The 115,343-nt window shown below is 36.8% G+C and carries 108 protein-coding genes, 1 tRNA gene, 1 pseudogene and 5 other annotated features (1 of these 115 cut by a window edge); of the genes and pseudogenes, 87 read left to right on the top strand and 23 right to left on the bottom strand.

Annotated features, from left to right (window positions below; genetic code table 11):
• Positions 1-369 precede the first annotated feature (369 nt).
• The 9 genes from polA (at position 370) to dnaI (ending at position 10,458) form a co-directional block, all read left to right on the top strand.
• Positions 370-3,003: a DNA polymerase I gene (gene polA, locus AAIE21_RS05750; RefSeq protein ID WP_343265850.1), complete on the top strand. Its 2,634-nt coding sequence runs from the start codon at positions 370-372 to the stop codon at positions 3,001-3,003.
• 12 nt (positions 3,004-3,015) lie between these two features.
• The gene (mutM, locus tag AAIE21_RS05745) at positions 3,016-3,846 is read left to right on the top strand and encodes a DNA-formamidopyrimidine glycosylase (RefSeq protein WP_343265849.1); all 831 of its coding nucleotides are present in this window, start codon (positions 3,016-3,018) and stop codon (positions 3,844-3,846) included.
• Between the two features lie 82 nt (positions 3,847-3,928).
• Positions 3,929-4,561, top strand: a complete 633-nt coding sequence (ytaF, locus tag AAIE21_RS05740; RefSeq protein ID WP_343265848.1) for a sporulation membrane protein YtaF — start codon at positions 3,929-3,931, stop codon at positions 4,559-4,561.
• Between the two features lie 52 nt (positions 4,562-4,613).
• Positions 4,614-5,216, top strand: a complete 603-nt coding sequence (coaE, locus tag AAIE21_RS05735) for a dephospho-CoA kinase (RefSeq protein WP_343265847.1) — start codon at positions 4,614-4,616, stop codon at positions 5,214-5,216.
• A gap of 109 nt (positions 5,217-5,325) precedes the next feature.
• Positions 5,326-6,354 carry a glyceraldehyde-3-phosphate dehydrogenase gene (locus tag AAIE21_RS05730; RefSeq protein WP_343265846.1) on the top strand — a complete coding sequence of 343 codons (1,029 nt, stop codon included), beginning with the start codon at positions 5,326-5,328 and terminating at the stop codon, positions 6,352-6,354.
• Between the two features lie 391 nt (positions 6,355-6,745).
• The gene (gene speD / locus AAIE21_RS05725) at positions 6,746-7,129 is read left to right on the top strand and encodes an adenosylmethionine decarboxylase (protein WP_006096185.1); all 384 of its coding nucleotides are present in this window, start codon (positions 6,746-6,748) and stop codon (positions 7,127-7,129) included.
• 182 nt (positions 7,130-7,311) lie between these two features.
• Positions 7,312-7,773, top strand: a complete 462-nt coding sequence (gene nrdR, locus AAIE21_RS05720; RefSeq protein WP_001203688.1) for a transcriptional regulator NrdR — start codon at positions 7,312-7,314, stop codon at positions 7,771-7,773.
• Between the two features lie 306 nt (positions 7,774-8,079).
• Positions 8,080-9,486, top strand: a complete 1,407-nt coding sequence (locus AAIE21_RS05715) for a replication initiation and membrane attachment family protein (RefSeq protein ID WP_343265845.1) — start codon at positions 8,080-8,082, stop codon at positions 9,484-9,486.
• 33 nt (positions 9,487-9,519) lie between these two features.
• The gene (dnaI, locus tag AAIE21_RS05710; RefSeq protein ID WP_343265844.1) at positions 9,520-10,458 is read left to right on the top strand and encodes a primosomal protein DnaI; all 939 of its coding nucleotides are present in this window, start codon (positions 9,520-9,522) and stop codon (positions 10,456-10,458) included.
• 83 nt (positions 10,459-10,541) lie between these two features.
• On the opposite strand, the gene AAIE21_RS05705 is transcribed toward dnaI, so the two are convergent.
• Positions 10,542-10,685, bottom strand: a complete 144-nt coding sequence (locus tag AAIE21_RS05705; protein ID WP_481858654.1) for a DUF4177 domain-containing protein — start codon at positions 10,683-10,685, stop codon at positions 10,542-10,544.
• Between the two features lie 271 nt (positions 10,686-10,956).
• On the opposite strand from AAIE21_RS05705, the gene ytxC reads away from it, so the two are divergent.
• The 8 genes from ytxC to AAIE21_RS05665 all read left to right on the top strand — a co-directional run bounded on the left by ytxC (position 10,957) and on the right by AAIE21_RS05665 (position 18,256).
• Positions 10,957-11,838, top strand: a complete 882-nt coding sequence (ytxC, locus tag AAIE21_RS05700; protein ID WP_343265843.1) for a putative sporulation protein YtxC — start codon at positions 10,957-10,959, stop codon at positions 11,836-11,838.
• 31 nt (positions 11,839-11,869) lie between these two features.
• Positions 11,870-12,099, top strand: a binding site (T-box leader).
• Between the two features lie 47 nt (positions 12,100-12,146).
• Positions 12,147-14,078 (top strand): threonine--tRNA ligase, encoded by a 1,932-nt coding sequence (gene thrS / locus AAIE21_RS05695; RefSeq protein WP_343265842.1) that lies wholly within the window; start codon positions 12,147-12,149, stop codon positions 14,076-14,078.
• Positions 14,079-14,283: 205 nt separating this feature from the next.
• Positions 14,284-14,405: a sequence feature (ribosomal protein L20 leader region), on the top strand.
• Between the two features lie 62 nt (positions 14,406-14,467).
• Positions 14,468-14,971, top strand: coding sequence for a translation initiation factor IF-3 (gene infC, locus AAIE21_RS05690; protein ID WP_000973214.1), 504 nt, complete (start codon positions 14,468-14,470; stop codon positions 14,969-14,971).
• 21 nt (positions 14,972-14,992) lie between these two features.
• Positions 14,993-15,193, top strand: a complete 201-nt coding sequence (gene rpmI / locus AAIE21_RS05685; protein ID WP_001125945.1) for a 50S ribosomal protein L35 — start codon at positions 14,993-14,995, stop codon at positions 15,191-15,193.
• A 37-nt stretch (positions 15,194-15,230) separates the two neighbouring features.
• Positions 15,231-15,587, top strand: coding sequence for a 50S ribosomal protein L20 (rplT, locus tag AAIE21_RS05680; RefSeq protein WP_001138361.1), 357 nt, complete (start codon positions 15,231-15,233; stop codon positions 15,585-15,587).
• A gap of 132 nt (positions 15,588-15,719) precedes the next feature.
• Entirely contained in the window at positions 15,720-16,265 is a 546-nt protein-coding gene (locus AAIE21_RS05675) for a dihydrofolate reductase family protein (protein WP_343265841.1), read from the top strand.
• Positions 16,266-16,610: 345 nt separating this feature from the next.
• Positions 16,611-17,102, top strand: coding sequence for a dUTP diphosphatase (locus AAIE21_RS05670; protein ID WP_343265840.1), 492 nt, complete (start codon positions 16,611-16,613; stop codon positions 17,100-17,102).
• Between the two features lie 68 nt (positions 17,103-17,170).
• The gene (locus tag AAIE21_RS05665; RefSeq protein WP_343265839.1) at positions 17,171-18,256 is read left to right on the top strand and encodes a M42 family metallopeptidase; all 1,086 of its coding nucleotides are present in this window, start codon (positions 17,171-17,173) and stop codon (positions 18,254-18,256) included.
• Positions 18,257-18,299: 43 nt separating this feature from the next.
• Here the strand turns inward: AAIE21_RS05665 and AAIE21_RS05660 are convergent.
• Positions 18,300-18,773: pseudogene (locus AAIE21_RS05660) on the bottom strand (DUF2691 family protein).
• An 83-nt stretch (positions 18,774-18,856) separates the two neighbouring features.
• Positions 18,857-19,474: a TetR/AcrR family transcriptional regulator gene (locus AAIE21_RS05655; protein WP_343265838.1), complete on the bottom strand. Its 618-nt coding sequence runs from the start codon at positions 19,472-19,474 to the stop codon at positions 18,857-18,859.
• A gap of 295 nt (positions 19,475-19,769) precedes the next feature.
• Between AAIE21_RS05655 and AAIE21_RS05650 the strand changes: the two genes are divergently transcribed.
• Both AAIE21_RS05650 and AAIE21_RS05645 read left to right on the top strand, forming a co-directional pair.
• Positions 19,770-20,423, top strand: a complete 654-nt coding sequence (locus tag AAIE21_RS05650; protein WP_343265837.1) for an HlyD family secretion protein — start codon at positions 19,770-19,772, stop codon at positions 20,421-20,423.
• A gap of 14 nt (positions 20,424-20,437) precedes the next feature.
• Positions 20,438-22,192, top strand: coding sequence for a DHA2 family efflux MFS transporter permease subunit (locus AAIE21_RS05645; protein WP_343265836.1), 1,755 nt, complete (start codon positions 20,438-20,440; stop codon positions 22,190-22,192).
• 27 nt (positions 22,193-22,219) lie between these two features.
• On the opposite strand, the gene AAIE21_RS05640 is transcribed toward AAIE21_RS05645, so the two are convergent.
• The 3 genes from AAIE21_RS05640 to sspI form a co-directional block, all read right to left on the bottom strand.
• Positions 22,220-22,597 (bottom strand): ammonia permease, encoded by a 378-nt coding sequence (locus AAIE21_RS05640; RefSeq protein ID WP_343265835.1) that lies wholly within the window; start codon positions 22,595-22,597, stop codon positions 22,220-22,222.
• Positions 22,598-22,820: 223 nt separating this feature from the next.
• Entirely contained in the window at positions 22,821-23,378 is a 558-nt protein-coding gene (locus AAIE21_RS05635) for an HD domain-containing protein (protein ID WP_343265834.1), read from the bottom strand.
• 175 nt (positions 23,379-23,553) lie between these two features.
• Entirely contained in the window at positions 23,554-23,763 is a 210-nt protein-coding gene (gene sspI, locus AAIE21_RS05630; RefSeq protein ID WP_017153966.1) for a small acid-soluble spore protein SspI, read from the bottom strand.
• Positions 23,764-23,845: 82 nt separating this feature from the next.
• On the opposite strand from sspI, the gene AAIE21_RS05625 reads away from it, so the two are divergent.
• From AAIE21_RS05625 to AAIE21_RS05590, 8 genes are all read left to right on the top strand, one after another.
• Positions 23,846-24,643, top strand: a complete 798-nt coding sequence (locus AAIE21_RS05625) for a TrmH family RNA methyltransferase (protein WP_343265833.1) — start codon at positions 23,846-23,848, stop codon at positions 24,641-24,643.
• Positions 24,644-24,676: 33 nt separating this feature from the next.
• Positions 24,677-24,905, top strand: a binding site (T-box leader).
• A gap of 43 nt (positions 24,906-24,948) precedes the next feature.
• Complete coding sequence (gene pheS, locus AAIE21_RS05620) at positions 24,949-25,983, top strand: phenylalanine--tRNA ligase subunit alpha (protein WP_343265832.1); 1,035 nt, start codon at positions 24,949-24,951, stop codon at positions 25,981-25,983.
• A gap of 18 nt (positions 25,984-26,001) precedes the next feature.
• Positions 26,002-28,422 (top strand): phenylalanine--tRNA ligase subunit beta, encoded by a 2,421-nt coding sequence (pheT, locus tag AAIE21_RS05615; protein ID WP_343265831.1) that lies wholly within the window; start codon positions 26,002-26,004, stop codon positions 28,420-28,422.
• Positions 28,423-28,930: 508 nt separating this feature from the next.
• Positions 28,931-30,382 (top strand): Na+/H+ antiporter NhaC, encoded by a 1,452-nt coding sequence (gene nhaC, locus AAIE21_RS05610; protein WP_343265830.1) that lies wholly within the window; start codon positions 28,931-28,933, stop codon positions 30,380-30,382.
• 24 nt (positions 30,383-30,406) lie between these two features.
• The gene (gene iadA, locus AAIE21_RS05605) at positions 30,407-31,567 is read left to right on the top strand and encodes a beta-aspartyl-peptidase (protein ID WP_343265829.1); all 1,161 of its coding nucleotides are present in this window, start codon (positions 30,407-30,409) and stop codon (positions 31,565-31,567) included.
• 162 nt (positions 31,568-31,729) lie between these two features.
• Positions 31,730-33,808: a sigma-54 interaction domain-containing protein gene (locus tag AAIE21_RS05600; protein WP_343265828.1), complete on the top strand. Its 2,079-nt coding sequence runs from the start codon at positions 31,730-31,732 to the stop codon at positions 33,806-33,808.
• Positions 33,809-34,239: 431 nt separating this feature from the next.
• Positions 34,240-34,491 (top strand) — a binding site (T-box leader).
• A gap of 50 nt (positions 34,492-34,541) precedes the next feature.
• Positions 34,542-35,933 carry an asparagine--tRNA ligase gene (gene asnS / locus AAIE21_RS05595; RefSeq protein ID WP_343265827.1) on the top strand — a complete coding sequence of 464 codons (1,392 nt, stop codon included), beginning with the start codon at positions 34,542-34,544 and terminating at the stop codon, positions 35,931-35,933.
• Between the two features lie 93 nt (positions 35,934-36,026).
• Positions 36,027-36,161, top strand: coding sequence for a YuzL family protein (locus AAIE21_RS05590; RefSeq protein ID WP_343265826.1), 135 nt, complete (start codon positions 36,027-36,029; stop codon positions 36,159-36,161).
• 94 nt (positions 36,162-36,255) lie between these two features.
• Here AAIE21_RS05590 and rnhC read toward each other — a convergent pair whose 3' ends face one another.
• The gene (rnhC, locus tag AAIE21_RS05585) at positions 36,256-37,194 is read right to left on the bottom strand and encodes a ribonuclease HIII (protein ID WP_343265825.1); all 939 of its coding nucleotides are present in this window, start codon (positions 37,192-37,194) and stop codon (positions 36,256-36,258) included.
• A 124-nt stretch (positions 37,195-37,318) separates the two neighbouring features.
• Here rnhC and zapA point away from each other — a divergent pair, with 124 nt between their 5' ends.
• From zapA to AAIE21_RS05550, 7 genes are all read left to right on the top strand, one after another.
• On the top strand, positions 37,319-37,588 hold the full coding sequence (gene zapA / locus AAIE21_RS05580; RefSeq protein ID WP_000082703.1) for a cell division protein ZapA: 270 nt from the start codon (positions 37,319-37,321) through the stop codon (positions 37,586-37,588).
• Between the two features lies 1 nt (position 37,589).
• Positions 37,590-38,129 carry a CvpA family protein gene (locus AAIE21_RS05575; protein ID WP_343265824.1) on the top strand — a complete coding sequence of 180 codons (540 nt, stop codon included), beginning with the start codon at positions 37,590-37,592 and terminating at the stop codon, positions 38,127-38,129.
• Between the two features lie 55 nt (positions 38,130-38,184).
• Positions 38,185-39,903 carry a DNA polymerase/3'-5' exonuclease PolX gene (gene polX / locus AAIE21_RS05570; protein ID WP_343265823.1) on the top strand — a complete coding sequence of 573 codons (1,719 nt, stop codon included), beginning with the start codon at positions 38,185-38,187 and terminating at the stop codon, positions 39,901-39,903.
• 20 nt (positions 39,904-39,923) lie between these two features.
• Positions 39,924-42,284, top strand: coding sequence for an endonuclease MutS2 (locus AAIE21_RS05565; RefSeq protein WP_343265822.1), 2,361 nt, complete (start codon positions 39,924-39,926; stop codon positions 42,282-42,284).
• 207 nt (positions 42,285-42,491) lie between these two features.
• A complete protein-coding gene (locus AAIE21_RS05560; RefSeq protein ID WP_343265821.1) occupies positions 42,492-43,181 on the top strand; it encodes a 23S rRNA pseudouridine(2604) synthase RluF in 690 nt (229 codons plus the stop codon).
• Between the two features lie 115 nt (positions 43,182-43,296).
• Positions 43,297-43,548: a binding site (T-box leader), on the top strand.
• A 120-nt stretch (positions 43,549-43,668) separates the two neighbouring features.
• Complete coding sequence (brnQ6, locus tag AAIE21_RS05555; RefSeq protein WP_343265820.1) at positions 43,669-44,994, top strand: branched-chain amino acid transport system II carrier protein BrnQ6; 1,326 nt, start codon at positions 43,669-43,671, stop codon at positions 44,992-44,994.
• Positions 44,995-45,140: 146 nt separating this feature from the next.
• On the top strand, positions 45,141-46,340 hold the full coding sequence (locus AAIE21_RS05550) for a class I SAM-dependent rRNA methyltransferase (RefSeq protein ID WP_343265819.1): 1,200 nt from the start codon (positions 45,141-45,143) through the stop codon (positions 46,338-46,340).
• 70 nt (positions 46,341-46,410) lie between these two features.
• Here the strand turns inward: AAIE21_RS05550 and AAIE21_RS05545 are convergent, their stop codons facing one another.
• On the bottom strand, positions 46,411-46,605 hold the full coding sequence (locus tag AAIE21_RS05545; protein WP_343265818.1) for a YwbE family protein: 195 nt from the start codon (positions 46,603-46,605) through the stop codon (positions 46,411-46,413).
• Entirely contained in the window at positions 46,606-46,779 is a 174-nt protein-coding gene (locus tag AAIE21_RS05540) for a hypothetical protein (RefSeq protein WP_343265817.1), read from the bottom strand.
• 170 nt (positions 46,780-46,949) lie between these two features.
• Between AAIE21_RS05540 and AAIE21_RS05535 the strand changes: the two genes are divergently transcribed.
• From AAIE21_RS05535 to AAIE21_RS05500, 8 genes are all read left to right on the top strand, one after another.
• Complete coding sequence (locus AAIE21_RS05535) at positions 46,950-47,642, top strand: response regulator transcription factor (RefSeq protein WP_343265816.1); 693 nt, start codon at positions 46,950-46,952, stop codon at positions 47,640-47,642.
• Position 47,643: 1 nt separating this feature from the next.
• Positions 47,644-48,579 (top strand): sensor histidine kinase, encoded by a 936-nt coding sequence (locus AAIE21_RS05530; RefSeq protein WP_343265815.1) that lies wholly within the window; start codon positions 47,644-47,646, stop codon positions 48,577-48,579.
• A gap of 126 nt (positions 48,580-48,705) precedes the next feature.
• Positions 48,706-49,629: an ABC transporter ATP-binding protein gene (locus AAIE21_RS05525; RefSeq protein WP_343265813.1), complete on the top strand. Its 924-nt coding sequence runs from the start codon at positions 48,706-48,708 to the stop codon at positions 49,627-49,629.
• The gene (locus AAIE21_RS05520; protein ID WP_343265812.1) at positions 49,622-50,302 is read left to right on the top strand and encodes an ABC transporter permease; all 681 of its coding nucleotides are present in this window, start codon (positions 49,622-49,624) and stop codon (positions 50,300-50,302) included. Before AAIE21_RS05525 ends, AAIE21_RS05520 begins: the two co-directional genes overlap by 8 nt.
• 46 nt (positions 50,303-50,348) lie before the next feature.
• Positions 50,349-51,053, top strand: a complete 705-nt coding sequence (locus AAIE21_RS05515) for an ABC transporter permease (protein WP_343265811.1) — start codon at positions 50,349-50,351, stop codon at positions 51,051-51,053.
• A 55-nt stretch (positions 51,054-51,108) separates the two neighbouring features.
• Positions 51,109-51,978 (top strand): DUF4097 family beta strand repeat-containing protein, encoded by an 870-nt coding sequence (locus AAIE21_RS05510; protein WP_343265810.1) that lies wholly within the window; start codon positions 51,109-51,111, stop codon positions 51,976-51,978.
• Between the two features lie 23 nt (positions 51,979-52,001).
• On the top strand, positions 52,002-52,355 hold the full coding sequence (locus tag AAIE21_RS05505; RefSeq protein ID WP_343265809.1) for a hypothetical protein: 354 nt from the start codon (positions 52,002-52,004) through the stop codon (positions 52,353-52,355).
• Between the two features lie 54 nt (positions 52,356-52,409).
• Positions 52,410-53,102, top strand: coding sequence for an ABC transporter permease (locus AAIE21_RS05500; protein ID WP_343265808.1), 693 nt, complete (start codon positions 52,410-52,412; stop codon positions 53,100-53,102).
• Positions 53,103-53,166: 64 nt separating this feature from the next.
• On the opposite strand, the gene AAIE21_RS05495 is transcribed toward AAIE21_RS05500, so the two are convergent.
• Positions 53,167-53,670: a DinB family protein gene (locus AAIE21_RS05495; protein WP_343265807.1), complete on the bottom strand. Its 504-nt coding sequence runs from the start codon at positions 53,668-53,670 to the stop codon at positions 53,167-53,169.
• Positions 53,671-53,863: 193 nt separating this feature from the next.
• Between AAIE21_RS05495 and AAIE21_RS05490 the strand changes: the two genes are divergently transcribed.
• Entirely contained in the window at positions 53,864-54,448 is a 585-nt protein-coding gene (locus AAIE21_RS05490; protein ID WP_343265920.1) for a sigma-70 family RNA polymerase sigma factor, read from the top strand.
• The gene (locus AAIE21_RS05485; RefSeq protein ID WP_343265806.1) at positions 54,402-55,073 is read left to right on the top strand and encodes a septation ring formation regulator EzrA; all 672 of its coding nucleotides are present in this window, start codon (positions 54,402-54,404) and stop codon (positions 55,071-55,073) included. The genes AAIE21_RS05490 and AAIE21_RS05485 overlap by 47 nt, the downstream gene beginning before the upstream one ends.
• A gap of 48 nt (positions 55,074-55,121) precedes the next feature.
• Here the strand turns inward: AAIE21_RS05485 and fhuB are convergent, their stop codons facing one another.
• On the bottom strand, positions 55,122-57,158 hold the full coding sequence (gene fhuB, locus AAIE21_RS05480) for a Fe(3+)-hydroxamate ABC transporter permease FhuB (RefSeq protein WP_343265805.1): 2,037 nt from the start codon (positions 57,156-57,158) through the stop codon (positions 55,122-55,124).
• Between the two features lie 7 nt (positions 57,159-57,165).
• On the bottom strand, positions 57,166-58,140 hold the full coding sequence (locus tag AAIE21_RS05475) for an ABC transporter substrate-binding protein (protein WP_343265804.1): 975 nt from the start codon (positions 58,138-58,140) through the stop codon (positions 57,166-57,168).
• Between the two features lie 569 nt (positions 58,141-58,709).
• Between AAIE21_RS05475 and AAIE21_RS05470 the strand changes: the two genes are divergently transcribed.
• From AAIE21_RS05470 to trxA, 6 genes are all read left to right on the top strand, one after another.
• A complete protein-coding gene (locus tag AAIE21_RS05470; RefSeq protein WP_343265803.1) occupies positions 58,710-60,395 on the top strand; it encodes a long-chain-fatty-acid--CoA ligase in 1,686 nt (561 codons plus the stop codon).
• Between the two features lie 114 nt (positions 60,396-60,509).
• On the top strand, positions 60,510-61,097 hold the full coding sequence (locus AAIE21_RS05465; RefSeq protein ID WP_481858653.1) for a TetR/AcrR family transcriptional regulator: 588 nt from the start codon (positions 60,510-60,512) through the stop codon (positions 61,095-61,097).
• 11 nt (positions 61,098-61,108) lie between these two features.
• The gene (locus AAIE21_RS05460; RefSeq protein ID WP_343265801.1) at positions 61,109-61,885 is read left to right on the top strand and encodes an enoyl-CoA hydratase; all 777 of its coding nucleotides are present in this window, start codon (positions 61,109-61,111) and stop codon (positions 61,883-61,885) included.
• Positions 61,886-61,961: 76 nt separating this feature from the next.
• Complete coding sequence (gene etfB, locus AAIE21_RS05455; protein WP_343265800.1) at positions 61,962-62,735, top strand: electron transfer flavoprotein subunit beta; 774 nt, start codon at positions 61,962-61,964, stop codon at positions 62,733-62,735.
• A 36-nt stretch (positions 62,736-62,771) separates the two neighbouring features.
• Positions 62,772-63,749, top strand: a complete 978-nt coding sequence (etfA, locus tag AAIE21_RS05450; RefSeq protein ID WP_343265799.1) for an electron transfer flavoprotein subunit alpha — start codon at positions 62,772-62,774, stop codon at positions 63,747-63,749.
• A gap of 378 nt (positions 63,750-64,127) precedes the next feature.
• Positions 64,128-64,442, top strand: coding sequence for a thioredoxin (gene trxA / locus AAIE21_RS05445; RefSeq protein WP_003200692.1), 315 nt, complete (start codon positions 64,128-64,130; stop codon positions 64,440-64,442).
• A 133-nt stretch (positions 64,443-64,575) separates the two neighbouring features.
• On the opposite strand, the gene AAIE21_RS05440 is transcribed toward trxA, so the two are convergent.
• Entirely contained in the window at positions 64,576-64,821 is a 246-nt protein-coding gene (locus tag AAIE21_RS05440; protein ID WP_343265798.1) for a cytoplasmic protein, read from the bottom strand.
• Positions 64,822-65,025: 204 nt separating this feature from the next.
• On the opposite strand from AAIE21_RS05440, the gene uvrC reads away from it, so the two are divergent.
• Positions 65,026-66,810 (top strand): excinuclease ABC subunit UvrC, encoded by a 1,785-nt coding sequence (gene uvrC / locus AAIE21_RS05435; RefSeq protein WP_343265797.1) that lies wholly within the window; start codon positions 65,026-65,028, stop codon positions 66,808-66,810.
• Between the two features lie 310 nt (positions 66,811-67,120).
• Here uvrC and AAIE21_RS05430 read toward each other — a convergent pair whose 3' ends face one another.
• The gene (locus AAIE21_RS05430; RefSeq protein WP_017150595.1) at positions 67,121-67,570 is read right to left on the bottom strand and encodes a YslB family protein; all 450 of its coding nucleotides are present in this window, start codon (positions 67,568-67,570) and stop codon (positions 67,121-67,123) included.
• Between the two features lie 312 nt (positions 67,571-67,882).
• Between AAIE21_RS05430 and sdhC the strand changes: the two genes are divergently transcribed.
• The 5 genes from sdhC (at position 67,883) to AAIE21_RS05405 (ending at position 72,188) form a co-directional block, all read left to right on the top strand.
• A complete protein-coding gene (sdhC, locus tag AAIE21_RS05425; RefSeq protein WP_343265796.1) occupies positions 67,883-68,509 on the top strand; it encodes a succinate dehydrogenase cytochrome B558 in 627 nt (208 codons plus the stop codon).
• 13 nt (positions 68,510-68,522) lie between these two features.
• Positions 68,523-70,316 (top strand): succinate dehydrogenase flavoprotein subunit, encoded by a 1,794-nt coding sequence (sdhA, locus tag AAIE21_RS05420; RefSeq protein WP_343265795.1) that lies wholly within the window; start codon positions 68,523-68,525, stop codon positions 70,314-70,316.
• Complete coding sequence (sdhB, locus tag AAIE21_RS05415; RefSeq protein ID WP_343265794.1) at positions 70,309-71,070, top strand: succinate dehydrogenase iron-sulfur subunit; 762 nt, start codon at positions 70,309-70,311, stop codon at positions 71,068-71,070. Before sdhA ends, sdhB begins: the two co-directional genes overlap by 8 nt.
• 314 nt (positions 71,071-71,384) lie before the next feature.
• Positions 71,385-71,831, top strand: a complete 447-nt coding sequence (locus AAIE21_RS05410; protein WP_343265793.1) for an acyl-CoA thioesterase — start codon at positions 71,385-71,387, stop codon at positions 71,829-71,831.
• 57 nt (positions 71,832-71,888) lie between these two features.
• Positions 71,889-72,188, top strand: coding sequence for a hypothetical protein (locus AAIE21_RS05405; RefSeq protein ID WP_343265792.1), 300 nt, complete (start codon positions 71,889-71,891; stop codon positions 72,186-72,188).
• Positions 72,189-72,363: 175 nt separating this feature from the next.
• On the opposite strand, the gene AAIE21_RS05400 is transcribed toward AAIE21_RS05405, so the two are convergent.
• Both AAIE21_RS05400 and AAIE21_RS05395 read right to left on the bottom strand, forming a co-directional pair.
• On the bottom strand, positions 72,364-73,143 hold the full coding sequence (locus AAIE21_RS05400) for a M15 family metallopeptidase (protein WP_343265791.1): 780 nt from the start codon (positions 73,141-73,143) through the stop codon (positions 72,364-72,366).
• A gap of 232 nt (positions 73,144-73,375) precedes the next feature.
• Complete coding sequence (locus AAIE21_RS05395) at positions 73,376-74,203, bottom strand: 5'-nucleotidase, lipoprotein e(P4) family (RefSeq protein ID WP_343265790.1); 828 nt, start codon at positions 74,201-74,203, stop codon at positions 73,376-73,378.
• Positions 74,204-74,576: 373 nt separating this feature from the next.
• Here AAIE21_RS05395 and AAIE21_RS05390 point away from each other — a divergent pair, with 373 nt between their 5' ends.
• The 3 genes from AAIE21_RS05390 to AAIE21_RS05380 all read left to right on the top strand — a co-directional run bounded on the left by AAIE21_RS05390 (position 74,577) and on the right by AAIE21_RS05380 (position 77,239).
• Entirely contained in the window at positions 74,577-75,461 is an 885-nt protein-coding gene (locus AAIE21_RS05390) for an ABC transporter ATP-binding protein (RefSeq protein ID WP_343265789.1), read from the top strand.
• A gap of 2 nt (positions 75,462-75,463) precedes the next feature.
• Positions 75,464-76,690, top strand: a complete 1,227-nt coding sequence (locus tag AAIE21_RS05385) for an ABC transporter permease (RefSeq protein WP_343265788.1) — start codon at positions 75,464-75,466, stop codon at positions 76,688-76,690.
• 117 nt (positions 76,691-76,807) lie between these two features.
• Complete coding sequence (locus tag AAIE21_RS05380; protein WP_343265787.1) at positions 76,808-77,239, top strand: Rrf2 family transcriptional regulator; 432 nt, start codon at positions 76,808-76,810, stop codon at positions 77,237-77,239.
• Between the two features lie 57 nt (positions 77,240-77,296).
• On the opposite strand, the gene AAIE21_RS05375 is transcribed toward AAIE21_RS05380, so the two are convergent.
• Both AAIE21_RS05375 and AAIE21_RS05370 read right to left on the bottom strand, forming a co-directional pair.
• Positions 77,297-77,962 carry an aquaporin gene (locus tag AAIE21_RS05375; protein ID WP_343265786.1) on the bottom strand — a complete coding sequence of 222 codons (666 nt, stop codon included), beginning with the start codon at positions 77,960-77,962 and terminating at the stop codon, positions 77,297-77,299.
• 178 nt (positions 77,963-78,140) lie between these two features.
• Positions 78,141-79,106, bottom strand: a complete 966-nt coding sequence (locus AAIE21_RS05370; protein ID WP_343265785.1) for a DMT family transporter — start codon at positions 79,104-79,106, stop codon at positions 78,141-78,143.
• 105 nt (positions 79,107-79,211) lie between these two features.
• On the opposite strand from AAIE21_RS05370, the gene AAIE21_RS05365 reads away from it, so the two are divergent.
• The 8 genes from AAIE21_RS05365 (at position 79,212) to AAIE21_RS05330 (ending at position 90,942) form a co-directional block, all read left to right on the top strand.
• Positions 79,212-79,784, top strand: coding sequence for a helix-turn-helix domain-containing protein (locus AAIE21_RS05365; RefSeq protein ID WP_343265784.1), 573 nt, complete (start codon positions 79,212-79,214; stop codon positions 79,782-79,784).
• A gap of 122 nt (positions 79,785-79,906) precedes the next feature.
• Complete coding sequence (locus tag AAIE21_RS05360) at positions 79,907-81,616, top strand: sensor histidine kinase (RefSeq protein WP_343265783.1); 1,710 nt, start codon at positions 79,907-79,909, stop codon at positions 81,614-81,616.
• Positions 81,613-82,779 carry a response regulator transcription factor gene (locus AAIE21_RS05355; RefSeq protein WP_343265782.1) on the top strand — a complete coding sequence of 389 codons (1,167 nt, stop codon included), beginning with the start codon at positions 81,613-81,615 and terminating at the stop codon, positions 82,777-82,779. Before AAIE21_RS05360 ends, AAIE21_RS05355 begins: the two co-directional genes overlap by 4 nt.
• A 185-nt stretch (positions 82,780-82,964) precedes the next feature.
• Positions 82,965-84,215: an ABC transporter substrate-binding protein gene (locus AAIE21_RS05350; protein WP_343265919.1), complete on the top strand. Its 1,251-nt coding sequence runs from the start codon at positions 82,965-82,967 to the stop codon at positions 84,213-84,215.
• A gap of 22 nt (positions 84,216-84,237) precedes the next feature.
• Positions 84,238-85,182 carry a carbohydrate ABC transporter permease gene (locus AAIE21_RS05345; RefSeq protein WP_343265781.1) on the top strand — a complete coding sequence of 315 codons (945 nt, stop codon included), beginning with the start codon at positions 84,238-84,240 and terminating at the stop codon, positions 85,180-85,182.
• A gap of 23 nt (positions 85,183-85,205) precedes the next feature.
• Positions 85,206-86,033: a carbohydrate ABC transporter permease gene (locus AAIE21_RS05340; protein WP_343265780.1), complete on the top strand. Its 828-nt coding sequence runs from the start codon at positions 85,206-85,208 to the stop codon at positions 86,031-86,033.
• 49 nt (positions 86,034-86,082) lie between these two features.
• Positions 86,083-89,169: a beta-galactosidase, LacZ type gene (gene lacZ / locus AAIE21_RS05335; protein WP_343265779.1), complete on the top strand. Its 3,087-nt coding sequence runs from the start codon at positions 86,083-86,085 to the stop codon at positions 89,167-89,169.
• A gap of 51 nt (positions 89,170-89,220) precedes the next feature.
• A complete protein-coding gene (locus tag AAIE21_RS05330) occupies positions 89,221-90,942 on the top strand; it encodes an amylo-alpha-1,6-glucosidase (RefSeq protein WP_343265778.1) in 1,722 nt (573 codons plus the stop codon).
• A gap of 32 nt (positions 90,943-90,974) precedes the next feature.
• Here the strand turns inward: AAIE21_RS05330 and AAIE21_RS05325 are convergent, their stop codons facing one another.
• Both AAIE21_RS05325 and AAIE21_RS05320 read right to left on the bottom strand, forming a co-directional pair.
• Positions 90,975-91,160, bottom strand: a complete 186-nt coding sequence (locus tag AAIE21_RS05325; RefSeq protein WP_343265777.1) for a PspC domain-containing protein — start codon at positions 91,158-91,160, stop codon at positions 90,975-90,977.
• A 209-nt stretch (positions 91,161-91,369) separates the two neighbouring features.
• Positions 91,370-93,193: an APC family permease gene (locus AAIE21_RS05320; protein WP_343265776.1), complete on the bottom strand. Its 1,824-nt coding sequence runs from the start codon at positions 93,191-93,193 to the stop codon at positions 91,370-91,372.
• Positions 93,194-93,461: 268 nt separating this feature from the next.
• On the opposite strand from AAIE21_RS05320, the gene AAIE21_RS05315 reads away from it, so the two are divergent.
• From AAIE21_RS05315 to AAIE21_RS05280, 8 genes are all read left to right on the top strand, one after another.
• The gene (locus AAIE21_RS05315) at positions 93,462-93,824 is read left to right on the top strand and encodes a dockerin type I domain-containing protein (RefSeq protein WP_343265775.1); all 363 of its coding nucleotides are present in this window, start codon (positions 93,462-93,464) and stop codon (positions 93,822-93,824) included.
• 225 nt (positions 93,825-94,049) lie between these two features.
• Positions 94,050-94,274, top strand: coding sequence for a spore germination transcription factor GerE (gene gerE, locus AAIE21_RS05310; RefSeq protein ID WP_000659494.1), 225 nt, complete (start codon positions 94,050-94,052; stop codon positions 94,272-94,274).
• Between the two features lie 187 nt (positions 94,275-94,461).
• Complete coding sequence (gene racE / locus AAIE21_RS05305) at positions 94,462-95,286, top strand: glutamate racemase (RefSeq protein WP_343265774.1); 825 nt, start codon at positions 94,462-94,464, stop codon at positions 95,284-95,286.
• Positions 95,287-95,622: 336 nt separating this feature from the next.
• Positions 95,623-96,669, top strand: a complete 1,047-nt coding sequence (locus AAIE21_RS05300; RefSeq protein WP_343265773.1) for a GerMN domain-containing protein — start codon at positions 95,623-95,625, stop codon at positions 96,667-96,669.
• Between the two features lie 132 nt (positions 96,670-96,801).
• Positions 96,802-97,539 carry a ribonuclease PH gene (gene rph / locus AAIE21_RS05295; RefSeq protein ID WP_343265772.1) on the top strand — a complete coding sequence of 246 codons (738 nt, stop codon included), beginning with the start codon at positions 96,802-96,804 and terminating at the stop codon, positions 97,537-97,539.
• Between the two features lie 12 nt (positions 97,540-97,551).
• Complete coding sequence (locus AAIE21_RS05290) at positions 97,552-98,163, top strand: XTP/dITP diphosphatase (RefSeq protein ID WP_343265771.1); 612 nt, start codon at positions 97,552-97,554, stop codon at positions 98,161-98,163.
• A 13-nt stretch (positions 98,164-98,176) separates the two neighbouring features.
• Positions 98,177-98,683: a metallophosphoesterase gene (locus tag AAIE21_RS05285; RefSeq protein ID WP_336450267.1), complete on the top strand. Its 507-nt coding sequence runs from the start codon at positions 98,177-98,179 to the stop codon at positions 98,681-98,683.
• A 102-nt stretch (positions 98,684-98,785) separates the two neighbouring features.
• Positions 98,786-98,859: transfer RNA gene (locus tag AAIE21_RS05280), tRNA-Gly, on the top strand.
• Between the two features lie 414 nt (positions 98,860-99,273).
• Here AAIE21_RS05280 and AAIE21_RS05275 read toward each other — a convergent pair.
• Positions 99,274-99,888: a PH domain-containing protein gene (locus tag AAIE21_RS05275; protein ID WP_343265770.1), complete on the bottom strand. Its 615-nt coding sequence runs from the start codon at positions 99,886-99,888 to the stop codon at positions 99,274-99,276.
• A 158-nt stretch (positions 99,889-100,046) separates the two neighbouring features.
• On the opposite strand from AAIE21_RS05275, the gene AAIE21_RS05270 reads away from it, so the two are divergent.
• The 8 genes from AAIE21_RS05270 to ysxC all read left to right on the top strand — a co-directional run bounded on the left by AAIE21_RS05270 (position 100,047) and on the right by ysxC (position 110,256).
• Entirely contained in the window at positions 100,047-100,460 is a 414-nt protein-coding gene (locus tag AAIE21_RS05270) for a group I intron-associated PD-(D/E)XK endonuclease (protein ID WP_343265769.1), read from the top strand.
• Positions 100,461-100,745: 285 nt separating this feature from the next.
• On the top strand, positions 100,746-100,994 hold the full coding sequence (locus AAIE21_RS05265) for a hypothetical protein (protein WP_174098828.1): 249 nt from the start codon (positions 100,746-100,748) through the stop codon (positions 100,992-100,994).
• Positions 100,995-101,192: 198 nt separating this feature from the next.
• Positions 101,193-102,191, top strand: a complete 999-nt coding sequence (locus AAIE21_RS05260; protein ID WP_343265768.1) for a hypothetical protein — start codon at positions 101,193-101,195, stop codon at positions 102,189-102,191.
• Positions 102,192-102,524: 333 nt separating this feature from the next.
• Positions 102,525-103,808, top strand: a complete 1,284-nt coding sequence (gene tig, locus AAIE21_RS05255; RefSeq protein ID WP_343265767.1) for a trigger factor — start codon at positions 102,525-102,527, stop codon at positions 103,806-103,808.
• Positions 103,809-104,073: 265 nt separating this feature from the next.
• On the top strand, positions 104,074-105,333 hold the full coding sequence (clpX, locus tag AAIE21_RS05250) for an ATP-dependent protease ATP-binding subunit ClpX (protein ID WP_343265766.1): 1,260 nt from the start codon (positions 104,074-104,076) through the stop codon (positions 105,331-105,333).
• Between the two features lie 106 nt (positions 105,334-105,439).
• Positions 105,440-107,110 (top strand): ATP-dependent protease LonB, encoded by a 1,671-nt coding sequence (gene lonB / locus AAIE21_RS05245; protein ID WP_343265765.1) that lies wholly within the window; start codon positions 105,440-105,442, stop codon positions 107,108-107,110.
• Between the two features lie 222 nt (positions 107,111-107,332).
• Positions 107,333-109,663: an endopeptidase La gene (lon, locus tag AAIE21_RS05240; RefSeq protein WP_343265764.1), complete on the top strand. Its 2,331-nt coding sequence runs from the start codon at positions 107,333-107,335 to the stop codon at positions 109,661-109,663.
• Positions 109,660-110,256 carry a ribosome biogenesis GTP-binding protein YsxC gene (gene ysxC, locus AAIE21_RS05235; protein ID WP_343265763.1) on the top strand — a complete coding sequence of 199 codons (597 nt, stop codon included), beginning with the start codon at positions 109,660-109,662 and terminating at the stop codon, positions 110,254-110,256. The genes lon and ysxC overlap by 4 nt, the downstream gene beginning before the upstream one ends.
• Positions 110,257-110,353: 97 nt before the next feature.
• On the opposite strand, the gene AAIE21_RS05230 is transcribed toward ysxC, so the two are convergent.
• Positions 110,354-110,770 (bottom strand): organic hydroperoxide resistance protein, encoded by a 417-nt coding sequence (locus tag AAIE21_RS05230; RefSeq protein WP_343265762.1) that lies wholly within the window; start codon positions 110,768-110,770, stop codon positions 110,354-110,356.
• 2 nt (positions 110,771-110,772) lie between these two features.
• Complete coding sequence (locus AAIE21_RS05225) at positions 110,773-111,225, bottom strand: MarR family winged helix-turn-helix transcriptional regulator (RefSeq protein WP_343265761.1); 453 nt, start codon at positions 111,223-111,225, stop codon at positions 110,773-110,775.
• A gap of 621 nt (positions 111,226-111,846) precedes the next feature.
• Between AAIE21_RS05225 and hemA the strand changes: the two genes are divergently transcribed.
• The 4 genes in view from hemA to hemD are tightly spaced (at most 16 nt apart) and all read left to right on the top strand, a layout consistent with a single transcriptional unit that may run on beyond the window.
• On the top strand, positions 111,847-113,184 hold the full coding sequence (gene hemA / locus AAIE21_RS05220; RefSeq protein WP_343265760.1) for a glutamyl-tRNA reductase: 1,338 nt from the start codon (positions 111,847-111,849) through the stop codon (positions 113,182-113,184).
• 16 nt (positions 113,185-113,200) lie between these two features.
• Complete coding sequence (locus tag AAIE21_RS05215; protein WP_343265759.1) at positions 113,201-114,034, top strand: cytochrome c biogenesis protein; 834 nt, start codon at positions 113,201-113,203, stop codon at positions 114,032-114,034.
• A 15-nt stretch (positions 114,035-114,049) separates the two neighbouring features.
• The gene (gene hemC, locus AAIE21_RS05210; protein WP_343265758.1) at positions 114,050-114,979 is read left to right on the top strand and encodes a hydroxymethylbilane synthase; all 930 of its coding nucleotides are present in this window, start codon (positions 114,050-114,052) and stop codon (positions 114,977-114,979) included.
• 2 nt (positions 114,980-114,981) lie between these two features.
• A protein-coding gene (gene hemD / locus AAIE21_RS05205; RefSeq protein ID WP_343265757.1) for a uroporphyrinogen-III synthase crosses the window boundary here: on the top strand, positions 114,982-115,343 show its start. 397 nt of this gene lie beyond the right edge of the window; only the first 362 of its 759 coding nucleotides appear in the window; it begins with the start codon at positions 114,982-114,984; its stop codon lies off the right edge, out of view.

The raw sequence follows: 115,343 nt of genomic DNA, 5'->3' as shown, positions 1-115,343 counted from the left end.
TGAAACGCCTTGGACGGAATATATTTACATTATATTAACAATAGCTTCATTAAATATTAATAAAGTCCTGTTAATATAATACATGAAAACCCCTTCATCCAAGGAGTAGTTTTGGACGAGAATAGTGCTCTATTCTCGTCACTTCCCTTTTCTGTAAAAACGTAATATCTCTTGTAACTTATGTCAAATTATTAGAATGATTCGACATAAGGACATTGCGACAGCATCTTCATTTAATGCCTAAATATATGTCATAAGAAGAACCGTTATTTTTCTTCTCTCTCCTAGTCGTGTTAATATAGAGAGAAGGAAAAGGCGGTTTTTTCTATATAAAAAATCGTTTTAAATTTGTATGGGGAGGTTTCTGATTTGGAAAAAAAGGTCGTATTAGTCGATGGAAATAATATCGCGTATCGTGCTTTCTTTGCACTGCCGCTTTTAAATAACGACAAAGGTATACATACGAACGCAATTTATGGTTTTACGATGATGTTAATGAGAATATTAGAAGAAGAAAAGCCAACGCATATGCTTGTTGCGTTTGATGCGGGTAAAACAACATTTCGTCACAAAACATTTAGTGAATATAAAGGAGGACGTCAAAAAACGCCGCCTGAGTTATCAGAGCAATTCCCATTTATTCGTGAACTGTTAGACGCGTTTCACGTACCGCGCTATGAGTTAGAGAACTATGAGGCAGATGACATTATGGGTACACTAGCGAAAGAAGCGAGTGAACAAGGTGCTCATGTCAAAGTCATTTCTGGAGATAAAGATTTACTTCAGCTTGTTTCTGACAATACGCTTGTATGTATTCCGCGTAAAGGGATTACAGAAGTAGACGAATATACGACAGAAGCTCTTTTTGAGAAATATAGCTTATCACCAAAGCAAATTATTGATATGAAAGGTCTAATGGGAGATCAATCCGATAATATCCCAGGTGTACCGGGTGTTGGTGAAAAGACTGCGATTAAATTGTTAACGCAATTTGAAACAGTAGAAGCAGTATATGAGAACTTAGACCAAGTGAGTGGAAAGAAATTAAAAGAGAAATTAGAGGCGAATAAAGAGCAAGCGCTTATGAGTAAAGAGCTTGCAACAATTATTACAGATGCACCGGTTACAGTGCATGTAGATGATATTGAATATAAAGGATATGAAGCAAGTGATGTCATTCCAATGTTCGAGAATTTAGGATTTACTTCCCTATTAAATAAGCTCGGTGCGACTCCTAAAGAAACAGCGCCGGCTGAATTAGACGATATTTCATTTGAGATTGCAGAAGAAGTAACAGACGAAATGCTTCAGCAAGATAGTGCGATTATGGTAGAAGTACAAGAAGATAACTATCATAAAGCGGACATTCAAGGGTTTGGTATTCAAAATGAGAATGGCTGTTATTTCATTCCAAGCGATGTTGCACTGGAATCTGAAGCTTTTACGAAGTGGCTTGCAGATGATGAAATGAGAAAATATACGTTTGATGCAAAGCGTGCAATTGTTGCGCTTAAGTGGAAAGGTGTAGAAATCAGGGGGATTGATTTTGACCTATTAATTGCTGCGTATTTACTTGATTCAGCTGATACAGATAAAGATTTCCGTGCCGTAGCGAAAATGAAAGAAACGCACGCCGTTAAATCTGATGAAGAAGTATATGGAAAAGGTGCAAAACGTGCAGTTCCAGAACAAGAAGTAGTTGCAGAACATGTAGCTAGAAAGGTACATGTCTTATATGATGTGCAACAATCCTTTGTGGAAGAACTACAAAACAATGAACAATATGAACTGTTTACAGAGCTTGAAATGCCGCTTGCGCGTGTATTAGCTGAAATGGAAGTAAAAGGTGTGAAGGTTGATACAAAGCGCTTACGTAATATGGGAGATGAGCTTGCTGGAAGGCTGAAAGAAATGGAACAAGAGATTTATGAACTTGCTGGGACGGAGTTTAACATTAACTCACCAAAGCAGCTCGGCGTTGTTCTATTTGAAAACTTAAACTTACCGGTTATTAAAAAGACGAAAACAGGATATTCTACGTCAGCTGATGTGCTGGACAAGTTAATGGATCATCATGAAATTATTCCTAAGATTTTACATTATCGTCAATTAGGAAAATTAAATTCGACATATATTGAAGGATTATTAAAAGTCGTTCATGAAGATTCATCTAAAATTCATACGCGCTTTAATCAAGTTTTAACACAAACAGGACGATTAAGTTCTACAGATCCAAACTTACAAAATATCCCGATTCGTTTAGAAGAAGGGAGAAAAATTCGCCAAGCCTTCATTCCTTCAACTGAAGGATGGGTTATGTATGCTGCGGATTATTCACAAATTGAACTGCGCGTACTGGCACATATTGCAAAAGACAAAGGATTAGTAGAAGCGTTCCAGCATGATATGGACATTCATACAAAAACGGCAATGGACGTATTTGGCGTTTCGGAAGGTGAAGTAACATCGAATATGAGACGTCAGGCGAAAGCAGTTAACTTCGGAATTGTGTATGGTATTAGTGACTATGGGCTTTCACAAAATTTAGGAATTACACGGAAAGCAGCAGGGGAATTTATTGAAAAGTATTTCGCGAGCTTCCCTGGCGTGAAAGAGTATATGAATGAGATTGTACAAGAAGCGAAGCAAAAAGGTTACGTTTCTACATTATTAAATCGTCGTCGTTATATTCCGGAAATTACGAGTCGTAATTTTAATTTGCGCAGCTTTGCGGAGCGGACTGCGATGAATACACCAATTCAAGGTAGTGCGGCAGATATTATAAAAAAAGCGATGATTATTATGGCGGATCGATTAGAAGAAGAAGGATTACAAGCACGTCTTCTTCTGCAAGTACACGATGAATTGATCTTTGAAGTGCCAAAAGAAGAAGTGGAAAAACTAGAGAAGCTTGTACCTGAAGTAATGGAACATGCCATTGAACTTGCTGTTCCGCTAAAAGTGGATTATTCTTCTGGTCCGACTTGGTATGATGCAAAATAAGGAAGTGATTGAATGCCTGAACTACCAGAGGTTGAAAATGTTAGAAGGACACTTGAAAATCTTGTAACGGGAAAAATAATTAAAGATGTGATTGTAACATATCCAAAATTAGTAAAGCGACCGGATGATGCAGAATTTTTTAAAGAAATGCTGCGCGGTGAAACGATTGAACGGATTGAACGAAGAGGTAAGTTTTTACTTCTGTATGTAACACAGTATGTAATTGTTTCACATTTACGTATGGAGGGAAAATATTTACTTCATGAAGGTGATGAGCCAATTGATAAACATACGCATGTACGTTTTCAGTTTACAGATGGTACAGAGTTACACTATAAAGATGTAAGAAAGTTTGGCACGATGCATCTCTTTAAAAAGGGTGAAGAACTCGACCAAATGCCACTTGCTGATTTAGGACCTGAGCCGTTTGATGCTGAACTGACACCGAGGTATTTGCAAGAAAGGTTGCAAAAAACAAACCGCAAAATAAAAGTTGTATTGCTAGATCAACGTCTTTTAGTTGGGCTTGGTAATATATATGTGGATGAAGTTTTATTCCGTTCCGGGATTCATCCGGAACGAGAAGCTTCGTCTTTAACGAAAGCTGAAATAGAAAAGATTCATGCGGCAACCGTTGCTACATTAACAGAGGCTGTTGAGCGCGGCGGAAGTACGATTAGAACGTATATCAATTCGCAAGGGCAAATCGGTTCGTTCCAAGAGCTTCTAAATGTATATGGAAGAAAAGGCGAACCATGCGTCACTTGTGGGAACATGATTGAAAAGATAGTTGTTGGTGGAAGAGGGACACATTATTGTCCTATGTGTCAATTAAAAGGCTAAGAAAGATATTTTTTCTAATAACATCGGATAGGCATTTGTCATATACATACAGCAAAGCTATGTATAGGGAAGGAGCTTACCGATGTATCATTATTTCTCTCTTATTTTATTAGCTTTTACATTAAGTTTGGATAGCTGTAGTGTAGGGCTTACTTATGGCCTGCGGAGCGTGCGGATTCCGTTAAAATCGATACTCATTATTGGAATGTGTTCAGCGGCTGTTATGCTTGTATCGATGGGGATAGGGCATATGATTGCTAAGGTGTTTTCTCCAGTGATTGCAACGCGCATTGGAGGAATCGTTTTAGTGGCCATTGGAGCGTGGGTATTGTATCAGTTTTTTCGGAGTGATAAAAAAGACGAACCGCAGCAAGAGGAGAAAGTTTGGAAATTAGAAATTGCTTCGCTTGGATTAGTTATTCAAATTTTACGGAAACCGACTGTTGCCGATTTTGATAAATCAGGCACAATTTCTGGTGGAGAAGCTTTGCTTTTAGGTATCGCTCTTTCGATAGATTCGTTTGGAGCAGGAATTGGTGCATCCTTACTTGGGTATACACCTGCTATGATGGCAGTGTTAGTTGCCGTTATGAGCTCTTTGTTTTTGTTTATCGGAATGAGGCTAGGAACGGTTTTATCGAATATGCGATGGTTACAAAAATTTACGTTCCTACCTGGGATTTTACTCATTATTATTGGGATTTGGAAGATGTAAGTGGGAGCGTGGAACATAAGTTTCACGCTTCTATTCATGAGGAGGCAATATAATGACAATCGTTATTGGTTTAACGGGAGGTATTGCAAGCGGAAAAAGTACGGTTTCACAAATGTTTCGTGAGCTAAGCATTCCTGTAATTGATGCAGATATTATTGCGAGAGAAGTTGTAGAACAAGGTAAAGAAGCATATAAAGAAATTGTAGAGGTATTCGGTGAAGAAATATTGCAAGCAGATGGGGCACTTGATCGCCCAAGGCTTGGGAGTATTGTATTTCATAATGAAGAAAAACGATTGCGTTTAAACAAAATCGTTCATCCAGCTGTCCGCAAAGAAATGAATACTCAGAAGGATATGTACATAAAAGAAGGTGTGCAAGCGGTTGTGTTAGATATTCCGCTTTTATTTGAAAGTAAGCTAACGGAACTAGTTGATCAAATTTTAGTTGTAGCCGTATCCCCTAGTACGCAATTAGAACGTTTAATGAAGCGAAATGGCTTTATAGAAGAGGAAGCAAAAGCACGCATTGATTCGCAAATGTCTTTAGCAAAGAAAGTGACATTAGCTAATAAAGTTATTTATAATGATGGCACAATTGCTGAGACGAAAGCCCAATTACAGGTCATTTTAAAAGAGTGGAACATCATTAACTAAAAAATTATGAAATTAGTGAAAATGTTTAGTGACATATCTCCTTTTTGTGTTATACTATTATTGGGATTGGAGATAAATAGTATAACGCATTCAAGGGGGATAACATATTATGATTCGTGTGGCAATTAATGGATTTGGACGTATTGGGAGAATGGTATTTCGTCAAGCAATAAAAGAAAGCGCATTCGAAATTGTAGCAATCAACGCAAGCTATCCATCAGAAACATTAGCACATTTAATCAAGTATGATACAGTTCATGGCAAGTTTGACGGAACAGTGGAAGCATTTGAAGATCATTTATTAGTAGATGGGAAAATGATTCGCCTTTTAAACAACCGCGATCCAAAAGAATTGCCTTGGAAAGAATTAGGTGTTGAAGTTGTAATCGAAGCAACTGGTAAATTTAATGCAAAAGAAAAAGCGATACTTCATGTGGAAGCTGGGGCGAAAAAAGTTATTTTAACAGCACCTGGTAAAAATGAAGATATAACAGTTGTAGTTGGTGTAAACGAAGATCAATTAGATATTACAAAACACACTGTTATTTCAAATGCATCTTGTACAACAAACTGTTTAGCACCTGTTGTTAAGGTGTTAGATGAGAAGTTTGGAATTGAAAACGGTTTAATGACAACCGTTCATGCTTATACAAATGACCAAAAAAATATTGATAACCCACATAAAGATTTACGAAGAGCACGCGCTTGTGGACAGTCTATTATTCCTACAACAACTGGTGCTGCGAAAGCATTAGCGAAAGTTCTTCCGCATTTAAACGGAAAACTTCACGGAATGGCACTTCGTGTTCCAACACCAAACGTGTCTCTTGTTGACTTAGTAGTAGATGTAAAACGTGATGTAACAGTTGAGGATATTAATGAAGCGTTTAAAACAGTGGCAAACGGTGCGATGAAAGGGATTATTGAGTTCAGCGAAGAACCTTTAGTTTCTATCGACTTTAATACAAATACACATTCTGCTATCATTGACGGCTTATCTACAATGGTAATGGGTGAACGTAAAGTGAAAGTACTTGCTTGGTATGATAACGAGTGGGGTTACTCTCGTCGTGTTGTAGATCTTGTGAATTTAGTTGTTACTGAATTAGTGAAACAAGAAAGTGTACAACATATTTAATGATAAAAAGGAGGCAAGCGATTGCTTGTCTTCTTTTTTTTTATGTTTTTTTCTGAAAAAGGAAAAAATTATATCAGTATATCTTGATGGGTGGTACATAGGAGAAACCATTGTGATTACTGTATTTGTGAATCAATTATTTTTCTTTGGGAAAAGTAAAGAAGAAAATATGACAAAAAATCGAAAAAACTGTTGTTGCAAAATGAAAATAAACAAAGTATACTAACACTCGTAAACTTAAGAGCTGAGGTACGTAGTTACTACTTAAAGGGTTAGGACCTCTCTGGACTAACTTTCCCCCGTGGTAGTAGAGCAAGCCAAATTGCAAATTAGTTTTCAATTCGAACAGTTAGATTAAATTTTTATGAGGGGGAACTGTAGAATGGATACTATGGACACGATGGGTCGTCACGTAATCGCTGAACTTTGGGATTGCGATTTCGACAAGCTTAACGACATGCCGTTTATTGAACAATTATTTGTGGATGCAGCACTAAGAGCTGGTGCTGAAGTACGTGAGGTTGCTTTTCATAAATTTGCACCACAGGGTGTAAGTGGAGTTGTAATCATTTCGGAATCACATTTAACAATTCATAGCTTTCCAGAACACGGCTATGCAAGTATTGATGTTTATACTTGTGGGGATCGTATTGATCCAAATGTTGCTGCAGAATATATTGCAGAAGGTTTAAATGCAAAAACGAGAGAGAGCATCGAGCTTCCTCGAGGCACAGGTAGCTTCGAAATTAAGCATAGAGAAACAAAAGCTCTTTAAAAAAGAACATAATTGATTTAAAATGTAAAGAGGTGTATAATGCACCTCTTTTTTAGTTTATATAAATTGAAGTATTGATAAGTAGTAAGCGTAGACAAATAGGTTATATAATATTGTATATATATTTTCACATGTAGGTGAAGTGAGAAGAATGAAGATTAAATTGGAAGGGAGTGAATGAGTTGCGTTGTCCAACCTGTTTTCATAATGGTACAAGAGTATTGGATTCACGTCCGGTAGATGAGGGGCGCTCCATTCGAAGAAGAAGAGAGTGTGAAAGTTGTTTAAATCGATTTACGACATTTGAACGAGTAGAAGAACCACCTCTTATTGTTGTCAAAAAAGAGGGAACACGAGAAGAGTTTAATAAAGAAAAGATTTTGCGTGGATTAATTAAAGCGTGTGAAAAAAGACCTGTATCATTAAAACAATTAGAAGAAGTAACGCAAAACGTAGAGCGTGAGCTTCGTAATTTAGGAATATCAGAAGTGAAAAGTGATATGATCGGTGAAATCGTAATGGAAGCACTTCGAGATATTGACGATGTTGCTTATGTAAGATTTGCTTCTGTATACCGTCAATTTAAAGATTTAAATGTATTCATCGAAGAATTAAAAGATATACTGCAAAAAGAAAGAGAATAAGATAAAGTGAAACTTTAATCAGTGGGGGGATTCTCCAGCCCTCACCAATCGGGCTTTTACAGGCAGTTGATTCCCCACCTATCTTCCTTGTTTCTCTCTGAATCTTGAGGCGGGGATCTTACTGCCCGTTAATGCGGGATAAAACTCTGATTCGCGGTGGCTGTCTTTTCGCTTCATTTCTTTTGGAGTTGGTGGAAGAATTGAACCCGCAAATTACGTGAAAAAGAGCTAGAAGCGTAAGCTATTAGCTCTTTTTTACTAATAAGTTATATACGTAGAATGGACAAAAGAAAGGAATTGCAGGGAATGGAAAAACAGTCATGGATGGAGCTGTTGCCGATCGATCGTTATAAAGTAAGTGCAAAAGGATTGCTACATAATTACGATCGTAAGGTATTAACAATGTTATATCAACCACTAGTGGGTAGCAAGGCTTTTAGCTTATACATGACGCTGTGGGGAGAGCTAGAGCAGGATCGTGTATTTGGAAAAGAGAATACACATCACTCCCTTATGGTGACAATGCAAATGCAGCTTCCTGAAGTATATGAAGAACGGGTGAAATTAGAAGCGATTGGGCTTTTAAACGTATATATAAAAAAAGAAAAAGATATTCGAATGTTTATATACGAATTGCAGCCACCGCTATCTCCAAAACAATTTTTTGATGATATTGTTTTAAGTATTTTCTTGTACAACAGATTAAGCCGGGCGAAATATAATCAAGTCAAGCAATACTTCTTAGAAGAAGAGTTCGACTTTACTTCGTATGAAAATGTTACACATTCTTTTAATGATGTATTTGGTTCATTTAACCCAAGTCAATTTGAACATGCGCAAGAGGAGCTTCGTATTCCGAAGACAACAATGATGCCTGGAAATGAGAAGGGGACTGCTCCTAAGGTTTGGAATGATTTCTTCGATTTTTCCTTATTTGTAGAAGGGTTGTCGACGCTTGTCCCAAGAAAGGCAATTACGGATCAAGTACGTGAATGTGTCATTACACTAGCCTACGTGTATGGAGTCGATGTGCTATCGATGCAAAATATAGTTCTTGGTACAATGACAGAAGTACAAACAATTGATATGGAAAGGCTTCGCAAAGGAGCACGTGATTGGTATCAATTTGAAAACGGTCAAGCGCTTCCGATATTAAGTGAACGGGTGCAGCCTCATTCTGCGCGTACGATGAAAGAGAAAGAGCCAACTACGCAAGAAGAAATGCTGATCAAAGAGCTTGAGGAAATTTCACCGAAACAATTATTAAAAGAAATCTCGGGCGGAGCAGAGCCGACAAAAGCGGATTTGCAAATTGTAGAAGAAGTGATGTTGAATCAGAAACTAGCGCCTGGTGTTGTCAACGTACTCATTTATTATGTTATGCTTCGTTCTGATATGAAACTGGCTAAAACGTATGTTGAGAAAATTGCAGGACATTGGGCACGAAAAAAGGTTGGTACCGTATCAGAAGCGATGGCTTTAGCGAAGGAAGAGAATCGTCAATATCAAGAGTGGGCTGAGACGAAGAAGAAGGGTCGTACAGCAAAGAAAACAGTACGGACAGAGATGGTGCCAGATTGGCTCAAGGAAGAAGCGAAGGAAGAACCGAAAGAACAATCACAAAAACGTGCAAGTTCGAAAGGGAATCCGAGCAAGCTAGAAGAAGAAAGAAAGAAATTGGAAGAAGAGTTGAAAAAATATAAGCGTGATTAATAGAGGAGAATGAACGCTCTTTGAGGTGAAAGAATGGAGCCTATTCAAAATTCATTTGCAAAGTTGATGCAAAATGAAAATTTTAAAAATAGATATGAAGTGTTAAAAGCGGAAGTGATGGCGCATCCGCGTGTGAAAGAGTTTATCGAGGAACATAAAGGTGAAGTAACGACTTCCATGATAGAACGAAGTCTTGTGAAGTTGTATGAATACATTGGACAAAGCGTTGGATGCGCAGAATGTCCGAACTTAGAATCATGTAAAAATATGATTCAAGGATATGAGCCGAAATTGATTATTCAAGGTAAGATGATTGATATTCAATATGATCGCTGTGTAAGAAAAGTGGCTTATGATGAAAGGAAGAAGTATGAAAAATTAGTGCAAAGTGTCTATATGCCAAGTGATATTTTACAAGCTTCTATGGAAAATCTAGATCCATCAGATTTAGAGCCACGTATTGAAGCAATTCGTGCAGCAAATGAATTTTTAAGTGCATACGAACCTGGGAAGAAAGTACAAGGGTTATATTTCTACGGTAAATTTGGTGTAGGAAAAACGTATCTCTTAGGAGCGATTGCAAATGAATTAGCCTTAAAAAAAATAGGTTCAATGATCGTATACTTACCAGAATTCTTGCGAGAAATTAAAAGTTCACTGCAAAATAATACGATGGGTGAAAAGATTGATGCTGTGAAGCGTGTACAAGTATTAATGCTCGATGATATCGGGGCAGAAGCAATGTCCAGTTTCGTGCGCGATGATGTGCTTGGTGCTATACTGCAGTTCCGTATGTTAGAAAACTTACCGACGTTCTTTACGTCTAATTTTGACTTTAAACAGTTAGAACATCATTTAACGTATACACAGCGCGGGGAAGCAGAAGAAATGAAAGCGGCCCGTATTATGGAGCGCGTTAAATATTTAGCAAAACCGATTGCGATTGGCGGGAAAAATCGTCGCCATACGTAAAGAGCAAGCGTTACGCTTGCTCTTTTTGTTATATTGTTTGTTTCTTTTCAAAAATTAGTTCGAAGTATTCAGGTTGTCTGGAACTAACTATTCCAGGCACGAGAATTTGTACAAATCTCTAGCTTATCTTTAGCATGTTTCGTAATAATTTCTTGATAATCTTCTGTAGGTTTAGATCGAACAAATCCGGATTTTAATTTGATTTTTACAAACTTATATTTGTACATAATACCCTGCCTTTATTGCCTTCATAATTAGATTATACAGTGAATAAAGAAGAGTGTTTGAAAATTCATACGAGCTTGTATCATTTTTTTCTTCCCCCGTTAATATATATAAAATTAGCAAGAAATATCGAGTGAAGGCTTTCGGCAATAAGGGAGTTATTTCTACTTAGAGTGAGGCTTCACGGATCGGACTCTTATGGATGTGTGCCTCACTTCGGTTTAAGCTGAGAGGTTAACTTTCCTTTAGAGCGGGATAAAAGGGGGGACAAGAGTGATTGAAATCTGCTTCGAAGAAAAAGATGATGCTGCGTACGTATATCAACAACTGATAAAGAGAACGGAAAAGCTATATAAAGAAACGAGTGTTTATCTATATGAACAAAAGATAACAATTCATATTCCAATATGCGAATCGAATTATATTGAGAAAGTTTTAATACCAGTACTCCTTTATTTTATTGTTCATACAAAACAAAATGAATGGCTTCGTGCCATTTTAAAAGAAAAATTTTTTTATGGAGAACAAGAAGAATGCCATCAAATTTTACAGATGGCACAAGCTATTTTAAATGGAAAAAGAAAAGGAATTACCCGGGATTTAACACATAATCAAATCGAGGCTCATGTTATGTCCTCTTTAAAGGGATGGCTCTGTGACCCGCTTTCGTTTTCGTTTTCGTCTTATATTCGTTTTCGCCTGCGTACATATAAGGAAATGGTGCACACGCTTGCGGAACTAGCGATTGATGAATATAAAATGGAGCAAGAATATCAAATGTTTGTAGAAATGCTACGGCAACAAGTGAGCAGCCGGAAATCACGTTTACCTTTCCTGCATCTCGTATTTGATGAGAGTTTTATTTTTTATGATGAAAAAGGAGTACGTTTAAAACAAGAAAAATTGGTTCAATATATAGATGAGGAGTTACTAACTAAGCAGGGGGTATACATTGATACGAAGGTAATTGCACCGCTTCTTTCTATTTCACCGAAAATGATTTATTTGTATACGAAAGAGCAAGATCACAATATGATTGTTACCCTTCAAAATGTATTTCAAGAACGAGTTCAACTATGTGCACCGCATGAATTTGAACACAACGTTAAAAATTTTAAAAATAAGGGGAACGCCCTTGATTTTCTAAGTTTTTGAGCATATAATTACCTACATAAATGAAATATATTGAAATGTCACGATGAGGACAAGAGTAATTTACTACGATTTTCAGAGAGGGAAGCCTTAGGGTGTGAGCTTCCTAGTACGAGTTCATTACTTACCACCTCTAAACTTTAGCAGTGAACGTTTTTTTCTAGTAATTGCTAACGGCCAACACCGTTATGTTGTACTTGAGCAATTGACAGTTTTGTTAATTGGAACAAGGGTGGAACCACGAATTCAACACTCGTCCCTTTTTGCGGGATGAGTGTTTTTTATTTTGAGAAAAAGAGGAGTGACCAGTGATGGCAGATGTAGTTAAAATTACTTTCCCTGATGGAGCTGTGAAGGAGTTTCCAAAAGGAACAACAACTGAAGAAATCGCAGCTTCTATTAGCCCTGGCTTAAAGAAAAAAGCTGTGGCTGGAAAATTAAATGATGAGATGATTGATCTTCGTACACCAATTGAAGAAGATGGTGCAGTTTCAATCATTACTTTAGATTCTGAAGATGGTTTATACATTTTACGCCATTCAACAGCCCATCTTTTAGCGCAAGCGTTAAAACGTTTATATAAAGATGTGAAACTTGGTATTGGTCCAGTAATCGAAAATGGCTTCTACTACGATATCGATATGGAAGAAGCTATTACGGTTGAGGACTTCCCGAAAATTGAAAAAGAAATGCAAAAGATTGTGAATGAGAACTTAGAAATCGTTCGTCATGAAGTACCACGCGCTGAAGCACTTCGTCGTTATGAAGAAATCGGCGATGAGCTAAAATTAGACTTGATTAACGATCTTCCAGAAGATGCAGTTATTTCAATCTACGAACAAGGCGAATTCTTCGACCTTTGCCGCGGGGTTCACCTTCCATCTACAGGGAAAATTAAAGTGTTTAAATTGTTAAGTGTTGCAGGTGCTTACTGGCGCGGCGATAGCAATAATAAAATGCTACAACGTATTTACGGTACTGGATTCGTGAAAAAAGCAGAATTAGATGAGCACTTACGTATGCTTGAAGAAGCGAAAGAGCGTGACCACCGTAAATTAGGTAAAGAATTAAAACTATTTACTAATAGCCAAAAAGTAGGACAAGGTTTACCACTTTGGTTACCAAAAGGTGCAACAATCCGTCGTATTATTGAGCGTTATATCGTTGATAAAGAAGCAAGCTTAGGATATGATCACGTGTACACTCCAGTACTAGGAAGCAGAGAGTTATATGAAACTTCTGGTCACTGGAATCACTATCGTGATGGCATGTTCCCATCAATGGAAATGGACAATGAAGAATTAGTTCTTCGTCCAATGAACTGCCCTCACCATATGATGGTTTATAAAAATGATATTCATAGCTATCGTGAACTACCAATCCGTATTGCGGAACTTGGAACAATGCACCGCTATGAAATGTCTGGTGCATTATCTGGATTACAACGTGTACGTGGAATGACTTTAAATGATGCGCACATTTTCGTTCGCCCAGATCAAATTAAAGAAGAATTGAAACGCGTTGTAAACTTAACTCTAGAAGTATACAAAGATTTCGGTTTAGAAAATTATTCATTCCGTCTATCTTATCGTGACCCAGAAGATACTAAAAAGTATTATGCTGATGATGAGATGTGGGAAAAAGCGCAAGGTATGTTAAAAGAAGCGATGGATGAAATGGGTCTTGAGTACTATGAGGCTGAAGGTGAAGCGGCATTCTACGGTCCGAAACTTGATGTTCAAGTTCGTACTGCACTTGGAAAAGACGAAACACTTTCAACTGTACAATTAGACTTCTTACTTCCAGAACGCTTTGAATTAACTTACGTTGGTGAAGATGGTAAACCTCATCGTCCAGTTGTTATTCACCGCGGTGTTGTATCAACTATGGAACGTTTTGTTGCCTTCTTAATCGAAGAGTACAAAGGTGCATTTCCAACATGGTTAGCGCCAGTTCAAGTGCAAGTAATTCCAGTTTCTCCGCAAGTACATTTAGACTACGCGAAGAAAGTACAGGAAGACTTACAACGTGCTGGTATCCGTGTTGAAGTAGATACTCGTGAAGAGAAAATCGGGTACAAAATCCGTGAAGCACAAATGCAAAAAATTCCGTACATGCTTGTAGTAGGTGACAATGAAGTTGCTGAAAATGGCGTGAACGTACGTAAATACGGTGAACAAAAATCGGAAACAATCGCATTAGAAGCGTTTGTGGATATGATTAAGGTAGAAGGAAAACGCTAATGAAAAGTCGCGGCATGCCGCGACTTTTTTGTATATTACAAGTGATAGAAATTAGAAATAATAACCAAACAACACTTATCATAAAAAAGTATTGCATGTATTCGTGTTGTTTGTTACAATATTTCTTGTTGTTAGTAAAACGTGTCTTCTTGACAGACGTTATGTCCTATGGTAAACTCATCAAGGATAATAGAATATTGTTTTGTGGAACAAGTAGAAGCACCCGCTTCTCACCTGATTGACGCATTCGCAGTTAGCAGGTAAATGTATTTCTTACTTAAGATCTTACAAGTGTGGGTGCCCGTATGCCCGCACTTTTTTTGTTCGGGTTCTATGACCGCAAACGTATTCTGAGAAAACCTTGGAGGTGGCTTACTATTAGCAAGGATATGATGATTAACGAGCAAATTCGTGCACGTGAAGTACGTTTAGTTGGTGCAAATGGTGATCAGCTTGGCATCAAGTCTCGTAATGACGCTTTAGACTTAGCTGCAAATCTTAATCTTGATTTAGTATTGGTTGCTCCAAATGCGAAACCGCCAGTATGCCGCATTATGGACTACGGTAAATTCCGCTTTGAGCAACAAAAGAAAGAAAAAGAGCAGCGCAAAAATCAAAAAGTAATTAGCATGAAAGAAGTTCGTTTAAGTCCAACAATTGATGAACACGACTTTAACACAAAACTTCGTAATGCTATCAAGTTTTTAGAGAAAGGCGACAAGGTTAAAGCGTCAATTCGCTTTAAAGGACGTGCCATTACTCATAAAGAAATCGGTCAACGTGTTTTAGATCGCTTCTCAGAAGCTTGTGCTGAAGTTAGTACAATTGAATCTAAGCCTAAAATGGAAGGACGTAGTATGTTCTTAGTTTTAGCACCGAAAAACGATAAGTAATAGATAGAGGAGGAAATACCTATGCCTAAACAAAAAACTCATCGCGGCGCTGCAAAGCGTTTCAAAAAGACTGGATCAGGTAAACTGAAACGTTCTCACGCTTACACAAGCCATTTATTCGCTAACAAATCTACAAAAGCTAAACGTAAACTACGTAAAGCTGGTGTAGTAAGCGCTGGTGACTTCAAACGCATTCGTCAAATGCTTGACAACTTAAAATAAGTTCGGTTGATATATAGAACAATTAGGAGGTAATATTATGCCAAGAGTAAAAGGTGGTACAGTTACTCGTCAACGTCGTAAAAAAGTAATAAAATTAGCAAAAGGTTACTACGGTTCTAAAAATACATTATTCAAGGTTGCTAACCAACAGGTTATGAAATCTCTAATGTATGCATTCCGTGACCGTCGTCAAAAGAAACGTGACTTCCGTAAATTATGGATTACACGTATCAACGCAGCAGCTCGTATGAATGGTCTTTCTTACAGCCGCTTAATGCACGGTTTAAAAAATGCTGGCATCGAAGTTAACCGCAAGATGCTTGCTGACTTAGCTGTTCATGACGAAAAAGCTTTCGCTGAATTAGCAACAGCTGCAAAAAACAACTTAAACTAATTACTCAAAAACCTTAGAAGATTTTTCTTCTAAGGTTTTTTTATTTATCTGAATGATACAATTGCAGCAGGAAACGAAGAAGAAGATTAGAAATAGAAATGAGCATGGGGAAAAATACGAGGAGGGAACCACATGGCAAAGCTAATTTATCATATTGCAGTTACGGCGGATAGTTTTATTGCGGATTTAGATGGTGATGCTACGGATTCAATCTTTTTATACGAAGGTGAACATGTCTCAGACTTTATTACTGATGTTCAGCGATATGACGCGGTATTGATGGGGAGGAAAACGTACGAGTTTGGATTTCAATTTGGCGCCAAACCTGGTGAGCCTGGTTATTTTAAAGAGTTAAAGCACTATATTTTTTCGAATACTATGCAGTTTGAATCGAGCGATAAAGTAAAGCTTGTTAGAGGGAATGCAGTAGAGTTTATCAAGAACTTAAAAGTGAAAGAAGCCGGTAACCTTTGGCTATGCGGGGGCGGAGAACTGGCTGGCTCGTTAGTTCAGCAAAAACTAATTGACCAAGTAGTATTAAAAATAAATCCAGTTATAATTGGTGCAGGAACATCTTTATTTGGTAGTGTGAAACCGCGTTTAAGTTTGGAATTAATTGATTCAAAACAGTATGTAAATGGCGTCATTAAATCAACTTACAATATCATTTATTCTTAGAAAACATTTTTAATGGGCGTGTCGTACTTGATATGACAAAATAATTATAATAGCTGTAACAGTATAGAAGAATATATAGTAAAAGGTCAGAGGAGCTTCCTCTGGCCTTTTTATTGTCATTCACAGGAACCTTTCCTAGTAGAAACGACACTGCTATAATGGAAAGATGATATGGAAGTTTCATCATATGTAGAGTCTATCTGAAACGTATTGATGATTTAGGGATAAGCTATTTCATAAGGGGCTAGAAAGCTAACTAGATAATAACGGGTAGGATTTTTTAAGCTTACAATAAATATGAGACGAAACAACATTGTTCTTATGCGATGTTGGAGGAGGAATAGAATGGATTTACTACAACTATTTAAATTACAAAAAGAATTAGATGACCGTATTGTAAAAGAACATGATTTACAACCGAAAAAATTATTAAAAGAAAAAATGTTAGCACTGCTTGTTGAAATTGGGGAACTTGCAAATGAAACACGTTGTTTTAAATATTGGAGTAAAAAGCCAGCAGCTGAACGTGAAGTTATACTTGAAGAATATGTAGATGGTTTGCACTTTATTTTATCGATTGGAATTGACTTGGGAATTGATAAAAACTTCTTGTTTTATAAGTGTGCTCAAACGAACAAAACACAAGTTGAAATTTTCTTAGACGCATATGCGAAAGTGATTCGTTTTACTGATCAACCGTCTATTACAAACTATATTGAACTATTTACAAGCTACCTTCGCCTTGGACAGGCTCTTGAGTTTGGACAAGAAGAAATTGAAAAAGCATATTTAGATAAAAACCAAGTGAATCATCAGCGTCAAACACAAGGGTATTGATTTAATTTTTGAATATTTCAACTTGTTTTTGTATAATGAAGTGAATGAAGAAAAAGGAGGTATTGACAATGACAAAATTAGACGCGACATTGACAATGCTAAAAGAATTAACAGATGCACGCGGGATTGCAGGTAATGAGCGCGAACCACGTGAAGTTATGAAAAAATATATTGAACCGTTTGCAGATGAACTTTCTACAGATAATTTAGGGAGTTTAGTTGCGAAAAAAGTAGGGGAAGAAAACGGTCCGAAAATTATGGTAGCTGGCCACTTAGATGAAGTTGGTTTTATGATTACACAAATTGATGACAAAGGTTTCCTTCGTTTTCAAACAGTTGGTGGCTGGTGGTCACAAGTTATGCTTGCGCAGCGTGTAACAATCGTAACGCGTAAGGGGGATGTAACAGGTGTCATTGGTTCAAAACCACCACATATTTTACCGGCAGAAGCTCGTAAAAAACCGGTTGAAATTAAGGACATGTTCATTGATATCGGTGCTTCTAGCAAAGAAGAAGCAATGGAATGGGGCGTACGACCAGGGGATCAAGTTGTACCATACTTTGAATTCCAAGTGATGAAAAATGAAAAGATGCTACTTGCAAAAGCCTGGGATAACCGTATTGGCTGTGCAATTGCAATTGACGTGTTGAAACAATTAAAAGATGAAAAGCATCCAAACGTTGTATACGGCGTTGGAACTGTACAAGAAGAAGTAGGTCTTCGTGGTGCGAAAACATCTGCAAACTACATTAAACCAGATATCGCGTTTGCAGTAGATGTTGGTATTGCTGGCGATACACCAGGAGTAACAGAAAAAGAAGCGCAAAGTAAAATGGGTGATGGGCCACAAATCATTTTATATGATGCATCTGTAATTGCGCATGCAGGTCTTCGTGATTTCGTTATTGATGTTGCGGATGAATTACAGATTCCGTATCAATATGATTTTGTACCTGGCGGGGGGACTGACGCAGGTGCAATTCATGTTTCTGTAAATGGTATTCCGTCTATGGCGATTACAATTGCAACTCGTTACATTCACTCTCATGCAGCAATGTTACATCGTGATGATTATGAGAATGCAGTAAAGCTAATTGTAGAAGTTATTAAACGTCTTGATAAAGAGACTGTACATAATATCACATTTAATTAATAGGAAAAAGCGAAGGGAGTTCCCTTCGCTTTTTCTATTTTTATTACGCTCTTATTATTGTTCTTGTATCATTTTTATCAGTAATAAATTGTGTATCTTTAAATCCGAAGTCTTCAGCGTTTTTATAAAGCAATTCGAGTTTTGCTTTATCTTTGCAGTAAATGACGGTATAGTAGCTATCTACTACGAAAAGAACAAGTTCACACTCACTGTCAACGAATTCTTCATAAGTTTCAATTGCTGAAACTTTGCCTTTCGGATATGCTTGTAAATCAGCGAAAATAATATAATAGACATTATTTTCTAGTAGATTTTTAAGGTCTGCACCTTCCATTAGCTCATTATCTGTTTCAAAAAGATCTTTATCTAGATCTAACTCACTATTAACTACTAAATAAGACTCTACGGGGCTAACTCTCCAATCGAAAGTGGAAATGTCTATTGGTTTTAATACATCTCAAAGACAAGAGTCATATTTGTCAGTAATAGGTAGTTGAAAACTTATTCCTCTTTTCATAAAACAATACTCTCCCCCATTGATTTTGTAAATGTTCTCAAAGAATATATGAAAGGTTTTTGATCTATTATAAACACGGCTTGTTAAAAAGGTCTCTCTAGTCCAGCGGCAGTATGAGCCCCTAAAATAATTAAACGGGTAAGTTGCATCGCCATAAAGTGCGGCGAGTAAATCATGCCTCTTTTTAACCAAGACATAATCATCCCGATATGTGCGCCCGTTACATAGCTAATAAGAATATCCCGTGGAACCATGAGTTCTTCATCGTCTGGCTGTGAAATAGACAAGCTTAACGTTAAATGTGTTTGAATGGTTTTCATCATTTTATAAGAATAGTTTCCAGCTGCTTTGTCACCGAGCATTACATTGTAAAAGGTAGTATTATCAGCGATGTGCTCAAATAAGGCTAGAAAAATTGGATGAGGTGAATCAAAGGTGAGTTGCAAATCTTCTTTTGTTTTCTTTTTGGGCTTAATCACTTCTGATAAGGATGCTAGCATTTCCTCTATACTCTTATCTAATAAATCGTATTTATCATGATAATGGCTATAAAAGGTAGCACGATTGACAGGAGCACGTTCAGCGATATGTTGCACTGTGACATTTTCAAACCCTTTTTCACCTACTAAAGCGATAAAAGCATTCTGTATTAATTGTCTCGTTCGTTTTACACGCGGATCGTTTGTATTTTTTATAGACATTTTATTTCTCCTTGATGAATTTTTATTACTTAAACAACAAATATATAGTATATTGTTGGATAACCAACATATATACTCAAATTGTCGGTTGTAGATTTAAAATAATTATTTATAATTATAAACGATATTCCTTTAGAAAACAGCACCGCTAGCATGCAAGCAAAGGATTGGTTTGCATAGCAAAAGGTGTGCTTTTTTGTTTAATGGTTAATATAATTAACAATTAAATAGTATAAATAAAAGGGGTAGAAATAGTTTAGAAAAAAATTATATGCGATATAAGGAGAGGAATGCAATGAATCAGTTTCGAAGAATGGTGATTATTAATATTATCACATTAATTGTATTAGTTGGCGGTGGTATCGGCGGTTATTACTACTATAACCAAGCTGAAAATTACTTAAAAACAGATAATGCAAAAATCGATGGGAAAGTAATCCCGATCGCATCACCTGTAGCAGGGAAATTAACAGAATGGAATGCAGAAATAGGAAAGAGTTACAATGAAAATGATAAATTAGGTTCTGTCTCTGCACCAGGTCAAAATGGTGAGCAAACGATGGATGTAACAATTCCACATAGTGCAACAGTTGTTCAATCGAATGCTACAACAAATGCTTTCGTGGCGGCAGGTAGTCCAATTGCCTATGCATACGATATGAGTGATTTATGGGTAACAGCAAATATTGAAGAAACAGATGTTGATGATGTGCAAAAAGGTCAAGAAGTTGATGTGTATGTAGATGCATATCCTGATACAACTTTAACAGGAAAAGTAGAACAAATTGGATTAACAACTGCAAATACATTTTCTATGCTGCCATCAAGCAACGCAACAGCGAACTATACGAAAGTAACACAAGTTGTGCCAGTTAAAGTTTCTTTAGATCATAGCAAATCAGTAAATATTGTTCCTGGAATGAATGTGACAGTTCGTATTCATAAGTAAGGGGGGAAGATAAAATGTCCTCAGGTTTAATTGTAGGATATGCAGTGTTTTGTATCATCGTCTTCTTCCTTGTAAATCGTCTTTTAAGAAAGAAAAAAAAGAACGCGGGAGAAGAACAAGTCCCAGCCGTAAGTAAGATAGAAATAAAGCAACCAGAGCAAGAAACTTCAAATGTAGTTGAATTAGAAGCATCAAAACAAGAAACGAAAAAGCAAGAAAGACAGAAACAGCAAATGGCGGTAGAGAATGTCAATGTAAAAGCCGTTGTAGCGGTATTAATTCTTGGTATGTTCGTGTCGATTTTAAACCAAACAATCATTAATGTGGCCTTGCCTCCATTAATGAACGAGTTCAATGTATCAACTTCAACTGCACAATGGTTAATTACAGGCTTTATGCTTGTGAACGGGATTTTAGTGCCAATTAGTGCGTTCTTAGTTTCCAGGTTTACGTACCGTAAATTATTCGTAGCAGCTATGCTATTCTTCACGGTAGGTTCTATCATTTGCGCTTTATCTGGCAACTTCACAATGATGATGACAGGGCGTGTAATTCAAGCTGTTGGCGCAGGGATTTTAATGCCAGTTGGTATGAATATTTTCATGACCTTGTTCCCGCCGCATAAGCGCGGAGCTGCGATGGGATTACTTGGAGTAGCAATGATTTTAGCACCAGCGATCGGACCAACTGTAACGGGTTGGGTTATTGAGAATTACAACTGGAACTTAATGTTCTATGCGATGTTTGTAATCGGTTTAGTTATTACATTCTTATCTTTAAAATTCTTTACACTGGCTCAGCCAGTTTCAAAAACAAAGCTAGATATGTTTGGTGTTATTAGTTCGAGTATTGGGCTTGGTAGTTTACTGTATGGATTCAGTGAAGCTGGAAATAACAGCTGGGGCAGTGCTGAAGTTATTATTTCACTTATCATTGGTGTAATTGGTATAGCGTTATTTATTTGGAGAGAGATGACGACGGATAACAAAATGTTAGATTTACAAGTATTTAAATATCCAACGTTTACTTTCACGTTATTAATTAATGCGATTGTAACAATGGCATTATTCGGTGGTATGTTATTACTTCCTGTATATCTTCAAAATATTCGTGGGTTTACGCCAATTGAATCAGGTCTTCTGCTTCTTCCAGGATCCTTAATTATGGGGATTATGGGACCGATTGCAGGGAAGTTATTTGATAAATACGGTATTCGTCCGCTAGCAATCGTTGGATTAGCTATTACGACATATGCAACGTATGAATTTACGCAGCTGTCGATGGATACACCATATAGCGTCATTATGACGGATTATATTATACGTTCATTTGGTATGTCATTCATTATGATGCCAATTATGACAGCTGGTATGAACGCATTGCCGATGAAATTAATTTCTCATGGTACAGCAACGCAAAATACATCAAGACAAGTAGCTGGTTCAATTGGTACAGCGATCTTAATTACAATTATGACGCAACAAACAACGAATCACGTTGCAGATTACGGAAATATGATAACAAAAACAAATCCAATCTTAGTTGATCAAGTACATGGAATGGGACAAAGTTTAGCATCCTCCCTAGGATCAGCACAAGCTGGAGACGCGATGAGCTCACAGCTATTATTTGGACAAATTTCGAAGTTGTCTGCGATTAACGGTATCAATGACGCTTTCTTAATCGCAACAATTTTAGCGGGTATTGCATGGGTGTTATCGTTTTTCTTACAATCAGGTAATAAGCCAAATCGAAAAGCAGAGAATTAATTTCTCTGCTTTTTTGGTTCGTATATTCTAAGTGGACTGTATCGGCATGGACATCATGTTATAGAAAGTTACCCCAAGGATACCGACAGAAACCATGAGAATCCCCATAATAAGAATACTCTTAATTTTGTTACGTATCCCGCTTATACTAGCTAATACCCCAGCTGCAGGGAAGATGCTCCAGTATATAGTAGTTGGGATAGGGATAAGTCTCTCCATATCGATTCCCATTCCCCAGAGAACAAAAGGCGTACTTACAAGTGAGAAACAAATCAGTCCAGATGCAATAACAAGTAGCTTACGATGCTTTGCTCCTGCGATAATTAAAAAGATGCCCCCGGTGATTCCGGATAATACTAGAATTGGCATAAATAAAATCCAAAGAAAGATTCCTGCTGTTTCCATATAAAATATACCTCCTAATTGATAAGGTATATTTTATAACAAAAGGTTTAAGTTGGATATTAGTAAGGGATATATGAATTTTGATAGAAATGAAAAAGTACTTTTGCTCCCGCAGTCACATCAGTTGAAAAGAAGAGCAGAAAACAGATTATCGAAAGGTGAAGAAGGGCTAAGTTGTTGTAAAATAATAAAAGAGGTATCCCTATGTAGTGATACCTCTTTGTTATTGATAGATTTTCTCTGATTTTTTATGGGATTTTGATTGTTGAACTTGTAATTCACGCTCTACCATTCGATCTAATTGCTGAATGGCTTTCAATGCTTTGTCATAAGAGATTGTTCGGTAATGGTGTGCTCCGCCCGGTTCTTCGTCTGCTTCGTCCGCCCATTTAATAATATTTTGTAGAGTCGTTCTTTCAAGTGCTTGTTCTAGTAAAAAGGAATCTGTGTGCAGAAGAATTGCGACGGAAATTTCTTTTGCTTGTTTCGGATGTTCACCTAATCGGATGAGCAATTTATGTGCTCTTTCCGCTCCTTTAATCGCATGTATATCATTCTTTTTATACAATTCATAGTCCCATTCTCCGCCTGTGTACCATGTATGGTGTCCTATGTCATGAAGAAAACCAGCCTTTGTTGCTGCATCGACTGAGGCGTGATGCTTTTTAGCTAAGTGAAACGCATGGTAAGCGACGGCGATCGCATGGACCATTCCAGAACGGTTGACGTATTTTTGTGTAATATGATGTTGAAAAATTTGTTCAAGCGTAATACGGTGCATAAAACATTCACTCCTTTTATTGGTTGATATATATAAAGAAAATCGATAGGTTTAAATGTATTTTGAACATTGTACTCCATCACGCTACGTTAGTAAAGTAGAAATGTTTAGGAGGAGAGAATTTTTTATGCATATAAAAATCACCCTAGCTCATGCCAAGGTGATCTTTAATTCTTTATTTTTTTAACCCTTGCTCAAGTGTCTCTAACATCTCATGCTTTCCATTTTCGTCGGCATTTTGCCAAATCACTTCAAATAAAACACCAAGCCCTGGAAGCATTTTTTCTTCACCGCTTTGAATTGCTTCTACAATGGTCTCTTGTAATTCGCCTTGTGTATTTCCTGCAACGTTTGCTAATACGGCGCCGCGTAGATTAAAATTCATTACTTTCACCTCTTCTTCTGAATTGAAACTGACGTTAGTTTTTGTTCTTTTTTATGTAAATATGTATGAAAAATAGGCTATAATGAGAAGACAAGAAGAGAGGGAAATACATATTATGAAAAATATTGATTCAGTACAAAATCCGCGTGTAAAGCAGTGGAAAAAGCTGCAGACGAAAAAAGAGCGCGATAAAAAAGGACTATTTTTTGTAGAAGGATTCCATTTAGTAGAGGAAGCTTTAAAGGCAGGCGTTGCTGTAGAACTTATCGTCTCAGATCAAACAGATCTACCGAAAGATTGGACGGTTACTGATGTTGAAATGTATATTGTACCTGAAGCAATTGTAAAGGTACTCCGTGAAACAGAAACGACGCAAGGTGTATTTGCTGTTTGTGAAAAGCATGAGAAAGAAATTGCTCTTACAGATGGGAAATTTCTATTATTAGATGGCCTGCAAGACCCAGGTAATTTAGGGACAATTATTCGTACAGCAGATGCAGCTGGTATTCATGCCGTTGTGCTTGGAGAAGGGTGCGTCGATGCTTATAATAGTAAAGTACTTCGCTCTACACAAGGTTCTATTTTCCATTTACCGATTGTAAAAGGAAATTTAGCAGAATGGGTAGACAAGTTAAAAGAAAAGAATGTTCCTGTATACGGAACAGCGCTTGAAAATGGAATTCCATATGGTGAAGTAACGCCGGCAGGAAGTTTTGCATTAATTGTAGGAAACGAAGGCAACGGTGTACGCGAAGAGATTCTTACAAAATGTAATCAAAACTTGTATATTCCAATTTACGGCGGGGCAGAATCATTAAATGTTGCGGTTGCTGCGGGGATTTTAACGTATTATTTACAAACCCCGGTTGCGAATCGATAAAAAACTTCTTATAATAGGTGGAAGTGAAATAGTTAAAAAACGTTGATAGAGAAGAGTAGCTTGCAAAATCGCCATATAGGGAGAGAGTGCCTTAGACTGAAAGCATTCTTATGGTAGACGGAAGTGAATTCACCTCTGGAGTTGACGCCAGGACCATTGTATGTAAAGGCGTTCCGGTCAAAGCTGACCGTTATAACGAATTGAGTGGGCAGACTTGTTCTGTCAATTTAGGGTGGTACCGCGAATTTACCTCGTCCCTTTTTGGGAGCGAGGTTTTTTTATTTTTTAAATTAGGAGGGTTCCAAATGGAAGCACGTTTAAAAGAGCTAAAGCAAAAAGCGTTAGAGCTGATTGAAGAAGCAAAAGAGCTAAAGGGCTTAAATGATGTACGCGTTGCGTATTTAGGAAAAAAAGGCCCGATTACAGAAGTATTACGCGGCATGGGAAAATTATCAGCAGAAGAGCGTCCACGTATGGGAGCATTAGTAAATGAAGTACGTGAAGCAATTCAAACGCGTTTGGAAGAAAAAATTAGCAATATCGAAAAAGCAGTAATCGAAGCAAAGTTAGCGTCTGAAACAATTGATGTTACATTACCAGGTCGTCCTGTAGAAACAGGCTGTCATCACCCGTTAACAGCGGTTGTTGAACAAATTGAAGATGTATTTATCGGTATGGGATATGAAGTGGCTGAAGGGACAGAAGTAGAGAAAGATTACTACAACTTCGAAGCGTTAAACTTACCGAAAGATCATCCAGCACGTGATATGCAAGATACATTTTACATTACAGAAGAAACATTACTACGTACACATACATCTTCTGTGCAAGCAAGAACAATGGAAAATAATAAAGAAAAAGGTCCAATTAAAATTATTTGTCCTGGTAAAGTGTATCGCCGCGATGATGATGATGCGACACATTCACATCAGTTCATGCAAATTGAAGGTCTTGTAATCGATAAAAACATTCGCATGAGTGATTTAAAAGGTACACTGCAAGTATTTGTGAAAAAGATGTTCGGTGAAGATCGTGAAATTCGTCTTCGTCCAAGTTTCTTCCCATTCACAGAGCCATCTGTAGAGATGGATATTTCTTGTATGATGTGTCACGGCAAAGGTTGCGGCACATGTAAAGGAACAGGATGGATTGAAATTTTAGGTGCAGGTATGGTTCATCCAAACGTACTTGAAATGGCTGGCTATGATTCAAAAGAATATCAAGGTTTCGCATTCGGTATGGGTGCAGAGCGTATTGCAATGTTGAAATACGGCGTTGATGACATTCGTCATTTCTATACAAACGATGTACGTTTCTTACAACAATTCAAACGAGCGTAAGGGAAGGAGAGGGTAAATATGTTCGTATCATATCGTTGGTTACAAGAGTATGTAGATATTAAAGATGTAATGGCACAAGAATTAGCAGATAAAATCACGAAAAGTGGTATTGAAGTAGAAGGCGTTGAAGTATTAAATAAAGGTGTAAAAGGTGTTGTAGTAGGTCACGTATTAGAGTGCGAAAAACATCCAGAAGCTGATAAGTTAAGCAAATGTTTAATCGATATCGGTGAAGAAGAGCCAGTTCAAATTATTTGCGGAGCTCCTAACATTGCAAAAGGTTTAAAAGTACCAATTGCGAAAGTTGGCGCAGTTCTTCCTGGTAACTTCAAAATTAAAAAAGCAAAACTACGTGGTGAAGCTTCTCACGGTATGGTTTGTGCCTTGCAAGAGCTTGGCATTGATGGCAAGTTAGTTTCAAAAGAATATGCAGATGGTATCTTCATCTTCCCGAGTGATGCTGAAGTTGGTGCAGATGCGCTTGAAATCTTAAACTTAAACGATGAAGTACTGGAACTTGGTTTAACACCAAACCGTGCAGATTGCTTAAATATGTTAGGTGTTGCATACGAAGTAGCTGCTATTTACGGCCGTGAAGTGAAACTTCCAGCTGCAGACTTACAAGAAACAACAGAAAAAACATCTGATTACATTTCTGTAAGTGTAGAAGCAACAGAACAAAATCCATTATACATCGCAAAAATGGTGAAAAACGTAAAAGTTGGTCCATCACCAATGTGGATGCAAACACGCCTTATGGCAGCTGGCATTCGTCCAATTAGCAACGTAGTGGATATTACAAACTACATTTTAATTGAATATGGTCAACCGTTACATGCATTTGACTATGATAAATTAGGCTCAAAAGAAATCGTTGTTCGCCTTGCAAAAGAAGGCGAGAAGATTCAAACATTAGACGATCAAGAACGTACATTACAAGGTCATCACCTTGCGATTACAAACGGCACAAAAGCATTAGCTGTTGCTGGTGTAATGGGTGGGGCTGAATCTGAAGTTGATAACGATACAGTAAACGTTCTTATCGAATCTGCATACTTCGAAGGGCAAACAGTGCGCCGTACATCAAAAGACTTAGGTCTTCGTAGTGAATCAAGTGCACGTTTCGAAAAAGGAATTGACCCAACACGTACATTTGAAGCAATTCAACATGCAGCTGCTTTAATGGCGAAATATGCTGGTGGCGAAGCACTTGAAGGTGTAGTAGAAGTTGATTACTTACAAGTGCAAGAGCGTACAGTATCTGTTACAGCTGAAAAAGTAAACCGTGTATTAGGTACAGAAATCTCTGCTAGTGAAATGGGCACAATCTTCACAAACTTGAAATTCCCATTCACAGAAGTAGAAGGAACATTCCATGTGAACGTACCAGCACGTCGTCCTGATATTACCATTTCAGAAGACTTAGTAGAAGAAGTAGGTCGTCTGTACGGTTATGACCATATTCCAGTTACATTACCAACTGGTACAATGACACGTGGTAAATTAACAGCGGCGCAAACAAAACGTCGTAAAGTACGTCGCTACTTAGAAGGTGCTGGTTTATATGAAGCAATTACGTATTCATTAACAAGCGCTGATAAAGCAAAACAATATATGGTTGAGCCAAACGAAAAAGCGCCTGTTAATCTTGCACTTCCAATGAGTGAAGAGCGCAGCCAACTTCGTTTAAGCTTAGTACCACAACTGTTAGAAGCAGTTTCATATAACAATGCTCGTAAAAACGATAGTGTTGCATTATATGAAGTAGGTTCTATCTTTTTACCAACAGCAGAAGGTGAGCTTCCGAAAGAAGAACAACATCTTGCTGGTGTTATGACAGGTCTTGCACTTCACCATGCATGGCAAGGTGAGAAGAAAGTCGTTGACTTCTTCGTTGCAAAAGGTGTATTAGAAGGATTATTCGACGTACTTGGCGTTGCAAAGAGCATCACATATGCTCCTGCAAAACGTGAAGGTATGCACCCAGGGCGTACAGCCGATATCTTATTAGACGGCGAAGTAATTGGTTTCATCGGTCAATTACACCCAGAAGCGCAAAAGCAATTAGATGTGAAAGATACATTCGTATTTGAACTATCTCTTGTACAAGTATTCGGTGCAGATGTAGAGGAAACTTACTATACAGCAATCCCACGTTTCCCATCTATGACACGTGATATGGCAGTTGTAGTAGCGAAAGAAGTAAAAGCTGGCGAAATGAAGCAAGTAATTGCTGAAGCAGGCGGAGAACTTCTAAAAGAAGTAACACTATTCGACTTATACGAAGGTGAAAAAATGGAAGAAGGCAAGAAATCACTTGCATTCTCTATGAACTACTTCGACCCAGAACGTACATTAACAGACGAAGAAGTAACAGAAGCGCATAACCGTGTATTAACAGTGGTAGAAGAGAAATTTGGTGCGGAGTTACGTAAATAAGTTTTGTATGTAAAAGTGAGGAGGTTCTAAATGTAGCAAAATAAGCTGTTTGGAACCATAGTTCGACTTAAGACAATGAATAATTTAATGTAAAAGGGTCACCCTTCTATGCATATTGCATGGAAGGGTGGCTCTTTTTATGTTTAAGTTCAATGATAATAGCCTCCCTTAATAACTACGTGTATTCCAAATAGGAAGGATTCATTAAAAAACGCTAAAACTGGCAGTTGAGTGTTATTTTTCAGAACCACTAGTTTTTGAGTGTGTTCGTGCTAGACCTTATAATTCTTAATTTAGATTAAATGGTATATTAATGGTATTTTATTTGTTTTTAATCCCATTAATAGCCTTTTTTATAAAAGAGAGAATTATACTTTAATGACTGAAACAGGCGGATTAACATGTTTATTCAAATAAAAAACATGTTGGCTCGATAATTGCAAGATCATATGGTAAGCCGAACGATGGTGAATGTGCGTTTTTACGGAAGGACAAGGGGGAAGAAAAAGTGAAAAGGAAACCAAGTTTTTTTCAAGCGATTATTCCGATTTTTGCTGTTTTGATTTTGTTGGGGATTGGTTACGGTGTATTTCATTTAAGCGCAGAACCATTATTGATCATTGCTACTATCATAGCTGCAGTCATTGGAAAAAGTTTAGGAGTTTCATGGGAAGAAATGCAAGAGGGAATTGTCGAGAAGACAGCGAAATCTATGCCGGCTATTTTCATTTTGATTACGGTTGGTATATTAATAGGGACGTGGATGGTTTCAGGAACAATTCCAATGATGATGTTTTATGGAATTGAGATGATTAATCCAAACTATTTATTAATAACAACTTTTGTAGTTACAGCCATCGTGTCTGTTTTTACAGGGACGTCATGGGGGGCGGCTGGCACAATTGGAGTAGCAGTTATGGGAATTGCGGCGGTACAAGGTGTATCCCTACCAGTTACGGCAGGAGCAGTTGTAGCGGGCGCCTATTTCGGTGATAAGCTTTCGCCGTTTTCAGATACAACAAATTTAGCTCCGGCGGCGGCTGGTAGTAACATTTATGACCATATTAAGCATATGCTGTACACGACAGTTCCAGCGGCATTAATAGGCTTAATCGTTTATTTTATCGTTGGTAAGTCGGCCTACACAAACAATACGGTCAGTCAAGAACAAATTGAACTGATAACATCCACATTAACGACTATGTTTGATTGGAATGTACTGCTAATTCTTCCGGTTCTTATCGTCCTTGTCGGTTCAATCAAAAAGTATCCGACCATTCCGGTTATGCTCATTTCATCTGTTACAGCTATCATAATAGGATTTGTTTTTCAATCGATTTCATTGGAAAATGTATTTTTGGCCACTGTAAAAGGGTTTAATGTCAGTATGGTGACAGTAAGCGGTTTTGATCCAACAACAGCACCGGAAGCAGTGCAGAATCTTTTAAATCGTGGTGGGATGAATTCGATGATGGGGACGACCCTCATCGCTTTTTGTTCATTTGCGTTTGCAGGTGTCATTAGTAAAATTGGCTGTTTAGATGTTGTGCTTGAGAAAATTAATAAAAAAGCGAAATCTACAGGCAGTTTAATTTTAGCAACTGTATTATCTTGTATTACAATGGCTATTACGACAGGGAGCTCTTATTTGTCGATTTTAATTCCTGGTGAATTATTCAAAAATGTCTATGCAGAAAGAGGCTTGCACCCGAAAAATTTATCAAGGACATTAGAGGATTCCGGAACAGTTGTTGTTCCGCTTATACCTTGGTCGATGGCAGGTGTCTATATGTCCAGTACTTTGGGTGTACCGGTTATTGAATATTTACCGTGGGCAGTAATGTGTTATCTCGGATTTATTATAGCCATCATTTATGGATATACAGGGCTTACGATTGAAAAAATTAATAATTCTTCCAATGATAAAGAAATGGACAAAGATGTCCAATATAGAATATAAAAAATATTTATAGGAGGCATCATGATGTTACAACTAATCAAAAATACAGAACTTTATGCACCACAATATAAAGGGAAAAAAGATATACTAACAGTAAATGATCGTATCGTGAAAATAGAGGACGAGATTAATATAACAGGCATTGGCATTCAAGTGGTTGACGGCACAAATACAAAGTGCATACCTGGAATTATTGATCGCCATGTGCATATTACAGGTGGCGGTGGAGAAGGGGGTTTTGCATCAAGTACACCTGAAGTTCAAATCAGCACGATTATTCAGCAAGGTATCACTACTGTTGTTGGATTATTAGGTACAAATGATTTGGCGAGGAATACAAAAAACTTACTAGCTAAAGCGAAAGCACTAAGAGAAGAAGGACTAAATGCATACATTTTAACAGGGGGATATGGTTATCCTCCAAATACTATAACGGATGATATAAGAGATGATATTATGTATTTTAATGAAGTGCTTGGCTTGAAACTCGCAATTGAGGATCATCGTTCTTCATATGTCATGAAAGAAGAACTGAAGAGATTGGCTGCCCATGTTAGAGTGGCATCTATGCTTTCAAAAAAGCATGGATTTATTCACTTGCATATGGGGAATGGACAAGGGCTATACGAGATGATTTATGAAATACTAAATGAAACGGATTTGCCTATCAGTCTTTTTAGTCCTACTCATATTAACCGAAATACCCGTCTATTAGATGCTTCGATCGAATTTGCCAAACGGGGTGGCTTGGTCGATATTACGTCCAATATCAATTTGGTGACGGAAGGGAAAACGATCACACCTAGTAAGGCACTTGTACATTTACTCAATCATGGGGTTGACATCGATCAAATCACTATTAGCTCCGATGCACATGGGAGCATGCCCGTTTTTGATGAAAATGGCCAATTCATTGGCCTCGAAGTTGCCGGTTTTGAACCGACTCTACATACTTTGAGAGACTTGGTCAACCAAGAAGGATTGCCAATCGATCAAGCGCTAAGACCGTTTACAATGAATCCCGCTAAGGGATTGGGCATTAGTCATGAACGAGGTGTTATCGTAGAGAATGGGTATGCTGATCTTGTTTTATTAGATGAAAAGTTACATGTTCGGGATGTGTTTGTGGGCGGAATCCCATTCATGAAAAATTACGAGATTGTTAAAAAAGGAATGTTTGAATAAAAACTGTAAAAAGGGGATGAATCAAAATATTTTGATTCATCCCCTTGATTATAGGATTAGTTAAAGCGTAATCTCCTAGTAGTAACAAGATTCCCCGGTGTCTATATTGAATTTCTAGGGCGCTTTGTTCTTTCCTAGACATAAAGGGAGTTTTCTTTCATAATGGTAAACAGAAAATTTGGATTCGACCGTGCAAAGAGGGAGAAAAAGATGAAAGAATTAATCGTGATTTCATTAGGGGTTAATACATTACACAGTGTTATAGAGCAGGTTACACGCTATATAGGAAAAGAAATCAAAATAAGAGGATATTCTATAGAAGAAGGATTTGACGAAGAGTTTTCTGGGAAAGTTGTGCTAATGACGGGAGACCCTGTATTACGGATTGTATCTGACAAAATCCGAGATGCCTCAAAAGTCATTGTTGCAAGAAGGGCTTTACGATACGAAAATATTGAACAGTTGTTTACATTAAAAGAAAAAATGCGAGTTTTATTGGTTAATGATTCAAAAGAAAGCTGTCTGGAAACAATTCAGCAACTACAAGGGCATGGTTTTCAATCCCTTTCCCTTTTTCCATATTATCCGGGGATCAAAACATATGAATCGTGTTCGATAGCCATTACTCCGGGAGAACGTCATCTTGTGCCAAATGGTATAGGGCAAGTTATTGACATTGGAAGTAGACAGGTAGATATTACAACCGTAACGGAAGTCATGAGTGAATTAAACCTTTTATCGCAAAGGGGGGCGGTAGCCTCTTCAGAGTTTGTAAGTGAAATTATTGGATTGACGAAATATTTGTCCGTATTAAATCATAAGCTAGATCACTCTAATCTTTTACTAAAAACGATTTTTGATAAATTTCCAAAAGCATTATTATTTTGCGATGATGAAGGGATGATTACATATTTTAATGCGAAAACAAAATTAATGTTTGATGGCTATTCGTTATTGAATGCTAATATAAAAGACTTTCTAGGTCGGGAATTTAAGTTGCAATCAACGTACAGTCATAAAGATGAAATTTTTGTTTTACATAATCATACATATATCGCTTTCATTGATAAAGTTGAAAAAGATGGAGAGACCATTTGTTATCTGATAGAGTTTGAAAACTACGATACGTTCAAACAAATTGATACAGTTATTCGTTCGAAATTAAAGAATAAGAAATTTATTGCTAACTATAACTTTACTCATCTATACTCACGAAGCGCTCCAATGATAAAGACGTTGGAGCTTGCCAAAAAAATGGCTCAGCGGAATGCAACCGTTCTTATTCAAGGAGAAAGCGGTACAGGAAAAGAGTTATTAGCGCAAGCTATTCACAATGCTTCATCCCGTGCTGGTCAGCCATTTGTCGCTGTTAATTTTGCGGCCCTTTCGGCTTCCATATTAGAAAGTGAGCTGTTCGGGTATGAAGAAGGAGCGTTTACGGGCGCCAAAAAGGGTGGAAAAAGAGGATTGTTCGAAGAAGCACACGAAGGAACGATTTTTATGGATGAGATTGGAGACGTACCTCTTGATTTACAAGTGAAGCTATTGAGGGTGTTGCAAGAAGGAGTAATTCGAAGAGTCAGTGGAAATGAGCAAGTTCCCATTGATGTTCGTATTATTGCTGCGACAAATGTAAACCTAGAAGAAAAAGTGCAGGAAGGAACATTTAGACAAGATTTATATTATCGATTAAATGTCCTTCCGCTTCAAACCTTACCGCTTAGGGAAAGACGAGAAGATATTTTACTATTGCTACACCATTACATTAACAAGTTCAGTAATGATGAGGTCTATCATGTAAAGGAGTACATAGAAAAAGACACAATCGAGTTTTTGCAGCATCATCCATGGCCAGGAAATGTTCGGGAGCTTATCAATGTCGTGGAGTATATGTTGAATGTGAAAATGCCTGATCAAAAAATTCAAATAAGTGATTTGCCTCATTATTTGTTAAAAGAAGCAGAAAATCAAAAAAGACCGGAAATAAAACATTTGTCTAAAAGTATGTTGTCAGAAGAAGAACAAGTGCTATTCATTATTTATTTGAAATTTGGAATTGGTCGACGGAAAATTGTATTAGAGCTTGCCCGTAAAGGCGTGAATATGGGAGAAGGGAAAGTGAAGAGCATCATTGAGAGGCTCCGAGTCCAACAATTGATTCAGGTAAATAGAGGGATTAGAGGATGCACTGCAACAGAAGAAGGAAAGGCATATATTAACCGGATTTTGCTACAAACATAATTTAGAAGTATAGAGGCGTTTTATTTTTAAAATTAAAGGATTAAGCAACTAGCGGTAGAAGAGAAATTTGGTACGAAGTTACGTAAGTAATCAGCCTTTTCTATTTATCCCGCTATTCGTGGGCGGTAATACTCCCGCCTCAAAATTCGACAGAAGTAAAGAAGTTAGGTGGGAGATAAACTGCTCGTAAAAGCCTGATTGGTGAGGGCTAATAATCAGTGGGGGATGAAGAAAACCCCCACTGATTAAAATTTCACTTTATAACTAGGTTCTTGCCGCTTTTCTTTCCGTAAACACCTCATCTGCATAAGAGGGATACAGAGCTGAAAATGAAGTGATTATTAGAAATATAATTTTAAAAAAGTATTATTAATGGGGGACACCTTGCATCTTTCCCTCGAATGTAGTACATTAATTTTAGTTTAACAAAATGAAAGACGATGATAAGGAAAAGTAGTATATACTATAATCCATAGCGAGTCAGGGACGGTGAGAGCCTGATGAGGCGGTATATGTGAAGAACACCTTGGAGTTGCTAACCGAAATTGAAGCTTGTATTCAAGAGTAGACTTAGACGGGAAGCCGGCCTGTTACAAACCGGGAAGTATGTATTACATACGAGTTAAAGTTGGTCTTTATGACAAATTGGGTGGTACCGCGAAGTTTAACCTTTCGTCCCTTTATGGATGAAAGGTTTTTTTGTATTTAAATATAGGAAAAGGAGCAATTCAATATGGAAAACACATTAGTAAAAAGTCTGTATAGAGATACAGAAAAATATGTTGATCAAAAAGTACAAGTATCGGGTTGGATTCGTAACCTACGTGATTCAAAAGCATTTGGTTTCATTGAATTAAACGATGGTAGTTTTTTCAAAAGCGTTCAAATCGTTTTCGATACAGAGTTAGAAAACTTTAAAGAAATTGCAAAGCTTCCACTCAGCTCTTCAGTTGCAGTTGAGGGAATTCTTATCGCAACACCAGGAGCGAAGCAGCCATTTGAAATTAAAGCGGACAAAATTACAATTGAAGGCTTATCAGATTCTGATTACCCACTTCAAAAGAAACGTCATACATTTGAATACTTACGTACAATCGCTCATTTACGTCCAAGAACAAATGCATTCTCTGCAACATTCCGAGTGCGTTCTATCGCAGCGTTTGCGATTCACCAATTCTTCCAAGAACGTGGATTCGTACATGTTCATACACCAATTATCACGGGTAGTGATACAGAAGGTGCGGGCGAAATGTTCCGTGTAACAACGCAAGACTTAAACAACGTGCCAAAAGGTGAAGACGGACAAGTTGATGAATCAAAAGACTTCTTCGGTAAAGAAACAAACTTAACAGTAAGTGGACAACTTAATGCTGAAGCTTATGCATTAGCGTTCCGTGATGTATACACATTCGGACCTACATTCCGTGCAGAAAATTCAAACACAACTCGCCACGCAGCTGAGTTCTGGATGGTTGAGCCTGAGATTGCATTTGCTGAATTAGGCGATGTAATGGATCTTACAGAAGATATGCTGAAATATGCAATGAAATACGTATTAGAGCATGCACCAGAAGAAATGGAATTCTTCAACAGCTTCGTTGATAAAACAGTTCTAGAGCGCATGAACAACGTAATTAACTCTGACTTCGGTCGTATCACATACACAGAAGCAATTAAAGTGCTTCAAGAATCAGGTGCAGACTTCAAATACCCGGTAGAATGGGGTATTGACTTACAAACAGAGCACGAAAGATACTTATCAGAGGAAATCTTCAAACGCCCTGTATTCGTAACTGACTATCCGAAAGACATTAAAGCGTTCTACATGCGTATGAACGATGACGGTAAAACAGTAGCTGCTACTGACCTTCTAGTTCCTGGCATCGGCGAATTAATCGGCGGTAGCCAACGTGAAGAAAGAATGGACGTTTTAGTAGACAGAATTAAAGAATTAGGCATGAATGAAGAAGACTACTGGTGGTACTTAGAACTTAGAAAATACGGCGGTACAAAACACGCTGGATTCGGTCTAGGTTTCGAACGTTTCCTAATGTATATCACTGGTATGGCAAACATCCGTGACGTAATTCCATTCCCAAGAACTCCAGGTTCTTCGGAGTTTTAAGATATGCAAAAAGAGAGAGGGAAATCCTCTCTCTTTTTTGTGCTGTATACTTTCTTATTTCTAAGTAAAAAGTAACAAAAAGGGGTGAATGAAATGGGTAAAAAAGTAAAAAAAGATCCTTCAAGAGCAAGCCTCGGTTCTTCGCAAGTTGAAGGACAAGGAACTACAACATACGAAACTGGTTCTCATAAAATACCTTCATCAAATAAGAGACAAAAGCGTAGTTAAGCATAAAAAGGGGAGTCGTGTTGACTCCCCTTTTTATTAAGGATTCTTTTCTCTTTGTTTAGTTCATTCTTATATTGTCGATACTAAAAAATAGCTATTTTTTCAATAAACGAAACGCCTTCTCTGTATTCGCAAAGTGAAGTTTCACAAACTCAGGTAGTCGTTCTTTTCCTAGTTTTTGAATTAATTTCGCTGCGGCGATATCAACTTGCTTGCCTGCTCCTTTCGGAAGTGGCATACCCGCTTTTTTGCTTAATTCATCAAACTGTTTTACGAATGAGTAGCGAGCTAAAATCGAAGCTGCTGCAACTGCTAAATGGACACTTTCGCCTTTGGTTGCAAAATACACATTTTCACGCTGTACCTGTTTTTGTTTTGCTAAATATTTATAATATGTATCTGGTTGCGTAAATTGGTCGATTAAAATGCCCTCTGGCTGTGTTGGTGCAATCTTTGCTAGTAAGTTTGTGATGGCTTTATTGTGTAAGAGTGCTTTTAGTTTACCTTGGTTATTTCCTTTATCGAACAGCTCATTATACTTTTCATTATGTAAAACGAGAGAACTGTAAGGAACAACGGCAAGGAGCTGTTTTGCGATTTCAGCAATTTGAGCATCATTTAAGTTTTTTGAATCTTTTACACCGAGTTCTTTTAATAATGGAATTTGCTTTGCATCGACATATACAGCAACAACCGTCATTGGTCCAAAGAAATCTCCAGTACCAACTTCGTCTGATCCAAGAATAGACATCGTACCGATAGAAGCTGGGGGCGCAAAACGATGTGCATCTACTGTTTTTTTGACTGAAGATTTCGGTACTTGAGAAACATTTTGCCAGCGGGCAGATTCTTCCATAGCACGTCCACCTTGAAACATAACTTTACCGGACTTATAGGCTGTAATGGTACAAGATGGGACTTTTGCCATAAAGACACCGCCTTGCGGGACTTTGGGTGCAATTGCTTGTTTATACTGTTGTTTCATATCTTCAATTGTTGCAGGATTTGTTTGGATTACGATAGAATTTGACAAGGTAGTCACTCCTTTTTCTATATTGTTATTTTTATCATATCGGATTGTTCTTTCTGTTTCCATATTATGATGGTTCATGGTATGATAAACTTTAGGATTCTGTACGTGATTGGAGGCCGGTGAGTTGTCACAACAAAAGGGAAATAAAAGTCGAATTAATGTAGAAATCTATGGTCAACAATATTCAGTTGTTGGCGATGAAAGTACAAGTCATATCCGCATGGTAGCAGCGATTGTGGATGATAAAATGCGCGAACTCAATGCCAAGAATCCTTCGCTTGATACGAGTAGACTAGCGGTATTGACGGCGGTAAACGTCATACACGATTACATAAAATTAAAAGAAGAACATGAAAAATTGAAAGAAAGTATGACAAAAAAAGGAATGGAATAACATGATTGATATTATTATCATTTTGTTGCTTGTTATGGGATTTTTCCTCGGTTTAAGAAGAGGGTTTATCCTGCAACTTGTAAAGTTAACAAGCTTTATTATCGCATACCTTGTTGCATACTGGTACTGCAAAGATTTAGCGCCAGCGCTTGAGAAATTTATTCCGTATCCATTTGATAAGAACGTATCCGTTCCAGAATGGATTGATGCGAATAATATCGAAGCAGTATTCTATCAAGCAATTGCATTTATTGTACTATTTATTATTACAAAAATCGCACTGTCATTGCTTGGGAATTTGCTGAATATGTTTACAGAAATCCCAGTTTTAAAACAGGTAAATGCGTTTGCTGGGGCGCTTCTTGGCTTTTTGGAAGTGTATATTATTTTGTTTGTCTTAATTATTGTGGGAACAATTCTTCCGATTGAACAAGTACAAACACCATTACAAAAATCATCAATTAGCAAAATAATTGTAGACGATACACCGATTCTTTCTGAAAAGGTGAAGGAACTATGGCAGACTGGTAGCAGAGTATAACTTCTCTTTTTTCGGAAAGAGGAGTTTTTTTCTATGAAAGAAAGGCGGGGTAATAATGAAAGTGAATAAAAAACAAGTGATTCAATTACTAGAGACAATCGGCCTTTTTATGGAATTAAAGGGCGAGAATCCATTTAAAATATCAGCATTTCGTAAAGCGGCAGCAGCATTAGAAAGTGATGATCGTAGTCTTTCTGAAATTGAAGATTTCACAAAGATTCCAGGAATCGGAAAAGGAACAGCAGCAGTTATTCAAGAATATATTGAAGGCGGAACATCAGAAGTATTGCAGGAGCTTGAAAAGGAAGTGCCGAGCAGCCTATTACCATTACTGAAGTTACCAGGGCTTGGTGGTAAAAAAGTAGCAAAGCTGTACAAAGAGCTTGGTATTATTGATGTGGAAACATTGCAAAAAGCTTGTGAAGAAAATAAAGTACAGGCACTTGCGGGATTCGGTAAGAAAACGGAAGAGAAAATATTAGAAGCAATCGCTCAAGTTGGTTCTCGTCCAGAACGCTTACCGATTGCGATGGTCCTACCTATTGCCGGGGAAATAGAAGAGAAATTGTCGAATATACAGGGAATTGTTCGATTCTCTCGCGCTGGTAGCCTGCGCCGCGTTCGTGAAACGGTGAAAGATTTAGATTTTATTATCGCAACGACAGAACCAGCAACGGTACGTGAGCATTTACTGCAGTTTGATAATATGATTGAAGTCATTGCAAGTGGAGATACAAAAGTATCGGTTCGTTTGCAATATGAATACGATATTTCAATTGATTTCCGTCTTGTAAAACCTGAAGAATTTATTACAACGCTTCATCATTTTACAGGTTCAAAAGATCATAACGTAAGAATGCGTCAAATTGCGAAAGATAACGGTGAAAAGATTAGTGAGTACGGCGTGGAAAACTTAGAAACAGGTGAAGTGAAGACGTTTGAAACAGAAGAAGCATTCTTTGCTCATTTTGGTCTGCCATTTATCCCGCCAGAAGTACGTGAAGACGGAAAAGAGATTGAATTAATTACAGAATATCCGAATTTAATTCAGTTCTCTGATATACAAGGTGATTTACATATGCATACAACATGGAGTGATGGCGCTTTTTCGATTGAAGAAATGGTACAAGCGTGTCGCGGGCGTGGGTATAAATTTATGGCAATTACCGACCACTCTCAATACTTGAAAGTAGCAAACGGTTTAACGAAAGAGCGTCTTCGTGAACAAGGAAAAGAGATTGAGCGCGTTAATGAAAAATACCCAGATATCACAATTTTACGCGGAATTGAAATGGATATTTTACCAGATGCAACGCTTGATTTTGATGATGAAGTATTAGCAGAGCTTGATTATGTAATCGGTGCAATTCACTCTAGCTTCTCACAAGACCGTGAAACGATTATGAAACGCTTGCGTAAAGCGGTTGAAAATAAGCACGTTACAATGATTGCCCATCCGACAGGTCGTCTTCTTGGACGCCGCGAAGGGTACGATGTAGATACAGATTTACTGATTGAACTCGCAAAAGAAACAGATACAGTTTTAGAATTAAATGCGAATCCGAACCGTTTAGATTTAAGCGCGAAGCTACTCAAGCAAGCGCAAGATGCTGGTGTGAAAGTAGCGATTAATACGGATGCGCATACACTTGAGATGTTAGAAGATATGGAAACCGGTGTAGCGGCAGCACGTAAAGGCTGGATTCAAAAAGATACCGTGATTAACACATGGGATATTGAACGTTTATTAGACTATGTGAAACGGAATAAGTAACACAAGGGGGACGTGCAACTATGTTAGAACGAACGTTGCGTGTATTAGAATATAACAAAGTAAAAGAACAATTACTTGAGCATACTGCTTCTTCACTTGGACGTGATAAAGTGAAAAACCTTGTTCCAAGTACAGATTTTGAAGAAATTGTAGAAATGCAAGAAACAACGGATGAAGCAGCAAAAGTAATTCGCTTAAAAGGGCATGTACCACTTGGGGGGATTTTTGATATTCGTCCAAATGTAAAACGTGCAAAAATTGGAAGTATGTTAAGTCCACATGAATTAATTGATATCGCAAGTACAATGTACGGTAGTCGTCAAATGAAACGATTTATTGAAGAAATGGTTGATAATGGCGTAGAACTTCCAATTTTAGAAACGCGTGTCGCACAAATTGTTTCTTTATACGATTTAGAAAAGAAAATTACGAATTGTATCGGAGATGGTGGCGAAGTAGTTGATAGTGCAAGTGATAAACTGCGTGGCATTCGTAACCAAATTCGTACTGCAGAAAGCCGTATTCGTGAGAAACTTGAAAATATGACGCGATCTTCTAATGCACAGAAGATGTTATCAGATGCGATTGTAACGATTCGGAATGATCGCTATGTAATTCCTGTAAAGCAGGAATATCGCGGTGTATATGGCGGTATCGTTCATGATCAATCAGCTTCTGGACAAACGTTATTTATTGAGCCACAAGTCATCGTGGAACTAAATAACGCTTTGCAAGAAGCACGTGTGAAAGAAAAACAAGAAATAGAACGCATCTTAATGATGTTAACAGAAGAAGTGGCAGTAGAAGCTGATACGGTATTAGCGAATGTAGAAGTGATTGCTGAACTTGATTTCATTTTTGCAAAAGCACTTTATGCGAAGCGAATCAAAGCTACAAAGCCAATTGTAAATAATGATCGCTATATGGATTTAAGACAAGCACGTCATCCACTTATCGATCCTAAAATTATTGTGCCAAATAATATTATGCTCGGTAAAGACTTCACAACGATTGTTATTACAGGACCGAATACAGGTGGTAAGACAGTTACATTAAAAACAGTCGGTATCTGTGTCTTAATGACGCAATCAGGGCTTCATATTCCAGTAATGGATGAATCAGAGATTTGTGTGTTTAAAAACATCTTTGCCGATATCGGTGATGAACAATCGATCGAACAGAGCTTAAGTACGTTCTCCTCTCATATGGTGAACATTGTAGATATTTTAGAAAAAGCTGATTTTGAAAGCTTAGTATTATTCGACGAATTAGGTGCTGGGACAGACCCACAAGAAGGGGCTGCACTTGCAATTTCAATCTTAGATGAAGTATGTAACCGTGGGGCACGCGTTATTGCAACGACGCACTATCCAGAGCTCAAAGCATATGGCTACAATCGTGAACAAGTTATTAATGCGAGTGTTGAATTTGATGTAAATACATTAAGTCCAACGTATAAGTTATTAATCGGTGTACCAGGACGCAGTAATGCTTTTGAAATTTCAAAACGTCTTGGATTATCGGATCGCGTAATTGATCGTGCTCGGAATCACATTGGAACAGATACAAATAAAATCGAAAATATGATTGCGAAGTTAGAAGAAAGCCAAAAAAATGCAGAGCGTGAATGGAATGAAGCAGAAGAGCATCGGAAACAATCTGAAAAGCTTCATCGTGAATTACAACGTCAAATTATTGAATTTAACGATGAGCGCGATGAGAGATTATTAAAAGCGCAAAAAGAAGGGGAAGAAAAAGTCGAAGCTGCGAAAAAAGAAGCAGAAGGCATCATTCACGAACTTCGTCAGTTGCGTAAAGCTCAGCTTGCAAACGTGAAAGATCATGAGCTCATTGAAGCGAAAAGTCGCTTAGAAGGGGCTGCGCCAGAGCTTGTGAAAAAACAAAAAGTAAACGTGAAAAACACAGCGCCAAAACAACAATTACGAGCAGGCGACGAAGTAAAAGTGTTAACGTTCGGCCAGAAGGGACAGCTGCTGAAAAGAGTAAGCGATACAGAGTGGAACGTACAAATCGGTATTCTGAAAATGAAAGTAAAAGAATCGAATATGGAGTACATTAATACACCACAACAAACCGAGAAAAAGGCAGTCGCGACTGTTAAGGGAAGAGACTATCACGTTTCTTTAGAACTTGACCTTCGCGGTGAGCGCTTTGAAAATGCGATGATGCGTGTAGAAAAATATCTAGACGATGCACAGCTTGCGAGCTATCCACGCGTATCCATCATTCACGGGAAAGGAACCGGAGCACTTCGCCAAGGTGTACAAGATTACTTGAAAAAACACCGCGGCGTGAAAAACTTCCGCTACGGTGATATGGGCGAGGGAGGCCTCGGCGTAACAGTTGTCGAATTAAAATAGCAAAAAACCAAGCAAAAGGGGTAAACACTATGTTTATGGACAAACTTGCAAAAGTGTTGTTAGCTTGTTGCGGCATATTTTTTGTGATTGGGGTTATTTATTTAGTGGTTTTTGCGAAGTAAGAGAGCGTCAATCTCAGCATGATTACACCGCCTGAGATTGACGCTTTTTCTTTTCGGATAATCTATAAGAAAAAAGGAACAGACAATGAAAATTAACCAATTTATAAGTGAAGTATTATCCTGCTCAAGACGAGAAACAGATCGCCTCATTAAAGCAGGCCGCGTGGCGATTAATGGTGAGATTTGTACGCATGGCGTGATTGTTACGTCTGATGATATCGTAACAATTGATGGAGAAATAGTTGAAAAAGCGAACAAAGAAAAAATCTATATCGCCTTCCATAAACCAGTGGGAGTTACTTGTACTGCTGCGGAACATATTGAAAACAATATTATTGATTATATTAATCACTCCGAGAGAATCTTTCCAGTTGGTCGTTTAGATAAAGCGTCAGAAGGGTTGATTTTATTAACGAATGATGGGGCGATTGCCAATCAAATTTTACACGGAGATCATGAGCACGAAAAAGAATATATTGTAACGGTTGATAAGCCATTTACAGATTGGTTTATTGACAGCATGTCCCGTGGCGTGAAGATTAAAGACGGGATGACGAAACCTTGTAAAGTGACAAGAGTAGATGGATCGACATTTCGAATTGTTTTAACGCAAGGAATGAATAGGCAAATTCGCCGAATGAGCAGAGCATGTGGATATACAGTGACGAAATTAAAGCGCGTAAGAATTATGAATATTAAGCTTGATGGGTTACGGGCCGGAGAGTGGCGAAACCTCACCGAGCAAGAGTTGCGAGAACTATTGAAACAATTATAAGAGAAGAAGGGCTATGCTCTTTTTCTTTTTTATTTTTGTCAGAAAAAATAAAACTATTGATTTTTTTAAAAATAGCCCATATAATAAAAAACAACAAGATTCGACAAGATATTTTATAAAAGTAATGATGAGGACATGAGCTATTTTTTACGATTCTCAGAGAGGGAAGCCTTAGGCTGTGAGCTTCCTAATACGAAAAGATACACTTACCACCTCTAAACTTCAAGAGTGAACTGCATGATGCATTGTAATTCTTGGCGGATAAAACCGTTATCAATTTACACGAGCTATAAAATGAGTTTGTTTTGTTATAGATTCATTTTATTAGAATAAGGGTGGAACCACGATTTCAACACTCGTCCCTTTGTTAGGGACGGGTGTTTTTTGCGTTCTTTTTTATAGGGAAGTAGGATGGAAAGAGGAAATGTAACGAGTTTTTATTTCTGAATATTTTGTCTATTTATCAATTTTTAGGAGGTAGATTGAAATGAAATCATCTTTAAAATTATCTGAGATGTTTGCAATAAGCTTAATGTTATTTGCGTTATTCTTCGGTGCAGGAAACATGATTTTCCCGCCAGCATTAGGACAAGGTGCTGGAACAGATGTATGGATTTCATTGTTTGGTTTTGTTATTACAGGTGTAGGGCTTCCTTTACTAGGGGTCATCGCCATTGCGTTAAAAGGAGATATTAATAAACTCGCAGGTCGCGTGCATCCGGTATTTGCACTTATTTTCATCGTTGCGATTTATTTATGCTTAGGTGTATTTGTAAGTGTACCACGTACAGGAACTGTTGCTTATGAAATGGCAGTTGCTCCATTTTTATCAAGTTCAGTAGCTGGTGGGGCATACCCACTCGTTATTTTTACATTTATTTTCTTTGCAGTTACTTTCTACTTAGCGTTAAATCCTTCAAAATTAGTAGGACGCATTGGGAAAGTACTGACACCAATTTTATTAGCTATAATTGCAATTATTGTTATTAAAGCACTTATTACACCGATGGGTGAGTTTGGAGCACCGACAGAAACATACAAAGATCCACTTTTCAAAGGGTTTATTGATGGATATTTAACTTTAGATGGATTAGCAGCACTTGTTTTCGGAAATGTAGTTATCAATACTTTAAAAGGAAAAGGAATTACAAACAAGAAAAGTATTGCGAAAGTAACAATCTTTGCAGGGATTATTGCGGCGATTGGTTTACTGATTATTTACTTAGCACTTGCTTATCTAGGTGCTTCTAGTGTTTCACTTGGTATGGGGGAAAACGGCGGTGTTATTTTAACAAACGTTGTTCATCATTTATTTGGTAGTTACGGTACATTACTACTTGGCGTAGCAATTGCAGCTGCATGTTTAACAACTTCAGTTGGGATTGTCGCAGCTTGTGGAGAATATTTCTCAGCATTATTACCAAAGCTTTCTTATCAAAAAGTTGTTTTCATCTTCTGCGTATTAGCATTTATGGTAGCAAACCTTGGTTTAACACAGTTAAATGCATTAGCGTTACCAATCTTAATTGCAATCTATCCAATTGGAATCGTGTTAATCGTATTATCACTCATTGAAAATTACATTCGTATTCCGCTAGCGATGTATGTGGGTGGTATTGTAGGAGCGTTTGTTATTAGCTTTTTCGATGGTTTAAATAATGCACACATTCAAATTGCGGCGCTCGCACCTATTTTAGAAAAAGTGCCGCTTTATAGTGTAGGAATTGGGTGGTTAATTCCAGGAATGATAGGTATGTTTGTTGGGTATGTTGTTTCTGTTTTTCAGAAGCAGGAAATTGTTGTCGAGAAATAGTTATATAGAACAGTTGCACTAGATGATGAGCTAGTTGTACTAGCAAAGCAATAATATGGTATAGTGAAACGAGGCTGTTTTTTCAGTCTCGTTTTTTAAATGCTTCCTATAACTAGAAAGCATTCAAATGGAAAGGAAGACATTACATGCGATCAGAAGTAACTGTAAAGATAAAACCGAAATTTATAAAAGAAATTAAAAGTGGTTATCCGCTTATTTTAAAAGATGCAATTCAAAACTTAAAAGATATAGGTGAAGAGGGGGCAATCATCAAAATTGTTGATGAGAAGAACCAATTTCTTGGAAAAGGATACTACGGAAAACAAAATAAAGGATACGGCTGGATTTTAACGCGAAAAGAGCAAGAGAACATTGATCAAGCTTTCTTTGAAAGAAAAATCAAATCGGCGCTACATAAACGAAAAGGTTTTTACAAATCGAATGATACAACAGCATTTCGCGTTGTAAATGGTGAAGGCGATGGACTAGGCGGTTTAATCATTGATTATTACGATGGCTATTATGTAATTAGCTGGTATAGCGAAGGGATTTATTCATTCAAAGATGAGATCATTGGAGCTCTTCAAAAAGTAGCAAACTTTAAAGGAATCTACCAGAAGAAGCGTTTTGATACAAAAGGAAAGTATATTGAAGAAGATGACTTTGTTGCTGGAGAACGCGGTGAGTTCCCAATCATTGTGAAAGAAAACGGTGTAAACTTTGCGGTGTATTTAAATGATGGAGCAATGGTCGGCGTATTTTTAGATCAGCGTAACGTTAGAAAACAAATTCGTGATACATATGCAAAGGGAAAAACAGTATTAAATATGTTCTCTTATACAGGCGCTTTCTCTGTATTCGCAGCGCTTGGCGGGGCTGCAAAAACAACAAGTGTGGATCTGGCGAATCGTAGTTTAAGTAAAACAATTGAACAATTTAGTGTGAACGGTATTGACTACGAAGCGCAAGATATTATCGTAGAAGACGTATTCCATTACTTTAAATACGCGGCGAAGAAACAAATGAAATTTGATATGGTTGTACTAGACCCACCAAGTTTCGCACGTTCGAAAAAATATACATTTAGTGCAGCAAAAGACTATAAAGATCTATTAAAAGAAACAATCGCAATTACAGAAAATAATGGTATCATTGTTGCTTCCACAAATTGTAGTACATTTGATATGAAAAAGTTTAAAGGATTTATCGACACGGCATTTAAAGAAATGAACGGTAAATACAAAATATTAGAAGAACATTCACTGCCGGAAGATTTCCGTACAATCGATCAATTCAAAGAAGGTAACTATTTAAAAGTAGTCTTTATCGAAAAAATGAAAGGCTAATGAAAATAGAATAACATCATATCAATTCGAACATAAGAAAAGGAGCTCAATTTCAAATGAGCTCCTTTTCTTATTGAACAATGTTCTGTACTCTGCCAACTTGGCCGTCTTGTAATCGCACTTTAATGCCGTGCGGATGAGATGGTGAGTTTGTTAAAATATCCTTTACAACCCCTCGTGTTAGCTTTCCAGTACGTTGATCTTGTTTTAACACAATATCAACTTCAAGACCTGGTGCTATGTTAGCTCGTTTTTGCCCGTTCATTTACACACCTGTACGTCTACGTTGGTTGTTTGTTTTCTTTGTTTGTTGGTTTTGTAATTTTTTCGTTGCTTGACTTTGGTTTGTATTATTTAATCCATTTCCATTTCCTTGCTTTTTCTTAGCAAGTTGTTCGCGCATTAAATCAGCTAAGCTTACTTTTTTATTTTCTGACATGGTAAAACTCCTTTATATTAGGTTAATTATAAACAATAGTCGTGAATTACATCATAACATTGTTGTGAAAAGAAATGAAGTCAGATTGAATTTTCATATAATTCTTTTCAGTTTTATTTACTTCAGTTACAATTGAATTGTTAATGTTTGTAAAAAAGGGGATAAGAAACATGTCAAATCATATTTTACTAGTAGAAGACGACATTTCAATTCAAGAAATGGTCGAGAAATATTTAACAAAAGAGGATTTTCAAATAACAACCGCATCTGATGGAGAGGAAGGTGTTATGAAATTTTTACAAAGTCAGTTTGATTTAATCATTCTGGATATCATGATGCCAAAATTAGACGGTTTAGAGGTAGTAAGAATCATCCGCGAAAAAAGTGCTGTTCCAATTTTAATGATGTCGGCGAAGGATACAGATGTTGATAAGGCGATCGGCTTAGGCCTCGGAGCAGATGACTACATTTGTAAGCCATTCTCTATGATTGAACTGGCAGCACGGGTAAAGGCAGGCATTCGGAGGTCTACAAAGTATTCAGCCACGCAGCAGAAAGAAGAAATGATTGAGATTGGTGATTTGAAAATCGATCCAATCAACTTTACTGTGCAAAAAAAAGAAAAACAGCTAAAACTAACTTTGAAAGAATTTGAGATTTTAAAACTATTTGTGAAGAATCAAAATCGTGTATTTACAAAAGCGCAAATCTATAATCTTATTTGGAATGAAGAATATTATGGTGATGAGAATGTGATAAATGTTCATATGAGAAGGTTGCGTGAGAAAATTGAAGATGATCCTTCTAATCCAAAATATATTAAAACATTATGGGGCATTGGCTATAAGTTGGAAGTGATGTAGCATGACAGCTCTTTTAATGATCGTTATCCTCATATTGTTGGGGGTTATTTATTTTCAATATAGAATGCAGAAAAGTAAAAGTGCGAATGTACGCTATACATATGAAAAATTACAGGATATTGTAAAGCATCAAACAGGTGAGAAGTTATTAGTTGTGACGGATGATAAAGAGCTACAACAATTATTAGTAGCGATTAATCATTTATTAGATGCAAAACAAAAAACGAATGCTGATCATGCGAAAGTTGAAATTTCGATGAGAAAGATGCTATCTAACATCTCACATGATTTAAAAACACCACTTACGGTTATTCTTGGATATACAGAAATGTTAAATACAGATAAAGCGATGAAAAAAGAAGAACAACAAGCATTGCTAGAAAAGGTACATGTAAAAACTCTAGAAGTTATGGAGCTCATTCATAAATTCTTTGATTTGGCGAAATTAGAATCTGGAGATAAAGCAATTGAAATGACCAAGGTGAATATGAATGAAGTATGCCGAGAAAAGATTTTAACGTTTTATGATTTAGTAACGACAAAAGGGTTTGAGGTACATATCGATATACCAGAGAAAAATATATATGCACTTGGAAATGCAGAAGTATTGGGCCGGGTGTTAAATAATTTAATATCGAATGCGATAGCGTATGGATATGATGGGAAAACATTTGGGATTACATTAAGAGATGATGATAGCTGTGTATATGTTGATGTATGGGACTGCGGCAAAGGAATTGATGAATCTCATATTGATAAAGTATTTGAACGGATGTATACGTTAGAAGATTCGAGGAACCGATTGTATCAAGGTAGCGGTCTTGGACTCACCATCACAAAGCGACTTGTAGAGGTTTTAGGAGGAGAAATTCATCTTTCTAGTAAGCCATATGAGAAGACGGTATTTACAATTGTACTGAAAAAAATGAAGTTTTAGCTTGTAGAAACGGTGATTCTACAAGCTTTTTTTGAACGTAAGGAATTTGTAAGGAATGGGTAAGAAAAAAGAGACGTTCATTGTCTATGATAGAAGTATGAAGTGGGAATGGAAGGGGAAAAAGATATGTCTTATATATTAAAAACAAATGGGTTAACAAAAGTATTTCAAGGAAAAGAAGTCATTTCAGGGGTTAACATGCATGTGAAAAAAGGAGAAATCTATGGTTTTTTAGGACCAAACGGTGCTGGTAAAACAACCATTATGAAAATGATTACTAATTTAATGAAACCGACGAGCGGGGATATTGAAATTTTCGGTGAGAAATTAACAGATACATCTTATGAGGTGCTAAAACGCATGGGAACGATTATTGAGTATCCAATTTTTTATGAAAAATTAACAGCTAAAGAAAATTTATATTTACATTGCGAATATATGGGTTACTACGACAAGAAGGGGATTGAGCACGCATTAGATCTTGTCAATTTACACAATGTGGAGAATAAAAAGGTAAAAGACTTTTCACTAGGGATGAAACAAAGATTAGGAATTGCAAGAGCGATTTTGACAAAGCCAGAGTTATTAATTTTAGACGAACCAATCAATGGTCTAGATCCAATCGGGATTAGAGAACTGCGCGATCTATTTAAAATGCTTTGTAAAGAGTACGGAATTACTTTATTAGTCTCTAGTCATATGTTAGGGGAAATGGAGCAGATGGCAGATACAATAGGGGTTATTCAAAATGGGAAATTGATAAAAGAAGTTTCAATGAAAAGTATTAATGGTAAGCAAACAGAGTATATTGAAATTCAAGTTCAAGATGTGAAACGAGCGGTTTACGTTTTAGAAAATAAGCTTAGTATAACAAATTACAAAATTATGAGTGAAAGTATGATTCGTGTGTATGAAATGACAGCTACGCAGCAAGCAATTTCTAAAACGTTGATCATGAATGATATAGAAATTGAAAGTATAAATAAAAAGCATAGTTCGTTAGAAGAGTATTTCTTGAATCTTGTAAATGGAGAGGGAATTCATGCTTAATTTAATGAGACTTGAGCTTATGAAATTTAAGTTGTGGCCGACTATTAGAGGGGCACTTATTGCAATATTTATTATTTCCATATTTATTTCATTAATTATGTTTGATGGGGAAGTGAATAGTTATGATAGTGTATTTCAATTGATTGATCGTTTTCCACGAGCTGCATTTATGATTTTTGGAACAAGTTTAATTGCAAAATTTATTATTCAAGAGTTTCAGAATAAGACGATGACAGTTATGTTTATGTACCCGATTAATCGTAAAAAAATGATGGCAGCAAAAATGCTTATCGTTATTTTGTTTACTTTATGCGCAATTATTATTTCGGAAATTATTATATTTAGTTTCGTTTATGTTGTGAATATCTATTATCCAGTTATTACTGAACCACTAACGATATCCACTTTAGCCGAGAACGCGGTCAAATTATTTGTAAATGCATTAGCAACAACAGGAATTAGTTTAATCCCACTTTACTTCGGAATGAAAAAGTATTCAATTCGGACAACATTTGTATCCTCAATTATTATCGCATGTTTAATCACTGCTAGCTTAAATGGGCAAATTTCAGTTTTCGATTTTATCGTAATTCCCATTACATTAGCTTGCGTTGGTTTGTTGATCGCTTATATGGCAATAAGAAAGATCGAACGGGTGGATTTATTTAAATAAGAGAAAACAAGTACAGCTGAAAAATATAGTGGATGGAGGAAGCACCGTGCTTAAATTGATGAAACTAGAATGGAAAAAACATCGCTTATCTAGGTATTTTAAAGGAGTAGTAATTTGTATTGGAGCAATTTTCGCTGCTGTTGGTCTTATGGCATGGGGTTCTAAAGCTGAGAGTGAGCAAATGTTTTCAGATTATACAGGATTCATGTCTTTAACAAATATTTTTATTCGAACAACGTTTATGATTTTTTCAGCTGTCATTTTATTACGTTTAGTTATTGATGAATACAAGAACAAAACGATGCAATTATTGTTTAGCTATCCATTAGAGCGAAAAAAAATAATGCAGGCTAAGTTAGCAATTGTCTTTGGATTTTGTTTTGTGAGTATCATTATCTCTACTTTTATTATTAGCACGTTAACGTTCTTCTTAAATCCAATGATAGGATTCTTTGAAACAAGTGTTACTATGGGGCAAATCATTGCCACCATTCCAGCTACTTTTCTTACTGCATTTATGATGGCTGGAATTAGCTTAGTTCCTTTATATTTTGGCATGAGAAAAAAGTCAACTCCTACAACGATTACCTCGTCTATAGTAATTGGGTTATTGATTAACTCAACTGTTTCTAATGGGGGAGGACAGATGAGTTTGTTTGACTTCATTATAGTACCAATTGCGTTTTGTCTATTAGGTCTTGCAATTGGCTATCTGTCTTATTATAAAGTGAATAAAATGGATGTGGCTTAAATACAGATACAATTTTGAATGAGATGTAGATTTCAAATGAACTGGGGAGTAAAAAATGAAGAAAACGATGTTAGCTTCTATTTTAATAGTTCTAGTTGCAGGAGTAGTTTTTGGTCTCAAGGAAGTAGGGGCAAAGAGTTTTGAAAAAGAAACTTCTTTTACAGTAGATAGCGTAGAAGAAATAGAAATAAATAACGAAAATTGGGATGTTGCGTTCAAAAGTGCGGAATCAAACAAAGTAACAATCGCAGCTGAGGGAAAGCAGGAAGATAAGAAGAATGATCCTGTAACAATGAAAAAGGATGGAAAGAAAATTGTCGTGGATCAGAAAGAGCAAAAGGAAGGTTTTGCGGGAGGATTCAGTTTTGGAAAGAAAGGTACTATTTATATTTCCATCCCAAAAAATGGAGTAAATACGATTACATTGAATAATAGCTCTGGTGATATAAAAATGAATGATGTAACGACTAAAAATATTGTATTTTCAAACGGATCTGGTGCTGAAAAGATTGAAGGACTATCAGCAAAAAAAGGTAATTTTACATCAAAAGGTGGGGAACTAAGTTTGAAAAATAGTTCGTTACAGGAACTATCTGTAGCTTCTACTACCGGTGATAATTACCTTACAAATGTAAGGAGCCCTAAGACAAAAGTTACTTCGACAGATGGTGAAGTATTGATTAAAGAGACGATAGAAGGAAAGGCATTACTTGTAGAAACAAAATCAGGAGATATTGGTGTCTCTTATAAAGAAGCTCCAACTTCATTACAGCTTGCTGCTAACAGCGACTCATCCGATATAGTAGTGCGTTTAAATGGATTTAAGAAAAGAACGAATATGGAAAAAACAAAAGAGGGCGTAATTGGTGATGCATCAAATAAGGTGGAGCTTTTAAGTAAAAAAGGTACTATATATATCAAATAATAATCAGAAGAGGTGAATATATCATGCAGAAAAAATCAACTGGTTCCGTCAGTGACGTATTGGCTATGCTGTTTTTTTATTGTACGACGGGACTATTAAGCGTTATTGTTGTTCCAGTTTTGGTAACGATTGCGTACGGTTTCGGTTTTTGCACTGTACTTATATTTATTGCGGGTATTATTCGTTCCTTTGGAGCTACATGGGTACAAATGGATATTGGCCCTGGTTTATCAATCCCTCAGGAGTTGAGCATGGTTTGGGCTCTGGGTATAGGTGGAATCGTGGGAAGTATCGCCTATTTTAGTTGGAAGTACCTTCGTATTTATTTGAACTTTCTATCTAGAAGCTATCGTAAAGTATTACCAGTTAATAAATAATAAAATCGAACAGAAGGATTTATTCACTACAACATATGAACTAGGGGGGATAAAATGCTGCAACTTATAAAGTTAGAAATAAAGAAAAGTAAGCTCGGCTGGTATATAAAAGGTGCAATTATCGCAAATATAGTAATGGTTGCGATGTTGTTTTTTGTAAGCTATGTGTCACAGATTGAAGGAGATGTAGAACTAGGAAATCCTCAAGGGATTCTTTTAATGGCGAGTGCAATGGTGCGAGGAACATTTATTGTCTTTGCGGGAGTGTTAATTGCAAAACTAGTAATTGAAGAATATAAAAACAAAACAATATTACTCATGTTTTCGTATCCAATTAGTCGAAAAAAAATCATTGCTAGTAAGTTATTAATCACAGCAACGCTAACGTTTGTAACAGTTTTATTATCTAATATTTTTGTAATAGGTATCTTCTTTACATTGAATAGTTATATGTTAGTTATTCCGAATACAATAACGGTAGCTGAGTTGATTCAAGAAGGTATAAAAGTGATTCCTTTTGCCATTGCAGCTGCAGGAGCAGGTTTAATTCCATTATATTTTGGTATGCGTAAATACTCTGTTCCAACAACAATTGTTTCTTCCTTACTTGTTGTGATGATCGCATGTCAAAGTCAGCCAGAGTTTTCATTAGCAACCTTTCTGCCACTTCAATTAGCGCTTGCAGCTATTGGTATTATGATTGCTTATCATGGAATTCGAAATATTGAGAATGAAGATACGTTGTAAAGTTTCACATGAAACAAGTTACAGAAAAAGACAAGGTGATTCTTTCACCTTGTCTTTTTTGTTATTACATTTTCGGAGCTTCCATCCCTGCAGCTGCCCACTCTTCCTTAGCAGGTCCATAAACACCTGGAACCTGTAACCCAGCTTGACGCATTAAGACAGTCATTTGCCCGCGGTGATGATTTTGATGATTAATGAGAGTCATCAAAAAGATAGAGTTTGGCATTGGACGCCCAAAGAAATCATTAATTGTTGCTAAATCTCTATCAGTCCACTTTGCTTGAAGTGCTTCCACAAAATCCGTATTTACTTTGCGATAGCCTTTCGCAATCGTCTTCGCGGAAGGTGGAACAGGATAATCTTTTGTTTCTCCCTCAAACTGTAAACCTGTTCCTGACAGCATCACAGGAATTGCAGTGACGATATGCCAAGCAACTCTACCTAAAGTCCAATGACCAGGAGCAATTTCTTGCTTCAATGATTCATCAGTTAATGTATCCAATATCTTTTGTGTAGACTCAGATTCGTATTTCCATGTCGTTAAAAAGCCTTCAATTGTTTGATACATGTTATCCCCCCAATGTTTATATTCATAGAGTAAATTCGTGAGAGTAGGTGTTTGTCCTGCTTTTTTTATTTTGTATATTTACATTGATATAATATGGAATGTATATAGGTGAATTTTGTATTTTTGTCAGAAAACTAACATGATAATTCGTATATTAAGTGAATAGAGAATGAAGCAAAGAGTGGTGATAGGGATGAGAGAAGCTGAAATAGTAGAAGGGTTACGAAAGAAAGATATGACTGCATTGCATGCAGCAATTGATCAATATGGTGATTTAATTTATAAAGTTGTTCATAGCGTGTTAGATACATCGCATAGTAAAGAACTCGTTGATGAATGTGTGGATGATATTTTATTAATTATTTGGTACAACATTGAGAGTTATGATGAAAAGCGTGGGAAATTTAGAAATTGGCTTATATCTGTTGCGAAGTTTAAAGCGATTGATTTTAAGAGAAAGAGTAATCAGGCTTATCGATTACAAGAATTTCAGCAGGATATATATGCAGAGATAAAAGATACAAATCAAACAAATGAGGAACAAGAGGAAACCTTCTACCTTTTAATTGAAGCTTTAAATAATAAAGATAAGAAAATCTTTATAAAAAGGTATTTAGATGAATATAGTGTGCAGGAGATTGCTTCTGAATTAGGGCTGACAACAGATACTGTGTATAGCAGGCTCTCAAGGGGACGGAAAAAACTAAAAAAGATAATAGGAGGGGAAAGGGATGCGCAAAGAGGAACTGTTACAGGGGTTAAGCAATTTAAAATATAGCGATGAAGATGTTACGGAATATAATGATGAAACAAAAGTAGATAAGCAGAAAATAAAACGTGCCAAAATGGTAGTAACAAAAAGTATTTTGATGCAGCGTTGCTATGGGCACGTACGGGATGAATTACAAGAACAGGAAGAAATTTTATATAGTATGTTTGCATCTAATCCTCGTGTGAAAGGATCACAAACTGGCACAGCAGCTATGTCTGGAGTAGGTGCTCTCGCTATGCATTTTGGCATTAATAACGTCCTTGTTGTTACAAATAAAAGATTATATGTTTTCTTTGTAGACCGTTACTATAACGATGTTGATTTAAAAGTATACCAACTAGAGGAAATTGTATCTATGAAAACAGTATTAGATCGCAAGGGTGGAAGTGAGTTTTTATATATGAAATTTACAAATAGTAAAGATTATGTGCTTTTAGGGATTGATGAGGAATATCGTGAATTGTTCCAAATATTACGTAAGGTGAAAAAAGCGAATGGAATAGAATTGTCATTACAGGATAAAAAATTAACTTGGGCATTAAGGGGAAAGAGAAGGGTATTTTATATATTAATGTATTCATGGGTAATATATATTTTTTATAAAGCTTATGTTAATTTCATGCCACACTGACATGAAATAAAGAAAGCAGACTTCTAAGCAAAAGAAGCCTGCGCTTTTTTAACTAACTTTCTTCCCACTCTTCCTCATCAACCACAAGAAATAAGGTGCACCAAGTACAGCGACAACAAGCCCCGAAGGAATCTCCTTTGGATATGCAATCGTCCGTCCAAGTAAGTCAGCGATGCAGAGCAGAATCGCTCCAAATAGTGCTGAACAAACAAACAATCTTTGGTGATTCATCCCAACAACAATACGTGCTAGGTGTGGTGCAACGAGTCCTAAGAAAGCGATTGTGCCAACAGCGGCAATGTTCACTGACGCGAGCAATGTTGCTAGGATAATAAGTGCGAAGCGTGTTTTGTTTACGCGTTGCCCAAGTCCTGTTGCTAAGTCGTCTCCGAGTACAAGAACATCAAGCTGCTTCATCAAGAAGAATATGATTGGTACGAGAATAAGAGATGGATATAAAAGTATATTTTCTAAGTGATTCCAACCTCTTGCGTACGTACTACCTGATAACCAAGTTAAAGCAGCCGCTACATTTAAGTTTGCTCTAACGATAAAGATTTGAATAATTGCTGAACCGAGTGCTGATACACCAATTCCAATTAATGCGAGTGCTGTTGGGCTAAAGCCTGACTTCCATGAAAAGAAGAGGACGATTCCAACTGCAAGTAGTCCACCAATAAATGCACCGATTGGTAAGAAGAATCCTGGAAGTGCCGGGAAGACATACATAATTGTTAAAGCACCGACACCTGCACCAGATGAAATACCAATGATAGATGGATCGGCGAGTGGATTGCGTAATATTCCTTGAAAGACTAGCCCGCTTATTGCAAGACATGCTCCAGCAACAGCCGCAACGAGCATTCTTGGCAAGCGAAGATTCATCATCATGTTTTGATCGAATTGTGTAAGCTGCCCTGTTGTTATATTTATTATGCTTTCTATGTAAGCATTGCTGCCGAGTGCAACGCCAAGTGCAACTGATACAATACAAAGGATTATTGAAACAATGATTACTTTTTTATAAGAGAAATATTTTGAATTGGCACCAGCTGCATTCGCTCCGTTGTCGTTCATATATTGCTTGGATCTCATCATACGATAAACTAAGTAAATGAGCCATGGTGAACCAATCATTGCAGTGACAGCACCAACCGGAAGTTCAGCACCAGTTGGGTCTATTAATCTACCAACAACATCTGCCCCAAGTAATAAAATAGCCCCCCATAAGAAAGAGGAGAGAAGCAGTGGGAAATGTTGGCGATAGCCAATCAGGCGCATTAAATGCGGTGCAACTAAGCCAACAAAACCAATTGGTCCAACAACTGTTACAACGACTGCTGTTAAAAAGATCGCTGCAATAAAAGCAATAAAACGCGTTACTTCTGTTTTTTCTCCAAGTGAAACAGCAACATCATCACCTAAAAGAAGCACATTTAATTTACGTGACATAAATAGTACAGCAAGGAAGGAACAGACAACAAATGGGACCGCAAATTGAACACCATCCCAGTTATTTTGTACAAGTGATCCTGCGCCCCAAAGGAATAGTCCAGCTGTTTCGTTTTCATAAAACAGTTGCATCGTTCCGGTAAAAGCAGAGAGCATTAATGTGACAACCATACCTGCTAATGCCATACGTAGCGGCGTTCCCTTTCTGCCGCCGGAAATACGATATACGAACAAAGCCGTTACTGCTCCGCCAATAAATGTGAAAAGGAGGGAGTGTACTTGTAAGTATTCCGGTAAAAAGATAGTAGCGGCAATTAAAAAGAAATATGCTCCTGAATGAATTCCCATTGTACTTGCCTCAGCAAGTGGATTTTTCGTTAAAGTTTGTAAAATAACGCCTGATGCAGCGAGCGCACCACCAGCTAAAATAGCAATAGCAGCCCGTGGCAAACGCAGCATAATTAAGGTTTGATGTTCAAGAGATTGATTTGGAGAAAAGAGAGCATCCATAATCATGCTGTAAGAAATATTTGCTTGCCCTTGTCCGATATGAATAAAGAAAAGGAGGAGCAAGAGAGCTGCTCCTCCTCCGAATACAAGACTTGCTCGAAGTGTATGTTGTAAGTTATTCATTATGCAATCACTTCTTCGCTGTCATTACATCTGCAACTTGTTTTGCTAATGATTTTGCAGATTCAGGGCCACCGAAGATCCAAGTGTCACCTTTTAGTTTATACATTTTATTTTCTTTTTTGAATTTCAATTCTTCCCATGCTGGGTTACCCTTTAGCTGTTTGTCGAAAATATTATCGTCATCAGCTACGATGTATAAGAAGTTTGCATCTTGTACACCTTGCAGTGCTTCTACAGTTGTTTGTTTGAAGCCGTCTGGCTCAGATTTACCAGGTTCAAATGCATTTGTTAAACCTAATTTTTTCGTAATTTGCATTGCTGTAGAATTGTCTGTTAACAGACGGAATGTTGGAACATTTTTTGCTGTAAATGATTGTGTCATTACGATGTTTTTATCTTTTAAGTTAGCTTTTTCAATTTTTGCTTTTGCATCAGCGAATGTCTTGTCCATATCTGCTAATACTTTTTTACCTTGCTCTTCTTTTCCAACTGCTTTTGCAATTTGTTTAAATGTTTCTGTCATTTCTGCAAGGTGATCGTTATTACTTGTTGATGGATCAAACATAATTGTTGGTGCAATTTGTTCTAACTCATTTTTAATCGCTTTACTACGGAATGAAGCCGTAATAATTAAGTCTGGTTTTAAGCGGTTAATTTCCTCTAAGTTTGGTTGTTGACGCGTACCGACATCTACAACATCTTTATTTGGTTTTGTTTCTGTATTTACCCATTTATTATAGTTCTTAATATCAGCCATCCCGACAGGTTGAACACCAAGTGCTAATAAATCTTCTGCATATACCCACTCAAGTACAACAACTTTTTTCGCTGGTTTATCTAACTTTGTTTCACCCTCAGCATGTTTAATTGTCATAGCTTGTTTTTTATCATCTGTTTTTACTTCCTTCTTCTCTTCTTTTTGTTGTCCACATCCGACAACGAATAGAAGGATAACCATAAAAATACTAAGGACTTTTTTCATTTTTTTCCCCCAAATGAATTATTTTGAAATGATATATAATCTTTCTGCAATTGCAGTAGGATTCACCTTTTTTAATTGAAAAAGATTATCAGTTTCAACATGGAAATCATACTATGGTGGCTTTTATGGTGTCAATCTTTTTCTTTCTATTCTGATAAAAAATTCTCTTTAGAACATTGGGGGATTTATTTGCTACTATAACGCTTTCAAAATATGAATTTGTGAATGAGTCTTTAAAAGGAGTAGGAGAAGAAACAGAAAGTATAAACTAATTAGATTGAAAAACGCACATATTTAGGGGGAGAGAGAATCCGGCCATGCATAGAAGCGGTCAGGTTCTCTTTCTGCTCCTGCCCTATGCCAAGTTACAACAGGGGGAGAAAATGAGGAAAGGGATCAAAATGTCTTCGTGGCACAATAATATAGATAGTTATGGAGTTACAATGGAATAGTTGTGCAAAAGTCAGAATATTATGATTGTAACGTGATTGTGACTATAATATAATGAAAACAATCATCATGAATGGACATTCATTTTATTTTTGTAAGAACAGGAAGGGGGAATGAAGATGGAAAAACCTTGGCTACAAAGTTATCCAGAGGAAATTCCACATACAATTTCTTATGATATTCAGCCGCTTCACGTATATTTACAGCAGATGTCTTTTCGGTACCCAGAAAAGAAAGCGCTTCATTTTCTAGGTAAGGATATTACATTTTCAGAGCTTGATCGTAAGGTGAAACAATTTGCCAATTATCTGCGTAAGCTGGGTGTAAGAAAAGGTGATCGAGTTGCGATTATGTTACCAAATTGCCCGCAAGCTGTAATTGGATATTATGGTACATTGCTTGCAGGTGGTATTGTCGTACAGACAAATCCACTGTATACAGAAAGGGAACTAGAATATCAACTTCATGATTCTGGAGCGAAAGTGATTCTTTGCCTCGATTTAGTTTTTCCGAGAGTTACTAACGTTCAGTCTGCTACAAAGGTTGAGCATATTATCGTAACTCGTATCGCAGATTTTTTACCGTTTCCGAAAAATGTACTTTATCCGTTTGTACAAAAAAAACAAACGAACCTTGATGTGAAAGTGTCGGAAAGTGAGACGATTCACCTTTGGAAATCAATAGAAAGAGAAAATAATAATGACGTCGAAGTGCCTTGCGATCCTGAAAATGATTTAGCGCTTTTACAGTATACGGGAGGGACGACAGGGTTTCCGAAAGGAGTTATGTTAACGCATAAAAATCTCGTTGCTAACACTTTAATGGGTGCACACTGGCTATATAATTGTAAAGAGGGAGAAGAGGTAATCCTTGGAGTCCTTCCTTTTTTTCACGTATATGGAATGACGGCGGTAATGAATTTGAGCATTATGCAAGGATATAAAATGGTGCTCATCCCAAAATTTGATATGAAAATGGTTTTTGAAGCAATTAAAAAACATAAAGTTACGCTATTTCCAGGAGCGCCAACAATTTATATTGCTCTTTTGAATAGTCCACTTTTAAAGGAATATGATATTTCTTCAATTCGTGCTTGTATTAGTGGTTCTGCGCCGCTTCCGGTAGAAGTACAAGAAAAATTTGAAAAAGTTACAGGTGGTAAATTAGTAGAAGGATATGGATTGACTGAATCATCTCCGGTTACACATGGGAATTTTTTATGGGAAAAACGTGTGCCAGGAAGTATTGGAGTACCATGGCCGGATACAGATGCATGCATTATGTCACTTGAAACGGGAGAAGCATTACCTCCAGGTGAAATTGGTGAAATTGTTGTGAGAGGTCCGCAAATTATGAAGGGGTATTGGAATAAGCCAGAGGAAACGGCAGCTGTATTGCAAGATGGATGGCTCCATACAGGTGATGTTGGCTATATGGATGAAGACGGCTTTTTCTATGTGAAGGATCGTAAGAAAGATATGATTGTCGCTAGTGGCTTTAACGTGTATCCGCGTGAAGTAGAAGAAGTATTATATGAACATGAAAAAGTGCAAGAAGTAGTTACAATTGGTGTTCCTGACCCGTACAGAGGGGAGACTGTAAAGGCGTTTGTTGTATTGAAGGAAGGCATAGAGTGTTCGGAAGAAGAATTAGATCAGTTTGCGCGTAAATATTTAGCAGCTTACAAAGTTCCAAAAATATATGAGTTTAGAAGTGAGTTGCCGAAGACGACAGTTGGGAAAATTTTACGACGCGTCCTTATAGATGAAGAGAAGAAAAAGACAGAGGATGAGCAGACGGGCTAAAGGCCCTTTCTTTTTGAAAATAAAGGATATAGGATTGACAATTCTTGAAATAGTCAGTATTATTAAAATATGAATGATTACTCATTCAGTCATCTTCTTGAAGGGGACAGTAAAGTGAAAAAAAATCGACCAAAATATAACCAAATTATTGATGCGGCGGTTATTGTGATTGCAGAAAATGGATACCATCAAGCACAGGTTTCTAAAATTGCGAAGCAAGCTGGCGTTGCTGATGGAACTATTTATTTATATTTTAAAAATAAAGAAGATATACTAATATCCTTATTCCAAGAGAAGATGGGAGAATTTATTGAAACAATTCGTCAAAAAACAGCAGGAATTGAAAGCGCTGTAGCGAAGTTATTTATGTTGGTAGAAATGCACTTCTTGCTGTTGTCGAAAAATGATCCTCTTGCTATTGTTACTCAACTAGAGCTTCGTCAATCCAACCAAGACCTGCGCCTCAAAATAAATGAAGTATTAAAAGGGTACTTACAAGTCATTGATGAAATTTTGGAAACAGGTGTAAGACAAGGTGAATTTAAGGCGGATTTAAATGTTCGCGTAGCAAGGCAAATGATCTTTGGAACAGTAGATGAAGTTGTGACCAATTGGGTAATGAGCGATCATAAATATGATTTGGTCGCACTTTCAAAAACGGTACATGGGCTGCTTAGTTCAGCTTGTGGTTATCGTCAATAATGGGAGGGATCATGTTGAAATTCCTATCTGTAACAGTAGAAGACCATATCGCGGTGGTGACATTAAATCATCCACCAGCTAATGCTATGTCTTCACAAGTTATGCATGACGTTACTGAGTTAATTGATCAAGTCGAAAAGGATGAAAATGTCCGCGTTGTGGTTCTTCATGGCGAAGGACGCTTCTTCTCAGCAGGAGCAGATATTAAAGAATTTACTTCTGTTGAAGAAGCAAAACTAGCGACAGAGCTAGCTCAGCTTGGACAAGTTACGTTTGAGCGTGTAGAAAAGTGCTCAAAACCAGTTATTGCGGCAATTCATGGAGCGGCACTTGGTGGTGGCCTTGAATTCGCTATGTCTTGCCACATGCGCTTTGTAACTGAAAGTGCAAAGCTTGGTTTACCAGAGTTAACGCTCGGATTGATTCCTGGTTTTGCAGGTACACAGCGTTTGCCACGCTACGTTGGCAAAGCGAAGGCTTGTGAAATGATGCTAACAAGTACACCAATTACCGGTGCACAAGCATTAGAATGGGGACTTGTTAATGGCGTGTTCTCAGAAGAAACACTATTAGAAGAGACTCTCAAAATTGCAAAACAGATTGCTAGTAAAAGCCCAGCGACGACTCGTGCTGTGTTAGAGCTATTACAAACAACAAAATCATCTCATTATTATGAAGGTGTGCAGCGTGAGGCACAAATATTTGGAGAAGTGTTTACGAGTGAAGATGGAAGAGAAGGTGTAGCGGCATTCTTAGAAAAACGCAAACCTTCATTTAGTGGTAGGTAGTTCGAATTTTTTTAACATAAATTAACAGAATATTAAAATTGATGGAATCTTTCTGAAAAACAAGGGGGTAAATGGAATGAACATCTACGTACTCATGAAACGAACATTTGATACAGAAGAGAAAATCGTAATTAAAAACGGTGCAATTTATGATGGCGAAGCGGAATTCATCATCAACCCTTACGATGAATATGCGATTGAAGAAGCAATTCAAGTAAGAGACGCACAAGGCGGTGAAATTACGGTTGTAACAGTTGGCGGCGTAGACAGTGAAAAAGAACTTCGCACTGCGTTAGCGATGGGCTGTGATAAAGCGGTATTAATCAATATTGAAGATGATGTTGAGAATGGTGACCAATTTACAACAGCAAAAGTGCTTGTTGAGTATTTAAAAGATAAAGAAGTGGATTTAATTTTAGGTGGAAACGTAGCGATTGATGGCGCATCTGGACAAGTTGGTCCTCGCGTAGCTGAAGCGCTAAATATTCCATATGTAACAACAATTACGAAGCTTGAAATTAACGGTACAAGCGTGAAAATTGAACGCGATGTTGAAGGTGATACTGAAGTGATTGAAACATCACTACCGCTTTTAGTAACAGCGCAACAAGGTTTAAACGAACCGCGTTATCCATCGCTTCCAGGTATTATGAAAGCGAAGAAAAAGCCGCTTGAAGAATTAGAATTAGATGATCTAGATTTAGAGGAAGATGCTGTGGAAGCAAAGACAAAAACAATTGAAATCTATTTACCTCCTAAGAAAGATGCAGGAAAAGTGTTACAAGGCGAGCTGCAAGATCAAGTAAAAGAACTTGTATCGTTGCTCCATACAGAAGCGAAAGTAATCTAATAAAATACGAAATTATATATGCAGGAGGGAAAATCTATGGCTCGTAAAGTATTAGTAATGGGTGAAGTTCGTGACGGATCACTACGTAACGTTTCATTTGAGGCAATAGCAGCAGCGAAAACAATTGCAGAAGGCGGTGAAGTAGTTGGCCTTCTAGTTGGAGAGAGCGTTGCATCTTTAGCAAATGAATTGATTCATTACGGTGCAGATCGCGTTGTGACAGTTGAAAATGATAAATTAAAATCATATACATCGGATGGATATGCACAAGCGTTTCTTGCTGTATATGCTGAGGAAAAGCCTGAAGGAATCGTATTTGGACACACAGCGCTTGGTAAAGATTTATCACCAAAGCTAGCTGCAAAACTTGAAGCTGGTCTTGTTTCCGACGTCACTGCATTAGAAGTAGCGGGTGGTAATGTTGTATTTACACGCCCAATTTACTCTGGTAAAGCGTTTGAGAAGAAGATTGTAACAGATGGCATTCTGTTTGCGACAGTACGTCCAAATAACATTACGCCATTAGAAAAAGATGAAGCGCGTACAGGTGATGTATCTTCTATTACAGTTGATGTAAAAGATTTACGTACAATCATTCAAGATGTTGTGCGTAAAACAGCAGAAGGTGTAGACCTTTCAGAAGCGAAAGTCATTATTGCTGGCGGACGCGGCGTGAAAAGTGAAGATGGTTTTAAACCGTTAAAAGAATTAGCGGATGTATTAGGCGGCGCTGTTGGAGCATCACGTGGTGCTTGTGACGCAGAGTATTGCGATTACTCATTGCAAATTGGACAAACGGGTAAAGTTGTTACGCCAGATTTATATATTGCATGCGGTATTTCTGGCGCAATTCAGCATTTAGCAGGTATGTCTAACTCGAAAGTAATCGTTGCAATTAATAAAGATCCAGAAGCAAGTATCTTCAAAGTAGCTGACTATGGTATTGTTGGTGACTTATTTGAAGTGGTTCCTTTATTAACAGAAGAGTTTAAAAAGTTAAAAGTGCATTCTTAATTTGAGTAACCCTTGAGTTCCAAGTGAAATACCCCTATATATAGAAAAACGAGAGGTCCCCTGCCTCTCGTTTTTTAGCATGTATTTCTTTCTGATATATAATTCGCGGCTATGAAAACAAAAGAAGATTTGCACTCATTTTCTCTGATTGTTTTGACATGGCATGGGGCTAAAAAAGGCCCTGACGGCTTCTATGCATGGCCGGATGCTCTTTTCCATCTAAAAAAGAAAGGTTTTATGTTGTGTCCATATAGCTTGTATTTTTATATAGTATAAAGGAACCCTTTTTTGTTACAATACATAACGATACATAATATTCGCCACGTATATAAGTTAATGATATACTTTTGGTAGAATACACTTGAAGGAGGAAATAAAATGGCAATTGTAAACGCAACTGACCAAAACTTCGCAGCTGAAACAAGCGAAGGTATTGTATTATTAGATTTCTGGGCACCATGGTGTGGGCCTTGTAAAATGATTGCTCCTGTATTAGAGGAAATCGATGCAGAATTAGGCGAAAAAGTAAAAGTAGTAAAAGTAGACGTAGATGAAAATCAAGAAACTGCTCGCAGTTTTGAAGTAATGAGCATTCCATCTCTTTTCGTATTAAAAGATGGTAAAGTAGTTGACCAAGCGTTAGGTTACAAACCAAAAGAAGCGTTAGTAGAACTAGTTTCTAAACACTTCTAAAATAAAAAATGCTGCCTCGTGGCAGCGTTTTTTATTTTAAAGTGTTGCTAGATGATAAAATCTCCGTTGGTGAGGACTAATAATCAGTGGGGGATGAAGAAAACCTCACTGATTAAAGTTTCACTTTATCTAATTAAAACCATCTTTGATGCATTTCTTTTAAAAAGGCTTCTGTAATTTTAAATTCAGAACTTTCTCCTATAACAGAGTCAATTCCGCAATAGGGACAAACTGCCGTATCATCGTCATCCCACCATTCTGTAATTTTACTCGGGTGCAAAATTTTAAAACAATAAAAACAACCACATATGGTTTTCTTTTCTAAGTGGATTTTATTACGAAAAGAGAGACGATGTGCTTCTGCAAAATCATTTTCCATTGTGATCTCCTTTTTGCGTATATTTGATGTTCTATTTTATTAGTTTAACGTAAAAAATTCTATTAAAGAGACGAAAATATGTATAATATTTTCCTTTTTCTTCGCTTTCCGTTACAATTAAAGAACGTATGTTGGGGATTTAATGATAGTATGTTTTTGCTTGGAAACAACAATGATAAGCATGTAAGAAACGGAGGTTTACGAGTGCACGAGCATTTAAAAGAAAAATTAGCGATTTTACCAGATCAACCAGGCTGTTACTTAATGAAAGATAAGCAAGGGACAGTTATATATGTCGGGAAGGCAAAGGTGTTAAAAAATCGTGTGCGCTCGTATTTTACTGGTTCACATGATGGGAAGACACTCCGTCTTGTCGGAGAAATTGTTGATTTTGAATATATTGTTACCTCCTCAAATTTAGAGGCACTTATTTTAGAATTAAATTTAATTAAAAAGTATGATCCGAGATATAACATTAAATTAAAAGACGATAAAACATATCCATTTATTAAAATCACGGCAGAAAAGCAGCCACGCTTACTTATCACAAGAAATGTAAAAAAGGATAAAGGAAGATATTTTGGGCCTTATCCGAATTCACAGTCAGCGTATGAAACTAAAAAGCTACTGGATCGTATGTATCCGCTCCGTAAGTGTACAAAAATGCCAGATAAAGTGTGTTTGTATTATCATATGGGGCAATGTCTAGCGCCTTGTGTTAAAGAGGTAACGGATGAACAAAATAAAGAAATCGTTGATGGAATTACAAAATTTTTAAATGGTGGGCATAAGGAAATTCGTTCGGAACTCGAAAAGAAAATGTATGAAGCATCTGAGAAATTAGAATTTGAGCGTGCAAAAGAATTGCGCGATCAAATCGCCCATATGGATGCAATTATGGAAAAACAGAAGATGATTATGAATGATATTGTTGACCGCGATGTATTTGGTTATGCGGTTGATAAAGGCTGGATGTGCGTGCAAGTTTTCTTTGTTCGAAAAGGTAAGTTAATCGAACGCGATGTCTCTATGTTTCCAATTTATGATGAGCCTGAAGAAGGATTTCTAACATTTATCGGTCAATTTTACGAACAAAACAATCATTTTAAACCCAAGGAAATTGTAGTACCAGGAAGTATTGACCCTGAATTAGTAGAGCGTTTCTTAGAAGTGGATGCCGCGCAGCCAAAACGAGGGAAGAAAAAAGACCTCGTTGAATTGGCCAATAAAAATGCGAAAATCGCTTTAGAAGAGAAGTTCTATTTAATTGAACGTGATGAAGAACGTACAGTTAAAGCCGTTGAAAATTTAGGCAAGCAGCTTGATATTGAAACGCCATATCGTATTGAAGCATTTGATAACTCAAATATCCAAGGCACGAATCCAGTTTCAGCAATGATTGTCTTTATTGATGGAAAACCGGCGAAAAAAGAGTATCGAAAATATAAGATAAAAACAGTTCAAGGGCCTGATGATTATGAATCGATGCGAGAGGTTGTACGTCGGCGTTATACGCGCGCTTTAAAAGAAAATTTGCCACTACCTGATTTAATTGTAATTGATGGTGGGAAAGGGCATCTTGCAGCTGCTAGCGATGTGCTTGAAAACGAACTTGGGCTATATATTCCGATGGCTGGACTTGTTAAAGATGATAAGCACCGTACATCGCATTTAATGATCGGTGATCCTCCTGAGCCCGTTATGCTTGAAAGAAATAGCCAAGAATTTTATTTACTGCAGCGTATTCAAGATGAGGTGCACCGATTTGCGATTACGTTTCATCGCCAGCTTCACGGGAAATCCGTTATTCAATCTGCTTTAGATGGAATTCCTGGAGTAGGGGAGAAACGGAAGAAGGTATTGTTAAAACATTTTGGTTCGCTAAAAAAAATGAAAGAAGCGTCTGTGACAGAATTTGTCGAAGCAGGAATGCCGCAAAATGTTGCAGAAACTATTTATTCCTATTTAACAGATAAGAAGACGTTGTAGTTTACAATGTCTTCTATTTTTTGATATAATTTCAGAAGATTAAAAATTATTAAAATCGAATGAATATGCAATGTAAATCCATTTTGATTTTTCGACATATAAGCTGTGGCTATGAAAACAAAAACAGTTTTCCGCTCATTTCCTCTTTTTATTTTCACACTGCATGGGGAGAAAAAAGGAACTGATCGCTTTTATGAATGGTCGGATGCTCTCTCCCACCTAAAAGAAATGATTTATGTCGGTTTTTAAAGTTGGATTGATATAGAAAAGTCAACTAAACCTATATGTCTAGTTGACTGCTAATGTGATTCTACACTTCGACAGGATCTTTTACGTCCCATTTTACAAGAAATGTGATAGAATCTGAACGTTTTTTTTGCTCTTCATATGACTCTGCAACAACATTTCGTTGCTTTTGAATTTGTTCTGCAACAAATCCAGTTTCTAATTGGTAAGAAGAATGTCTATTTTGCTTTTGACGCTCTGTAATGAGCGGGCTTGTTAGCTGAAAATGCATTTCACGGCGTTTATGCTCGATAATGTTCAAACGGCCCCAACCAGCTTTTTCAAAAAAATGAATGACTTCTTCAATCGTCTCTAGTGGATATTTTCGTGCTAGGTTTCTGCCGGCCCAGTATAAGATGTCATCTAATTCTTTTCCAATTAGGTCAGGTAATACTTCTTCACGCAGCAGTTCATAAGCGAAGGCGTTCAATGAAACATCTTCAAAAGATGCTATATCAATTGTATTTTTGCTCACAATATTCCCCTCTTTCTATAGGGATTATTATATAACATTTCCCATTTATAAAAACAGAACTTTCTTTGGGAAAATCTTAATATATAGGAAGAAAAAAAGAATTGGCAAATTATATGCAAATTATGTACAAATTATGTATACGTTTTCTTGACGCTTCGACAAAAATAGGAGTAAAATGAACTTGGTATCAAATTATGCTGAAATATTTCGAATAATTTTTTCAGTTTTTCTTATAGCAATAGTGAAAAAACATTATTGTTATAAACTAATACTGAAAGCAGCAGTCAAACACTCAAGGGGGGTAATGGGGACATGAAAGGCCGCGAGTATACGTTTCGCAAGTGGCACTCATTAATGGGGGTCATTCCGGTTGGTGTCTTTTTGACGCAACATTTAGTAGTAAACAACTTTGCAACAAGAGGGGCAGAAGCTTTTAACAAAGCTGCTCATTTTATGGAGCTCCTTCCATTCCGGTATGCGCTAGAAATTTTCGTCATCTTTTTACCAATACTGTACCATGCTATATATGGATTATATATTGCATTTACAGCTAAGAACAATGCGACATCTTATAGTTACTTCCGTAACTGGATGTTTGTCTTCCAACGAATCTCAGGTGTGCTCACGCTTATTTTCATAGCTTGGCACGTTTGGCAAACTCGTATTCAAGCATTGTTAGGCGCGCAGGTAAATTATGATATGATGGCAGATATTTTAAATAATCCAGCTATGTTTGGCTTCTATTTAGTGGGAGTTGTATCAACAATTTTCCACTTTGCAAATGGACTATGGACATTCTGCATTAGCTGGGGAATTACAGTATCGCCACGTTCACAACGTATCTCTACTTATGTAACATTAGCTATTTTCCTAGGTTTATCTTATGTAGGTGTGAGTGCATTATTAGCGTTCATCGATCCACAGCTAGCAAATCAGTAAGGAGTGGGAGAGCATGAAAGGGAAACTTATAGTAGTCGGCGGTGGCTTAGCCGGCTTAATGGCAACGATTAAGGCAGCAGAAGCAGGAGTAAACGTGGAACTGTTCTCTTTAGTACCAGTAAAACGTTCGCATTCTGTATGTGCACAAGGTGGTATTAACGGTGCCGTAAATACGAAAGGTGAAGGGGATTCTCCATGGATCCACTTTGACGATACAATTTATGGTGGGGACTTCTTAGCGAACCAACCGCCAGTTAAAGCGATGTGTGAAGCAGCACCTGGTATTATTCACTTAATGGACCGTATGGGTGTTATGTTTAACCGTACAGAAGAAGGACTTCTTGATTTCCGCCGTTTCGGGGGAACACAACATCACCGTACAGCATTTGCTGGTGCAACAACTGGCCAACAATTATTGTACGCATTAGATGAGCAAGTCCGTCGTCATGAAGTAGCAGGACTTGTAACGAAATATGAAGGTTGGGATTTCTTACGTGCTGTTGTGGATGATGAAGGCGTATGTCGCGGAATCGTCGCACAAGACTTACAATCTATGGAGATTAAGAGTTTCCAAGCTGATGCCGTGATTATGGCAACAGGGGGCCCTGGTATCATCTTTGGAAAATCAACAAACTCTATTATTAATACAGGTACAGCAGCATCTGCTGTATATCAACAAGGTGCATATTATGCGAATGGTGAGTTCATTCAAATTCACCCAACTGCAATTCCTGGGGACGATAAATTACGTCTGATGAGTGAATCTGCACGTGGTGAAGGTGGACGCGTTTGGACGTATAAAGACGGTAAACCATGGTATTTCTTAGAAGAGAAATATCCTGCATACGGAAACCTTGTACCTCGTGATATTGCAACACGTGAAATCTTTGATGTATGTGTAGAACAAAAGTTAGGTATTAACGGGGAAAACATGGTATATCTAGACCTTTCTCATAAAGATCCGAAAGAACTAGATATTAAACTTGGTGGGATTATTGAAATCTATGAGAAGTTCACAGGTGATGATCCTCGTAAACTACCAATGAAAATCTTCCCAGCTGTTCATTACTCAATGGGCGGATTATGGGTTGATTATAAGCAAATGACAAGCATCCCAGGATTATTTGCAGCAGGTGAGTGTGATTACTCTATGCACGGTGGTAACAGACTAGGTGCTAACTCATTATTATCAGCGATTTATGGCGGTATGGTAGCGGGACCAAATGCAATTGAATATATGAAAGGTCTTTCAAAATCATCTGATGCTGTTTCATCTGCTTTATACGAGCAAAATGAATTAATCGAAACAGAGAAATTTAACAATATTTTAACGTTAGATGGTAATGAAAATGCATATGTTCTTCATAAAGAGCTTGGAGAATGGATGACAGATAACGTAACAGTAGTTCGTGAAAATAAAAAGTTATTAGAAACAGATGCAAAAATTCAAGAGTTAATGGAGCGTTATAAACACATTAACATTAACGATACAGCGAAATGGAGTAACCAAGGTGCTTCATTTACACGTCAACTGGCAAATATGTTTGAATTAGCTCGTGTTATTACAATTGGCGCATATAACCGTAATGAAAGCCGCGGTGCGCATTATAAACCAGAATTCCCAAATCGTGATGATGCGAACTTCTTAAAAACTACAATGGCGAAGTTTGAAGGAGAAGGAAATGCACCAGCATTCCATTACGAAGACGTTGATATTTCATTAATCAAACCACGTAAACGTGATTATTCTTCAAAACATGATGTAGCTGCTAAGGGTGAAGAGAAGGGGGATAAACAACATGTCTGAGAAAACAATCCGCCTCATCATTACACGGCAAGATGGACCAGATGCACAATCGTTTGATCAGGAATTTGAAATTCCATATCGTCCAAATATGAATATTATTTCGGCTCTTATGGAAATTCGTCGTAATCCTGTTGATGTAAAAGGAAACCACACGACTCCTGTTGCATGGGATATGAACTGTTTAGAAGAAGTATGTGGTGCTTGTTCTATGGTAATTAACGGTAAACCGCGTCAATCATGTACAGCGCTTATCGATAAATTAGAACAACCAGTTCGTATAAAACCGATGAAGACATTCCCGGTAGTGCGTGATTTACAAGTTGATCGTAGTCGTATGTTTGATGCTTTAAAACGTGTGAAAGCTTGGGTTCCAATCGATGGTACGTATGACTTAGGACCAGGACCAAGGATGCCAGAGAAAAAGCGCCAATGGGCATATGAACTTTCAAAATGTATGACATGTGGTGTTTGCTTAGAGTCATGTCCGAATGTAAACAGTAAATCTGATTTTATCGGACCAGCACCGCTTTCACAAGCTCGTTTGTTTAACTCACATCCAACTGGTGAAATGCATAAAGCAGAGCGCTTACGTGCGATTATGGGTGATGGTGGACTTGCAAACTGTGGTAACTCGCAAAACTGTGTGCAATCATGTCCAAAAGGTATTCCATTAACAACATCAATTGCAGCATTAAACCGTGATACAACAATTCAGTCGTTTAAAGATTTCTTTGGTAGCGACAATAACTATTAATAAATATTGCCTCTTCGATTCGAAGAGGCAATATTTATATAGGTTTCTATCGTTTGAATTTTTGTTTTATTCTGAAACAAAGTGTATTACTTATTATATAAATACAGATTGAAAAACTGATATAAAACCATTCCTTTTAGGTGGAAGAGAGGATCCACTCATGGCTAGAAGCTGTCAGTGCCTATTTTAGCCCCGTGCCATGTGAAAACAGAAGGAGAACATGAGTGGAAAACTACTTTTGTTGACATAACCGCCACTTATATGTCGGGAAATTAAAATAAATATATAGAATAAAAGAAAAAGGAGAGAAGAACATGAAGAAGATTTCCTACATTGAAGACTTTGAGAGATGGGAAAAAGGTTTTTCCTTTTATATTCCTGTGAAAGTTCGTTTTTGTGAAACAGATATGTTTGGGCACATGAATAACGGTGTTGCTTTTACATATTTTGAAGAGGCACGTATTGAATTTTTTAAAGAGCTTGGTTTTATGCAAGAATGGACACATGAAGCATCCGAAACAATGATCGTTGTTGCCGACTTACAGTGTAACTTTTTGAAACAGATTTTCTTTGATGAAAACTTAAAAGTTTATGTTAAAGCGGAATCAATTGGAAATTCTTCTTTAGATTTACACTACATGGTGAAGAATGAAGCTGGAGAGATTTGCTTAGTCGGGCGCGGGGCAATGGTGCAAGCGTCCAAGAAAACGGGAAAAGGAGCACCTTGGCTGGAAGAATGGAAGCAAAAGTTACTGCAATAAAGTGAGATATGAATAGGGTAGACGCATATAAAAATAATAATGTTGACGGAGGACCCAATGACCATCTATTATTTTTGTTTTGAGGCTATACCGTGTTCCGATAATCCAGAAAAGAATGGCTGTACAGGTGCGTTTATTAATTGTTGGGTAGGTTCAAGTGATATGAACGCAGCATTGACTGAAGCAAATCACTACATTGAGAATGAAGGATGGAAAATAACAAATGTTAAGAATCAATTTATCGCAGATCGAAAGCAGTACGAGACGGATTATGAATTAAAGGAAGAACTTGAGTGTTTTGATCTAGCCAAAAAGGATGGGATTGCCGCTATCTTTTACACGTGGTCTGAAGAATGATGAAATATAGTATGTTAAAGTGGAATGTATGTTAAGTGGAAAAGAAATAAAAGTAGAAAACATATTATATATGATTAATATGTTTTCTACTTTATCATTTTAACCGAGAAGACCCCCTCCTCTAAACGAAGGTGGGGGTAGTTCAATTTTTAGGTCTTGATAAGAGGGAAATCTCTTATTTTTTTGCACCCATTGCTTCTTCTAATGTTAAGTGATGTTTATGTAAGTATGTAGCATATGGATTACCGACGTATCTAAGGTGCCACGGTTCATATGAGTATTCTGTTGTATCTGTTTTATCTTCTAAATAGCGAATGACAAAGCCGAATTCATGGGCATGTTCGGCTACCCATTTTCCTTCTTCTGTTTCGCCAAAAATAGGTTCTAATTGATATTTTGCAGATTTAGAACTAATATCCATTGCAAGGCCTGTTTGATGTTCACTTGTTCCAGGAATTGCACTTACTGAATCTGCTTCAGCTTGTCCTTGGCGTTTTATGTACATATTATGTAATGATTGTTGTCGTTTATAAGAGCGGTATCCTGATACGGCAGTAAGTTCCAGTCCTTGCTCTTTTGCTGCGTGGAACATTTTTTCTAGTGCGGCTCCAGCATCTTTACGAAGTAATGTTTTCTCTTTATCTTTTGGATATGCAAATGGAACGTCTGGTCTTATAAGGTCATCTGGTGTATAGCCATCTGGTAATTTACGATGTTTATTTACTAATACAAGAGGTGAATCTGGATTTGTAACAAGGGAGAAGTTCTCATCTATTTTTTTTGCCGTATGAGCTGCTTTTGGAAATGCAGGAATCTCTTCTTTTGGATGTTCAATATGTTTTTTTGTTTCTACAGCTTTCGCTTCATTTTGTAGTGGAGACTTTGAGCCGAAGTAAGCGAAGGATGTGATACCGATTACAATCGTAGTAGCAGAAATAATAATTACCTTTTTCATAACGCTGTGTAATCTCAGTCCTTTCGTATAGTTTGTCTATTATTTTTTATTATAAGTCTAGTTATTATAAAAAGAAATATAAGAGTCATAACGTAATAGAATTGCAAAGAAAATGTCAAAAAATGTGTGATTTTGTTGATTTATATATGCAATGTTCGGATATGTGTATAATTGGATTGAATGAAATTGGGAGAAGGGATAGAAAAAAGGATGGCCTAGGCCATCCTTTTTTCTATTTTACTTCAAATGATTTTAAGTTATCGCGACGAATTTTGTCTTTTTCTGCATCAGTTTTTTTGAAGTTGTAATCATATAGGGAACCTTCCCAATCGCCATACATTGGGTTAGGGAAAATAATAAATTTCTCGCCAAATTGTGCTTTTGTTTCTTCAACTGTTTGATTGCGATCTTTTACAGATTTTCCATCGAATCCAGTGAAGTCAGATAAGTTGTCACCAAAGAATAGGACGATATCATGCGATTGTGAAACAAGTTCACGACGTTTTTCTTTCCCTTTTTCTTTCGGATCTTGCAACAAAATATGTTCTTTTGTTGCTTGCGGAGCACCAACACGCTCAAGATTTTTAATTGTTGCATCTAATTGATTTGTTTTACGATTTGAAATGTAGTAGATGTCTACACCTTTAGATTCTGTATATTTTAAGAAATCAATTGCGCCAGGAAGAGCTTCTGCTTCCGCTTTATTAATCCACTCATCCCATTTATAAGGATAGCCCTTTCCTTCTTTCACAGTCATTGCTTGGTGAGGGCTGTTATCTAAAACAGTTTCATCTAAATCTAGTACAATTGCTGGTTTTTTGCTTGTGCCTTTTGCAAGAGCTGCATCGAGCTTTAATTGTCCAATATTATACCCTTGATAATACAATGCTTTCGTTTCACCAGCTGTTTGGAACCATAAATCAGCCATGAGCTGTTGGTCTGTTAACTTTACTTTTTCTTCTTTTGCCACAGTTTTATCTGCTGTTCCTGAACATGCTACAAGCGATGTAGAGAGAACGGCTACAGATAATAACGTGGTAATGCCTCTTTTCATCTTCATATGTATCCTCCTTGATGTAACTAAATCATTTAATATTATATATTAAAATATAATATTTTACGTAACTTTTTTTTATGAATGTTTGCATATTGTTATTTGTATAAGGAATAGTATTATGCCCAGTTTAATAAAAGTAAGAAATATAGGATGAGAATTGACAATGTTTTTTGTCATAATGTCAATTATAATTGACAAGAAACGAATTTTTATTTACAATTTTAACTAAATAAAACAAATGGTGGATGGATATGTGGCTTTAATTTTAAAATTTCATTATAGAAATTAAAGGATTTATATATGTTACAATATTTTTCCTGTATTCAACATACCATTTAGAAGATTGTAAGAATGATGAAAAAGGGAGGAACTATATTTGAGCTTACAAATACAAAACTTAACGAAAATATTTGGAGAATCAAAAGCGGTCAATCAATTGAAAATTTCATTACCGAAAGGTGAAGTGTTAGGACTACTTGGAAGAAATGGTGCAGGAAAAACGACAACGATTAAAATGCTCCTTGGTTTATTAACTCCTAATGAAGGGTCAATTACATGGGATGGGAAAGCAATTTCTCAAAGCGGTGTAACAATTGGCTATCTTCCGGAAGAAAGAGGATTATATACAAAAAGTAGAGTGATAGACCAGCTTCGCTATTTCGGTAGATTAGAAGGAATGACGAAAAAAGAAGTAGACCGTGCGATTGATCGATGGTTAGAAAAGTTAGCAATCCCGGAATATAAATATAAAACGGCAGGAGAGCTTTCAAAAGGAAATCAGCAAAAAATCCAATTAATTGCTGCGCTTATTCATGATCCAGAACTCCTTATTTTAGATGAGCCGTTTAGCGGACTAGACCCAGTGAATGCTGGCATGTTAGCGAACATTATCGAAGAACAAGTACAAAGCGGGAAAACAATTATTTTATCTAGCCATCGTATGGAACAAGTAGAGGCGTTTTGCCAGCATGTATGTATTTTGAAAAAAGGAGAAGCAGTTGTAGAAGGCAAACTAAGCGATATTAAGCAAGAATACGGTTTTCGTAATTTAACCATTGAAGATGTGGTGGAAAATGAACAGGCATTGCAAGCCTTACATATTTCGTATGAAAAACAACAAGGACTGCTATATGTGAAAGTCCATGATGATGCGGAAGCTTTAACGATTTTAAAAAAATTACAGGAACAAGGTATAAGCTTAAGACAATTTAAAATGTTAGAGCCAACGCTAAACGAAATATTTGTAGAAAGGGCGAAATAACAATGCGTAAATTTTCTCATGTGTTTTCATTTTATTTTAGGGAATCATTTCTTTCTAAAAAGACGTTAATTACAAGTGGGATTTTATTTTTAATTGTGTTTGGTGTCTTTGCTTTTAACCACTTTACATCTGGTGGAGATGAAAGTAAGGATAAAGATAAGATTGCAATTGTAGTGGAAACTTCTACTTATAAAGTAAGGGAAGATGAATTGAATAAGTTGTTACCATACGCGAAAGCGAAATTGGGTACGAAAGAAGAGTATGACAAGTTACATAAGCAAGTCGAAGAAGGTGATTTAGATGGATTGTTTCATGTAACGGAAAAGAATGGAATACCAGAAGTGAAGTATATATATAGTGGATTTCCAAGTGAAGCGGAATCTACAGTTATAACAAAGTATTTAAAACAACAATATACACAAATAACGATTACTACTAATAATGTGTCACCAGATGTAGCGCAGAAATTACAGGTGGAAATTCCATTGAAAGAAGAAGCGATAAAAGATCGTGCGAGTATATTTGGTATCGGGTATTTCTTTACATTTATACTATACATGTTTATTCTCATGTACGGGAATGCGATTGGAACGAGTATTGCATCTGAAAAGGCTTCCCGTGTTATGGAGGTCATGATCCCGAAAGTAAAACCAATCATACTGATGTATGCAAAAGTTTTAGCAACGATTGCGACCGCTTTATCACAGCTGTTAATTGCAGCTTGTGGATTTTTCATTCCGTATGCAATTGGGTGGGTTGATTTTGAAAATTCCGGGTTGTTTGGACTTCTTTTGAATTTTGAAACGTTGGATACATTTGTAATCAGTATGTTCCTTGTATATTTTGTAACAGGATATTTATTGTATGCGATGTTATACGCAGCTATTGGAGCTGTTGTCTCTAAAACGGAAGATTTACAAACTGTTGCAACGCCAATTATATTTTTAGCTATGGGTGCACTTTTCATTAGTATTAAAGCATTAACAGATCCAAATAGTACACTTGTTTTAATTAGTTCTTATATTCCATTCTTTACACCGATGGTTACATTCTCGCGTATTGTTGCTGGTGAGGCGGGTGTTATAGAGATTAGTACTACATTAGCGATTTTAGTCGTAACGATTTTAATTATTACTTGGATTGCGAGCCGCATTTATGTCAATGGTGTCATGAATTACTCTGATAAAGTAAAATTTAAAGATCTAGCTAAATTTATTAAGCGTCAATAATCAAAAAAGCATGATTTTCTAAGGGAATCATGCTTTTTCTTTATGCAAAAATAAGAAATAGTATATAATAGTATGTATCGTCTTTTGATAGAATGAACGTAAAGGAGGGGCATGCAGATGGGAATTAGTAGCCGTTTTACAGTAGGTGTTCATATGTTAACGTTACTTGCGATAGATCGAAACTCTCGCTGTACCTCTGAATGGATTGCTGGTAGTGTGAATACAAATCCAGTTGTGATTCGCCGCATTACAGGAATGTTAAAAAGAGCGGGTCTTGTTGATGTACAAGCGGGAAAAGGTGGTACATCACTTGCTCGTGATTTAGAGGAAATTACATTACTTGATGTATATAAAGCAGTAGAAGTAGTGGAAGAAGGGCATCTATTTTCTTTCCATGAGAATCCTAATATTGAATGTCCAGTAGGAGCTAATATTCAATCCGTATTAGAAATTATATTAATGCAAGCACAAGAAGCGATGGAAAATGTACTTGCGAATGTAACTGTTCAGCAGCTTGTTACAAACTTACAATCGAAAATTCAGAACTAAAAAAGCGAGCCTCATATAAAAAGGCTCGCTTTTTTAAATTCAGAAAGATTGAAAATTCTATTTTTCAGTATTTAATACAAATTTTCCTACAATGGCAGCAACGATACCACCAAGAATTGGCGCAACGATAAATACCCATAATTGAGATACAGCTTCTCCGCCAGCAAATAAAGCTGGTGCTAGGCTACGTGCAGGGTTAACTGAAGTTCCTGTTAATGGGATACCTAGTAAGTGAACCAATACTAATGTGAAACCAATTACTAATCCAGCGAACTGTGCGTTACCCTTCTTACCTGTTACAGAAATAATAACTAAAATAAAGACGAATGTTAAAATAAATTCAACTAAGAAAGATCCTGATAATCCAAGTTTGCCAAAACCATTTTGTCCTAAGTTATCTAAAGACATATTAGCAGATTTTAAAATTGTTACTAATGTTGTAGTTCCTAGTAAACCACCTAAAACTTGAGCTAATAAGTAACAGCCAAGCTCCTTAGCATTCATTCGTTCGTTTATGAACATGGCAATTGATACTGCTGGGTTTATGTGACATCCAGAAATCGTTCCAATGCTATATGCCATAGCAACAATTGATAATCCAAAAGCCATTGCGATTCCTAAAATACCAATTCCCTCAATTCCGCCGCCTAAAACAGCAGTTCCAGTTCCGAATAATACAAGTACAAAAGTACCAATAAATTCAGCGATTCCTTTTTTTAGCATAATTTTCCTCCTTTAAATACGCATGAGAACGTATTATAACATAGAATGATGCTGTTCTAATTATAAACAAGGAATGAAAAAATATTCCGATTAAATAAATGATTAAGATTTATACAATTTCAATTACATAAAAAAAACATGGTTCTCCAAAGAAGAATCATGTTTTTTTAACGTTCTGTTATGCTGTTTTCTTTTGCCGAGCAACTAGAATAGAACGATTCAAAATACTATTTGTGACCATTCCAGCCATAATGATAATCATCCCAATAAGTGAGAGTCCGATAGGGAATGAACCATTTAAGAAAATGATTTCACCAAGAACAGTAAATACCATCGTTCCAGCTTGCGTTGCTTCTACAGCCCCTAGTAAGGAAAGGTTATCTTTCGCTAAATCTGTTGCAAAGAAAAACGTCATTGTAGCGATAACGCCGGAACATAATGCTAATAAAAATCCTTGGAGCATTTGACTGGATGTTGGAAGGCCTGTTGCCTCGAAACCGTATATTCCAAGAATGATTGCTATAGGCATACTACCGATGGCCATTCCTAATACACGCTGGAATGTATCAAGGCGTCCCCCTACAACTTCCATCATTTTTCGATTACCAAATGGATATAGGAAAGCTGCGAGAACAACAGGAAGAAACCCAGATATAAATTGAGTAGCTGTAATATGCCCTGCTTCTGTTGCTTGCATGCAAATGACACCAATTAAAATGAAAAGTGATACATATAAACTACGAAGTGGAATTTTTCCTCGTACGCGTTTTGGACCTGTTTCTGTTTCAATTGTAATAAAAAATAATGGTGATAGTAGCAAACCAGCGAGTATTGTAACTTGCCAAGTTCCTGCAACAAGCCAAGCTGGAGAAAAGACGGCAGCAAAGCTTAATAAAGAATAAAAGCCGATGCCTGCTAAAGACCCCCATCCTAGCCATGCGAAAGGATGTTTTCGCATTTCTGTCCATAGTCCTCCGAGGTTTTTGCGAAATAAAACGATAAGGAATAAAATAGGAAGAGCAAATAAAAAGCGGAAAGAAGCAGTCCAAGCCCAGCTTGTTCCGGATACATTCATCACTCTGTTAATAATAAATGTTGCAGAGAAAAAAGCTGATGATAAAATACCTAATAATATTGCACGCATAATGCGTAAGCACTCCTTTCGAGATTCGAAACATTTATGTATAGTATAATATACTTAAATGTAATTAAAGTAAACTATTTTATACAATAAGGTGGTTTTGTTGATATGAAAGAAAAAGAGGATATGCAAACAAAAGAAGTCATTCAGCAAGTTGGTCAGTTATTACGACAAATTCGCAATGAACAAAAATTAAGTTTAGAAGAATTGGCACAAAAAACGGGGGTTAGTAAATTAACATTAGGAAAAATTGAAAGAGGTGAAACGAATCCAACATTAGCTGTTATCTGGAAAATTACGAAAGGATTGTCGATCCCGTTGTCGAGATTGATGGTAGTGGGAGAACCGGTAGCTATTTCACGCTCTGGGGAAAGTTTTACAGTAGATGTAGGACAGGCATGGCGGTTCGAAACCATATTTCGATATACGAAAGAAACTGGTATGGAAATGTATCGTGCTTGCTTAAGATCGCAAAGCATTTATGAACCAGAGTCTCATCATGAAGGAGCTATTGAACTTGTGACGGTAATGAAGGGACAGGTTTCGATTCAAGTTGAAAATGATGTGTATGAATTAAATGAATTTGATTCGATTCAGTTCGAAGCGAATAAGAAGCATATTTACAAAAATGCTGGAGATGAGGTTGCTGTTTTACATTTAACGATGAAGTATTCTTCTTAGCTATAAAAAAGGAGCGCTTACAATAAAGCGTTCTTTTTTTTATAGATTTTAACTATATTTTTGATAAAATATAGTTAAGTTGGAATATTCTGAAAAAATAAGATGGATAAGTAGGGTAAGGGATGGGGCTAATGAAGAAATTTAGATTATGGAGAATGGTGCAACAAATTCGAACGAGCCTTCGTTTAAAGTTATTAACATGTTTTTTAATTGTCGCACTTATTCCGCTTATGCTGTTTAGCTGGATGTCATATGAAAAGTCATCCAATCTTGTAAATGAACAGTTTGGGGATTATGGAAAGTTTGCTATAGCGCAGCTTCAAACTCAGATTGAATTAACATTAAGCCATATGCATTTAATTGCTAGTGATATTCAAGAGTATTTATCAGACCCAACATTAATTGTTTTGAAAAAAGAAGCACCGAAATCGTATTCGGAATTTATTACTGAGAAAAATTTTGAAAGGTTTTTAGAAGCGCATAAAACAGCACAAACGAAGGGAATCTTTTTAATTACACCTAGCGGTTATTATTATGGAGATCGGTATTTAGATGTGCAGAAACTAAAACAAGAAAAATTTTGGGAAGAACAAGGAGATTTATCACAAGGGTATTGGAATGGGATCTATGTTCCGAACCATTACTCTGCACTTGATAAAAACAAAGTAATTGGATTACTTGTTCCAGTCAAAACATCATTTGGTAGCTTGAAAGATAGCCGGATATTAGTAGAAACAGATGCGACGGATTTATTTAAATTTATTGATTCATTAGAAACAGATTTGCATGCGCTGATTACGATTCGTGATGCAAAAAAACAGGTGATTTATACGACGGATGAAAATTATAAAAAAAACAAGGATGATATCATTTTGGAAAAGCCAATTCCATCAAATAAATGGAGTCTGGAAATTATTATTCCAGAAAAAGAATTTTATCAATCTTCTACAATTATTTTGTTTGTTACATTAATTGGAATTGTTGTGTCACTGTGCTTAGCTTTTATGTTGGCATTTTTAATTTCGGCTAAGTTAACGGAAAATATCACGAATTTGGATCATGCAATATCTCAAGTAAGTAAAGGAGATTTTTATACAAATATACCAGTAAATTCACAAGATGAAGTAGGGAGTTTAACTGTGAATTTTAATAAAATGGTTGTCAAAATTAAATCATTAGTAGAGGAAATATATGAGAAGGAAAAGTTGAAAAAAGAAGCTGAGCTCAAGGCAATTCATTATCAAATTAATCCGCACTTGCTATTTAATACGTTAAATTCGATTCAATGGAAAGCAAAGCTTCAGGGGGCAAATGATGTAAGTGAAATGATTTATCATCTTGTTGCTGTGCTAGAAGGAAATTTAAACTTTGCGAATGACCTTGTTACACTCCAAAGTGAATTAACGATTATTGAGCACTATTTAAAAGTACAGGAAATTCGATTTGGGAATCATTTTTCTTATACACAAAATGTCTCGGTTTCTATGAAAGGGGAGCAGATTCCAAGAATGTCGCTTCAGCCTATATTTGAAAATATATTTTTTCATGCTTTCGACGATGGACACGGAACCATTACATTATCGGCATTTGAAAAGGATAATGGTGACTTATGCATACAGATTACCGATGATGGTCGTGGTATTTCTGATAGGCGGAAACAAAATTTATTACAAGAGCCGTCTGCGAAGCAAAGAGGTGGACTTGGATTATATAACATCGATCAAAAATTTAAATTGCATTTTGGGTTAGAGTACGGATTAACGATTCAATCAGAAGAAAAGAAAGGAACTATAGTTCAGATTCTTTGGCCAAAGGGAGGGATACAGAAGTGAATCGTATTAAAGTGCTCATTGCTGATGACGAGACGATTGTTCGAAGGGGATTGAAAATGGCGGTAGATTGGTCGGCGTATAATATGGAAGTAGTAGCGGATGTGCCAAATGGTGAGAGAGGATGGGAGGAGTTTGTACAGCATGAGCCAGAAGTGGTTATTACAGATATTGTTATGCCTGTTGTAAATGGAATTGAGTTTGTGAAAAAGATTAAACAACATGCGCCGAAAACAAAGGTATTATTATTAAGTTGTCATCGTGATTTTGAATATGCGCAAGAAGGAATTAAACTGGGGGTTTCAGGTTATTTATTGAAAACATCGTTTCATGATGAGGAGCTGGATCAATATTTACGAGCATTTCAAAAAGAGTTAATGATTCATAGGGAAGTAGAAGGGATTGGACAGCAAAAATCCCTCTTTTACGAAGATTTTTTTCAATGGTTATGTGGTTTTCAAAATCAGTTTCAAGAAGTACTTCTGGATTTATTTCGTAATGAATGGGAATGGATGAACGATGGATATTATGTCTGTTTTTTACGGTCAGAATCGAGATTACATCTCATATTACAAGAGATTGATCAAAAGGTATCAAATCCACATGTGAAGATACTATGTGGAAAGGATCAATGTTTCTTATTTCTTAATGAAAAATATAAGGAAATGATGGAACAAATGTTTATGGATGCAAAGAGTAAATACGAAGATTTATATTGGATTACATCAGGAGAGCTGTTCAGCACCGAGCAATGGATGGATTCAGTTAAATCGATGAAGCAATTTGCAGAACTTGAGATTAAGTACAAAGTAACGATTAACAATTGGCCCAAAACAATTAAAGAGGCCATTTTGTATACAATGAATCATTTATCAGAGCCAATTGTTGTTTCAGAAGTAGCGGAGATGGTAGGACTAAGCAGAAGTCATTTTAGTATGCTTTTTAAAAAGATAATAGGTGAAAGTTTTCATTCTTTTACAGAACGAAGAAAACTTGAACTTGCTATGCAAATGCTTCAAACAACTTCACTTACGATTCAAGAGGTAGCAGAGCATATTGGTATTTCAAATAGTAAATATTTTAGTAAATGGTTTAAAAAGTGTACAGGAACAACACCATCAGAATATCGAGACAAACAATGTGGAACTTTATATAAAACAAATTGACACCATACTTTTGCTGAACGAACAATTTGATAACAAAAATCGAACAAATCGATGTTTTTAACCGCTTTCATAAAAGGTAAAATGAAAGCGGTTAAATTATTTATTCTGAAAAATTAGAAAAAGCATTTTGGGAGAAGGGGAGTGTGTGTTCGTTGAGAAAAATGGTACATGTATGTCTTAGTTTTATGCTCGTACTTATTGTTCTTTTAGCTGGTTGTAGCTCAAATGAGACTACAAGTAAAAAATCATCAAAGGATGATGAAAAGAAGCAAACATCGAATGATGGAAAAGTATTGCGATTTGCAACTTGGGATGCTGGAAAGAATTTAAAGATTCAGCAGCAAATTGCAAAGAAATTTGAAGAGAAGAATCCAGGAGTAAAAGTACAGGTGGAGGCTTATGGTGATGGTTTTGATCAAAAGCTCGCAGCATCTTTCGGAGCGAAAAATCCACCGGATGTTATGTATATGTGGAATTTCCCAGCTTACTATAAATCTCTCGAGCCTTTAGATGAACTTGCAAAGAAAGATCCAGATATGAAATTAGATGACTTTTATCAAGGATTATTTAACTACTCTAGTATTGATGGGAAATTATATGGAATGCCAGCAGGTTTTACAACGCGGGTTATATATTACAATAAAAAGTTATTTGATAAAGCAAATATTCCATACCCGAAAGATGGATGGACTTGGGATGAGTTTGCAGACACTGCGAAAAAGTTAACAGATGCAAGCAATAAACAATATGGATTTGCTTTACGACCTGAGCCAGATACGTATGATTTACAAGGGTTTATTTGGAGTAACGGTAGTAGTTTTGTAAGTGAAGATGGAAAACAAATAAAAGGACATATGAACAGTCCAGAAACAATTGAAGTTATGAAATCTTTTCAAAGTATGCTAAAGGATAAAACGGCTGTATTAGTAGGTGGAAAAAATCAACAGAGTGGTGACGATATTTTTAAAGCGAATAAGCTAGCGATGTGGGAGAGTGGAATTTGGCCATTAGAAGGATTTAAAGATGCAAAAATTGATTTTGGTACAGTAGAACCTCCTACATTTAAAGGGAAACCAGTGAAGGGACTTGTTGGTACATCAGCTGTTTCAATTGCAAAGGATGCAAAACAGAAAGAGTTAGCTTGGGAATTTGTTAAATTTTACTCTTCACCAGAAGCGATTAAAATGCGAACTTCTGATTTGCCAGTTCGAATCAGTGTTGTGAAAGAATTGAAGAAAGAAGAAGATGCGAATATTAAATCCTTCTACACAATGCTAGAACGTTCAACAAATACACCAGCATTTTTACTTAACCCAAAATGGGATGAAGTAAATCGGAATTTATCAGCGGCAATTAATGCGATTATGCTTGGACAAGATCCAGAGAAATTATTAAATAAAGCGGTTCAAGATTCAGAGAAGTATATGGATAAATAATTGTAAAAGCAAAGAGGTGTGGATGTTGAAATATGGAGTATCTATAGAGGGTGAAACGAATATAGCCGTTAGAAAAAAGAAAATGAAATGGGAGAAACTCGTTCCTTACGCATTTATATTTCCATGGGTATTTGGCTTTGTAGCCTTTACCCTTGGTCCCCTTTTATTCTCATTGTTTATTAGCTTTTTTGACTGGCCACTTATTGGAGAAGTTCAATTTATTGGATTAAAAAACTATCAAGATATGTTTCTAAATGATCCGATGTTTTGGGATTCGCTATGGATTACGGTGAAATTTGCAGCATTATTTGTTCCGTTTAATTTAATTATTGCTCTGTTTTTAGCGATTTTGCTAAATCAAAAAGTAAAAGGACATGCGTTTTTTCGAACATTTTTCTATTTGCCAAGCGTTATTTCTGGTGTGGCTTTAGCGATGATTTGGGCATGGGTGTATAACGGAGAGTATGGTATTTTGAATTATTTTCTATCGCTTGTTGGTATAAAAGGACCCAATTGGTTAAGTGATCCGAACTGGTCGCTCATTGCGATGGTAATTGCAAGTTTATGGGGACAAGGTACGCTTATGCTCATTTTTTTAGCAGGATTAAAAAATATTCCGCAAAACTTGTATGAGGCTGCTTCCATTGATGGAGCTAGCAAAGTACAACAATTTTTCAAAATTACATTGCCGATGTTAACGCCGACGATTTTATTTAATTTAATTACAACAATTATCGGTGCGTTTCAACAATTAACATTAGCGCTTGTATTAACTGGCGGAGGGCCATTAAAGTCTACTTATTTTTACGCGATGTATGTATATGAAAATGCATTTAAGTATTTTAAAATGGGCTATTCATCAGCGAATGCTTGGTTTATGTTTTTAATCATTTTAGGGTTAACATTACTTGTTTTTAAATCATCAGCAGCGTGGGTTTATTACGAAAATGAGATGAAGTCGAAGTAGAAAATGAATAAGGAGGATGCGGTGTGAGAACGAAGAAGCGCATACATCGAATTGTAGTGTACGCACTATTAATAGGTTTTTCCATTTTATTTTTATTGCCCTTCTTTTGGATGATTACAACATCTGTGAAATCACCAGAAGAATTATATTTATATCCACCAAAGTGGATTCCATCTGAGTTTAAATTTAGTAATTTTGCAAAGGCGTGGACGAGCCAACCGTTTAATACTTTTTTATGGAATTCAATTGTTGTAACAGTGCTTTCAACAATCGGGCAGTTAATATCATCTTCTTTAGTAGCGTATGGTTTTGCACGCTTTAAATTTAAAGGACGGGATATTTTGTTCATGATTGTGCTAGCGACGATGATGATTCCGTGGGAAGTAACGATGATTCCGCTTTATATGGAATTTAATGCTCTCGGTTGGATTAATACGTTAAAACCTTTAATTATTCCATCTTGGTTTGGCGGTGCGTTTTTTATCTTTTTAATGAGACAATTTATTATGTCTGTTCCAAAGGAGTTAGATGAGGCGGCAAGGATGGATGGCGCGAACGCTTTTCAAGTTTACTACCGTATTTATTTACCGATTATGAAACCGATTTTAATACTTGTTGCTGTTTTTAATATTTTAGGATGTTGGAACGATTATCTAGGACCACTTATTTTCTTAAATGACCAAAGCAAATATACATTAACGCTAGGCTTAGCGCAGTTTAAAGGTATGTTTGGCGTTGATATGGAAGGGATTATGGCGGTGACATTGTTAATTAGTATTGTACCTCTTGCACTCTTCTTTTTCGCACAACGCTATATTGTGGAAGAATCGGGGCATACGGGCCTTAAGTAATAGAGTGTAGAAATGATGTGATAAAGTGAATGAAAAAAGGAGGATCGATATGGGACGTAACATGTTAGAGGACTTAGAAAAAGTTCAAGTAACAGGGCGGAATCGCATGGAGGGAAGAGCGCATTTTATTCCATTTCAAACTGAACAAGCGGCTCTATCTTTTACGCGTGAAAGCTCTTCTTATTACAAATTGCTGAATGGAATGTGGAAGTTTTTGTACTTAGAATCCCCAAAGCAACTTCCAAAGGATTTTTTCTTAAGTGAATTTGATTGTAGTGAATGGGATACGATTCATGTACCTGGGCATTGGCAATTGCAAGGATACGGAAAGCCACATTATACCGATTTATATTATCCGTTTCCGGTTCAGCCACCCCATGTTCCATTTGAAAATCAAGTGGGATGTTATAAAAATGAATTTTATATACCAGAAAGTTGGAACTGTGGATGTATTCGTATTCGATTTGAGGGTGTGGATAGTGCCTTTCATTTATGGATAAATGGAGAAGAAGTGGGATATAGCCAAGGAAGTCGTTTGACGGCAGAGTTTGATATTACGGCGTTTATTCATGACGGAAAGAATACGATGACAGTATGTGTGTATAGATGGTGTGATGGATCTTATATTGAAGATCAAGATATGTGGTGGTTAAGTGGTATTTTTCGTGATGTGTACATTGTGTATGAACCTGCTGTACATATTTATGATATGACGTTATATACAACGCTTGATGAAAATTATGAAACTGGTGTGTTACAACTAAATACAAAAATTTGCAACGAACAATTACTGCATAAAAATTATGTACTAGAGTATAAGTTTTGTAATAAGAATGGGGAAGTGTTAGATCAACATACATCGTATCTGGGCCTGCAGGGGAAAAGGGTTATAGATGATACACATTCGTTTTTTGTCCAAAAGCCGCAGAAATGGTCTGCAGAAGACCCGTATTTGTATATTGTATTGTTCACGATTCGAAACGAGAATAGTGAAGTTGTAGAAGTGATTTCACAGAAAATCGGTTTCCGTATGATTGAGATGAAAGATAGGAACCTTCTTGTCAATGGTATTCCCATTATATTCAAAGGGGTGAATCGTCACGATCACGACCCGGATACAGGGAGATATGTCACATATGAAACAATGAAACAAGATGTAATGCTTATGAAACAGCATAATATTAATGCGGTGCGAACGGCACATTATCCGAATGATCCACGTTTTTATGATTTATGCGATGAGTATGGTTTATATGTAATTGATGAGGCGGATTTGGAATGCCATGGATTTGAGTTAATTGGTAATGCAAACGCATTAAGTGATGATCCAGAATGGGAAAATGCTTATGTAGATCGTGTGGGACGTATGGTACGTCGAGATCGCAACCATTCTTCCATTATTATGTGGTCACTCGGAAATGAATCTGGGTTCGGTTGTAATTTTATTGCAATGGCGAATAAGTGTAGGGAATTGGATCAATCAAGAATCATTCATTACGAGGGGGATCGAGAAACGAAGGTCGCTGATATTTTTAGTACAATGTATTCTTCAGTCGAGAAGATTATTGGTTATGCAGAAGAAGAAAAGTGGGAAAAACCTCATATTTTATGTGAGTATGCTCATGCGATGGGAAATGGACCAGGCGGATTAAAAGAATATTGGGAAGCGATTTATAGTCATAAAAGATTACAAGGTGGCTTTGTTTGGGAATGGATTGATCATGGATTACGTCAAGTGAATGAAAATGGAGAAGAGTACTTTGCATATGGAGGTAACTTTGGAGATACTCCGCATAATAGTAATTTTTGCATTGATGGACTGCTCTTGCCAGATCGAACGCCATCGCCAGCTTTGTTGCAATATAAGAAAATAATTGAGCCTATTAAAGTAGGAGAGATAGACATACGAAGTGGTAGGATTTCGATACAAAATATATATGATTTTCGCTCATTGAAAGGCCATCGTGTGCAGTGGAATGTTAAACAAGAGGGCAAAGTAATTGCGAGTGATTCTATAGATGCCCCGCCTTTGTTACCGAAAGAGAGTTGTGAGATTCAGCTGCCTTTTATAGATGACATAGCTTTTCATACAGAAGAAGATTGCTATGTAACTATATCGGTTGTGTTAGGAGCAGATACAAATTGGGGAGTAGCAGGACATGAAATAGCTTGGGAACAATTTTGTATTCCAGCTCAGAAAACGATAAGAAGAAAAAGAGATTCGAAGTTATATGAGCCAGTAACTTTACATGAAACAAAGGAAGAAATTCGTGTTACTGGTGAAAATTTTGCTATCTCTTTTCATCTTATAACAGGGCGTATAAAAAACTGGACCTTTAAAGGACAATCACTTATGGAAGAAGGGCCAGAATTAAATATTTGGCGGGCAACAATTGATAATGATATGTATGTAGTTGAAAAATGGAAAGAACAATATTTACACCTTGTGAAGCATGACGTAGCGAGTATAGAAGCGCTGCAACTTGAAAATGGAAGTGTTGAAGTTGTTGTGAAAGGATTTATTTTCCCGCTTGTTGTGAACTGGAAAATTGCCTTTACTTATACGTATGAAATTGAAAGAAGCGGAGCTATGAAAATAGAGACAAAGTTGAATCCAAGCGGTACTTTACCAGACATGATTCCGCGAATTGGGCTCGAAATGCGTCTGCCAAAACAATATCAAAATGTAAGTTGGTTTGGGCGTGGACCAGGAGAATCGTATGTGGATAGTAAAGAAGCGAACAAAATAGATTTGTATGAAAGGACTGTAAAAGATTTATTTTTCCCGTATGTTTTTCCGCAAGAGACGGGAAATCGAACAGATGTAAAGTGGGTTTCGTTATATGATCAATATCATGTTGGATTTGTTGCGTATAGTACGCAAGATTTTAATTTTAGCGCCTTACCTTACACAACAGAAGATTTAGAGAAAGCAGAGCATTTATATGAATTACAAGAAAGGGAGTTTGTTACATTCCATCTAGATTATAAGCAAAATGGTTTAGGAAGCGCGAGTTGTGGACCGGCCCAGCTTCCGAAGTATCAGTTGAAGCCGGAGCCATGCCAGTTTGAAGTGTACATTGTTCCTTTTAATGGGGATCATAAACGAGCTTTTGAGATCGTAAAAGAATCTTAAATTACAAGGGGGCCCTTCTATTGTTAGGGCTCTTTCCTAGGGGGGAGATAAATGTTTGATTTACAACAAGTTCCATTTAGTCGGTGCGGTTCTTTTTTAGTTATTTCTTTAAACTATGATAACGGATTACTGATTCGAAACATTCGCGGTGGTGACGATGATTTTGGTGAAGTGTTTAAAATAGAGGTATTAAACCGGCAAGGAGAGGTTTTACCATGTGAAACAAAGATGTCGCCATCTTTACTAACGCTCCAAACTGTAGAAGGTGATGTGAAGATTTGTTTTTCTCATTCTGATACAATTCGTTTTTATTCGGATCGATTGCATCTACGTTTTATTGGGATTACAAGTTCGTATGATTACTGTATTCCAAGTGCACAAGGTGGATGGGAAATTAATAGCTTTTCAAAAGAAATGAGATTTCATTTATCTGCTATAGACGGGGTTATGCATATGGATGCCCCGTTTGAAGAACTTCGTTGTAAACATATTATGGTTGATATTTATGCGCAAGATGAAGAGTCAGGAATTGATGTGGAACTAACGGAATACAAAACAGTATTGCAGAAACCGAAGGAGACAAAGACATTCGCGGAGGCGGTGGATGTTGCTGAAGCCGATTTTGTAAATTGGTTACGTCATACATTGGCTGTCCCAAAAGACTTATTGAGCGGAAGAGAGTTAGCGGCTTATATTACATGGTCTTGTATGGTAGAAGCGGAAGGGTATTTACCGAGAAAAGCGATGTATATGTCTAAAAACTGGATGACGAATATATGGAGTTGGGATCATTGTTTTAATGCGATGGCATTAGCGATGTATCAACCGGCAGTGGCGTGGGATCAATTTATGATTTTCTTTGATAAGCAAGATGAGTGTGGTGTATTACCGGATTATATTAACGATAAAAGTGGGCTATGGAATTGCTGTAAACCACCTATTCATGGATGGACGCTGAAATGGATGATGGAACATACAGACTTTATAACAGAAGAGCATTTACAAGAAGTGTATGAACCGTTATGCAAATGGACGGATTGGTGGTTTACATATCGAGATGATGATGGGGACGGGGTTCCTCAATATAATCATGGGAATGATAGCGGTTGGGATAATAGTACGATTTTTCACCGTGGCGCTCCTATTGAGAGTCCGGACTTAAGCTCATTTCTTATTTTACAAATGGAGGTATTAGCGGAGATCGCAGAGAAGCTTGGATTTGAAGAAGAAGCAAAAAGGTGGGAAGAGCGAGCAAATACAACGCTCAATCGCATGGTTCAACATTGTTGGAGAGAAAAGCGTTTTATTGCCCCACAATCGGGGAATCATTCATATGAAGTATCAGATAGTCTTGTGTTATATATTCCTCTCATTTTAGGAAAAAGGTTACCTGAAGAAATCATTGAAAGCTTACTTACAGAATTGAAAAAAGAAAATCACTTTTTGACAAAGTATGGTTTTGCAACAGAGAGTATAAGGAGTCCGTATTATCGTGATGATGGATATTGGCGCGGACCAATTTGGGCACCGACAACATTTATTATGACTGAGGCTTTACAAGCAGTTGGCGAAAATGAATTTGCAAAGGATATTGCTGTTCGTTTTTGCAAGATGGCAAATAAAAGTGGGATGGCTGAAAATTTTCATGCACAAACCGGACAAGGATTGCGTGATTTAGCGTTTACATGGACTTCTAGTGTATTTCTTATTTTAGCAAATAAGTATTTGTTAACACAAAATGAAAGTATGCTCCACCAAAAAGTAATAAGATGAAAGAAAGGCACCGATTGGGTACCGGTGCCTTTTTAGTAAGAACGTGGCATAAGCAATAAACAAACAAGGTAAGCTAAAAAACCTGTTCCGAAGCATAAAATCGCAATTACCCACAGTATACGAATCATACTAGCGCTTATATCGAAATATTCCCCTAAACCACCGCATACACCAAATAACATTTTGTCAGTTTCAGATCTGCGTAACTTTTTTTTCATTATAAAATCCTCTCCTTTATTCATCACCATGTTTTCTTTTTATGTATTGGTGATACCTTATACTTTTATCTTACATGGAAAAGAATATGGAAACTATCGAATTATATTACATTTTTCTGAAAAAAGATTACAATTTTGTAAGGCGTTTTTAGGAATATGCACCTAAATGGAAATGGATGGGGAGAGTCCTTTTTAGGTGCAAATTGTTGTTATTTTCGAAAGCGATAGGGCGCAGTAGTAACAATAACGTTTTGCTTATATAAAAGGTATACGCGTAATAATACACTTGATTGATTGTGTAGAACGTTGTGCCAGTTTTTTTTAGTGATGAATTGTGGAATAAGTACCGTAACAAAATGGTTCTTTTCCTCTGCCCCATGCTGAATAATCGTAATTAATTTTGCGATAGGTCGCATTAAGCTTCGATAAGATGAGACAAATGTAACAAGACGAATGTTTGGTTTCCACTCTTTCCATTTTTCCTGCATACGTATTTCGCTTTCTTTATCAAAAGCTACATATACAGCGATAACTTGATCACCAATTGTTTCAGCGTAATTCATAGATTGTTCGACTACCTTTGTAATACCGGCGATGGGTACGATAACGACATTGCCAGTCATTTTCTTAGGGAGTTCATTGCAATCAATACGTAATTGTTCTCCCACCGCAACGTAATGATTATGAATACGATGAAAGATGAAAACAATGATAGGTAGGAAAACAAGAACGGACCATACGTGTGTAAACTTCGTAATGAAAAAAATGAGAAGTACGGTTAGAGAGATGAGGGCACCTAGTAAGTTTGTTAATAATTTTGGCACCCAACCTTGCGGTTTTTCGCGTATCCACTTTATAATCATCCCTGTTTGTGACAATGTAAAAGGAATAAAAACCCCGACAGCATATAGTGGAATTAATTGTTCGGTTTTGCCTTGAAACGCCATAATTAAAAAGATGGAACCGATGCCTAGTGTAATAATTCCATTTGAATATCCTAAGCGATCTCCACGCATTAAATACATACGTGGCATATATTTATCTGATGCTAAATTAAATGCTAAAAGTGGAAATGCTGAAAAACCTGTGTTGGCAGCTAGTACTAAAATAAGGGCAGTTGTTCCTTGAATAAAGTAATACACCAAATTTCTTCCAAATATATTTGAAGCAATTTGAGACACGACCGTTTCATTATGTTTTGGTGCGATGCCATACCAATATGCTAAAAATGTAATACCAGTAAATAAAACGGCAAGAATCATGCCCATGATAACTAGTGTTTTTGCTGCATTTTTTGCAGCGGGTTCTTTAAAGTTTGGAATTGCATTGGAAATGGCCTCTACTCCTGTTAAAGCGGAACAGCCAGATGAAAATGCCTTCAATAAAAGGAAGAGCGTAATGCCAGGCACGACAGTTCCCATCGGTGCATGTAAATTAGCGGGAGTTTGCCCAGAAGAAATCTTAAAAATACCTACAATGATTAAAATAACAAGTGCTAATACAAAGAGATAGACCGGATATGCCAATATCGAAGCGGATTCAGTTACGCCTCGTAGGTTTAAAATTGTAATGAACAGTACAAGGATGACTGCGATAGGAACAGTATAGGTGTGTAGTGTTGGAAAGGCTGATGTAATAGCGTCGGTTCCAGCAGAAACACTTACGGCTACAGTAAGGATGTAATCAACAAGTAGGGATCCTCCCGCAATGAGCCCGGCATTTGTGCCTAGATTTTCTTTTGAAACAACATAAGCACCGCCTCCGTGTGGATAAGAAAAAATGATTTGCCTATAGGATAAAATGAGCGCTGTTAATAAAATAAGAACCCCAATTGCGATGGGAATGGAATACCAAAAAGCAATCGCTCCAAATGCCGCCAATACAATTAAAATTTGTTCAGTTCCATAAGCAACAGAAGAAAGGGCGTCAGAAGATAGAATAGCGAGTGCCTTTAGTTTATTTAATTTTTGTTCCCCTAATGCTGTTGACTTAAGCGGTCTACCGATTAGAAAGCGTTTAAAGGCCGAAAACATAATGACACCACCAATATATAAATTTTTGTATACAAATCGGATTGTTATGAAATACATACATTTCTATCTCGTAGTATTGGCGGTTTTTGGGTGAATCTTTCTGAAAAGAAAGAGGTAATAAATGGAGGGTGGGGAATGAAGAACCCCCCACTGATTAAAGTTTCACTTTATTTTGTATATTGATATAAAAAATATCACCTTTTATAATTTTAATTATTCTGTTAATTAACGAAATAAAATGCTACTATTAACAGACGACGAATTTCAGTTGGAATTTAATGTACCAGGACACTTTACAGTATACAAACCATTTACAATTGGTTTTCATGAAGATGGAAAAATAATTAATCAAAATAAGTATATTTTTTACAAAGCAGCTATAGCGGGAGATGTAAATAAAGACAATGTGATTGATGTACAGGACGCTTTGTATATGAAAGAAAAATGGGGAACGAATGATCGAAAGGCTGATATTAACTTTGATGGGAAAGTAGATGAAAGGGATATGGGATTTGTTAAAAAGAATTACTTGATGCAAAATCCAACAGTAAAAAATGCACCAACAGCAAAAGAAAATGTGAAAGGACAAACGTTAGAAAAAATAATGGGAACATTAGGGATTAACAAATAAAACCAAGAGCAATAGCTAAAAAATAGGCTATTGCTCTTGGTTTTTTATATGGAATAGCATTTGAAGGAAGGTATTTTTGAACTTTAAATGAAATTAGCGTTCTATAAGATAAATTCGCCCATTTTCATTCACCTCTTGCACATTTGGTTCATACAATATCTTGACTAAATAAACACCCAACTTACACATATACAGCTCTGGCTTAAGCAAGGAGGGTTATACCAGTTGAAGGAAAAAGCATATCAATCTAAACCGTTACTCACAAAGAGAGAGAGAGAAGTCTTTGAATTATTAGTTCAAGATAAAACAACGAAAGAAATTGCAAGTGAACTTTTTATTAGTGAAAAGACCGTACGTAACCATATATCAAATGCAATGCAAAAGCTAGGGGTTAAAGGACGTTCACAAGCGGTTGTTGAGCTTCTTCGTATGGGAGAACTCGAATTATAAACAGATGAAGTCGACTTTTTTATAAAAAGTCGGCTGTTTTTCTGTCTTGCAAATTACGAAGAAAAGGCGCAAAATAAAAAAGTCCCTGGTCTATACAGGTACATATTTAAAAAATTATTAAAAAGATACTTTAGCTTTATACAGTTTAAAGTATGTAAGATATATTGGTATGTAAAAAAGATGATGAATGAGAAAATGGGTGATTATGTTGAATAGAGCGATTGGTGTTATTGATTCGGGAGTAGGAGGATTAACAGTAGCGAAAGAGTTAATTCGTCAGCTGCCAAAAGAGCGTATTATATATTTAGGAGATACAGCACGTTGTCCTTATGGTCCGCGTTCTCGCGAGGAAGTGCGTCGATTTACATGGGAAATGACGGAGCATTTATTGGCACTTGATATTAAGATGTTAGTGATTGCTTGTAATACGGCAACTGCGGTTGTACTAGAAGAGATGCAAAAACAATTACCAATCCCGGTAGTGGGTGTAATTCATCCAGGTTCGCGTACGGCTTTGAAAGTGACGAATACGTACCATGTTGGTATCATTGGAACAATTGGAACGGTAAAAAGTGGTGCGTATGAAGAGGCGCTGAAGTCCATTAATAACCGTGTTATGGTAGAGAGTTTAGCGTGCCCGCCGTTTGTTGAACTTGTAGAAAGTGGAAACTTTGAGAGTGAGATGGCGTATGAGGTTGTTAGAGAAACATTGCAACCATTGAAAAATACTGAAATTGATACACTGATTTTAGGCTGTACGCATTATCCGATTTTAGGCCCAGTTATTAAGCGGGTAATGGGAGATAAGGTGCAGTTGATTAGTTCTGGCGATGAAACAGCTCGTGAAGTGAGTACGATTTTATATCATAGTAAGATGTTGAATGAGGGAGAAGAACAAAGTGATCATCTCTTCTTAACAACAGGAAAAATCGGCTTATTTAAGGAAATCGCATCTAAATGGTTTGGACAACCAATTGAAAATGTAAAGCATATTAATTTGGAAATAAAATAATAGTGTAAATTCTTATATATATTTATTTTGATTTCCCAACATATAAGTCACAGTTATGAAAATAAAAAGGATTGTCCGCTTGTTTTCTCTTTGCGGGTTTTACATGGCATGGTGCTAAAAAAGGTCCTGACCGCTTCTATGCAAGGATGGACGCTCTCTTCCGTCTAAAAGGAAAGGGCTTATATCGGTCTTTCAATCTGTATGTTTATAGAAAACTCCTAAGAAATTAGGAGTTTTCTATTTTATAAGTTGTAAGATAAGTTGTCATTGCTTGTTCTAAAATGATAAAAAGCTCGTATACATATAGTACAAACTTAGATTTTAGGGGGAAATGGTATGCCTAAATCCACTTTTAAATGGCTTGTTTGTACTGCAGTAAGCGCAGCTTTATTAACAGGATGCGGTTTGTTAAATAAGGAAAAAGAAGCGGAACAAATTGATCCGCCTAAAAAAGTCACGTATACAGATGGTGAGAAGAAAGAGACTGCTTCAAAAGAGAAGCAAGGGCAAACGAAGAAATATGAGCTATATCTTGTTGATAAAAATGGGTATGTTGTGCCGCAATCACTAGCATTACCTGCTCCAAAACAAAATGAAGTTGTGAAACAAACATTAGAATACCTTGTGAAGGATGGGCCAGTAGAGAATTTATTGCCAAATGGATTTAAGGCGGTTCTTCCGGCGGGTACAACGATGTCCATTAATTTAGAAAAAAATGGGATAGCGGTTGTGGATTTTTCAAAGGAAATGAAAAATTATAAAAAAGAGGAAGAGCGTCAAATCGTTGAATCGGTAGCTTGGACATTAACGCAATTTAAAGATATTAAACAAGTTAAGTTTCAAATAAATGGTGAAAAATTAGCGAAGATGCCTGTTGGAGGTACACCGCTTGGTGAAGGTGTGAGCCGTGCTGATGGTATTAACTTTGATGATGAACAAGTGGCAGATGTCACGAATACGAAGCAAGTTACACTTTATTTTTTGGCGCAAAATAATAAAAAACAGTATTATGTGCCGGTGACACGTCGCGCGGCAGAAGGGAAGGAACATGAGGTAGCAACGGTTGTGAATGAACTTGTGAAAGGGCCATCGGGTTCAGCTTTAAGCAATGATTTTAATCCTGGTGTGAAGCTTGTGAGTGAACCGAAAATGCAAGATGGAAAAGTTACATTGAATTTCAATGAAAATATATATACAGATAAAGGGAAAAGCATGATTTCAAATTATGTATTGCAATCACTCGTTCTATCCTTAACAGAAAAGAAAGATGTAAAAAATGTTTCTGTTGAAGTAAATGGGAAAGCAAGTCTTGTTACTGAAAAAGGTGAAAAACTAACAAAACCTGTTGATCGTCCACAAAACGTGAATACAGGTAGTTTTTAATCGTAAATAATTTGATATAATTATGTAAGAAAGGGGAATTTCTTTTTGAGTTCCCCTTCTTCTATTGTTATACATAATCATAAATTTAAAATGGGCTATACTAATAGGTAGTAGTTACTAGGGGGTTATTTTATGCGAGTAGATGGTAGAGAAGCGACAGAATTGCGTCATATACATCTTCATACAAATTATTTAAAACATCCAGAAGGGTCTGTTCTGATTGAAGTTGGAGATACGAAGGTTATTTGTTCGGCAACGATTGAGGAACGTGTGCCACCATTTATGAGAGGCGAAGGAAAGGGCTGGGTAACAGCGGAATACGCGATGATTCCACGCGCAACAGAACAGCGTACAATTCGTGAGTCCAGTAAAGGGAAAGTAACTGGTCGTACAATGGAAATTCAACGTTTAATTGGACGAGCATTACGTGCAGTTGTTGATTTAGAGGCACTTGGGGAAAGAACGGTTTGGATTGACTGTGATGTCATTCAAGCAGATGGAGGAACAAGAACTGCGTCGATTACAGGTGCTTATGTCGCGATGGTGTTAGCATTTGAAAAGTTATTACAAGCAGAAAAAGTATCTAAAATTCCAGTAAAAGATTATTTAGCTGCAACATCTGTGGGAATTGTTGAAGAACAAGGTGTAGTCTTAGATTTAAACTATGCAGAAGATTCTAAAGCTGATGTTGATATGAACGTCATTATGACAGGGAAAGGTCAGTTTGTTGAAGTGCAAGGAACTGGAGAAGAAGCAACATTTAGCCGTGCAGAGTTAAATGAATTGCTGGATGCAGCTGAACAAGGGATTTTACAACTCGTTGAAAAACAAAAAGAAGCATTAGGCGACATCGTATCTCACATAGAGTAGAGGTGGAAAAGTATGAAACAAGTTGTTGTAGCAACGAAAAACGTGGGGAAAGTACGTGAATTTGCAGAGCTATTCGAGAGATTTGATTTAGAAGTAAAATCTCTTCATGACTTCCCTCACAGTGAAGAAGTCGAGGAGACTGGTGAAACATTTGAAGAAAATGCAATTTTGAAAGCGGACAGTTTATGTAAACAGTTAAATTCAATCGTTATTGCAGATGATTCTGGTTTAATTGTTGATGCGTTGAATGGAGATCCTGGTGTGCGCTCTGCTCGCTATGCTGGTGAACAAAAAGATGACCAGGCGAATATCGATAAAGTTTTAAAAGAATTGGATGGCGTTTCGATGGAAAAGCGTTCAGCACGTTTTTATTGTGCGTTAGCGGTTGCTTTTCCAGAAGAGGATAAAGATCCAGTTATTGTAAACGGTACATGTGAAGGGAAGATTTTAGAACAGCGTTGTGGTGAAAATGGTTTCGGATATGATCCAATCTTTTATGTAGAAGAATATAAACGAGCGATGGCTGAGCTAACTTCAGACGAGAAAAATGAAATTAGTCACCGCGGGCGTGCTCTTCGTAAGTTAGAAGAGAAAATTCCAGCGTGGTTTTTAGACGAAGAATAAGGGAGAGAGACCGATGAGAGCTTTAATTGTAAGCGATAGTCACGGTTCTACGAAAGAATTACAGCAATTAAAGGATACATATGAGGGAAATGTAGATGTTATGATTCATTGCGGTGATTCAGAGTTAACACCAGAGCATCCAGATTTACAAGGGTTCCAAGTAGTAAAAGGAAATTGCGATTTCTATAATGGTTTTGACGAAGAAATCATTACTGATGTAGAGGGGATACGTTTTTTTGCTACGCATGGTCATCGGTACAATGTTAAAATGAGTTTGCAAACACTTTTATATCGTGCAAAAGAAGTGGAAGCAAATATTGTTTGTTTTGGACATTCTCATATGTTGGGAGCGGAATTTATTGATGATATTTTATTCATCAATCCTGGAAGCATTTTATTGCCGCGTTCCCGTAAAGAAAAAACATTTACTTTGTTAGAAATCAATGAAAATGACATTGAAATTCGATTTGAAACATTAGGTGGAAAGGTTGTCGCACATAAAACTTTTCAAAGAGGATAAGAAAAATTATCCTCTTTGAAAAAAAGTGTTGACTTTATCCTTGTGTACAAATATAATAAAACTTGTCGATAAGACATCAAGAAAAAAACAAAAACAACATATGCGGGTGTAGTTTAGTGGTAAAACAAGAGCCTTCCAAGCTCTGGTCGAGAGTTCGATTCTCTTCACCCGCTCCATGTCCCAGTAGCTCAGCAGGATAGAGCAACGGCCTTCAAGAATAGGAGCCTTTATAGGGAAACAAGAACCTATAGAGTGGACGACACTATATCGGTGAAGCCTTAACAGTACGGCTGATGGTAATACCGAGGAAACTTACGATCTTCTTAAGAAGATTAAGGAGTTTTGAATGATTAAGTAAATCTTAATGGTAAAGACTCTGAAGTATGATGGAAATCATCGTGAGGTTCCGTAGAGACTACACGTGTCGCACCTGAAATGGTGAAGATATAGTCCAGACTACAAACAGTAAATACTGGTAGCGAAAGCTATGGTGGTAAGCTAAGCCGTCGGTCGGGAGTTCGAATCTCTCCTGGGACGCTAAAAAAAACCTTGTTATCTTTTGATAACAAGGTTTTTTGTTTATCTTTAAATTAGTTATTAATAAATTTCTCAAACACGTACCCATAATCTTTTACGTTATATTGTTTCTTCGTATCTACAAGCCAATTAAATGCAATTTGGTTCATTTCTTTAAATTGCTCTGCTAAATTAACTTGTGCATTTGTAATACGGCTAAATGTGTTAGAAGCCATATCTAAACTTTTGTGAGCGTACTGTAATGTAATATCGTTCTCGTATGAAATTTCTTCGATTTTGAGAAGGGCTTTATATAGATCTTTTAATTCTTCGATATGTTTTTTGTGAACATCAATTGAGTAATACTCATCTCCCATATGGAACTTAATTTCTACATCTAAATCGATTGTGCCAGCAGTTTCTAGCGCTACATTTCTAATTTGATATTTACTGTAACTAAAGCGACGTAGTGTGCGTTTTTTACTCGCTGCACTTGTTCCATCTAAATGGAGCAACCCTTTGTTTGTAAAGCAATATTCATCTGATTTTGATTTAATTAGGAAATAAATTTTCTCTCCATCTTCATGCATCACATAATCATCGGCATCGACTTTATCATAATCTTTCGGTGTAATCACAGAACCTACATCGCTTAGTCCAAGAACATCAGCAGCTACCTTTTTGAACAAATGTATCATCCCCTTTTTTGCGTTCTGAATTGTACGAAAATATACTATCATTTTTTGCGGAAAATTTATATGGTTTAAATGAAAATTTTAAAGAAGGGATTGTGAACGAATTACCGAACTTAGTTTAGAGAATAACTTTAAAGGTGTTGGATAGATACATGTATCATCACACAAAAACAAAAGGTGATTTAGGTGTTTTAAAAGCTCAGGTGGGTTTGTATGAAAAGGGATATATGATCTTAGTTCCGCACACAGAACATTCGCCATTTGATCTTGTAATTTATAAGGATGGGGTATTTAAGAGAGTTCAAGTTAAATATCGAGAATTGAATGAGAAGGGAATACTTGAAATCAGGTTCCGCTCTAGTTATTCAACTACAAATGGGGTAGCTATTAAGAGTGTAGATAAAGAAGAAATCGATATTTACTGTGTATACTGTCTTCAAACTGGCTTGTGCTATTACTTTGATCCGAAATTATTTAGTAAATCAATTAGCTTACGAATAGCCCCTCCGAAAAATCAGCAAGAAAAGAACATTCATTTTGCAGACAACTATAGAGAAATTCCGTAAAAACCACTTTCGATTTTGTTAGGTGGTTTTATTTTATTTTGAAATCTTACAATTCTGTAAGGTAGATGTAAGGAAGTTCGATGGTAACAAATTGTCAGTTCTTTATAATGGAGGTAACAAAGATGAAACGAGGAGGAAGAAAAATGAAAGGATTAGTTGTAACGGCTTTAACAGTGGCTTTCGGGTTTGTTGCGTATGAGAAGTTAACAGATATGATTGATGTTGTAAAACATTTAGTAGCATAGAGATGATTTGTTATAAGAGGGAAAGGGAATGGGTAGATGAATGGAATGGTTATTCGGAATTATAGGTGTCTGTAGTGTTATACTGTTATTGTTTGTTCCAAGCGGAATACTAAGTCCCACTACAAGTTTATTTTTTATGTGTTTACTTGCCTGCATTATGCTTATTATTATGTTTCTTATGAAACAAAGTAAGCCGATCTTCTTTTTTAGCATGATTGTTGTTACAATTATTGTTCTCCAAATTATTACTCTTTTCGTATATCCTACAATTATAAAAGCTTTCCATTGATGAGAAAATCCTCTGCACTATTTGCCGAGGGTTTTTGCTGTGTATAAAGAAGGTTTTCAGATGTGAATTTTTCATTTTAATTATAAAAGTTAAATATTTTCATATTTCAAATAAATGTATTTGGAATGTTGTTTTCTTAACAGTCATTTGTTATATTTACTTTGAAGAGGTTTAAAATCTAAAAAAAGAGGCGGACGTATGGATAAAAAAGAAAATACGGTCGTATTGTTTCCACAGTTGTCGGATCGTTATATTGATCAAGGATTTATGGCACTACGGGAGCGGAAGTTCGAAGATGCATTGCGCTGTTTTGAAATATTGCGTCAGTATAATGGAGAAACAGAACAAACAGAATTAGCTTCGGTTATTTGTTTATTAGAATTAAAGCGAATGGACGAATCGAAAGAACGATGTGAGGAGTTGCTTGAAACAGGGACAGTCTTGTTTGGAGATATTCTTGAAACATACGTGACAATTTTAGTTCAAACAAATGATTATGTAGGTGTAATTGAAACTGTTGAAGAGGTTTTGCAGAAGAAAGAATTGACCGTAGAGCAAAGAGAAAAGTTAGCGCAGCTTGCCCAGTTTGCCGAGAATATGCTAAACGGTGAGGAAGCAACACTGATAGAATCAGATTTTGATCTAGAAGAATTTTCAAAGGATCTATTCGTGGAAAGTTTTGGGCAACAATTGCAGGTAATTAATGCTCTGTTACTTCAAAACCTTGAAAAAGCTTTGCCAGCTTTACAGGAATTTCTTATTGATGACACGCGACATCCGTATTTAAAAACTTCTATTATATACAAAATGGTAGAAAAGCGTATAGAAGAAGAAATAGAAGTAGAGAAATTTGGCGAAAAAATAAGGGTTATCCCAGCTCATTTGGGTCATAATGATGAGTATTCGAAGGAAGTTATACATATATTATCTAATCGATTAGAAAATGATCATCCTGATATATTTGAGGCAATTATTACATATTGGAAAGAAATGCAAACTAGCATTTTCCCGTTCCCATTATTAATGGATAAGCACGAAGTTTGGGCAGCCGTTTTAGAGAGAATTGGGAGAAAGCGTTTCGGATTGATCATCGATGAAGAGGAACTTATGGCAGCATATAATATTACTGTTGAAGAGTTTCATATTGCTTATCAATGGTTTCTACGCGTGGAAAGAGAAGGGTATTTACCTGTATAATTATGAAAAAGAATCGTTCAGTTATTGAAACGAGAATATTCTATGTTATAATGTAAGGGTTGCAAAAGGCTGAATTATGCCTGTTTGTAAGAGGAGAGAAGTATAATTCTCTTACTTAATATGTTTCATATTATTCTCGAACAAAATATACCGTGTTTGTCTTATAGACAAATAATAGATTGGGAAACGCATGTCTTAAAGCTTATTGCTAGAAGGATAAAAAGCCTGAATCAATAGGCTTTCACGCTTTTGTTGTTTCTAAAAAAGAAATAATGGAAATCTCAATCTGTAGAGGTATGTGCATACATTATTATAGTTGGAGGGAAAGAATAAATGGCTGCAAAATGGGAAAAATTAGAAGGTAACGTTGGCGTTTTAACAATCGAAGTTGATGCTAAAGAAGTAAACAACTCTATCGACGCTGCGTTCAAAAAAGTAGTAAAAACAATTAACGTACCTGGTTTCCGTAAAGGGAAAATGCCTCGTCCGTTATTCGAACAACGCTTTGGTGTTGAATCTTTATACCAAGATGCTTTAGATATTATCTTACCAAAAGCATACGGTGAAGCAATCGATGAAACTGGTATCTTCCCAGTTGCTCATCCTGAAATCGACATCGAGAAATTCGAGAAAAACGAAAACTTAATCTTTACTGCAAAAGTTACTGTAAAGCCTGAAGTTAAATTAGGTGAATACAAAGGACTAGCAGTAGAAAAAGTTGAAACGACTGTAACTGACGAAGATGTAGAGAACGAATTAAAATCTTTACAAGAGCGTCAAGCTGAACTAGTTGTTAAAGAAGAAGGTACTGCTGAAAACGGCGATACAGCTGTAGTTGACTTTGAAGGTTTCGTTGATGGCGAAGCATTCGAAGGTGGAAAAGGCGAAAACTACTCTCTAACAATCGGTTCTGGTACATTCATCCCAGGTTTTGAAGAGCAATTAATTGGTCTAAAAGCTGGTGAGTCAAAAGACGTTGAAGTATCATTCCCAGAAGAGTACCATGCAGAAGAACTTGCTGGTAAACCAGCAACATTTAAAGTAACAGTTCATGAAATTAAAACAAAAGAACTTCCTGCTTTAGATGACGAGTTCGCTAAAGATGCAGACGAAGAAGTTGCAACTCTTGATGAGTTAAAAGCAAAACTTCGTACAAACTTAGAAGAAGGCAAAAAGCACGAAGCTGAGCACAAAGTTCGTGACGAAGTAGTAGAAAAAGCTGCTGCTAACGCTGAAATCGAAATTCCAGAAGCTATGATCGAAACTGAGTTAGATCGTATGGTTCGTGAATTCGAACAACGCTTAAGCCAACAAGGTATGAACCTTGAGCTTTACTACCAATTCACAGGTACTGACGCTGACAAGCTAAAAGAACAAATGAAAGAAGATGCACAAAAACGTGTAAGAATCAATCTTGTTCTTGAAGCTATCATTGAAGCTGAAAACATCGAAGTTACTGAAGAAGAAGTAACTGCAGAAGTTGAAAAAATGGCTGCAATGTACAATATGCCAGCTGAAGCTATCACTCAAGCTCTTGGAAGTGCAGATGCTTTATCTGAAGATCTTAAAGTACGTAAAGCTGTAGACTTCTTAGTAGACAACAGCAAAGCTGCATAATAAAATAACAAGGCACGATTTTTGATCGTGCCTTGTTTTATAAATATAGAAATATATTTATAAAACTGTTCGATGAAGAAGGAAATGACCCTTCTAAAGTCGAATATACATATTTCAAAAGTTTTAAAAATTTTTTATTTGTACATAACTAGTCATATTATTTGTATTTCTCGCCACGTAGTGACATAATATGTATTTACATACGATACATTTATCGTGTACATACGAAGGCAAGAGATTAGCACTTTGTAAGGGGTGTGAAAATATGTTTAAATTTAATGATGAAAAAGGGCAATTAAAATGTTCTTTCTGTGGTAAAACACAAACGCAAGTCCGAAAGCTTGTTGCTGGTCCAGGTGTTTACATTTGTGATGAGTGCATTGAGCTTTGTACAGAGATTGTGCAAGAGGAGCTTGCGAAAGACGAAGAAGTAGAATTCAAAGATGTACCGAAACCGGTAGAAATTCGTGAAATCTTAGATGAGTATGTCATCGGACAAGATAATGCGAAAAAAGCACTAGCGGTAGCGGTATATAATCATTACAAACGCATCAATTCTAACAGCAAAATTGATGATGTAGAATTGGCGAAAAGTAATATTGCACTTATTGGGCCAACAGGTAGTGGTAAAACACTATTGGCACAAACATTAGCGCGTATTTTAAATGTTCCATTTGCAATCGCGGACGCAACATCTTTAACAGAAGCTGGATATGTGGGCGAAGATGTAGAAAACATCTTATTAAAACTTATTCAAGCTGCTGATTACGATGTGGAAAAAGCGGAAAAAGGAATCATTTACATTGATGAGATTGATAAAGTGGCGCGTAAGTCAGAAAATCCATCAATTACACGCGATGTGTCTGGTGAGGGTGTGCAGCAGGCCCTTCTGAAAATTTTAGAAGGTACTGTAGCAAGCGTTCCACCTCAAGGTGGTCGTAAACATCCACATCAAGAGTTTATTCAAATTGATACAACGAACATCCTATTCATTTGTGGTGGTGCGTTTGATGGCATTGAGCCAATTATTAAACGTCGCCTTGGTGAAAAAGTAATTGGATTTGGTTCAGAGAAGAAAAATGCTGATGTAAATGAAAAGCATGTTTTATCTCACGTATTACCAGAAGATCTTTTACGATTTGGTTTAATTCCAGAGTTTATTGGTCGTCTTCCAGTTATTGCAAACCTAGAGCCGCTTGATGAAGGTGCTCTTGTTGATATTTTAACAAAACCGAAAAATGCGCTTGTGAAACAGTTCCAAAAATTATTGGAGCTTGACGATGTTGAGCTTGAATTTGAAGAAGGGGCACTGATCGAAATTGCAAAAAAAGCAATTGAACGTAAAACAGGTGCTCGTGGACTTCGCTCTATTATTGAAGGCTTAATGCTAGATGTAATGTTCGAGCTTCCATCTCGTAAAGATATCGAGAAGTGTATTCTTTCAAAAGAAACAGTAGCGGACAATGCCGCGCCAAAATTGGTGTTACAAGACGGTACTGTACTTGATACAAAAACATCTGCATAGTGTAAGAATGAAACAGCAATTTTTATAATTGCTGTTTCTTATTATGTTTAGCACTATTCCTCCCAGGAAATACTAAATGGTAAAACATAGCGGGAGGAAATAAATGATGAGCTGGACAAACATATTTCTACTTGTTCAACTTGTTTTTGGTGTAATTGTCGGATTGTATTTCTGGCATTTGCTCCGAAACCAGCGAACACAAAAAGTTTCAATTGATCGAGAATCAAAAAAAGAATTAGAACAACTTCGCAAAATGCGCGAAATTTCTTTGACAGAACCGCTTGCGGAAAAAGTACGTCCTATCTCTTTTTTAGATATTGTTGGGCAAGAGGACGGAATTAGATCATTAAAGGCGGCACTTTGTGGACCGAACCCGCAGCATGTCATTATATACGGTCCTCCTGGGGTCGGGAAAACGGCAGCGGCACGTCTTGTGTTAGAAGAAGCGAAAAAAAATCAAAAATCCCCATTTCGTATGAATGCAACATTTATTGAATTGGATGCAACAACGGCCCGTTTTGATGAGCGCGGTATTGCTGATCCATTAATTGGATCGGTGCATGATCCGATTTATCAAGGTGCAGGTGCAATGGGACAAGCGGGAATTCCTCAGCCGAAAAAAGGTGCTGTAACAGATGCGCATGGTGGTATTTTATTTATTGATGAAATCGGTGAATTGCATCCAATCCAAATGAATAAAATGCTAAAAGTATTAGAAGATCGTAAAGTATTTCTGGAAAGTGCATACTATAGTGAAGAAAATTCAATGATTCCAACATACATACATGATATTTTTCAAAAAGGCTTACCAGCAGATTTTCGCTTAGTTGGAGCTACAACTCGGTCTCCAGATGAAATTCCCCCAGCTATTCGTTCTCGTTGTTTAGAAGTTTTCTTCCGTGAACTCGATACAGAAGAAATTCAAAAAGTAGCGAAGAATGCAGCAGAAAAAGTAAAGATGGAAATTGGAGAACAAGGGATTGAAATAATTGGAATGTATGCCAGGAATGGAAGAGAAGCCATTAATCTTGTACAAATTTCTGCAGGAATGGCGATTAATGAGGGGCGCTCATTTATTAAAGATGAGGATATTGAATGGGTGGTTCATTCTAGTCAGCTTACTCCAAAATATGAAAAGCGTATTTATCCAATTCCGAAAATTGGTCTTGTAAATGGACTTGCAGTATATGGACCGAATACAGGGGCGTTATTAGAAATTGAAGTAACAGCAATTCCAGCTACGGACAAAGGTACGATAAATGTTACCGGAATTGTGGAAGAAGAGAGTATTGGTAGTCAAACGAAATCAATCCGTCGTAAAAGTATGGCGAAAGGATCGGTTGACAATGTGTTAACCGTGCTTCGTTCTCTCGATTTATTGCCAGAAGGATATGATATACATATTAATTTCCCTGGTGGTATTCCAATTGATGGTCCGTCGGCAGGAATTGCAATGGCAACCGGAGTATACTCGGCACTGCACCAAGTGTATGTGAATAACGAAGTAGCGATGACAGGAGAAATAAGTATTCATGGTGAAGTAAAGCCGGTAGGTGGCGTATATGCAAAAGTGAAAGCAGCAAAAAAGGCGGGGGCAAAAAAGATAATTATTCCTGCTGAAAATATGCAACCATTTTTATATACGATAAAAGGTATTGAAATTATACCTGTTCGAAAATTGAAGGAAGTTTTTGAGATAACATTCGTACAGGAAAACTTGCATCGTGAAATCAATGTGCGTCGTCAGGCAGATGAAGGTGACGTGCAATCGATATAATAAAGGTTCTAATAGGCGATTTCATGTGAGGTGAGCGTCATGAGAACGTAATAATATTTGCCAGACTTCGTTTAAGTTTGTATGCTTAAGCGGGGTCCCTTTTTCTTTTTTGGAGAAACAAAAAGTAGGGGATTTGCAATTGCAAGGAATCTCTGCAATTGCATCAAGATGTATTGTAATATAAAATAGTTGAACAGGAGTTTAATTTATTATGGAGGTGCTATGTCTAGTATGAATACGAACGAAAGAATTGTGCCCCTCCTACCATTAAGAGGCGTTCTCGTATATCCAACGATGGTTCTGCATCTTGATGTAGGACGTGATAAATCGATACAAGCACTAGAGCAGGCAGCAATGGATGAAAATATCATCTTTTTAGCAATGCAAAAAGAAATGAATATCGATGATCCAAAAGAAGATGACATATATAGTGTGGGTACAGTAGCGAAAGTAAAGCAGATGTTAAAACTGCCAAACGGCACGCTGCGTGTCCTTGTAGAAGGTTTACATAGAGCAGAAATAGTAGAGTTTATTGAAGAAGAAGATATAGTGAAAGTTTCGATTCAAACAGTAACAGACGAAGAAGAAGGCGACCTAGAGGAAAAAGCTCTTATGCGCACGTTGCTGGAACATTTCGAGCAATACATTAAAGTTTCGAAAAAGGTATCGAATGAAACGTTTGCAACAGTAGTGGATGTGGAAGAACCTGGTCGCTTAGCTGATTTAATCTCTTCTCATTTACCGATTAAGACAAAACAAAAGCAAGAGATTTTAGAAATTTTATCTGTAAAAGAAAGATTACATACACTTATTTCTATTATTCAAGACGAACAAGAACTACTTAGTTTAGAAAAGAAAATTGGACAAAAAGTGAAGCGTTCGATGGAACGTACGCAAAAAGAATATTTCTTGCGTGAACAAATGAAGGCGATTCAAACAGAACTTGGTGATAAAGAAGGTAAAGGCGGCGAAGTTGAAGAGCTTCGTGAAAAAATCGAAGAGGTAGGAATGCCAGAAGAAACGAAAAAAGCTGCCTTAAAAGAATTAGATCGCTATGAAAAGTTGCCAGCAAGCTCTGCGGAGAGTGGTGTGATTCGTAATTATCTTGATTGGTTATTAGCGGTTCCGTGGACAGAAGCAACAGAAGATATGATTGACTTAGCACATTCTGAAATAATCTTAAATAGAGATCATTACGGCCTTGAGAAAGTGAAAGAACGCGTGTTAGAATATTTAGCTGTTCAAAAGCTAACAAATTCTTTAAAAGGACCAATTCTTTGTTTAGTAGGACCTCCAGGTGTCGGGAAAACATCTTTAGCACGTTCGATTGCAACATCGTTAAATCGTAATTTTGTTCGTGTTTCCCTTGGTGGTGTTCGTGATGAATCTGAAATTCGTGGTCACCGTCGTACATATGTTGGAGCAATGCCAGGTCGTATTATTCAAGGAATGAAAAAGGCCAAGACTATCAATCCTGTCTTTTTATTAGATGAGATTGACAAGATGTCTAATGATTTCCGTGGTGATCCGTCTGCTGCGTTATTGGAAGTATTGGATCCAGAACAAAATCATAACTTTAGCGATCATTATATTGAAGAGCCTTATGATTTATCAAAAGTAATGTTTGTTGCAACTGCAAATACGCTTGCAAGCATTCCAGGCCCACTTCTTGATCGTATGGAAATTATTTCGATTGCTGGTTATACAGAGATTGAAAAGGTGCATATTGCTCGTGAACACTTATTGCCGAAGCAATTAACAGAACACGGCTTGAAAAAAGGGAATCTCCAAGTGCGTGATGACGCGTTACTTGAAATTATTCGCTATTATACGCGCGAGGCTGGTGTTCGTACGCTAGAGCGTCAAATTGCAAAGATTTGTCGCAAAGCGGCAAAAATCATCGTTACAGAAGAGCGTAAACGTATTGTTGTAACGGAAAAAAACATTACAGATCTACTTGGGAAACATATATTCCGTTATGGGCAAGCTGAAACAACAGACCAAGTTGGAATGGCAACTGGTTTAGCGTATACGGCTGTTGGCGGTGATACACTTGCAATTGAAGTATCTGTATCACCAGGAAAAGGAAAATTAATTTTAACAGGGAAACTTGGGGATGTTATGAAAGAATCTGCACAAGCTGCATTTAGTTATATTCGTTCTCGTGCAGAGGAGCTTCATATTGATCCAGATTTCCATGAAAAGAATGATATTCATATTCATGTTCCGGAAGGAGCAGTTCCAAAGGATGGACCATCAGCCGGTATTACGATGGCAACGGCGCTTATTTCCGCACTAACAGGTGTACCTGTAAGCAAGGAAGTAGGAATGACAGGTGAAATTACACTACGTGGTCGTGTATTGCCAATCGGTGGTTTAAAAGAAAAAACATTAAGTGCTCATCGTGCAGGTTTAACGAAAATTATTTTGCCAGCCGAAAATGAAAAAGATTTAGATGATATTCCAGAAAGCGTAAAAGAAAATCTTACGTTTGTGCTTGTGTCTCATTTAGACGAAGTATTGGAGCACGCATTAGTAGGAGTGAAACAATGAAAGTAACAAAAGCAGATATTGTCATTAGTGCTGTTAAACCAGAACAATATCCAGATGGTGACTTACCAGAAATTGCATTAGCAGGTCGCTCTAATGTTGGGAAGTCTTCCTTTATTAATAAAATTTTAAATCGTAAAAAGTTAGTGCGTATTTCTTCTAAACCAGGGAAAACGCAAACGTTGAACTTTTTCTTAATTAATGAAATGATGCACTTTGTCGATGTTCCGGGTTATGGGTATGCGAAAGTATCTAAAACAGAGCGAGCGGCATGGGGAAGAATGATTGAAACGTATTTCACAACACGTGAGCAATTGGATGCGGCTGTATTAGTAGTGGATTTACGTCATTCACCAACGAAAGATGATGTCATGATGTACGACTTCCTTAAGCATTATGAAATTCCAACTATTATCATTGCGACGAAAGCCGATAAAATTCCGAAAGGGAAATGGCAAAAGCATTTGAAGGTTGTGAAAGAAACGCTCGATATTGAACAAGGTGATGAAATCGTTTTATTTTCATCAGAAACAGGACTTGGAAAAGAAGAAGCGTGGAAAGCCATTCATAAGTTTACAAAAACAAAAAACGCGTGACGATTCGTCGCGCGTTTTTTGTTTTTTACGGTATAAGTTCAAAAAGGAGGATAAAGAAATATGAAAGCTATCTTTGCCGGATTTTTTGAACATCTTCTTACAGTACGTTTAATGTAACTTCCATATTCCCTCTAGTCGCTTTTGAATACGGACATACACCATGTGCAGCTTCAACAAGCTCTTGTGCTTCATCATGAGAAACACCAGCAACGCGTACATCAAGTACAGTAGATAACCCAAACCCACCATCTGTATCTTTTCCAATGGAAACGTGAGCTGTCACTTCCGTACTTTCTACTTTTACACGTTTTGTACGAATTACAAGCTGCAGAGCGCTATCAAAGCATGCTGCATATCCAGCTGCAAATAATTGTTCTGGGTTTGTTGCTTCTCCGCCCATACCGCCTAATGCTTTTGGCATCTTTACATCAAGATTTAGAATGCCGTCATCTGAAACAACTTTCCCATTTCTTCCACCTGTCGCAGTTACTGTTGCTGTATATAATTTTTCCATATTTATTCCCCTTTTCTATCATTGATTGTTTGCATGGTTTCCATTAATTTATTTAATTGAATTAATAATGATCGATATTCTTGTTCTGTAATTCCTAAATTGGTAGCCATAGTTTTTGGCAATGAACATGCTTTTTCTTTTAAAGCGTGCCCTTCTTCGGTTAGTTCAATGCACACTTTGCGTTCATCTTCCTTAGAACGAACGCGTTTAACTAATTCTAATGTTTCCATGCGTTTTAACATAGGTGTTAATGTACCTGAATCTAAAAATAGACGTTCGCCAATTTCTTTTACAGTTAATCCATCTTGCTCCCAAAGCACTAATAATGTAATGTACTGTGGATACGTAATACCCATTTCTTCTAAATAAGGCCGATAAAAGCGTGTTACCTCTTTAGAACAGGCATAAATAGAAAAACAAAGTTGATTATCGAGATGTAAAGGATTCTCTTTCATGAACATCCCTCCTTTTTAAGTTGTGCACAATTTAATTTTGTAAAATTAATATAACGAAAAAGAAATGAGATGTCAAATACATTGCAACGAAAAAATTTTGAGTAATGTGTCACATGAAAGAAGTTGTTACATTTTGGAACAATCATACATATTTTTCTGTATTATGAAAGAAGATAAAAAAGGTAGCCTTCCAATTCTTATGGAATAGTTTCCATCACTTGATTCTGACAGATTTTTTTGGTAACGTACAAATAGAGTTATTATTTTATAATGATTATAAAGTAAGGTGTATATACATTTTGATTTTCTAACATATAAGTTGCTGCTAGGAAGAACAAAAGGTGACATCTACTTGCTTTCTTTTTTGTTTTTACATGGAATGGGGCAGAAAGAGGGTTTGACCGCTTCTATGCATGGCTAGCTGCTCTCTCCCACCTAAAGAAAGGTTTGATGTTGGTTTTTCAATTTGTATTCGTATAGTTAGCTGAGTAACCTATTTCCTGCTAGGTGTGAAGATCAGAAAAAAATTGTTGATGTTCACACGATTGTCAGATTCATAACAAGAAAGTTGTATTATGATAGTAGTTAAGGTGATAAAACGGTTGAAGGGGGACATGCTGCGTGCATATTCTTGTTGTTGGTGTAAATTATCGAACAGCCCCTGTAGAATTTCGTGAGAAACTCACATTTCAGGCAGCAGAGCTAGAACGGGCAATGACAATATTACAAAATCAAAAGAGCGTTTTAGAAAATGTCATTGTATCAACGTGTAACCGCACAGAAATCTATGCTGTCGTCGATCAATTACACACGGGACGATATTACATTAAAAAGTTTTTAGCTGATTGGTTTCAGCTCGAGATAGAAGAGATTTCACCATACTTGTCTATTTTTGAACAAGATGGTGCCATTGAACATTTATTCCGTGTAACGTGCGGATTAGATTCTATGGTGGTCGGAGAAACACAAATTTTAGGCCAAATTCGTAATAGTTTCTTAGAAGCGCAAGAGGTAAAAGCAACAGGTACGATTTTTAATGAATTGTTTAAACAAGTAATCACGCTAGCAAAGCGTGCGCATTCAGAAACAACAATTGGTGAAAGTGCAATGTCTGTTAGCTATGCTGCAGTTGAGCTTGGAAAGAAAATTTTTGGCGATTTAACAGATTGTCACGTTTTAATTCTTGGCGCTGGAAAAATGGGTGAACTTGCACTGCAAAACTTATATGGAAGCGGAGCAAGTAAAGTAACAGTTATGAACCGTACATTTACGAAAGCGGAAACAATGGCTGAGAAATATATGGGGCATGCAAAACCTTTAAGTGAATTACAATGTGCATTATTAGAAGCGGATATTTTAATTAGTTCAACAGGTGCATCAGAGTATGTCATTACGAAAGAAATGATGACAAGAGTAGAACGGATGCGCTGTGGACGCCCGCTATTTATGGTGGATATTGCAGTGCCGCGCGATATTGATCCAGCAATTGATGAGCTAGAAGGTTCTTTCTTGTATGATATTGATGATCTGCAAGGCGTAGTCGAAGCAAACCGTGCTGAGCGTTTAAAAGAAGCGGAAAAAATTCAACTTATGATTGAAGAAGAAATCATTATATTTAAAGCTTGGCTAAATACGCTTGGTGTTGTTCCTTTGATAGCAGCTCTTCGTGATAAAGCTTTAGCAATTCAAAGTGATACAATGCAAAGTCTGGAGCGGAAAATTCCAACGCTGAGTGATCGTGAGAAAAAAGTAATTAGTAAGCATACGAAAAGTATTATTAATCAACTGCTAAAGGATCCGATTTTAGTAGCGAAAGAGTTAGCGGCCGAAGAGGGAGCTACGGAAAAGCTCGCTTTATTCGCGAAAATTTTTGATTTAGAAGTGCAAGAAGAGGTTGTGGAACATACGGAAGAACGAGAACATAAACGAGCGTGGACAGCATCCGTTCCATCTTTATAACCGGAAGGATGATCGGATGGGCTTTTTAAATAATAGTATTATTTATCATATCGCAATTATTTTATATGCTTGTAGCATTAGTTTATATTTTATAGATTATTTCCAGAGTAACCGAAAGGCGAATCGAATTGCTTTTTGGTTACTTGCAATTGTATGGATATTACAGTCTATTTTTATGTTACTTCGGGCTACGGAATCAGAGACGCATCCGATTTTAACGTTATTGTCGGGGATTTATTTCTATGTGTGGTTATTAATTACAATGTCGCTCGTAATCAATCGATTTATGCGCATTGACTTTTTAGTCTTTTTTACAAATGTCATTGCGTTTGGCGTAAGCGCTTTTTCTATTTTTACTCCGCTCGGAAAAATGTCACCGGTACTTGCGCATCAATTAGTTTCAGAACTTGTATACGTACATGTAGGAATGGCGATTATTTCCTATGCGGCATTTACGGTTTCGTTTATTTTTTCTATTATGTACTTACTGCAATATCGATTATTAAAACAGAAAAAATGGAATGCAAGATTAAGAAGGTTGGGGAATTTACCAAAGCTTGAGTCGATGTCTTATGGACTAAATCTATTTTCTGTTCCTTTTTTCTTGTTAGCTATTTTACTTGGATGTATATGGGGATATACAAAGTTAGATAATTTCCATTGGTATGATACGAAAGTAATCGGGTCTTTTGTTGTTTTATTTGTATATTGCATGGGTTTATATTTACGAGGATCAGATATATTGCAAGGTAAGAAGATTATAAATTGGAACATTGGTGCCTTTCTCGTTATGTTAGTCAACATTTTCCTATTGAGCAGTTTATCAAACTTCCACTTTTGGTATTTATAATGAGGAGAGAAAATTATGCGCAAAATTATTGTCGGTTCGAGAAAGAGTAAGCTAGCATTAACGCAAACAAATTGGTTTATTGATCAGTTAAAAGCGCTTGGCTTACCATATGAATTTGAAGTGAAAGAAATTGTTACAAAAGGCGATGTTATTTTAGATGTAACACTTTCCAAAGTAGGTGGAAAAGGTTTATTTGTAAAAGAAATTGAACATGCATTGCTTACGAAAGAAATCGATATGGCTGTACATAGTATGAAAGATATGCCAGCTATACTTCCAGATGGATTAACAATTGGGTGTATACCGAAGCGTGTCGATCCACGTGATGCGTTCATTTCAAAAAACGGGGAATCATTTGAGGACTTAGCAGAAGGTGCGGTTCTTGGGACAAGTAGTTTACGACGAAGTGCACAGTTACTCGCTGCTAGACCAGACTTACAAGTGAAGTGGATTCGCGGTAATATTGATACGAGATTACGTAAATTAAAAGAAGAAGACTATGATGCAATCATTTTAGCAACAGCTGGGTTACAGAGAATGGGATGGGATGATGAAGTCATTACGGAACATTTAGATGAAACATTATGTGTACCGGCTGTAGGGCAAGGGGCCTTAGCAATTGAATGTCGTGAGGGTGATGAAGATTTATTGCAATTATTATCACATATGAATGATGTTGTAACAGAACGAACAGTGGCGGCTGAACGAGTATTCCTGCATAAACTTGAAGGTGGCTGCCAAGTACCGATTGCTGGATACGCAATACTTCAGGAGAATAATGAAATTGAATTAACAGCTCTTGTCGGCTCTATGGATGGTTCTGTTTTGTTAAAAGAAACAGTTACAGGTGTAGATTCAGAGCAAGTTGGCTTAGAGGCAGCTAATCGTTTAATTAAGCAAGGAGCAAAAGAGCTCATTCTCGCTGCAAATAAGGAGCAACAGTAATCATGGATGCTCTTGCTGGCAAAACAGTACTGATTACGCGTGCCCAGCATCAAGCAAAACAAATGAGTGCAGCGGTGAAAAAAGAGGGCGGAATTCCATTGGAAATTCCGCTTTTGCATATAGAAGGTGTATCGCAGAAAGAATTTCAAGGAGTGCTGCAGCAACTGCACACATATGACTGGGTTATTTTTACGAGTAAAAATGGTGTGGGATTTTTTTTAGATGGTTTGTGTCAGAAAATACCGCCTAATGTTCGCATTGCTGCAGTAGGGGTGAAAACAGGACAAGAGTTAGAAAAGCGGGGTTATGAGGTTCATTTTATTCCAACAGCGTTTGTTGCTGAAACCTTTGCGGAAGAATTTGT

This window comes from Paenibacillus sp. 102, assembly GCF_039549175.1.
Lineage (GTDB): Bacteria > Bacillota > Bacilli > Bacillales > Bacillaceae_G > Bacillus_A.
Note: the sequence above shows the minus strand (reverse complement) of the source record. Positions and strands in the feature narration are given on the sequence as shown.

Bases quoted from the DNA above. Each gene is read 5' to 3' on its own strand.
- thrS (WP_343265842.1), top strand. From the start codon at position 12,147: ATGGCAGATGTAGTTAAAATTACTTTCCCTGATGGAGCTGTGAAGGAG.
- coaE (WP_343265847.1), top strand. From the start codon at position 4,614: ATGACAATCGTTATTGGTTTAACGGGAGGTATTGCAAGCGGAAAAAGT.
- AAIE21_RS05225 (WP_343265761.1), bottom strand. From the start codon at position 111,225: ATGAAAGAGAATCCTTTACATCTCGATAATCAACTTTGTTTTTCTATT.
- sdhB (WP_343265794.1), top strand. From the start codon at position 70,309: ATGTCTGAGAAAACAATCCGCCTCATCATTACACGGCAAGATGGACCA.
- AAIE21_RS05490 (WP_343265920.1), top strand. From the start codon at position 53,864: ATGAGAGAAGCTGAAATAGTAGAAGGGTTACGAAAGAAAGATATGACT.
- AAIE21_RS05405 (WP_343265792.1), top strand. From the start codon at position 71,889: ATGACCATCTATTATTTTTGTTTTGAGGCTATACCGTGTTCCGATAAT.
- infC (WP_000973214.1), top strand. From the start codon at position 14,468: ATGATGATTAACGAGCAAATTCGTGCACGTGAAGTACGTTTAGTTGGT.
- racE (WP_343265774.1), top strand. From the start codon at position 94,462: ATGAGAAAATGGGTGATTATGTTGAATAGAGCGATTGGTGTTATTGAT.
- AAIE21_RS05520 (WP_343265812.1), top strand. From the start codon at position 49,622: ATGCTTAATTTAATGAGACTTGAGCTTATGAAATTTAAGTTGTGGCCG.
- AAIE21_RS05675 (WP_343265841.1), top strand. From the start codon at position 15,720: ATGGCAAAGCTAATTTATCATATTGCAGTTACGGCGGATAGTTTTATT.
- sdhA (WP_343265795.1), top strand. From the start codon at position 68,523: ATGAAAGGGAAACTTATAGTAGTCGGCGGTGGCTTAGCCGGCTTAATG.
- AAIE21_RS05370 (WP_343265785.1), bottom strand. From the start codon at position 79,106: ATGCGTGCAATATTATTAGGTATTTTATCATCAGCTTTTTTCTCTGCA.
- AAIE21_RS05530 (WP_343265815.1), top strand. From the start codon at position 47,644: ATGACAGCTCTTTTAATGATCGTTATCCTCATATTGTTGGGGGTTATT.
- ysxC (WP_343265763.1), top strand. From the start codon at position 109,660: ATGAAAGTAACAAAAGCAGATATTGTCATTAGTGCTGTTAAACCAGAA.
- AAIE21_RS05265 (WP_174098828.1), top strand. From the start codon at position 100,746: ATGGAATGGTTATTCGGAATTATAGGTGTCTGTAGTGTTATACTGTTA.
- AAIE21_RS05345 (WP_343265781.1), top strand. From the start codon at position 84,238: ATGTTGAAATATGGAGTATCTATAGAGGGTGAAACGAATATAGCCGTT.
- rph (WP_343265772.1), top strand. From the start codon at position 96,802: ATGCGAGTAGATGGTAGAGAAGCGACAGAATTGCGTCATATACATCTT.
- AAIE21_RS05670 (WP_343265840.1), top strand. From the start codon at position 16,611: ATGGATTTACTACAACTATTTAAATTACAAAAAGAATTAGATGACCGT.
- AAIE21_RS05460 (WP_343265801.1), top strand. From the start codon at position 61,109: ATGTTGAAATTCCTATCTGTAACAGTAGAAGACCATATCGCGGTGGTG.
- clpX (WP_343265766.1), top strand. From the start codon at position 104,074: ATGTTTAAATTTAATGATGAAAAAGGGCAATTAAAATGTTCTTTCTGT.
- AAIE21_RS05215 (WP_343265759.1), top strand. From the start codon at position 113,201: ATGGGCTTTTTAAATAATAGTATTATTTATCATATCGCAATTATTTTA.
- AAIE21_RS05540 (WP_343265817.1), bottom strand. From the start codon at position 46,779: ATGTCAGAAAATAAAAAAGTAAGCTTAGCTGATTTAATGCGCGAACAA.
- AAIE21_RS05510 (WP_343265810.1), top strand. From the start codon at position 51,109: ATGAAGAAAACGATGTTAGCTTCTATTTTAATAGTTCTAGTTGCAGGA.
- AAIE21_RS05625 (WP_343265833.1), top strand. From the start codon at position 23,846: ATGAGAAGACAAGAAGAGAGGGAAATACATATTATGAAAAATATTGAT.
- AAIE21_RS05715 (WP_343265845.1), top strand. From the start codon at position 8,080: ATGGAAAAACAGTCATGGATGGAGCTGTTGCCGATCGATCGTTATAAA.
- AAIE21_RS05470 (WP_343265803.1), top strand. From the start codon at position 58,710: ATGGAAAAACCTTGGCTACAAAGTTATCCAGAGGAAATTCCACATACA.
- AAIE21_RS05635 (WP_343265834.1), bottom strand. From the start codon at position 23,378: ATGCACCGTATTACGCTTGAACAAATTTTTCAACATCATATTACACAA.
- AAIE21_RS05560 (WP_343265821.1), top strand. From the start codon at position 42,492: ATGAAAATTAACCAATTTATAAGTGAAGTATTATCCTGCTCAAGACGA.
- trxA (WP_003200692.1), top strand. From the start codon at position 64,128: ATGGCAATTGTAAACGCAACTGACCAAAACTTCGCAGCTGAAACAAGC.
- mutM (WP_343265849.1), top strand. From the start codon at position 3,016: ATGCCTGAACTACCAGAGGTTGAAAATGTTAGAAGGACACTTGAAAAT.
- AAIE21_RS05410 (WP_343265793.1), top strand. From the start codon at position 71,385: ATGAAGAAGATTTCCTACATTGAAGACTTTGAGAGATGGGAAAAAGGT.
- lacZ (WP_343265779.1), top strand. From the start codon at position 86,083: ATGGGACGTAACATGTTAGAGGACTTAGAAAAAGTTCAAGTAACAGGG.
- hemC (WP_343265758.1), top strand. From the start codon at position 114,050: ATGCGCAAAATTATTGTCGGTTCGAGAAAGAGTAAGCTAGCATTAACG.
- AAIE21_RS05440 (WP_343265798.1), bottom strand. From the start codon at position 64,821: ATGGAAAATGATTTTGCAGAAGCACATCGTCTCTCTTTTCGTAATAAA.
- pheT (WP_343265831.1), top strand. From the start codon at position 26,002: ATGTTCGTATCATATCGTTGGTTACAAGAGTATGTAGATATTAAAGAT.
- pheS (WP_343265832.1), top strand. From the start codon at position 24,949: ATGGAAGCACGTTTAAAAGAGCTAAAGCAAAAAGCGTTAGAGCTGATT.
- ytaF (WP_343265848.1), top strand. From the start codon at position 3,929: ATGTATCATTATTTCTCTCTTATTTTATTAGCTTTTACATTAAGTTTG.
- AAIE21_RS05535 (WP_343265816.1), top strand. From the start codon at position 46,950: ATGTCAAATCATATTTTACTAGTAGAAGACGACATTTCAATTCAAGAA.
- AAIE21_RS05590 (WP_343265826.1), top strand. From the start codon at position 36,027: ATGGGTAAAAAAGTAAAAAAAGATCCTTCAAGAGCAAGCCTCGGTTCT.
- AAIE21_RS05320 (WP_343265776.1), bottom strand. From the start codon at position 93,193: ATGTTTTCGGCCTTTAAACGCTTTCTAATCGGTAGACCGCTTAAGTCA.
- AAIE21_RS05330 (WP_343265778.1), top strand. From the start codon at position 89,221: ATGTTTGATTTACAACAAGTTCCATTTAGTCGGTGCGGTTCTTTTTTA.
- tig (WP_343265767.1), top strand. From the start codon at position 102,525: ATGGCTGCAAAATGGGAAAAATTAGAAGGTAACGTTGGCGTTTTAACA.
- AAIE21_RS05395 (WP_343265790.1), bottom strand. From the start codon at position 74,203: ATGAAGATGAAAAGAGGCATTACCACGTTATTATCTGTAGCCGTTCTC.
- AAIE21_RS05365 (WP_343265784.1), top strand. From the start codon at position 79,212: ATGAAAGAAAAAGAGGATATGCAAACAAAAGAAGTCATTCAGCAAGTT.
- AAIE21_RS05705 (WP_481858654.1), bottom strand. From the start codon at position 10,685: ATGTACAAATATAAGTTTGTAAAAATCAAATTAAAATCCGGATTTGTT.
- AAIE21_RS05400 (WP_343265791.1), bottom strand. From the start codon at position 73,143: ATGAAAAAGGTAATTATTATTTCTGCTACTACGATTGTAATCGGTATC.
- AAIE21_RS05325 (WP_343265777.1), bottom strand. From the start codon at position 91,160: ATGAAAAAAAAGTTACGCAGATCTGAAACTGACAAAATGTTATTTGGT.
- AAIE21_RS05655 (WP_343265838.1), bottom strand. From the start codon at position 19,474: ATGTCTATAAAAAATACAAACGATCCGCGTGTAAAACGAACGAGACAA.
- AAIE21_RS05505 (WP_343265809.1), top strand. From the start codon at position 52,002: ATGCAGAAAAAATCAACTGGTTCCGTCAGTGACGTATTGGCTATGCTG.
- AAIE21_RS05300 (WP_343265773.1), top strand. From the start codon at position 95,623: ATGCCTAAATCCACTTTTAAATGGCTTGTTTGTACTGCAGTAAGCGCA.
- AAIE21_RS05285 (WP_336450267.1), top strand. From the start codon at position 98,177: ATGAGAGCTTTAATTGTAAGCGATAGTCACGGTTCTACGAAAGAATTA.
- AAIE21_RS05600 (WP_343265828.1), top strand. From the start codon at position 31,730: ATGGTAAACAGAAAATTTGGATTCGACCGTGCAAAGAGGGAGAAAAAG.
- polX (WP_343265823.1), top strand. From the start codon at position 38,185: ATGAAAGTGAATAAAAAACAAGTGATTCAATTACTAGAGACAATCGGC.
- AAIE21_RS05350 (WP_343265919.1), top strand. From the start codon at position 82,965: ATGCTCGTACTTATTGTTCTTTTAGCTGGTTGTAGCTCAAATGAGACT.
- AAIE21_RS05230 (WP_343265762.1), bottom strand. From the start codon at position 110,770: ATGGAAAAATTATATACAGCAACAGTAACTGCGACAGGTGGAAGAAAT.
- AAIE21_RS05645 (WP_343265836.1), top strand. From the start codon at position 20,438: ATGTCCTCAGGTTTAATTGTAGGATATGCAGTGTTTTGTATCATCGTC.
- rplT (WP_001138361.1), top strand. From the start codon at position 15,231: ATGCCAAGAGTAAAAGGTGGTACAGTTACTCGTCAACGTCGTAAAAAA.
- AAIE21_RS05485 (WP_343265806.1), top strand. From the start codon at position 54,402: ATGCGCAAAGAGGAACTGTTACAGGGGTTAAGCAATTTAAAATATAGC.
- AAIE21_RS05730 (WP_343265846.1), top strand. From the start codon at position 5,326: ATGATTCGTGTGGCAATTAATGGATTTGGACGTATTGGGAGAATGGTA.
- sspI (WP_017153966.1), bottom strand. From the start codon at position 23,763: ATGAATTTTAATCTACGCGGCGCCGTATTAGCAAACGTTGCAGGAAAT.
- lonB (WP_343265765.1), top strand. From the start codon at position 105,440: ATGAGCTGGACAAACATATTTCTACTTGTTCAACTTGTTTTTGGTGTA.
- brnQ6 (WP_343265820.1), top strand. From the start codon at position 43,669: ATGAAATCATCTTTAAAATTATCTGAGATGTTTGCAATAAGCTTAATG.
- AAIE21_RS05260 (WP_343265768.1), top strand. From the start codon at position 101,193: ATGGATAAAAAAGAAAATACGGTCGTATTGTTTCCACAGTTGTCGGAT.
- rpmI (WP_001125945.1), top strand. From the start codon at position 14,993: ATGCCTAAACAAAAAACTCATCGCGGCGCTGCAAAGCGTTTCAAAAAG.
- AAIE21_RS05565 (WP_343265822.1), top strand. From the start codon at position 39,924: ATGTTAGAACGAACGTTGCGTGTATTAGAATATAACAAAGTAAAAGAA.
- AAIE21_RS05525 (WP_343265813.1), top strand. From the start codon at position 48,706: ATGTCTTATATATTAAAAACAAATGGGTTAACAAAAGTATTTCAAGGA.
- etfA (WP_343265799.1), top strand. From the start codon at position 62,772: ATGGCTCGTAAAGTATTAGTAATGGGTGAAGTTCGTGACGGATCACTA.
- AAIE21_RS05495 (WP_343265807.1), bottom strand. From the start codon at position 53,670: ATGTATCAAACAATTGAAGGCTTTTTAACGACATGGAAATACGAATCT.
- AAIE21_RS05545 (WP_343265818.1), bottom strand. From the start codon at position 46,605: ATGAACGGGCAAAAACGAGCTAACATAGCACCAGGTCTTGAAGTTGAT.
- AAIE21_RS05380 (WP_343265787.1), top strand. From the start codon at position 76,808: ATGGGAATTAGTAGCCGTTTTACAGTAGGTGTTCATATGTTAACGTTA.
- AAIE21_RS05665 (WP_343265839.1), top strand. From the start codon at position 17,171: ATGACAAAATTAGACGCGACATTGACAATGCTAAAAGAATTAACAGAT.
- AAIE21_RS05385 (WP_343265788.1), top strand. From the start codon at position 75,464: ATGCGTAAATTTTCTCATGTGTTTTCATTTTATTTTAGGGAATCATTT.
- iadA (WP_343265829.1), top strand. From the start codon at position 30,407: ATGTTACAACTAATCAAAAATACAGAACTTTATGCACCACAATATAAA.
- AAIE21_RS05375 (WP_343265786.1), bottom strand. From the start codon at position 77,962: ATGCTAAAAAAAGGAATCGCTGAATTTATTGGTACTTTTGTACTTGTA.
- speD (WP_006096185.1), top strand. From the start codon at position 6,746: ATGGACACGATGGGTCGTCACGTAATCGCTGAACTTTGGGATTGCGAT.
- AAIE21_RS05475 (WP_343265804.1), bottom strand. From the start codon at position 58,140: ATGAAAAAAGTCCTTAGTATTTTTATGGTTATCCTTCTATTCGTTGTC.
- AAIE21_RS05290 (WP_343265771.1), top strand. From the start codon at position 97,552: ATGAAACAAGTTGTTGTAGCAACGAAAAACGTGGGGAAAGTACGTGAA.
- AAIE21_RS05360 (WP_343265783.1), top strand. From the start codon at position 79,907: ATGGGGCTAATGAAGAAATTTAGATTATGGAGAATGGTGCAACAAATT.
- AAIE21_RS05640 (WP_343265835.1), bottom strand. From the start codon at position 22,597: ATGGAAACAGCAGGAATCTTTCTTTGGATTTTATTTATGCCAATTCTA.
- AAIE21_RS05500 (WP_343265808.1), top strand. From the start codon at position 52,410: ATGCTGCAACTTATAAAGTTAGAAATAAAGAAAAGTAAGCTCGGCTGG.
- etfB (WP_343265800.1), top strand. From the start codon at position 61,962: ATGAACATCTACGTACTCATGAAACGAACATTTGATACAGAAGAGAAA.
- AAIE21_RS05650 (WP_343265837.1), top strand. From the start codon at position 19,770: ATGAATCAGTTTCGAAGAATGGTGATTATTAATATTATCACATTAATT.
- fhuB (WP_343265805.1), bottom strand. From the start codon at position 57,158: ATGAATAACTTACAACATACACTTCGAGCAAGTCTTGTATTCGGAGGA.
- dnaI (WP_343265844.1), top strand. From the start codon at position 9,520: ATGGAGCCTATTCAAAATTCATTTGCAAAGTTGATGCAAAATGAAAAT.
- lon (WP_343265764.1), top strand. From the start codon at position 107,333: ATGTCTAGTATGAATACGAACGAAAGAATTGTGCCCCTCCTACCATTA.
- asnS (WP_343265827.1), top strand. From the start codon at position 34,542: ATGGAAAACACATTAGTAAAAAGTCTGTATAGAGATACAGAAAAATAT.
- AAIE21_RS05575 (WP_343265824.1), top strand. From the start codon at position 37,590: ATGATTGATATTATTATCATTTTGTTGCTTGTTATGGGATTTTTCCTC.
- AAIE21_RS05270 (WP_343265769.1), top strand. From the start codon at position 100,047: ATGTATCATCACACAAAAACAAAAGGTGATTTAGGTGTTTTAAAAGCT.
- AAIE21_RS05550 (WP_343265819.1), top strand. From the start codon at position 45,141: ATGCGATCAGAAGTAACTGTAAAGATAAAACCGAAATTTATAAAAGAA.
- sdhC (WP_343265796.1), top strand. From the start codon at position 67,883: ATGAAAGGCCGCGAGTATACGTTTCGCAAGTGGCACTCATTAATGGGG.